The organism is Pseudoduganella sp. jia 9 (assembly GCF_055502615.1).
In genome coordinates this window covers 112,732-228,074 of the sequence record NZ_JBUPWE010000012.1, presented here as the reverse complement: position 1 = coordinate 228,074, position 115,343 = coordinate 112,732, and the positions used below count along the sequence as shown (strand labels likewise).

Below are 115,343 nucleotides of genomic sequence, written 5' to 3'. Positions count from 1 at the left end.
TGCTGCTGGCGCGCCTGCTGCAAGGGCTCAGCCTGGGCGGCGAGTACGGCGCCAGCGCGACCTACCTGTCGGAAATGGCCGACTCGAAACGGCGCGGCTTCTACGCCAGCTTCCAGTACGTCACGCTGATCGGCGGCCAGCTGCTGGCGCTGCTCCTGCTGCTCGCGCTGCAGCACTTCTTCCTCGACGACCAGCAGCTGCGCGAGTGGGGCTGGCGCATTCCGTTCGTCATCGGTGCGCTGCTTGCCCTGGTGGCGCTGCTGATGCGCCACGACATGCCCGAGACCCAGTCGTTTGAAACGGCCCGCAAGAAGGCCAAGGCGATGGGCGGCCTGAAGCAGCTTGCCCAGCATCCGAAGGAAGTGCTGCTGGTGGTTGGCCTGACCATGGGCGGCACGCTGGCGTTCTACGTCTACACCGTGTACATGCAGAAGTTCCTGCGCCTGTCGGTGGGCCTGACCGACGCGCAGACCACCGCCGTCTCGGCCGCGTCGCTGCTGTTCGCGATGTGCCTGCAGCCGCTGTATGGCGCCCTCTCCGACCGGATCGGCCGCCGCCCGCTGCTGGTGGGCTTCGCGCTGCTCGGCACGATCTTCACCGTGCCGCTGCTGACCGCCATCCGCAACGCCAGCGGCCCGTGGGAAGCGTTCGCGCTGATCGCCTGCGCCTGGATCATCGTTTCCGGCTATACCTCGATCAACGCGCTGGTCAAGGCCGAGATGTTCCCGGCAAGCATTCGTGCCACCGGCGTGGGCGTGCCATATGCCTTCGCGGTATCGATCTTCGGCGGCACGGCCGAGTACCTGGGCCTGTGGTTCAAATCGGTCAACCTGGAGAGCGGCTTCTACTGGTACGTCACCGGAGTGATCGCCTGCACGCTGGTGGTCTGCTGGTTCATGCGGGACACCGCAGCCAGTTCGAAGATCGATGAAGAGGCGCGCAGCCACTGAACGATGCCGGGGCCGCGGCAGCGCATCAGGGAATTCATTGCCTCATGCTGCTGTGCCCGTCGAGCTCCGTCATTTTTTCCGTGTCGAGCCGGTTCCGTTCCAGCACGACGCCGGTGCTGCTGCTCAGCCCGACACCGATGATGCCGGTGCGCGCACCATCCACGCGCACCGTATTGCCATCGACCACCGTGCCATCGGCAGAGCGCAGGTACATCGCATAGCCGCTCGATCCGGGCGTGAGGTCATGCAATCGGAACGTATTGCGTTCGATGCGCGCGGACGGGCCATAGCTGAGCAGCGCGAAGGGCGTTCCGCCGGTGGCCTTGGCGTCGAGTGCGGCGTCGATCACGTTGTCACGAATCTGGTTGCTGCTGCCGGCGACCGTCACCGCGGTCACCACATCGCTGAACTGCATGCGCTCCACCACGAAACCGGTATCGGTGAAGACGGCGTCCGCTTTGACAGGAAAGATGGGATAGGCGTGGCCGGGCGAACTGCCGCGGTTCATCAGCGTTATGCCCAGGCCGGCGCCTTCGATACGACCGTTATGAACGCGGATATTCTGGCCCAATCCCCACACGCCGGTGTAGCCGCGGGTCCCGGTCGTGCGCAGCGTGTGACCACGGAAATCGAGATCGACATTGCTGGCGCGGATCGAAATGAACTTACCGCCACAGCCATGCTCGAATATCGAGCATTCGAACTCATAATCCTGGTCCAGGCAATATTTACCAGGGCGGCTGATGCCCATCGACGGTTTGCCGAAGGCTTTGCGATCCCATTGCAGTACCTCGCACCCATCGGGGCCTTCCTGCGCGGGCGCAACCGCAGACGCCGGTGGCGTGCCCTGGATACCTGACGCCGAACGCGGCCTGAACTGCTGCTTGATGCCTTCGCTCAGCAATAGCCAGACCAGCTGTCCACCGCCTATCTCCTCGGCGCTGACACGCGGCAGCACGATAAGAGCCAGCATCGCCGCGGTGCCGATAACGTGTCTTGAATTCACGGTTGCGTTCCTTGTCGGCGCAGGGCAGGATCAGGGCCGCTGCAACTGCCCGATGACGCTGGCCACCTTGGTGGTAATGACATCGACCGCCGGCACATTGGCGCCGTGCGGCAGGATGACATCGGCGTGGCGCTTGGTGGGCTCGATGAACTGCTTGTGCATCGGACGCACCGTTTCCAGGTACTGGCCGACGATGCTCTCGACCGTGCGGCCACGCTCGGCAATATCCCTCTGCATGCGGCGGATGAAGCGCACGTCGGAAGCCGTATCGACAAAGATCTTCAGCGACATCAGGTCGCGCAAGTCCGCGTCATACAGGGCGAACAGGCCTTCGATGACGATGACCGGCGCCGGCCTGACGGCGATGGTCCGGTCGGAACGGTTGTCGATCGTGAAGTCGTACACCGGCATCGCGATCGTCTCGCCATTGCGCAGCGCCTGCACATGCTGGATCAGCAGCGGCCAGTCGAAGGCATCCGGATGATCGTAGTTCTGCCTGCGGCGCACGTCCGGGGCGAGATCTGACTGGTCGCGGTAGTAATCGTCCTGCATCACCACCGACACCATCTCGGCGCCAAACGACGCCAGTACTTGTTGGGACACCGTCGACTTGCCGCTGCCGCTGCCGCCGGCAACGCCAATCACGAACGGTTGAAAAGAAATCTCATTCATCCCCGAATGATACCGGAGCGGCGGCGGATCGGCCCAGCGCCACATCCCACGGCGGCACCGGCTGGTACTCGGCCACCAGGAAATCGATCAGCTTGCGCACCTTCGGCGACGGCCGCCCGCTGGCCGGATACAGCGCCGACAGGTGATTGAGCGGCAACTCCCAGTCCGGCAGCACGGCCACCAGCGTGCCTGCCTGCAATTCGCGCCAGGCCAGGAAAGTGGTGCTGTAGACGATGCCGCTGCCCCGCAGCGCCGCCTGGTGCAGCACCAGGCCGTTGTTCGACGTGAACGCGGCATCCACGTGGACGGTGCGGCGCTCCCCTGCCCGCTCGAAGTGCCAGGCGGTGCCGTCGGTCAGGTGGGAAAAATGCAGGCAGCGGTGCTGCCGCAGATCTTCCGGAACCGACGGCGTGCCGTGCGCACGGAGGTAATCGGGCGACGCGCACAGCACCGCGCGGCACGGCGCCAGCGGGCGGATCGCCAGCGCGCGGCTGTCGGGAATGCCGCCGACGCGGATCGTCAGGTCGAAGCCATGGGCGATCGGGTCGAGCAGCGCATCGTCGACGTGCAGCAGCGGCTGCAATTGCGGGTGCGGCTGGCTGAAGCGGGCCAGCGCATCGGCCAGCCAGGCAACGCCGAAGCTGGACGGCGCCTGGATGCGCAGCGGGCCGGCCAGCGTGTCGCCGGTCTGCGTGACGATGCGCGCCGCCTCGTGCGCCTGCCTGACCGCCGCGTCGCACGGCGCCAGGTAAGCCTGGCCGGCATCCGTGAGGCTCACTTCGCGCGTGGAACGGTGCAGCAGCCGCACGTTCAGCTTTTCTTCCAGCTGCAGGATGTGTTTCGACACCATCGCGCGCGATAGCCCCAGCCGGCGCGCCGCCGCGGAAAAGCTGCGCTGCCGGGCCACCTCGACGAAGATTTCCATTGCGCGCAACTGGTCCATGACGAACATTGTCTGCATTCCGGCGACAATGTGTCAACCATTGTCCACCTTTCAGTGAAAGACAAGGTTCCGTACAATCGCCTGCATCATCCAACAGGAGCATGGCCATGCTGAGCGCAGCGCAGAAAGAGCAGTACCAACGCGACGGGTTCCTCGTCCTTCCAGGTTTCAAGTCGGCGGACGAGATCGCCGCGCTGCGCGCCGGTGCCGCGCGCATCGTCGATGCCTTCGACCCCGCCGCCGCCAGCGGCATCTTCACGACGAAGGACCAGGAAAAAAAGGCCGACGAGTATTTCCTCCGCTCGGACAACACGATCCGCTGCTTCTTCGAGGAAGAGGCGTTCGGCCCGGACGGCCAGCTGCGCCAGGCGAAGGAACTGTCGATCAACAAGATCGGCCACGCGATGCATGACCTGGACCCGGCGTTCCGCGCCTTTTCCAGCGATGCCCGCCTGCAGCAGGTGGCCCACGATGTCGGCCTGGCCGATCCGCGGGTATGGCAATCGATGTACATCTTCAAGCAGCCCGGCATCGGCGGCGAGGTGCGCTGGCACCAGGACGCCACCTATTTTGAAACGGACCCGATCAGCGTGACCACCTTCTGGTTCGCGCTGGAAGATGCCACACTGGACAACGGCTGCCTGTGGGCGGAGCCGGGCGGCCACCGCACGCCGCTGCGCGAGCGCTTCGTGCGCAATGGCGACGACATCAGGGTGGAAAAGCTCGATGCCACGCCGTGGCCGGACGACAGCACCGCCGTGCCGCTCGAATGCAAGGCCGGCGCGCTGGTGCTGTTCCACGGGCTGCTGCCCCACTACAGCGCGCCGAACCGCTCGCCGGTATCGCGCCATGCCTACACGCTGCACGTGACGGACGGGCGCACCGTCTACTCGCCGCAGAACTGGATCCAGCGCGACGCATCGTTCCCGGTGCGCGGCTTCACGTGACTGCGCATATGACGGCGATCCGCATCCTCGCCCCGCAGTGGGGCAACAACGACGTGCCTGCCGCCGACTTCATCGCGCGCGTCGTGGACGCGGGCTTCGACGGCATCGAGATGTCGCTGCCCGATGACCGGGCCGAACGCGAGGACTGGCTGCGGCGCATCGGCGACGCACGGCTCGATCTCGTCGTATCGCAATGGCAGACCGTGTTCCACGCCGAGTTTTCTGCGCATCGGCAGGCGCTGCAATCGCTGCTGGCGCAGGCCTGCGCGGCGCGGCCGCTGCTGGTGAACTCGCATACCGGCAAGGATTTCTATACGCCGGAGCAGAACGAGGAACTGATCGCGCTGGCCGACGCGATCGCCCGCGAGCATGGCGTGCCGATCGTCCACGAGATCCACCGCAGCCGCTTTTCCGGGCACCCGATGCTGCTGCGCCCCTACCTGGAACGCCTGCCGGGCCTGCAACTGACGGCCGACCTGTCGCACTGGTGCACGGCCTGCGAATCGCTGCTGGAGGACCAGGGCGCCATGCTCGACGCCGTGCTGCCACGCGTGCGGCACATCCACGCCCGCGTCGGCCACGCGCAAGGCCCGCAGGTGCCCGACTTCCGCGCGCCCGAATACGGTGCCGAACTCGCCGCGCACCTGGCATGGTGGGACCGTATCGTGGCGCTGCGGCGCGCCGCCGGCGCTGTGGTGCTGACCATCACGCCGGAATTCGGTCCCGCGCCCTACACGTTCCGGCTGCCGTACACGCAGGAGCTGGTGGCCGATGCATGGCAGTTGAACGTGGCGATGGCCGCGCTGCTGCGCGAACGCTACAGGTAAGCGCGGTAACGGCGCCAGCCCGCCAAGCCTAGGCGTGGCCGATGCCCGCCGCGCCGTAGGCATGCTCGAAATCGGCGATCGGCATCGGGCGGCCCAGCAGGTAGCCCTGCATCGACGAACAGCCGCCGTCGAACAGGAAGGCGCGCTGGGCTTCCAGCTCGACGCCCTCGGCGACGATCTCCAGCTTGAACTTGCGCGCCAGCGCGATGATGGCCTCGACGATCGACGCCGAGCCGGCATCGACACCGATGTCGCGCACGAAGGAGCGGTCGATCTTCAGCGCGGAGAGCGGAAAGCGCTTCAGGTAGGCCAGCGACGAATAGCCGGTGCCGAAATCGTCGAGCGAAAAGCGGATGCCCTGGGTGCACAATTCATGCATGCGCCCGGTGATCTCGTGCATGTCCTCGGCAAACACGCTTTCGGTCAGTTCCAGGTACAGCTGTTCGGGGGGCGCGCCGGTGCCGCCGAGGATGCTGGCCACCGACGCCGGAAAGCGGGGATCGCGCATCTGGTGCACGCTCACGTTGACGGCCAGCTTCAGGCGCCCCAGGTTGGCGTCGAGATGCCAGCGCGCGAGGGCACGGCAGCTTTCCTTGAGTATGTACTCGCCCAGCGGCAGGATGAGGCCCGACTCTTCGGCAAAGCCGATGAACTGGTCCGGGCCGATCAGGTCCAGCTCGCTGCGCTGCCAGCGCACCAGCACCTCGGCGCCCACCACGCGGCCCAGCGCATCGAATTGCGGCTGGCAGAACAGGCGGAACTGCCCCAGCGACAGGCCGTTGCGCATCGCGGTCTCGAAATCGGCGCGGCGGTCGGCCGCATCCTGCATGCTCGGGTCGAAGAAGCGCGCGCAATTGCGGCCGTCGGCCTTGGCGCGGTACATGGCAAGATCCGCCTGCTTCAGCAGGGTTTCGATGTCCGTCTCGTTGCTGTCGAATAGCGTGATGCCGATGCTGGCGGTGGTCTTGAACAGCAGGGAACCGAGCTCGCAGGGCTGCCCCACCGCCGACAGGATCTTGGCGACGACGCGGTCGGCCTCGGCCACCGCGCCGCGTGCCGACGTGCCCAGGCCTTCCAGCACGACGACGAATTCGTCGCCGCCGAGCCGCGCAAGCTGGTCGCTGTGACGCACCGTGCAGCGCAGCCGCTGCGCCGTATGGCGCAGCAGCCGGTCACCCAGGTCATGCCCCATCGTGTCGTTCAGCAGCTTGAAGTTGTCCAGGTCGAGGTAGAGCAGCGCGCAGTGCTGGCCCGAGCGGCGGCCCCGCGCCAGCACGTGGTCCAGTTCCCCGATCAGGAAGCGCCGGTTCGGCAGGCCCGTCAGGTGATCGAAATACGCCAGCTCGTAGATGTGGCGTTCCGTCTGCTTGCGTTCGGTGAGATCGGTGTTGACGCCGGAGATCCGCACGGCCTTGCCGGCGCCATCGCGCAGCACGTAGCCGCGCGACAAGACGGACACGTAGTGCCCTTGGCGGTGCTGCAGCCGGAACTCCAGGCTGAAGCCGTCGCGCTGGCTGGGCAGCAGGTCGGCCAGGTAGGCCTGGATCATTGGTTCGTCATCCGGATGCAGCATGCGGCGCCACGCGCCCGAGTCCTCGAACCCTTCGCCGCTGGGATAGCCGAGCATGTTCCACCAGCGTTCCGAGTAAAACACTTCGTCGGCAACCAGGTCCCAGTCCCACGGCGCATCCGTGGAACCCTTCAGTACGAGCCGCAGCCGTTCCTCCGACTTCTGCAGCGAGTGCTGGGTATTCTTGAGTGCCGTGCAGTCGGTGAAGCAGACGACGACATGCCGCACGGCTCCGGCTGAGTCGACTTCGGGATAGGCATTGCATAGCAGCCAGCAGATACCGTCCGGGAGGATTACGCCGGCCACGAAGCCGGACAGCTTGCGGCCCGTCCTCAGCACCAGGTTCGCCGGAAACTCCTCGGGTGGCAGGGCCGAGCCGTCTTCACGCACGAGAGCCCAGCCGCCCGCGCTGGGCTTGGCCCCGATCAGCTGGAGTTCGCTGCGGCCCAGCAGTTCCTGGGCAAGCCGGTTGGCGGACACGATGCGCCCGTCCGCCGCGTGCACCACCACGCCCGCCGGCAGGTTGTCATGCAGCGTGTCGACGGAAAATACTGCATCCGCTGGGAGTGGGGGCTGCATGGGTTCAGACTGACAGTCGGTAAGCGATGGAACCATGCTAGCACTCCGGTAGTGCACAGGCGCGCGGTTGATGGTGTTGTCGCGGCTGGACTGAGCCGCCGGACCAGGTAACCGTTCAGCGCCGCAGCGCCAGGTCCACCAGCAGTGCCACCAGCAGCAGGAACGACACGCTCTTCCAGAACGTCACCGGGCTGCGCTCGATCAGCGGCGGGCGGTTGCGTTCCAGGAAGGCGCGGTTCGGCTGGTGCAGGTCGAACACGAACTCGTCGACGTCTTCGTAGCGCTTCCCGGGGTCGACCTGCACGGCCTTCTCGATGGCGGCGTCGATCCAGGCCGGGATCGACGGGTCATGCTCGCGCGCCGGCGCATATGCCAGCTTGCGCTGCGCGGCACGGGTTTGCGCCTGCGGGATCCGCACGCCGTACGGCAGTTGTCCGGTCAGCATGTGGTAGGCCAGCACGCCCAGCGAGAACACGTCCGAGCGCACCGTGCCCTGTTCGCCCAGGAAGTATTCGGGCGCGGCGAACAGCGCCGCGCCGGCAAGCGTAAAACCGTCGTCTGGAGACGGCGGCGCCATTTCCCGCACGCCGGCCACGCTGGCCGAGCCGAAGTCGATGATCTTCGCGGTGCCGGTGCGGTCGATCATCACGTTTTCGGGGCGGATATCCTGGTGCAGCATCTCGAGCCGGTGGAAGGCGCGCAGTCCCTTCGCGACCTGCGCGACGATGCCGCGCACGGCGTCCAGGTCCGGCTTGCCCATGTCGCGCAGCCACTGGGCCAGCGTCACGCCTTCGATGTATTCGGTGACCAGGTACACATAGCTGCGCTGGCGCTCGTTCACCACCGGTTCGCTGACGTGGGGGCTGACGATGCGCCGCGCGATCCACTCCTCCATCAGGAAGCTTTCCAGGTAGGCCGGGTCGTCGCGCAAATCGATCGACGGTGCCTTGATCGCCACGGATTCGCCGCTGGCCAGGTCGAGCGCCAGGTAGATGTGGCTGCGGCTGCTGCCGTGCAGCGTGCGCATGATGCGGTAGCCGTCGAATTCGCTGCGCGGCTCGAATTGCGGCGGGAACGGCAGCTCGGCCATTCTGTGCAGCAGTTCGCCGGCCTCGTGCGCCTGCACCGTCTCCACGCGCACCAGCTGCACGGTGAGGTTGTCGCCGCTGCCATTGTCCAGCGCGCGCGCCACCAGCAGCCGCGCCGCCTCGTTCAGGTCGATGCCGGCCGACAGCACCTCGCCGACGTCGGCCGCGCTCACGTATTCATGCACGCCATCGCTGGCCAGCATGAACAGGTCGCCCGGCTGGACCGTGACCGCCCGGTAGTCGATCTCGAGGTGCACGTCGACGCCCAGCGCGCGCGCCAGGTAGCTTTGCCCGGGCGATACCCACACGCGGTGGTCGGTCGTCAGCGGTTCCAGCGCGCAGGAATCCGGACCCGCGTACACGCGGCAGATGCGCGTGTCGCCCACGTGGAACAGGTGCGCGGTGTTCGACTTGATCACCATCGCCGACAGCGTGCACACGTAGCCGCGATCCTTGTCGTAGCGGCCCTGCCCCTGCTGGGTCTGAGCGTACAGCCAGGAGTTGGTGGCCGCCAGCACGCGCTCCACCGAGGTCTTCACCGACCACGCATCGGAAGTGCAGTAGTAATCCTCGAGGAAGGCGGCCACCGCCGTTTCGCTGGCGATGTGGCTGACGTCGCTGCTGCCGATGCCGTCGGCCACCGCCAGCGCCGCGCCCTTGACCGACAGCTGCGGCTCGCGCGGCACATAGCTGCCGTGGAAGTCCTGGTTGACGTCCTTGCGGCCGGCGTCCGTGTGCTGGCCGATGGACAGCGTCAGTCGGGCGGGCATGATGGGAGATGAACGCCGGCCGCACGGGCCGGCATGATCCTGATCGCTTGAAACCGCGCTCAGTTGAACTTGCGCTTGGCGCCGGTCTTCACGTGCGTGGAGTACAGCGTGAGGCCGGTGAAGGCCAGGCCGCCCACCAGGTTGCCCAGCACGGTCGGGATCTCGTTCCAGATCAGGTAATCCATGACGGTGAAGTTACCGCCCATCATCATACCGAACGGGAACAGGAACATGTTCACCACCGAGTGTTCGAACGCCATGAAGAAGAACAGCATGATCGGCATCCACATCGCCAGCACCTTGCCGCCCACCGTGGTCGACACCATCGCGCCGACCACGCCCATCGACACCATCCAGTTGCACAGCATGCCGCGAATGAACAGGGTCAGCATGCCGGCCGCGCCGTATTCGGCATAGCCGGTGGTGCGGTTTTCGCCGATGTGGGCCACGGTCTGGGCGATCTTGCCGCCGTCGGTGTTGAAGCCGAACGTGAACATGTAGGCCATCAGCACGGCCACCGTGAAGGCGCCGAGGAAATTGCCGAGGAAAACGATGCCCCAGTGCTTCAGGATGCGGGGAATCGTCACGCCCGGGCGGCGGTCGATCCAGGCCAGCGGCGTCAGCACGAACACGCCGGTCAGCAGGTCGAAGCCCATCAGGTACAGCATGCAGAAGCCCACCGGGAACAGCATGGCGCCGATCAGCGGGACGCCGGTGGCGACCGTGCAGCTGACGGCGAACACGGCCGCCAGCGCCAGGATCGCGCCGGCCATGTAGGCGCGGATCAGCGCGTCGCGCGTGGCCATGTAGATTTTCGATTCGCCCGCGTCCACCATCTTGGTCACGAATTCGGTCGGCACCAGATACGCCATGTTTTTCCCCTATCTTGGTTTGGTCAGTGAGCTGAGCGCTCTTTATTTGAAGGGGAGCAAGAATTGGGCCAACAAAGAGTCCAACCAAGGGGCCAACCAGTGGACCGACCGCGATGCCGCCGCCCGGCACGCCGCCGCGGGCGGTACTCATGCATGCGGTTGCACGGCATTGGCACATTGCGCCATGCGATGGTGCAGTCACGCACCAGTCGGGACCGTCATGCGCGATCGCGGCGCAGGGCGGCAAACAAAGTGCGTTCGGCGGCTGCGCGAAAGCGGTGCGTTGCCGCTCACGCGGCGGCGGCGCTCGGGACGGTACGCGGCAGCGTGATCACCACCGCGGTGCCGCTGCCCGGCGCGGATTCCACGCGGATGCCGCCTTTCAGTACACCCGTCACGATGTTGTAGACGATGTTCATGCCCAGCCCGGAACCGCCCTGCCCCATCTTGGTGGTGAAGAACGGATCGTAGATCTGGTGCAGCGTACGCCCGCTCATGCCCACGCCGTCATCGCTAAAGCGCAGCTCGGCCATGCCGTCGTCCAGCGGGCGGGCCGCGATCGTGATCGTGCCTTGCGGGCGGCCATCGAAGGCATGCAGCAGGGCATTGTTGATCAGGTTGCTGAGCACCTGGCTGACGCTGCCCGGGTAGGAGTCGAAGTCGAGCGTGTCCGGCACGTCCACCCGCGCCTCGCAGCCGGCGCGGCGCAGTTGCGCCGCGAAGGTCGCCAGCGTATCGCGCACCACGCCGGCCAGGTGGAAGCGGCGCCGCTGGTCGGATGCCTGGTCCACCGCCACCTGCTTGAACGAGGCGATCAGCTCGGCGGCCCTGCCGAGCGAACCGGCGATGATGCCGCAGGCGGTCTTCGCATCGTCGAGGTGCGCTTCCAGCGCCGAGCGGCGGATGCCCGGGCCTTCCAGCTGGCGCCGGAACTCCGCGACCATGTCGGCCAGCGCGGTGGCCGTCAGCAGGCTGTTGCCGATCGGCGTATTGAGCTCGTGCGCGATGCCTGCCACCAGCGCGCCCAGCGAGGCCATCTTCTCGGACGTGAGCAGCGTGTCCTGCGCCTGGCGCAGCCGGTCCAGCACCTCGGAGAGTTCGCGATGCGCCTGTTCCACCTGGGCCTTCTGCTGCGCCAGCGCGGCCTCGGTGCGGCGCCGGTCGCTGATGTCGCACAGCACCCATACGCATCCCTTGTCGGGTGCCTGCCGGTCCAGCATGCGCCCGTTGACGATGCACCACATGGTACCGCCGTCGCGCCGCGCCAGTTCCAGCTCGCGGTGCATGCGCTGGCCCGTGGTGCCGCACACAAAGGGGTTCGGCCCCTCCAGCCCCTCCGGCCCCTCCGGCCCTTGCAGCAGCGCGGCCGTCGGGCGGCCCGCCAGGGCGCCCTGCGGATAGCCCAGCATTTCTTCCAGGCCACGGTTGCAGCGCACGATGCGGTCATCGGAAAACAGGCCGATGCCGACCACGGCACTGTCCTGCAGCGCGCCCTGCTCTTCCAGTGCGGCGCGCAGCGTGTGCGCCAGCGCGCGGCGCCGCTGCAGTGTCACGAGCAGCGTGCCGATCAGCGCGCTGATGAAGAAGCCGCAGCCGCCGATCAGCCAGATCGTGCCGCGGTCGCGTCCGTAGCGCAGGCCATCGTAGCCCGCCACCTGGACCAGCCAGCGGCGCTGGCCCACGTTCAGCACCGCCTGCGACGCCAGTCCCGGCACGGTGGCGCGCGCTTCGCGCCGGCCGCCCAGCTTGCCCGCGCTGTCGAACAGCAGGCCATCGATCGCCGGCACGGGCCGGGCCTCGTCCAGCATGTAGCCGGTATCGTGGATCACCACATGCAGATGGCCCAGGATCTGCGGATCGAGCACTTCGCGCATCAGGTCGGCAACACGGAACACGATCGCCACGAAGCCCACCAGTGCCGCGCGGCGCTGCTCCAGCGTGGCCAGCGGGGCGTTCTTGCGGTAGACCGGCAGGCGGGCGATGAAGCCGGGCTGGCCGCTGGCATCCTGCACCAGCGTGATGCGTTCGGTGGCCACCACTTCGCCGGTATCGCGCCCCAGTTCCAGCGCGCGCAGGTGGGTCGGCAACGCGGCCAGGTCGAGGCCGAAGGCGTTCTCGTTGCCGGCCATCGGTTCGTTGTAGGTCACCGGGAAATGTTCGCCGTGCACGATCGTGGGGTGCACGCGGTAGCCGGGATACCCGCCCGGCTCGACGCCCGTATCGGCGCGCACGGCGGCGATGTGCCGGGCCAGTTCGCCCTCCGGCACGCGCGGCACCCACTGGATCGCCTGGAAGCCCGGATAGCGGTCGGCCAGGTGCAGTTCGTTGACATAGCGGTGGAAGTCGCCGCGGCTGACGGAGCCGTGCACGGCGAACGTGGCGCGGATCGCCAGCAGCGTGTCGAAGTAGGTCTTCAGGCGCGCCTCGGTGTCGCGCGCCACCTTGCTCCCGTCATGGCCGAAGCGGTCCGCGATCTGCCGGTCCTGGGTTGCCATCGCGAACAGGCACGCCCATGCGGTCAGGCAGATCCCGACGGCGAAGGCCAGGTAACCGTGTGCACGCATCGCATCCCTTGCTTGTGCTTATCTCCTGCAAGCGACTATAGCATGGGGTAAGAGGCGAAAAGGCCGCGCCGGGACAGCGAAAGCCGGCACCCGGCGGCATGAAAACAGCGGAAAGGCGGCGCCCTGCCGGAAAACGGGTAATGCCGGGCGCCTGATTGTATTACTCGGAATTTACTCGATCAGCGCGGGAGTGCCGTCTGCGAGAAAGGCGCCAAAGCAGCGCGTGCATTCCAGGCAGAACAGGTGCGGCACCCGCACGCTCTTCTGTCGCAATACCAGCTGCAGATGGCCCTCGGCACAGACGGGACAGATTTCACGCATGGTGCCGCAGGTACGGATTTCATCCGCGAGATAGGTGTCGTCATGACGCACCCCATCGACCACGGTCTGCGGGTCGAGTTGAACGAGATACAAGTGGGCAGCGTCGAGCCGCTGTTCGGACGGCTGCGCATAGTGCGAGTCTCCTCGCGATTCTGCACGGTTGCTTGCACGATTCATTGTGAGCCTCCTGGCCCGCCAACGGGGGAAAGACGGGCCCAAACACCATAGCCGCATCGGCGGCCGCTTGCAAGCACATTCGTCCGCTCAAAAGTAGGTTGCAATTAGATCGCACGCTATCTATACTGGAGGCATGAAAACGCAGACCCCTCCGCCCTTCCCCCCGCACGTTCCGCAACTCGACGACCAGCTGTGCTTTGCGCTGTACTCCAGCTCGCTGGCAATGAACAAGCTGTACCGCAAGTTGCTGCGCAAGCTCGACCTCACGTATTCGCAGTACCTGGTGATGATGGTGCTGTGGGAACGGAACGAGCAGACCGTGAGCGAGCTCGGCGACAAGCTGTTCCTCGACTCGGCCACGCTGACGCCGCTGCTGAAGCGGATGGAGCAGGCCGAGCTGATCACGCGCACGCGCTGCGTGAACGACGAGCGCCAGGTCATCATCGCGCTGACGCCGAAGGGCGATGCGCTGCGCGAAGGGGCGAAGGAAATCCCCGCCTGCGTGCTGGCGGCCAGCCAGTGCAGCCTCGACCAGGTGAAGGATCTGAAGGCGCGCCTCGATTCACTGCGCTCCAGCCTCGCCGACGCGAGCTGAGCGGGCGTCGCGGCAATGCGACACGGCCGCGGCGTCTACCTGCCCCGGTCCTGAGCCCGGCCGGGACGCGGCCCTGGCTCGTCCGAGACCCTCCGGACAGCGGACGTCCGCTTCCCGGCCCGCCAGCGGCGCGGTTCCGCGGCAGCGCTGTCCGGTCCGGACGTCCGGCCTGGTCGTCCGGCTTCTTCCCGCATGGGTTTTGTTTCCGGTAATGTTTCAGGCTTGTTACAAACGCGCTGCCAGCATGAACTGACGAGCGCGCTTAGAATACCCCGGCTGTTTCCACAAAAACACGAAGGAGTACCGCCCGGCCAGACCCGGCACGGCGCGGCACCCTCACTGCCCTGGGGTATCAATGAAGCGCCTGCGTACCGTCACTACTGTCATTGCCGCCAGCCTCGTACTCGGCCTGGCTGCCTCCGCCACCGCCGCCGAGCCGCCTGCCGGCAAGTTCGACGACAAATTCCGCCAGCTCGACGAGCTGCTGCCCACCGCGACACCGTACCGCACCGCTTCCGGTGCGCCCGGCCACCAGTACTGGCAGCAGCGCGCCGACTACACGATCCGCGCCACGCTGGACGAGGCGAACCGCTCGATCTCGGGTACCGAACAGGTCACCTACCACAACAACTCGCCCGATACGCTCACCTACCTGTGGCTGCAGCTGGACCAGAATATCTACAAGTCCGATTCGGATGCGCGGCGGGTACAGACGGCACCATCGCGCGAAGCATGGATGAAGCCGCAGGGAGAGGAAGGCGGTGCCAAGTTCGAAGGCCTGCGCAACGTGCTGACGGGCCGCGAGTTCGACGGCGGCTTCAAGCTGTCGAACATCCGCACCGCCGGCGGCGCGCCGCTGAAATATGTGGTCAACGGCACCATGATGCGCATCGACCTGCCCTCGCCGCTGAAGCCGGGCGACAAGGTGAGCTTCGGCATCGACTGGTCGTACAAGATCAACGAGCAGAAGGTGCTCGGCGGCCGCTCCGGCTACGAATACTTCGAGGAAGACAAGAACGCGCTGTTCGAGATCGCCCAGTGGTTCCCGCGCATGGCCGCGTACTACGACGTGGCGGGCTGGCAGCACAAGCAGTTCCTCGGCTCCGGCGAATTCACGCTGGAATTCGGCGATTACGACGTGAAGATCACCGTGCCGGCCGACCACATCGTGGCCTCGACCGGCGAGCTGCAGAACCCGGGCGACGTGCTGACGGCGGCGCAGCGCGACCGCCTGGCGAAGGCGCGCACGGCAAGCAAGCCGGTGCTGATCGTCACGCAGGCGGAAGCGGAAGCGGCGGAAAAAAATGTCAGCAAGGCCACCAAGACCTGGCACTTCAAGGCGAAGAACGTGCGCGATTTCGCGTTTGCCTCGTCGCGCAAGTTCATCTGGGATGCGCAGGGCTATAAAAAGGACGGCACCAACGTGCTGGCCATGTCGTACTACCCGAAGGAAGGCAACCCGCTGTGGGAACGCTATTCCACGCCGTCGATCATCCACACGATCGAGCAGTACAACAAGTACAGCTTCGACTACCCGTACCCGATCGCCATTTCCGTGAACGGCCCGGTGGGCGGCATGGAATACCCGATGATCTCGTTCAACGGCCCGCGCCCGACGAAGGACAAGAAGACCGGCGAACTGACGTATTCCCAGCGCACCAAATATGGCCTGATCGCGGTGATCATCCATGAAGTGGGCCATAACTACTTCCCGATGATCGTCAATTCGGACGAGCGCCAGTGGACCTGGATGGATGAGGGCCTGAACTCGTTCGTCGAATACCTGGCCGTGCAGGCGTGGGAGAAGGACTTCCCGATCGGCCGCGGCGACCCGCGCGACATCACCGCCTACATGCGCTCGGCCAATCAGGTGCCGATCATGACGAACTCGGAATCGGTGCTCCAGTTCGGCAACAACGCCTACGCCAAGCCGGCCACCGCGCTGAACATCCTGCGCGAGACCATCCTCGGCCGCGAACTGTTCGACCATGCGTTCCGCGAATATGCGCGCCGCTGGAAGTTCAAACGCCCGACGCCGGCCGACTTCTTCCGCACCATGGAAGACGCGTCCGGCACGGACCTCGACTGGTTCTGGCGCGGCTGGTTCTACACCACCGATGCGGTCGACATCAGCCTGGACAACATCACCGAGTTCAACATCAGCACCAAGGACCCGGAAATCGAGAAGGCGTGGGCGCGCGCCCGCAAGGCCGAGGAACCCGTGTCGATCACCGACCAGCGCAACGAAGGCATGGAGCGCCGCATCGACCGCCACCCGGAGCTGAAGGACTTCTACAACGAGCATGACCAGTTCACCGTCACCAACGCCGACCGCAACAAGTATCGGGAAACGATGGAGGGGCTGGAGCCGTGGCAGAAGGACCTGCTGAAGCAGGGCAAATACATCTACCTGGTCGACTTCACCAACAAGGGCGGCCTGGTCATGCCGCTGATCCTCGAAGTCACGCTGAAGTCGGGCAAGAAGTACATCGAGCGCGTGCCGGCCGAAGTGTGGCGCTACTCGCCGAAGAAAGTGACCAAGCTGCTGGTGACGGATGAACCGATGACGTCGCTGTCGCAGGACCCGTACTGGGAAACCGCCGACATCGACACCAGCAACAATGCCTGGCCGCGCAAGGCCGCGCCTTCGCGCCTGGAACTGTTCAAGATGGAGCGCAAGCCGAACGACATGATGAAGGACTTCAATGCGCCGCTGAAGGGCGACGAGAAGGAAAAGGCCGAAGCGAAGCCTGACGGCTCCGCCACGCCGGTCAACGGCGCCGCGGCCAAGCAGCAGGCGGAAACGCAGCAGCTGCAGCCAGCGGTGCAGGTCCAGCCCCAGGGTCAGCCTCAGAGTCAGCCTCAGGGTCAGCCGCAGGATCAGCCGCAGGGCCAGCTGCCGGAGCCGCGGAAATAATGCTGCACTGGCTCAGGAAGGCCGCCCTCGCGGCGGCACTGCTCTGCGGCGCCGCCGCGGCCCATAACTACCACATGGGCCTGGCGGACATCGGCTACAACGCCGATACCGGCAACACGGAGATCGTGCACACCTACACCGCGCACGACGTGGAAGCCCTCCTGGCGAAACTGCACGGCCGCCAGTTCGACCTGGGCCTGGAAGAAGACCAGCAAGCCTTGCGGCGCTACCTGGACCGGCGCTTCGTGCTGACCGTGAACGGCCGGCGCGTGCCGCTGCAATGGGTGGGCATCAAGGCCAGCGCCGACACGATCACCGTGTACCAGCAACTCGAGAAAACCGCGCTGCCGGCGGGCGCGGTGCTGAGGAACGGCGTGCTGACGGACCTGCTGCCCACGCAGCTCAATACCGTCAACGTCGGCGGCAGCGCCGGACGCGCCGCCGCCACGCTGACGTTTACCGCGGCAAAGGAAGAGCAGCGGCTGCCTTGAATTATAAAACGGCACTTATGTCGATTTCCGGAACAGCTGTCCGTCTATATAGACGACTGGATACACAACTGGAGATTACCCGATGCTTACCATTCCTCGAATCATCCACCGGACCGCCCAACGCTACGTCGCCGTCCGCCTTCCCGTTTCCATCCCGTTTGACAATGAGATGGATCCAGCTTTCGATGAGCTTTTCTCGGCCTTCTCGCGTGCCGGCGCAGAGCCGAACGGAATGGAGTTCATCAAATACAATCTGATCGACATGCCCCGCCTCGAGATCGAGGTTGGCATGACCACCGACGCGGCCATACCAACATCAGGGCGGCTGATCGAGGGCGAACTGCCCGCCGGTCGCTATGTCAGCCTCACCTATACAGGATCCTATGCAGACCTGATGGATGTCACTGCAATGCTTGTCGGCTGGGCCAAGGAAAAGGGAGTGAAGTGGGACTGTCACGAAACTCCTGACGGAGAGAAATTCGCTTGCCGCCTCGAGGTTCTAGACAATAACCCCTCAATCGAGCCCGATCCGGCCAAGCTCAAGACTACGCTGCTGTTCAAGCTGGCCGACTGAAAGCCACCCAAATGTCGGGGCGACACCATTCAGCCTGGCCGTCCCGATGACACCATACCGCTGGCATTCCAGCACCCGAACCTGCGGATCGGTAACTTCTGAATTGCTCCCCTGACACATTTCCGATTGAAGTCGTACAATACGACAATATCTTTAATTCAATCGAAGGCCCGCCATGACGCCGGAGTTCACATCCCTCGATCACGTCACGCAAGCGCTGCGCACGCAGGGCTGGGCGCTGCTGGCGCCCGCCGACGTGGCGGCACTGTGCGGCACGCCGCTGGCGCAGCTCGACGCGCTGGCGCCGGCCTGGGATAGCCTGGCGCTGGACAATTACCTGAAGGACGGCGGCCGCTACCGGCGCCGCCGCCATTCCTGCTTCGTGCAGAACATGCAGCAGGAAGGGGAACTGGCGCAGACCGCGCATCGCGCGCACTGGCAAAGCGTGGAGTACAACGCGCTCCATGGCGGCATGCACCGGATGTTCGAACCCGTGCTGCCGGAAACGGTAGCGGCGCCAGGCTGGCAGGGTCTGCTGACAGCGCTGGGCCGGCTGTTCTCCAGCGTGCGCAGCGAGCCGGCATGGTACGTGGAAGCCCATCAGTTCCGCATCGACACGGCCGACGGCATCGGCCGGCCCACGCCGGAAGGCGCGCACCGCGACGGCGTCGACTACGTGGCCGTGATCCTCGTCGGCCGGCATGGCATCAAGGGGGGCGAGACCCGCATCTTCGAGGCGGATGGGCCGAACGGCAAGCGCTTCACGATGACCGAGCCGTGGACCATGCTGCTGCTCGACGATGCGACCGTGATCCATGAATCGACGCCGATCCAGCCGGTGGGCGCGCACGGCCACCGCGATACGCTGGTGATCACCTACCGCGCCGGCGGCTTCCAGGGCGAGAAAGAGGCTGCACTGCAGGACGAAAAATCCGCGGCCGGCCAGTAGTACCCCTACGCGCGGGCGCCGCGGCGTCCGCAATTCATTTATAGTCGAAAATGGTATAACCCGATGAAAGCTCAGGGCAGGCGCGTGGATTCCACCTACGAAATCGAACCAGATGAAATCGAGATCCTGATCGTCGAGGACAGCCCGACGCAGGCCGAGCGCCTGCGGCGCCTGATCCAGTCGGTCCGCTACAAGGCGCGGGTGGCCGCCAACGGCCGGCTGGCGCTGGAAGCGATCGCCGCGCGCAAGCCGCACCTGGTGCTGTCCGATATCGTGATGCCGGAGATGGATGGCTATGAACTGTGCCGCGCCATCAAGGCCGATCCGGCAATGCGCGACATCCCCGTCATCCTCGTCACCTCGCTGAACGACCCGAAGGACATCATCCGCGGCATCGAATGCGGGGCCGACAACTTCATCCGCAAGCCCTACGCCGAAGATTACCTGCTGAACCGCATCGGCCACATGCTGGTCAACCAGAAGCTGCGCAAGGACCAGAACATGGAGGTGGGCATTGCCCTCTACCTGGGCGAGCAGAAGCACTTCATCAATGCCGAGCGCCAGCAGATCCTCGACCTGCTGATTTCCACCTATGAGCAGGCAGTGCAGGTCAACAGCGAGCTGCAGGCGCGCGAGCGGCAGGTGATCGAGCTGAACATGCGCCTGGCCCACCATGCCGGCCAGCTGGAAACGATCAACCGCGAGATCGCGCTGAAGAACGTCGAACTGGGCGAGGCGAGCCGGATGAAATCGGCGTTCATCGCCAATATGTCGCATGAGCTGCGCACGCCGCTGAACGCCATCATCGGCTTTACCGGCGCACTGCTGATGAAGCTGCCGGGCCCGTTGACGGACGAGCAGGAGAAACAGCTGAACACCATTCGCGGCTCGGCGCGCCACCTGCTCTCGCTGATCAACGACATCCTCGACGTGGCGAAGATCGAGGCCGGCAAGGTCACGCTGGCCATCGAGCGGGTGCAATGCCAGGACCTGGTGCGCGAAGTGGCGGAAACGCTGCGCCCGCTTGCCGCGCAGAAGGGGCTGGAACTCGACGTCGTGCTGGACGAACAGCCGATCACGCTCGACACCGACCGCCGCGCGCTGGCGCAAATCCTGATCAACCTGGCCAACAATGCGATCAAGTTCACCGAGAAGGGTGCCGTGCGCGTGACGCTGGCGCGCCGCACGCTCGACGATGGCGCCGCAGCCACCGAATTTTCCGTCGCCGATACCGGCGCCGGCATCCGCGAGGAAGACCAGGCCAAGCTGTTCCAGGCATTCTCGCAACTCGACTCCACATCCACCCGCCATGCCGAGGGCGCCGGCCTCGGCCTCTACCTGTGCCAGAACCTTGCCAACGTTCTCGGCGGGACATTGTTCTTCCACAGCGAATTCGGCCACGGCAGCACGTTCACGCTGCAGCTGAAACGCGGCAGCTGACCTTTCGATAGTCGCGTATGTTTTACGCAACCGCAAAATATTTTTGCGGAGAGCACTGTCGCGCCTGTCTCGGGCCCAAGCTTTTTACTCAGCTGAAGATCGCTTGGCCAATGTCGAAAAGCGCTGGGCGATATTCGCCATGACGCTCCAAAGCCAAATTTTGTTGCAGTGCACATTACCGGTGGAAACGCTTCCGTTGTAGAGCTGGCGCGCGCACGGTAGTTTTACGGTATTGCAGCGCAACATAAACCGCGATATAGTTAAACCGTCTCCTCCAAGCGTTCTCCGAACAATTGGACCTCGCCCGCAGCCTCTGGCTCGCGGGCATTTTTTTGCCCGCGAATTTGCTTAAAAGACAATTACAACAGGCGTTCGTTCGCTACCGCCGTGCGTCGGCCCGGGGAAAGCCCATTTCCAGGTGCCTGCGCCTCCAGACCTTAAACAAACGACTTACTTATATCAAACGTTTTAAATCTATGCTTTAATCGGGGCATGTCAGAAAAAACAACCCGAAAGACCCGGTCCGATGGGGAACAGTCGCGCGAGCGCCTGCAGCAGGCAGCGATGCGCCTGTTCGCCACGCAGGGATTCAATGCCACCTCGACGCGCGAGATCGCGCTGGCCGCCGGCGCCAACGTCGCGGCGATCGCCTATTACTTCGGCGACAAGGCGGGCCTGTACCGCGCGGCGCTGACGGACTTCATGCCGCCGCCGGAAAAGAACATCGCCCAGTTCGACCAGCCCGGTTTCACGCTGCGCCAGGTTCTGCACGGCTATTACACGCAGATGCTCGCGCCGCTGATGGAGGACGACGTGGCCCAGTTGCGGCTGCGCATGTGGCTGCGCGAGGTGCTGGAACCCACCGGCATCTGGCAAAACGAGATCGACAACGGCATCCGCCCTGAATTCGAGGCCATGGCCGCCGTGCTGGCGCGCCACCTGGGCGTGCCGGTGGACGACGAAGTACGCCGGCTGGTCCACGCCGTGGCCGCGCTGGGCGCGCACCTGATGATCTCGCAGGACATCGTGGCCGCCGTCACGCCGCAACTGATGGCCGGGCCGGGGGCGCTGCAGGAATGGCTGCCGCGGCTGGTCGATTACGCCGAGGCGATCGTCACCGCCGAACAGGAAAAGAGAAGGAAAGGAGCAGCATGAAGGCAGCACCGATGATGAAGTTGACGATGGCACTGGCGGTCGCGCTGGCGCTGGGCGGCTGCGCGCTGTCCGGCCCGCCGGCAGCGGTGGACCCGGCAGGGCCGGCGCAATGGCACGCACCGCTGCCGCACGGCGGCACGGTCGACGGCCTGTCCGGCTGGTGGCGTAGCCAGGGCGACCCGCTGCTGGCGGACCTGGTGGCGGCGGCGCAGGCCGCGAGCCCCACCGTGGCCGCGGCGCGCAGCCGCCTGGCCCAGGCCCGCGAAGGGCGCGTAGCCGCCGGCGCGGCGCTGGCCCCCGCGGTCGACGCGGCGCTGACCTCCACCCGCGCCAGCCAGCAGAGCGCCGACCTGCCCAGCAATACCACCTCGCAGGGCTACCTGCAGGCATCGTGGGAGCTCGACATCTTCGGCGCCAACCGCGCGGCGCGCGATGCGGCGCAGGCCCGCTACGAAGGCGCGCAGGCGGGCTGGCACGATGCCCGCGTTTCCGTGGCAGCCGATACCGCGAACACCTATTACCAGTTCCGCGCGTGTGAAAAACTGCTGGACGTGGCGCGGCAGGATGCCGCTTCGCGCGCCGATACCGCGCGGCTGACGGAGCTGACCGCGCAGGCGGGCTTCGAGGCACCGGCCAGCCTGGCGCTGGCCCGCGCCAGCGCGGCGGATGGCGCCAACCGCGAAATCGCCCAGCGTGCCCAGTGCGAGGTGGACGTGAAGACGCTGGTCGCGCTGACCGCCATTGCCGAGCCGGAGCTGCGCAGCCGGCTCGCAGCCGGCACGGCCGAACTGTCGCCGGCCCGCGGCATCGCCATCGACACGTTGCCGGCACAGACGCTGGCCCAGCGGCCGGACGTGTTCAACGCCGAGCGCGAAGTCGCCGCCGCCAGCTTCGAGGTGGCCGGCGCGCGTGCCCAGCGCTACCCGCGGCTGAGCATTGCCGGTTCGATCGGCCGCGGCCAGATCCACGCCGCCGGAGAAAGCGTGACGGCGAACACGTGGACCGTCGGCCCGGTGCAGATGACGCTGCCCATCTTCGATGCCGGCCGGCGCCGCGCCTCGGTCGAGGCGGCGCAGGAGCGCTACGAAGCGGCCGTGACGACCTACCGCGGCAGCGTGCGGCAAGCCGTCAGCGAAGTCGAGCAGGCACTCGTCAACCTGCAGGGGACCGACCAGCGCACCGTGCAGGCGCAGGCCGCGCTGGAAGGTTACCGGGCCTCGTTCGCGGCCGCCGAGGACCTGTACCGGAACGGCATGGGCAGCCTGCTGCAGCTGGAGGATTCGCGCCGCACGCGCCTCGCCGCCGAAAACGCAATGATCGCCGTGCAGCGCGAACGCAGCGCCGCCTGGATCGCGCTGTACCGTGCCGCCGGCGGCGGCTGGAACCGCGATAACCCGAACACCTCCGTGATTTCCACCGCGAGCAATCCATGAACAAAACGATGAAAAATCCAAAGACAACGTCGAGCAAACAACCGGGTAAACAAGCGGGCAAAAAGCCGCTCGCGCTGGTCCTGCTGGCCGCGATTGCCGTGGGTACCGCCGGCGTCGCGCTGTACAGCCCCTCCTCCACCGCGGCGGATGAAAAGAAACCGGCGGCCACGCCCGCGCTGACCGTGTCCACCACGCGGCCGCAATCGGCCACCCTGCCGCTGCGCCTCACCGCGAACGGCAACGTGGCGGCATGGCAGGAAGCCTCGCTGGGCAGCGAATCGAACGGCCTGCGGCTGACGGAAGTACGCGTCAACGTGGGCGACGTCGTCAAGAAGGGCCAGGTGCTGGCCGTGTTCTCGGCCGACACCGTGAATGCCGACGTGGCGCAGGCGAAGGCCGCGCTGGCCGAGGCACAGGCCAATGCCGCCGAGGCGCAGGCCAATGCGAAGCGGGCGCGCGCGGTGCAGGCCTCGGGCGCGCTGTCCGAACAGCAGGTGTCGCAATACCTGACGGCCGAGCAGACCGCCAATGCGCGCATCGAATCGGCCCGCGCGGCCCTGGCCTCGCAGCAGCTGCGGCTGAAATACACGCAGGTGGTCGCGCCCGACAGCGGCGTGATCTCGGCGCGCAGCGCCACGGTGGGCTCGGTGGTGGGCACCGGCACGGAACTGTTCCGCATGATCCGCCAGGGCCGCCTCGAATGGCGCGCCGAGGTGACGGCAGCGGAGCTGAAGAACATCCGCGTCGGTTCCACCGCCACCGTGAAGGCGGCCAACGGCAGCGAACTGCAAGGCAAGGTCCGCATGATCGCGCCGACCATCGACCCGCAGACCCGCTCGGCGCTGGTGTACGTCGACCTGCCGCCGGATACGCGCAGCAATGCGCCGTTCAAGGCCGGCATGTTCGCCAGCGGCCATTTCGAACTGGGTAGCTCGAACGCGCTGACCCTGCCGCAGCCGGCCGTGGTGGTGCGCGACGGCTTCCCGTATGTCTTCCGCCTGAACGCCGATTCGCGCGTCAGCCAGCTGAAGGTGCAGACCGGGCGGCGCATGGGCGAACGGATCGAGATCCTGTCCGGCGTGAAGGCCGACATGCCGGTGGTGCTGAGCGGCGCCGGCTTCCTGAACGACGGCGACCTGGTCCGGGTGGCCAATGCAGGCCAGGCAACGGCGGCGGCGCGGGCAACGTCGGCGGCGGCAAAGTGAAGCGAAGTAAAGTTAAGGACATGCGATGAATTTTTCCGCCCTGTCGATCCGGAATCCGATTCCGGCGATCATGCTCTTCGTGCTGCTCACGCTGGCCGGCCTGATGGCCTACAAGGCCAACCCGGTGCAGGATTTTCCCGACATCGAACTGCCGATCGTGACCGTCAGCGCTTCGCTGCCGGGCGCCGCGCCGGCCCAGCTGGAAACCGAGGTCGCGCGCAAGATCGAGGACTCCGTCGCCACGCTGCAAGGCGTGAAGAACATCTACACCAAGGTGCTCGACGGCGTGGCCACGATCACTGTCGAGTTCATCCTCGAGAAGAACATCTCGGACGGCGTCAACGAAGTGCGCGACGCGGTCTCGCAGGTGCGCGCCGACATGCCGGCCGAACTGCGCGAACCCGTCGTCAGCAAGGTGTCCACCGCCGGCCGGGTGATCACGACGTACGTCGCCGTCAACAAACCCGGCACCACGCCGGTCGACGATGCCGACCTGTCGTGGTTCGTCGACAACACGGTCGCGAAGCGGCTGCTGACGGTCCCGGGTGTCGGTTCCGTCAACCGCGTGGGCGGCGTGGACCGCGAGATCCGGGTCGAGCTGGACGATGCCCGGATGGCCGCATTGCGTGTCTCGGCGCTCGATGTGTCGCGCCAATTGCGGCTGGTACAGCGCGAAGCGCCGGGCGGCCGCGGCGACGTGTCCGGCGCCGAGCAGTCGGTGCGCACCATCGGCACCGTGCAGTCGGCCCAGGAACTGGCGCGCATGGACATTCCGCTGGGCGATGGCCGCCATATCCGCCTGGACCAGATAGCCAAGGTGACCGACACGATCGCCGAACCGCGCGCTATCGCCACGCAGGATGGCAAGCCGGTGGTGGCCTTCGAGGTATTCCGCACCAAGGGCGCCAGCGAAACCGCGGTGGCCGACGGCGTGCGCGAAGCCGTCGAACAATTGCGCAAGGATCATCCGAACCTGGAACTGAAGCAGGTCATCGACAATGCCGCGCCGGTCGAGGAAAACTTCGAAGGCTCGATGGAACTGCTGTACGAAGGCGCGATCCTGGCCGTGATCGTGGTGTTCTGGTTCCTGCGCGACTGGCGTGCCACGCTGGTGGCATCGGCGGCGCTGCCCTTGTCCGTGCTGCCCGCCTTCCTCGGCATCTACTGGTTCGGCTATACGCTGAACACGGTGACGCTGCTGTCGCTGGCGCTCGTGGTCGGGGTGCTGGTCGACGATGCGATCGTTGAGATCGAGAACATCGAGCGCCACCTGCAGATGGGCAAGACGCCGATGCAGGCGGCGCTGGAAGCGGCCGACGAGATCGGCATGGCGGTGATCGCCACCACGTTCGCGCTGGTGGCGGTGTTCCTGCCGACCGCGTTCATGGGCGGCATCCCCGGCAAGTTCTTCAAGCAGTTCGGCTGGACCGCCGTGCTGGCGGTGCTGGCATCGCTGGTGGTGGCACGGCTGCTGACGCCGATGATGGCGGCCTACCTCCTCAAGCCGCACAAGCCCAAGCACCCGGGTCACGTGGAGGAAGACGGTCCGATCATGTCGCGCTACATGCGCACCATGAAGTGGTGCCTGAAGCACCGCCTGTTCACCGCGCTGGCCTCGGCGATCTTCTTCGCCTGTTCGATCATGCTGGTGGGCCTGCTGCCGACCGGCTTCGTGCCGCCTGCCGACCGCGCGCAGACGCAGGTCAACGCCGAACTGCCACCCGGCTCCACGCTGGCGCAGACGCGCGAGGTGGCCGAGCAGGCGCGCCAGGCGGCGATGCGGGTGCCCGGCGTGACGGGCGTATTCAGTTCCGTCGGCGGCGGCTCATCCGGCGACGCGTTCGCGCCCGGCGCCGCGGCCGAGGCACGCCGCGCCGTGCTGACGATCACCACGGTGCACCGCACCGACCGCGATGAAACGATGCCGGAGATTGATTCGCTGCTGCGCCGCCAGCTGGCTGGCATCGCCGGCGCGCGCTTCACCGTCGGCCCGCCGGATACCGGCGTGAAGATGCAGCTGGTGCTGCAATCGGAAGACCCGGATGCGCTGATCGCCGCCGCGCGCCGCGCCGAACGCGAGCTGCGCACCCTGTCCGGCATCGGCAACGTCACGTCGTCGGCCTCGCTGGTGCGGCCGGAGATCATCGTGCGGCCCGACTTCGCCCGCGCCGCCGACCTGGGCGTGACGGCCGCGTCGATCGGCGAAACGGTGCGCGTGGCCACCGCCGGCGACTACGACTTCGACCTGACGAAGATGAACCTGCCCGAGCGGCAGGTGCCGATCCGGGTCAAGCTGCCGGACACCGTGCGCGCCGACCTCGACGCCATCGGCCGCCTGACCGTGCCGGGCCGGAACGGCCCCGTGCTGCTGGCCAATGTGGCGACGATCACGATGGAATCGGGCCCGGCCCAGATCGACCGCCTGAACCGCAGCCGCAACGTGACGCTGGACGTGGAACTGGGCAGCCGTTCACTGGGCGAGCTGAACGCCGAGGCGCGCCAGCTGCCGGCGCTGGCCAACCTGCCGCCGAACGTACGCATCGCCGAACTGGGCGACGCGCAGGAAATGGCCTCGCTGTTCGCCAGCTTCGGCATCGCGATGGCGATCGGCGTGCTGTGCATCTACGGCGTGCTGGTACTGCTGTTCAAGGACTTCATGCAGCCGATGACAATCCTGGCCGCCCTGCCCCTGTCGATCGGCGGCGCCATCGTGCTGCTGCTCATCACCGGCAATGCGCTGTCGATGCCGTCGATGATCGGCCTGATCATGCTGATGGGGATCGTGACGAAGAACTCGATCCTGCTGGTCGACTACGCGATCCTTGCGCGCGATGCCGGCATGTCGCGCACCGAGGCGCTGGTCGATGCCTGCCACAAGCGCAGCCGCCCGATCCTGATGACGACGATCGCGATGGGCGCCGGCATGATGCCGCTGGCGCTGGGCCTGGGCGCCGACCCGAGTTTCCGCGCGCCGATGGCGATCACGGTGATCGGCGGGCTGATCACGTCTACCCTGCTGAGCCTGCTGGTAGTACCGGCCGTGTTTACGTACGTGGACGACCTCGAGCACTGGATCGCCCGCATGGTGCGCAAGCTGCGCCACAAGGACCACGCGCACGGCCAGCCGCCGCATGGCGAAGCGGCCAACCTGCCGCAGGCAGCCGAGCCCGGCAAGGCCGGCGGTCACTGAGCCAAAAACCGGGGACGTACCCCTGTTTAGAGGAAATTTCTTCTAAACAGGGGTACGTCCCCAGTTTTGCTTTGGGCTTATTTTTTGCCGAATTCTTCAGAGGCGATGTCGGCCAGGTCGGTCAGCGCCTGCAGTTCGGCGCCGCGCAGCTTGCGCGGTTCGCGGTCGATCACGCACAGCGTGCCGAGCGCCTGGCCGGCGCGGTCGCGCAGCGGCACTCCCGCATAGAAGCGGATCTTCGGATCGCCCTGCACCAGCGGGTTGTCGCGAAAGCGGGGATCGGCCGCCGCGTCTTCCACGACAAATGATTCACCCGCCAGGATGGCATGCGAACAGAATGCCCATTCGCGCGGCGTTTCCTGGGCCTCCAGCCCCACGCGCGCCTTGAACCACTGCCGGGTGGATGTGAGCAGCGACATTAGCGCGATCGGCGATCCCGTCACCTGCGCGGCCAGCCGCACGATGCGGTCGAAGCGCGCCTCGGGCGGCGTGTCGATCAGGCCGGAAGCCGACAGCGCGACGAGGCGCGTCGCCTCATCTCTCCCGACCGGATAGCCGGGTGCCGCAAGCGGTGCGAACTCGGCCCGCGACACCGGCGACAGTGCCGCTTCGATCGCCTGGCCGACGGTGGCGGAAGCCTCGCCGGGCGGTGCCGCCATCAGGCCCTGGATGGCTGAAAGACGGGTGCGGCGGTGTCCACCGGGCGTCTTCCAGGAAGCGATGGCGCCGCTTTCCATCCACATCTGGACGGTGCTGGTGGCCACGCCGAGCAGGCGGGCGGCGGCGGTGGTGGTCAGGATCGGATCGTCGTCGTTGCGCATAATTTCTACCTTTAGGGCAACAGTATACGGTGTTCGGACAAATTTGACGAATTTGACGAAGTTTTACAACAATCCGTCAAATTCAACAATTTATATTGATCTTCGGAAACATAAACGGCATCATTGCGCTCGAATTCATCAAATCAACCGAGCCGCCAATCGCCATGACCGCCTTCCGCCACGCCAGCATTGCCACAAAGCTCTACGCATCCTTTGCCCTTGTGATGTTATTCACTGCCATCCTCGCGCTGTTCTCGATCTCGCGCGTCAACCAGATCGATGCGGCGCTCGACAATGCCACCGACCTGCGGCGCCTGCAGTTCGATCCGCTGGTGGAGGCGCGCGAAGCCCTGGCGCAGACCGGCATGGCGGCGCGCAACGCCTACATCTTCCAGGACAGTGCCGCGGCCATGCGCGAACTCGACATTCTCGACCGCCAGAAGGCGCTGTACCTGGCGGAACTGGACAAGCTCGAACCGCTGCTGCGCGACAACCCGCAGTTCATCAAGGTGCGCGACGAAATGCTGCAGATGGCGCGCGAACTGGAGCGTCCGCGCAAGTACCGTTCGGCCGGCGAGATGGAGCAGTACGGCATCTTCCTGGTGGAAGAATGCAGCCCGCTGCGCCGCACCATCGTGGCCGACATCGACGTGCTGATGAACCAGCTGAAGCACAACAGCCGCGTGGCGACCGATGCCGCAGCGGAAAAGGCCGAGACGGCCGGCTGGTGGATCGGTGCGATGGCCCTGGTCAGCGCGCTGCTGTGCGTGCTGATCGGCACTGCCATCGTGCGCGGCCTGCTGCGCCAGCTGGGCGGCGAGCCCGGCTACGCCGCCGGCGTGGCGCGCGCTATCGCCCGCGGCGAGCTGCATCGCCCGGTGGACACCGGCCGCGCCCACGAGCGAAGCCTGCTGTACGCGATGGGCACGATGCGCGACGGCCTGGCCGGCATCGTGACGGACGTGCGCAGCGGCACCGTGGCGATTGCCGCGGCGTCGGCCGAGATCGCCGAAGGCAATGCCGATCTGTCGGACCGCACCGAAGCGCAGGCCGAGGCCCTGGCGCAGGTGACGGCGTCGATGCGCCAGCTGGTCGGCTCGGTACGCACCAATGCCGGCTACGCGGAAGAAGCCAGCAACTTGTCGCGGCAGGCGTCGGACGTGTCGCGCCAGGGTGGCGAAGCGGTCGACAGCATCGTCGCCACGATGAACCTGATCGGCGCGTCGTCGAAGAAGATCGTCGACATCATCGCCGTCATCGACGGCATCGCGTTCCAGACCAATATCCTGGCGCTGAATGCGGCCGTGGAAGCCGCGCGCGCCGGCGAGCAGGGACGCGGCTTCGCCGTCGTCGCCACCGAGGTGCGCAACCTGGCCCATCGCTCCGCGGCCGCGGCCAAGGAAGTGAAGCAGCTGATCGAGGATTCGGTAGCCAAGGTCGATACCGGTACCGCGCTCGTCGGCGCGGCGGGCGGCACGATGAAGGAAGTGGTCGACGGCATCGCCCGCGTGTCGGCGATCATGCAGGACATTTCGCAGGTAACCCGCACCCAGGGGGCCGACATCGAATCGGTTGGCGAGGCAATCGGACGGCTGGACGATATGACGCTGCGAAACGCCTCGCTGGTGGAAGAAGCGGCCGCCGCGGCGCAGGCACTGCGCCTGCAGGCGGACCAGCTGGCCGGCGTCGTCGATACCTTCCAGCTGGAGCCGGCGCAGGCTGGCGCGCGGGAACGGCCGCTGCTCAGCGCAGGAAAGCGGCCGCTGGTCAGCGCGTGACGCGGCCAGGCGCGCGCTCCTGCCACTCCCTCCGCAGCAGGCCGTAGAGCGCCGAATCGCAGATCTCGCCGCCGACGATCCACCGCTCGCGCAGCAGGCCTTCGCGCTGGAAGCCGAGGCGCTCCAGCGCGCCGGTGGACGCGGTGTTGCGCGGATCGATGTCGGCCTCCAGCCGGTGCAGGTCCATCTCGACGAAGGCATATTCCAGCAGCGCGGCCAACGCCTCGTTCATGTAACCCATGCCCCAGTGCGCGCGGTTCAGCGCGTAGCCCACTTCGCCGCGGCGGTTCTGCCAGTGCAGCGCATGCAGCGTGCAGTTGCCGACCTGGCGGCCGGTCTCGTCGAGGATCATCGCGAAGCGGAAATACTCGCGCGCCGCGAATGCGGCGGCATCCTTCGCGATCTGCTGTGCCGGGCGTTCCGGGTCGGCCCATGCCGGCTCGCTGAAGTAGCGCATGACTTCGGGATCGCCGTGGATGGCCTGCAGGTCGGCTTCGTCGCCGGGACGCGGCGGGCGCAGCGTCAGGCGGGCGGTGGTCAAGGTCTTGTAGTAGTCCATCCAGCGATCTTACCCGATGGCCCGCCGGTCATCGCGAAGGCGAAGGCTCCGTCCACCCTCCCCCCATGGCCCGGTACAGGTCGACCGACGCAGCCAGCAGCCGCGCGCGCAGCTGCAGCCGCGCCACGTCGGCCGTATACAGGTTGCGCTGCGCGTCCAGTTCCTCCAGGTAGGCCGCATAACCGTTGGCATAGCGGTTGTGCGCGATGCGCAGCGTTTCGGCGGCGGTGGCCCGGCGCGCGTCGTTCTGCACCACCTGCTCGCGCAGCCGCGTGATCGCATCGAGGCCGTTTTCCGTTTCAGCGAACGCCTGCCGCACCGCATTTTCGTAGGCGATGATTGCCTGGTTGCGCTGCGCGGCGGCGGAGTCGGTGGCGGCCTGCACCCGGCCGCCGTCGAACAGCGGCGCTACCAGTGCGCCGGACAGGCGCCACAGCCGCGTGGGCCCGTGCAGCAGGTCGGACAGTTCGGTGGACTGGATGCCGCCGGCGGCCGTCAGGCGGAAGGTGGGCAGCAACTGGTCGCGCGTGGCGGCCAGTTGCGCGCTGGCGGCGGCGATGGCCTGCTCGGCGCGCGCGATGTCCGGGCGGCGGCGCAGCAGGTCGGACGGCAGGCCGCCCGGCACCGGCGGCGGCGCCAGCTCGGCCAGCGACTTGCCGCGTGCGATCGGGCCGGGCGTGTCGCCCGCCAGCAGCGCCAGCGCATTTTCCTGTTCGAAGATCTGCCGCTGCAATTGCGGAATCTGTTCGGCCGCCGTGTCGTATTCGGCCTGCGCCTGCAGCCATTCGAGGCGCGAGCTGTAGCCCACCTCGAACTGGCGCCGCGCCAGGTCGCGCGAACGTTCGCGCAGTTGCAGCGTGGCCTGCGCCAGTTCCAGCTGCGCATCGAGCCCGCGCAGGTTCAGGTAGCCGGTCGCCACGTTGGCCGCGATCGACAGCGCTACCGCATCGAGATTGGCCTGCTCGCCGCGCAGCGTGGCCGCGGCGGCATCGGTGGCATTGGCCAGGCGGCCCCACACGTCGATCTCGTAGGCGGCCTGGAATTCGGCCTGGAACGCATTGGCCACGTAGGGCCGTCCCGTGGCGGGCGACAGTGTCCGCGCCCGCGCGGGCGACGTGTCGAACGACAGCGTGGGCTGCTGCGCGGCAGCGGCGGCGCGCACGCGGGCACGGTAATCCTCGATGCGCTCGCGCGCCACGCGCAGGTCGCCGTTGTTCGCCAGCGCCCCGCTGACCAGCGCCGTCAGCGCGGGATCGCCGAAGCCCTGCCACCACTGCGCGTCCACCGGCAAAGCCGATGCCCCTTCCGGCAGCGGCGCGCGCCACTGCGCCGGCACCTGCAGCCGCGACGCCGGCGGGTCGGCCACTTTCGCGGCGCAGCCCGCCAGTACTGCGGCGGCAATCACCAGCACGGCACGCCTCATTGCCGGGCCTCCGCATCGTTCAGCACCGCCGACGTATCGATGCCGACGATGACGGACATGCCGGGCCGCAGCCGGTCCGCCAGCTTCTGGCCGGGATCGATGCGGATGCGCACCGGAATGCGCTGGGCGATCTTCACGTAGTTGCCGGTGGCGTTATCGGCCGGCAGCACGGAAAACTCGGAGCCGGTGGCGGGAGAAATGCGCTCGACCTGGCCGGTCAGCGTGGCGCCATCGAGCGCATCGACCTTGAACGTGGCGCTCTGGCCGACGCGCACGCCGTTCATCTGGGTTTCCTTCAGGTTGGCGATCACCCACATCTGCCGAGGCACGAGCCCCATCAGCTGCGCGCCCGAGTTGACGAAGGCGCCGCGCCGCACGCCCACCTGGCCCAGCTGGCCGTCGGCCGGCGCGACGATGCGGGTATTGTCCAGGTCCACCTTGGCCGCCTTCAGCGCCGCCGCCGCATTGGCCACCGCCGCCTCCAGCGCGGCGCGATTGACGGTGACGGACTGCGACTGCTGCCGCGAGATCTCGACATTGGCCTGCGCCTGCGCGACGGCCGCCTGGGCCTGGGCATGCGCGGCGCGCTGCGCATCCCGTTCGCGCTGCGACAGCGAGCCATCCTGCACCAGTTCCTCGACCCTCGCCAGGTCGGCCGTGGCGCGGGTTGCCTGGGCCCGCGCATTCACCAGCGCCGCTTCCTGCAGCGCGATGGTGGCGGCGGCGCTGCGGCGCGACTGGCCCCAGTTTTCCAGCGCGGCCTTCTGCGCCGCCAGCTGCGCCTCGGCCTGCTCGTAGCGCTGCTCGTAGACGCGCCTGTCGATTTCCACCAGCAGGTCGCCCGCCTTCACGTGCTGGAAATCCTGGACGTGCACCTGCGTGACATAGCCGGACAGCTGGGTACCGATCACCGTCACCTGGCCGCGCACCAGGGCGTTCTCGGTCGAGACGATCGGGCTGGTGAACGGCGGCAGCCGCCATGCATACAGCACGACCAGCACGCCGACAAGCGCGATCAGCGCAAAGCCGGCGATGGCGAGCCACTGGTGCGGACGGTCCGGCTGTCCCGGTGCCGGCGCCGCTGCCGCGGGAGGGGCGGCTGGAGCGGTGGCGGGAGCAGTTGCGGGAGCAGTTGCAGGAGCCGGCGCAGGCGCGGAAGCTGGTGGCGGAGTGGTGTCGTTGGCGCTCATTTCGATCCGGAGTTGTCGAGGGAGACCCTGGCCAGGCCTGTCTGGGCGTTCTGCGCCGGCGTGGCGGGACGGCAGGCGGTGCACAGTTGCCAGAGATAGTGCGCCATCATCCACGCCAGCGTGGCGATGGCGACGATACTGATCAGCAGGAATACGTCGTTGTAGGCGAGGATATTGGCTTCGCGCGTGGCCGCCGCGCCGAGCGACGCCACGCCCTGCGCACTGCGCAGGGCCGGATCGCCCAGGGTGCCGGCCAGCGCGGCGCCGCTGCCCTGCACGCGGCTGGCCACCAGCGGGTCGATCAGGGTCAGGTGCTCGACCAGCTGGCTGGAATGGTATTTTTCGCGCAGTACCTGGACCGTGCCCACCAGCGCGGAACCCAGCAGGCCGCCCAGGTTCTGCGTCATCGAGAACATCAGCGAAAAGCTGATCAGGTTACTCGGCTGGGCAATGATCGCGCCGAAGCCGGAGACGAACACCGGGCCGATGAAGAATACGCCGGCAAACGCCAGCAAGGCCTGGCTGACATACATCTGCGCGGGCCGCGTCAGGTTCGTCGCATGCGAATCCATGTACGCGCCGACCGCCATCAGCACCAGGGCGAACATCAGCGAGGTCTGGATGCGGCTGGGCGAAATCGTCAGCGCGCTGGCCGCCATGCCGGCGATGCTGGCCACCAGCGTGACCATCCACAGCTCGCGCATCTGGTCGTTCTGCAGCCCCAGTGCCTGCAGGAAGCCGACGGTGCCGGTGGCCTCCGACTGCACGATGCGGATCAGCAGCACCGACAGGGCCAGGCGCAGCATGTTCGACGTCGTCAGCCAGCGGATATTGAGCAGCGGCCTGGCGCGATTGTGCTCGATCGCCACCGCCGCCGTCACCAGCACGATCGAGCCGGCCAGGCACCAGCCCAGCCAGGGCGCCTCGAACCACCACACGGTGCGGCCCAGGCCCAGCACGGCGCACAGCAGCGCAACGCCCGGCGCAAACAGCGCAAAGGTGAGGAAATCGAGCTTCTCGAATGCCCGGATGCGGTCGCCGGGCGGCAGTTTCAGCAGCAGCACGCAGCCCAGCGACAGCAGGCACATGCCCAGCTCGAAGAAATACAGGCCGCGCCATTCGGCGATCTCCAGCAGGTCGGTGGAGAAGATCCGCGCGATCGGCAGCGCCAGCTGCGAGAAGCCGATGCCCAGCACCACGCCTTTCATCCGGTGCTGCGCCGGGAAACCCTGCAGCGTGTAATACAGGCCCAGCGTCGTGAGCGCAGCCCCCGACATGCCGCTGGCTGCCCGCACCAGGATCGCCGAGCCGAGGCCGTGCACGAACAGGTGGGCCAGCGTGGCCAGCGCGTACAGCACCAGGAACAGCTCGGTGAACAGCCGCAGGCCGAACTGCTGGCGGAATTTCACCAGCAGCAGGTTCATCGACACGCTGGCCATCACGTACACCGCAGGCAGCCACTGGATCTCGGCCGAGTAGACGCCCAGCGAGCCTTGCGCATAGACGAGGTTGACGGTGACGAGCGCGTTGCCCAGGCCGCCGGTCAGCGCGACGATGAAGCCGACCAGCAGGTAGGCCAGGCGCCTGCGCGTCGAATGCAGCGGCGACGACGGCGATCCCGGCAGCATCGGCCGTTCGTGGGGCTTCCAGGTTTGAGGGGCGTAAACGTCCATGCAGTCGTGCTGAGGGGGCAAGATGACATGATAAAGCCCGGCTGCCGCGCGTGGCGCATGCAACCGGGCCGGTCACCACCTATGGCAGGGCTGGCGCCCTGCCGGGGCGGCGGGCGAGACTATATTGCCCTCATACCGCCGGGGGATCGCTCTCGCGCGCCCACACGCGGTGCTGCGCCAGCGCTTCCTTGAACGCGGCCAGCGCGGCGGCGGCATCGACCGGCTGGGCGCCGATGATGCCGGGGTCGGGCGAGCCGTCGCGCAGCGTGGCCGGGATGCCGGCCTTGGCCAGCAATTGGGCGCCGGCGTCCACCACCATGATCGGCTTGCAGTGGCGATATTGCAGCCGCACGAATTCCAGCGCGTTGGCATCGGCCGCCAGCGTTTGGGCGGACTGCTCGCCGGCCGGTACCACCACCGCGTCGTAGATCACCGCGGGGCCGGCCTCCAGCGTGATTTCCACATCCAGCGTGGCGCCGTCGGCGCCGGTGACCTGGCCCAGCCGCGACGAGACCACGCGCGGCACCGCGCCGTCGGCCAGCAGCGCTTCGTAGACCGTGCGCACGCCGGCCACGTCCACGCCATCGGCCACCAGGATCGCGACGCGGCGCGTGTGGATGCCCACCTGCCCGGGCCGCGCCAGCAGCGACAGGCCGGGCGAGGTGCGGTACACAGGCAGCGGCCGCGTGGTGGCCATCGGCTGTGGATCAGGCACCGGCATGCCGAGGCCGGAGGCCACCGCGTTGACCAGCGACGCATCGACGTTGGCCAGCATCGACAGCGTGCGCTGGCGGATCGCCGGCACCGTCACGCGCGTCAGCTCGAAGCGGAAGCCGCCGATGATGTGGGCGCGCTCGACCGGCGTCTGGCTCTGCCAGAACAGGCGGGCCTGCGAATAGTGGTCGGCGAACAGTTCGGGCTTGCCGCGCACCTTGTCTTCCACGAAGGTTTGCTGCGGGAAGCTCGTGAAGCCCATGCGGCCGCCCTGGAACGGGCAGCCGCCGCCCAGCGAATTGGGCTCGTAGGACACGCGGCCGCGGTTGATGGTCTGGCGGTGCATGCCGTCGCGCTGGTTGTTGTGCACCTGCGCGACCGGCGCATTGATCGGGATTTCATGGAAGTTCGGCCCGCCCAGGCGCGACAGTTGCGTGTCCACATAGGAGTGGATGCGGCCGTGCAGCAGCGGATCGTTGGTGAAGTCGATGCCGGGAATCACGTGCGCGGTGCAGAACGCCACCTGCTCGGTCTCGGCAAAGAAATTGTCCGGATTCCGGTTCAGCACCAGCTTGCCCACCGGCTTCACGGGCACCAGTTCTTCCGGCACGAGCTTGGTGGCGTCCAGCACGTCGAACTCGAAGCTGTCGGCCTGTTCCTCGGTAAAGATCTGCAGGCCCAGTTCCCATTCGGGGAATTCGCCGGCTTCGATGGCTTCCCACAGGTCGCGGCGATGGAAGTCGGGATCGGCGCCGCTGATCTTCACGGCTTCATCCCACACCAGCGAATGGGTGCCCTGCACAGGCGTCCAGTGGAACTTGACGAACACGGATTCGCCGGCCGCGTTCACCAGGCGGAAGGTGTGCACGCCGAAGCCCTGCATCATGCGGTAGCTGCGTGGAATGGCGCGGTCGGACATCGCCCACATCAGCATGTGCGTCGATTCCGGCATCAGCGACACGAAATCCCAGAACGTGTCGTGCGCGCTGGCCGCCTGCGGCATCGCGTTGTGCGGCTCGGGTTTCAATGCATGCACCAGGTCGGGGAACTTCATCGCGTCCTGGATGAAGAACACGGGGATGTTGTTGCCCACCAGGTCCCAGTTGCCCTCGTCCGTATAGAACTTGACGGCAAAGCCGCGCACGTCGCGCGCCGTGTCGGTGGAGCCGCGTTCGCCGGCCACGGTGGAGAAGCGCACGAATACCGGCGTTTTCTTGCCGGCCCGCGCGAACGGCGCGGCGCGCGTGACGGCCGACAGGTCCTCGTAGCTTTCGAAATAGCCGTGCGCCGCCGAGCCGCGCGCATGCACGATGCGTTCGGGAATGCGCTCATGGTCGAAGTGCGTGATCTTTTCACGCAGGATGAAGTCTTCCATCAGCGTGGGGCCGCGCAGGCCCGCCTTCAGCGAATCCTGGTTGTTCGCCACCGGAACGCCCTGGTTCGTGGTCAGCACCTGCTGGCTCGAATCGGCGCGCACGCGGTCGAGCGGCGAGTTGGTGTTGTTGACGCCGATCGGCGGCTGGCCGCTGCCGGTCTTCGGCGAGGCGATGTTTTCCGCTGCGCTGCTGGCGGTAACGATGTCGCTCGATGGCTTGGCCGTCTGCCCCTGCTGCGGCGTGCGCGCGGCATCGCCGTATTCGCCCGGCTTGTTGGCGTTGTGCGCGGTCTGCGCGGCCAGGTCCATGCCGCCGGCCTGCTTTTCCAGCAGCACGTCGCCTTGCGGATTGTTGTTGCCCAGCGATTGCGGCGGCGCCGCGGTGGAAGGTCCGGAAACGGTAGAAAGAATGGAACCTGCTCCGTCGACGCCGGAGGACTGCCTGGTAGGTTTGGTGGTCATGGGGGTCCTGGTAGATTACGGTAAGCGACACCCGAAAGCCGCGAGTGGCGACATCCGGGCGCAAAGACGCCCGGCCGTGCATCACGAGGAAGCACGGCCGGGCGCTGCCGTCCGCAAGGGGTGGCGGACGACGGGCCATCGATGAGGCAACTGCCGCGGTAACTTCCGTGCAGTTGCCGCGGGATCAATGGCGGCGCGAGCCCAGCAGCTTGGACACGGCGTAGCCGGCGGCCAGGGCAACCAGCACGGACGTACCCGGGCTGTTGCGCACGTAGCTGCGGCCCGTTTCGGCCAGGCGGCCGTAGGCCACGTTCAGGTCGGCAGCTTTCCGGCTCAGCGTTTCGGACACGGCGCTGGCCTTGTCCGATACCTTTTCCACGGTGTCATGGGCCTTGCCGACCAGGCGGTCGGTGGTGGCAGGCACTTTCTCGGCCAGTTTCTCGACGGTGCTGTGCACTTTCTCGGTTGCTGCGGGGACCTTCTCGGCAACCTTATCGACAGCGCTGTGCGCTGCGGAAGCGGCCCTGTCGGCGGCTGGCTGCACCTTGTCGGCAGCCTTGTCGATCGTGTTGTGGACGTCGGTGCGGTTGGTCGTGTTATTGGTGTTGCCGATCGGCGTGACGGTGCCGGTTGCGTTGATGGTCGATTTTTCGTTGTCCATGATCGGTATCCTCTTGGTTGGTGTATGCAGGAACAACAATAGGCCGATCGCAGCGGCCGCACAGTGCGGTGCATAACAAAGTGGAAATACATCGGTACCAGCGCGGAGCACTGCCGGCCGGGCCGGTGCGCCGCTTGCACGCGCTTTGTGGCATGCTGGTTCGGATCCAGGCATCGGAGGTGCGTCATGTTTCCTGTCTCTTCAGTATCGTCCGGCATGGCTCCGCTGTTCGCTGCGGCCGACGCCGGCGCGGCACCCGTGCGCGCCGACGTGCCGCCGAGCTCCGACGTGGATGTATCTTCGCTGGGCCAGTTCATGGGCACGCTCGCGCTGTCGCAGAAACGGCTGGGCGAACTGGCCGCCGCGAACGGAAGCGCAGCAAATACGCGGATCACCGATGCGGACCTGGAACAGCTGGGCACCGCCGCCGGCGAACTGGTCGAAGCCTTCAACGTGGGCCGCGCCGTCGATACGCTGGCGCCGCCTTCCGGCGAAGCGCTGCCGGCCAGCGCATTGGCCGGCCGCCTGGCGCAAGCCTTCGCCGACCAGCGCGCCGGGCTGGCGCAACTGGGGATCGACCTGGCGCCCTCGCTGCTGGGCGACGATGGCGACATGCTGGCCGTGGACAACCGCCGTTTGCTGGCCGCGTTCGAGGCCGACCGGCAAGGCACGCTGGCAACGCTGGCGCGCGCCGCCGGCAGCTTCGACGAGGTGGCCAGCGCGCTGGCGCACGAACGCGACGCCATCGGCCCGGACGGCAATTCGCTGCAGCCGCCGGCCACCACCAACCTGCCGCCGAGCGAAGTCAGCGACGCGGCGTTCCGCAATGCGCTGCGCGATACGGCCGTGCAGCCGAACCGGCAAACTCCGGCCGGCGACAGCGACGCCGCCGGCAACGTCGACAACGCTGCCACGCGCCAGCCGGAAGCCCCCCAGATTGCCGGCTCGGGCACGCCGGCTGCCATGCTGGACAACCAGGCTGCCGAACTGACGGCCGCGCAGGCCAGCAACAGCGCCAGCGGCGCGCTCGGTCCGGCCAACGCGCCGCAGCAGGGCGCTGCACTGCCGTCCGACAGTCCGGCGCAGGTATCGGCCCAGCAGGCGGCAACTCAGCAGGCGGCAACTCAGCAGGTGCCATCCCAACAGTCGCCATCCCTGCAGGTGCCCGCGCAGCAGGTGCCCGCGCAACAGATTCCCACGCAACAAATCCCCAACTATGCGCCGCCGACGGCCGGCAATCCGCTGCCGCCGGCCGCCACCGCGCTGTCCGCGGCCGCCAACCCCTTGCCTTCGACAGCGGCCGACAGGGCTGCCGCCCAGCAGGCCGTACGAGATAGGGTACAGCCGCCGCCCACCCGCGTGGCAGGCGCCACGGGCGAAGCGCAGGCCAATCCGGTGCAGACGCCGCCGGCAGCGACGACGTCGCCCGACCAGGCCAATGCCGAGCTGCTGGCCCGGCAACTGGCCGCCGAGCGCTTTGCCGCCGAGCGGGCGGCGGTGGCGGAGAACGCCGAGGCGCGCCGCCAGCAGGCGCAACGCGACGACGCGGCCCGGCTCGACCGCGACCGGGCCGCGCTGACGCAGCAGGAGCGTGCGGCCGCCGACCGCCTCGCGCTGGCGCGCCAGACCGCGAACGAAGCGCTGGCCGAACAGCAGGACATCGCCACGCAGGACCAGCGGCTGCAGGAAACGCGCGCCGCGGCATTGCGCCAGCTGACCACTACCCGGGAAGAAGACGTGGCCGCGCAGCGGCTGGCCGATCGCCTCGACGATGCGCGCCAGGATGTTCGGCAAGATGAGTTGACGCAGGCCGACCGGCTGGCGCAGGAGCGCCTGCTGGAAGCCCGCCGCCTGGCGGCCGGGCAAACGCTGGGCACCCGCGAAGACGCGCTGGTCGAACAGCGGCTCGCGCAGGCACGGCTGGCCGCCACGCAGCAGGCCGAGGATGCGCGCCAGGCCACGGCGCTGAACGAGGCAGAGAATGCGCGGCAGCGTGATGCGCTGCGGGTCTTGCAGGAACAGGGCGCCGAGCGCGCACAGGCCATCCTGGACCGGGAGCGCCTGGCGCTGCGCACGCAGCAGGCCGCCACCGCGGCCGGTGCCGGCACCGCCGCCGGCGCCACGGCGCTGGCCGGTACCGCGAACGAGCAGGCCGTGGCCGGCGCGGCAGCCGATGCACGGATCGCTGCCTCGACGGCAACCTCTGCCGCCACTGCCCAGGCGGCGGCCGATGCGGCAGCCGCGGCGCAGGCTTCACTGGGCACGCCGGCCAATCCGGTGGCGGGCACCACGGCTGGCGGCACGCCGGCGGCAACCGGGGCGCCGGCCGGCGCAGTGCCGGGAGCAGCGGGCACGCCTGACGCAAACGCCGCGGCTGCCGGTACCGCGGGTGCGGGTGCGGCCGCGAACAATGCCGCACGGGCACCGAATGCGGCCGACCCGTCGACGGCTGCCGCGATCGCCGCGCAGTACCTGGCCGGCGGCATTGCCGGCGGCCCCAATGCGGGTGCCGCGCCGCCGCGCAGCGAGATCAACCCGGCGGTGCGCCCGGTCACCCGTACGGGCACCGCACCGACGGTTTAGTTGCCGGCGCCATTGCCGGCGCAATGCCGGCCCAATTCCCGGCACCGGTGCCGGCGCGGTTGCCGGCGTGGTGCACCGGGCAGTCGCCGGTGCGGACGCCTGTGGTGGCGGCCCGCGCACATTGCTGCTTGCTCCCGTCGCGAGAACGTGGATAATTCACGCTACTCAAGAATAACGACGGGAGATCCGATGAGATACACGCACATGGCCGGCGCACTTGCGCTGGCGGCACTCGCTGCCGGCGCCGCTGCGCAGGAAACCGTGGTCCGCATCGGTCACAGCGGTCCGCTGTCCGGCGCGCAGGCCTTCTCCGGCAAGGACAACGAAAACGGCGCGCGGCTGGCCATCGAGGAGCTGAACGCGAAGCCGGTCAGCGTCGGCGGCAAGAAGCTCCGCTTCGAGCTGGTGTCCGAGGACGACCAGGGCGACCCGAAGGCCGGCGTCAACGTGGCGCAGAAACTGGCCGATGGCGGCGTACGCTACGTGGTCGGCCCCTATAATTCGGGCGTGGCGATCCCCGCGTCGCGCGTGTACGCGAACGCCGGCGTGGTCGTGGCCAGCGTCGCGTCGAATCCGAAACTGACGCAGCAAGGTTATAAAAACCTGTTCCGCGTGAATGCCAGCGATACGCAGCTCGGTTCGCGGATGGCGCTGTACGCGGCGAAGGAACTGAAGGTGAAGACGGTGGCGGTGATCGACGACCGCACCGCCTTCGGCCAGGGCCTGGCCGAGGAATTCAAGCGCGCCGCACGCACCGCCGGCATGACGGTGGCCGGTCACGAATACACGACCGACAAGGCGGTCGATTTCACGTCGATCCTCACCAAGCTGCGGCCGAAGAACGTCGAGGCGATCTTCTTCGGCGGCTACGCGCCGCAGGGCGGCCCGATGGCGCGCCAGATCCGGCAACTGGGCATCAAGGCGAAGCTGCTGGGCGGCGACACGATCTGCACCGCCGAGATGGGCAAGCTGGGCGGCGACGCCGTCGGCACCAACGTGCTGTGCTCGCAGGGCGGCGCGCTGCTCGACAAGGCCGCCAGCGGCCCGGGCTTCAAGGCGAAATTCAAGAAACGCTTCAACGCCGACCCGGACGTGTACGCCGCGTCGTATTACGACGCCGTGTACCTGTTCGCCCAGGCGATGCAGCAAACCAATTCCGTCGAACCGTCGAAGGTCGGCGCAGCGATTTCCGGCGGGACGTACCAGGGCGTCGCCGGTACCTACGCGTTCGACGGGAAGGGCGACATGAAGGCGTCGCCGGTGACCATCTTCACGTTCAAGGGTGGGCAGCCGAATGCGTTGACCAGTTATTGATTGAACTTTACTCTTCGCCGGCCTGGTGAAACACCAGGTCGTCCACGCGCCGGCCGTTGCACAGGTGTTCGCTGATGATGCGGTCCATGTTTTCCGGCGTGACGTTGTAGTACCAGGTGCCGTCCGGCTGCACGCACGCGATGGGGCCGCCCTTGCAGGCGGCAAAGCAGCCCACGCGGCTGCGCTTGACGCGCAGCTCGCCGGTGGTCAGGCCGGCCGCCTTGAGCTTGTCGCCCAGGCTGTCGAACAGCGCCTGCGACTGGCCATCGGCGCTGCAGCGCGGGCCGGTGCACACCAGCAGGTGCCGGTGATAACTGCCGATCTTCGGCTTCACCACGGCGGGCGCGCCGGAATCGCTATCGGAACTGCTATCGCAATCGCTCATGCTTCGGCCTCCCCGGCCGTCGCCGATTCGTCCTGCCAGGGCTCGGCCAGCGTGGCGCCGATGTAGTCGGCCGGCAGCCGGTGGCGGGCGGCAAGCGTCTCGATGCTGGCGCCGCCGGCATGTTCGGCCTGCAGCGTGTCCAGCCAGCCCAGCAGGCCGGTGGACAGCGAACGGCCGGCGCGTTCGCCATCGCGCGTGGCGCCGCCCTCTTCCATGTCGTACTTGTTGGCGTAGCCGCGCGGGGTCACCATCAGGCCATTGCGCACGAAGGTGTTGCTGTTGCCGATCAGGACAGTGCTGAGCATGCCGATGTCGGCATCGGCCATGCGGTCGAGCGTGGTGAACACGATGTTCTCGCGCCGCCGGTAGGCGCTCTTGACGATCGCCACCGGCGTATCGGCGCGGCGGTGGCGCAGGAACAGGCGCTGCGCCTCGACGATCTGGCGCGTGCGCCGGCCGCTTTTCGGGTTGTACAGCGCCACGACGAAATCGGCCATCGCCACCGCGTCGAGCCGCCGCGCGATGGTCGGCCATGGCGTCAGCAGGTCCGACAGCGAGATGGCGCAGAAGTCGTGCGTCAGCGGCGCGCCGACCAGGGCGGCGCAGCTGTTCAGCGCCGATGCCCCGGGGATGATCTCGACCTGCACCGGATCGTCCGGCGTCCAGCCCGACTGGAACAGCACTTCATACGTGGGGCCGGCCATGCCGTACACGCCGGCGTCGCCCGACGAGATCAGCGCCACCTTCTTGCCGGCGCGCGCGGCTTCCAGCGCGCTGACGGCGCGGTCCAGTTCCTCGGTCATCGACTTGCGGATGATTTCCTTGCCTTCGATGAGGTCGGCCACCAGCTTGATGTAGGTGACGTAGCCGATCACGACATCGGCTTCGGCGATCGCGGCGCGGGCGCGCCCGGTCATGTGCTCCACGCTGCCGGGGCCGATCCCCACCAGCATGATCTTGCCGGCGCGCTGCGCGCCCTGTTCAGTGTCGCTCATGTCAGCGCTTCTCATGTCAGCGCTTCTCATGTCAGCATCTATCATGTCAATCTCGTTCATGTGTTTCCTTGCGATCGAAACGGTGGCATGCCGGCCATCGGCGCCCCTGTGTTTGTGTTTCTCGACGACGAGTGCCGTCATCGGCGTATCCGGCCCGGCCGCCAGCAGCGCGGCGGCTTCGCTGACCGACGGCGTGCCCGTGTGGCGCAAGACGGTCTCGGAGGGATGCGGCACCGGCACGGCCGCCAGCGCGTCGGGCGGGTAGAAACGCAGCGGCCAGCCATGCTCCTGCGCCAGGGCGAGCAATGCCGCTTCATCCTGTTTCAGCGTGATCGATGCGGCCGCGCTCACCTGCTCCGGCCCGATGCCCGCCGCGGCCAGCGCCGCCTGCACGGCTTCGCGCACGGTCTGCAATGCCACGCCGCGGTCGCAACCGAGGCCGATGGTATAGCCGCTCAAGCCGCGCTCGCCACGGGTGGCCGGTAGACCACCAGGCGTTCGTGCAATGATTCCCAGCGCCCGGGCGGCACCTCGGCATGCGTGACCCACAGCAGCGCGGCGTAGCGGTCCAGCGGCACGTCGGCAAAACGGTCGAAACGGTGGATGTTGTCCGGCAGCGGCGTGGGCCGGGTCCACCAGTCGGGGCTGCCGGCTTCCTGGATGAAGGCGATCGGCTCGCCGTTCACCACGTGGGCCGACACGCGCGTGACGTTGATCTTCGGCGCCTCGACCCGCCAGCCCAGGTGGCGCCCGAGGATATCGACGGGGATGGTGCGGCCGACATCGGACGCGGTGGTCAGCACCGGCGCCGCGCCGAGCAGCACGGCGATGCGCTCGCTCCATTCGTTGGCGCCGCCCACATGGCCCGACAGCACCGGGATGACGTACTGGCCGGCATCGTCGACGACGATCACGCCCGGGTCTTCCTCCTTGCTGCGCAGGTGCGGGGCGATCAGGCGCACTACCGCGCCCAGCGAAACAAAGAACACGATCTGGTCGTAGCCGGCGAACAGCGGGCCGATCTCGTCGCGCATCGCGCCGCCGTAAGGGTGCACCCGGTTCGGCAGGCCGCCGAACGCGCTGGCGAATTTGGCGGCCGTGCAGATGTCGGCCTCGGGCAGGTCGGCGGCCAGGCGCGCGGCCTGCGCTGCGCCGTGCTTCGTGATCGCCACCAGGCACAGGCGCGGCGTCGTGTTGGCAGTATCGGTCATGCGTTCTCCGTGAGTAAGGGATTGGGGCTGTCCTTCCTGAGGCAGCCCTTGATGCGTTCGCCGCGGATGCGGTGGGGGTGCTTGACGATCAGCAGCGACAGGTAGCTGACCTTGGTGCCGCGCAGCGCGGAAATCGCGGCGCCGCTGACCTGGCGCTGGTCCGGCGCGCCGACCCGTTCGATGAAGTGGGCGCCGGCCAGCAGGCCGCGGCGCTCGAGCCAGCCGATCAGCTCATCGAGCAGCGGCTTCACCTTCATCAGCACCAGCGTATCGAAGTCGGGCAGCAAGTGGTCGACGGCGCTCACGCCATATGCGGCCGGCACGATCGCCACCGTGTCGTCCTGCTCCGCGAAGGGCACGTCGACCGCAGCGCAGGCAGCCGTGAAGGCGTTGACGCCGGCGATGACCTGTACCGGCACGGCGGCGTCGAGCGCGCGCACGGTGCGCGCCAGGTGGCCGAACGTGGCATAGGTGCTGGCATCGCCCTCGACGAGGAACAGCACGTCGCGTCCCGCGCGCAGCCAGGGCAATACCCTTTCGGCCGCGCGCAGCCAGGCACGCGCCAGCTTTTCGCCGTCGTGCGTCATCGGAAACAGCAGCAGCGCATGCTCGTCCGGCGGCGCCAGGCCGGCGCGCTGCACGATGTCCAGCGCGTAGCTGGGCGTCTTGCCGCTGCGTGCCGGGTAGACCCACGCCGCGTCGCGCCGCTGCAGCGCTTCCCACGCGGCGCGCGTGATCAGGCCCGGGTCGCCAGGGCCCAGCGAGACACCCCACAGCGTGCCGAAGGTACCCGCGCCGCTCATGGCGTGCCTCCGGCGCGGCGCGCGCAGACGATCCATACGGGATTCTCGGCCGCCATGCGGTGCATGTGCAGGATCGGCTTGCTGCGGGCGGCCTGCAGCTGCACCACGTCCCAGTGCAGGCATGGTTCCGTGCCCTCGCCTTCCAGCGCCTGCAATGCCGCGGTGGCGGTGGCCAGGTTTTCCAGTGTGACGAAATTCATCACCAGCGTGCCGCCGGGCCGAAGGCGCCGCATCACGCCCGTTATCAGCGCGGCCAGTTCGCCGCCCGAGCCGCCGATGAACACCGCATCCGGATCGGGCCAGGCGTCGAGGCCGTCCGGCGCCTTGCCTTGGACCAGGCTGTAGTTGCCGATGCCGAAGGCCGCGTGGTTTTGCGCGGCGATGGCGTGATCGGCTTCGTTCTTCTCGATGGCGTAGACGTGGCCCCGCGGGCACAACCGCGCCGCCTCCAGGCCCACCGCGCCGGAACCGGCACCGATATCCCATACCACGCTGTCCTCGCGCAGTTGCAGGCGCGCCAGGCTGACGGCGCGCACTTCCTGCTTGGTGATCAGGCCCTTGTCGGGCTGGCGCTGCACGAACTCGCTGTCGGCCAGGCCGAAGCGCACGGGGCGCGGCAGCGGGGTAACGCGCCACAGCAGCACCACGTTCAGCGCGGCGAAACGCATGTTCGCGGCATCGCGCGGCGCGAGTTCGGCCAGCACCCGCTCTTCCGGCTGCAGCAGGTTTTCCGCCACCGCCATCAGGAAATCGCCGCCGAGGCCTTCGGCTTCGAGCAGCCTGGCGATCCGGTCGGGGCTGTTGTCCGGGCTCGTCAGGATGAGCAGGCGGGAGTGGGCGCGCAGGGCCTGGGCCAGCGCATACAGCCCGTGCTCCGGCGTGGCGCCCCGTTGCCACTCGCCCGCGTCCTTCGCGTGCACCGAGACGATGCGCGCATCGTGCCAGGCCAGTCCGATGCGCGCGCAGGCCAGCTGCAGCGTCGACAGGTTGGGCTGGATGTCGAGCGCCTGCACGCACAGGTGCTTCGCCAGGTAAGGTGCGATGCCATGGCACAGCGGGTCGCCGGTGGCCAGCACCACGCAGGCCAGGTGATCGGCGCGCGCGGCCCTGACCCAGCCCGGCACGTCCTTCAGGCGCCCGGTCAGGTCGTGGCGCAGCGCGCCGGGCTTGATCTCGTGCGCCAGCAAAGCCAATGTGCGCGCACCGCCGATCACCACGTCGGCGCTGCGCAGGCAGGCCATGGCCGTCGCGGCCAGGCTTGCCACGCCGTCGTCGAGCACGCCGATCACGCGGCACGGGTTCGGGTCTCTGGCACTGCTGTCTTGGGAAGGGATATCCATGGTTGGGCTCAAGGGAAATTCGGTTCAGGATCGACATCGAGGATGTGGGCAATGCTGGTGCGGCCGGCGCTGGCCGGCAGCGCCGGTGGGGGAACCGGGTCGGACCAGACGTCGGCCACCTGCTGGCCGCTGAAGTCGCACACCAGCACGCGCAGCCGGAACGCCTGGCCATAGCGGTCCGGCGCCGTCAGCGTATCGATGGCCGCTTGCGCCAGGGCGCAGTGGAACGCCGCCCCGAGGCCGCGCTCGACCATCAGTTCGGCGCCGAAGCGGGCCGTTTCGGCGGCGGCCATCGCCGCGCAGTCTTCGTCGGCGGCACCGATGCGCCGTGCAATCTCCGCCACCAGGTCGGTATCGACTTCGCTGCGGTTGGCGTGGGTGATGGTTTCGCCTTGCGCGATCTTGGTGAGCTTGCCCACCATGACCGCCAGCACCACCAGGCCGATGCCCTGCGCCACCACTTCGTCGAGGGCATAGCGCAGGAAGTCGCCCATCTGCACGAAGCAGGCGGACGGCAGCTCCGGCCGCTCGGCACGCAGCGTTGCCATGGCAAAGGTCTCGGTGCGCCCGCCGGTCGTCAGCGCCACCATGCCGTGGCCCGCCGTGGCCGCCACCTGCACGCCTTGCACCACGCTGGCGCGCCACGCCGCCGTGGAATAGGGTTTGACGATGCCGGTGGTGCCGAGGATGCTGATGCCGCCCAGGATGCCCAGCCGCGCATTGGTGGTCTTCTTCGCCATCACCTGGCCGTCCGGCACGCTGATCGTGACTTCGATGCCATGTTCGGCAAGCAGCCCGGGCGCCGCCTCGCGCAGGTTGTCGGCGATATTCCTGCGCGGCACCGGATTGATCGCCGGCCCGCCCACTTCCAGGCCGAGGCCCTTCATCGTGACCGTGCCGACGCCGTCGCCGGCCACCCAGGCCACCGTGCCGGGCTGGCCGGGCAGCAGGCGCAGGTCGACCGTCAGGTGCGCGCCATCGGTGCAGTCCGGGTCGTCGCCGGCGAACTTGATCACCATCGCATGCGCATGCGCCGCGTCGCAACGGCCATCGTGCACGGCGAAGCCCACCCGGCTGCCATTCGGCAGCAGTGCCTCGACGTGCTCCGGCACCCTGCCGGTGGCGAGTCCCAGCATCGCCGCGCGCGCCGCCGCGGCGGCGCATGCGCCGGTCGTGAAACCGGTGCGCGTGCCTTTTTCGGCAGCCTTCTCCTTCACCCGCGCTCCGCCGATTTCTGGCGCGCCTCGGCCAGCGCCAGCAAGGCATGCAGGGCCGACACCACCAGCGTCGAACCGCCCTTGCGGCCGCGGATCACGATCCACGGCACCTCGCCGATCCCGGCCATCAGGTCCTTCGACTCGGCCGCCGACACGAAACCGACCGGCATGCCGACCACCAGGGCCGGGCGTACCCCTTCTTCGCGGATCAGCCGCACCACTTCGATCAGCGCGGTGGGCGCATTGCCGATGCCGACGATCGCGCCATCGAGCAACCCCGCCCTGTGGGCCTTGCGCATCGCCTGCACGGCGCGCGTGGTGTCCTCGCGCCTGGCGGCGTCGATCACGTCCGCATCGCTGATGAACTGGTGGGTGCGCATGCCGAAATGCGCCAGGCGTGGCTGCGACAGGCCGGAACAGATCATTTCCACGTCGGCCACCACCGGGGTGGCGCCGGCCAGCATGGCGCGGATGCCCGCCTCCACCGCGTCCGGGTGGAAGGCGGTCGCCCCGTTGAAATCGAAATCGGCGTTCGCATGGATCATGCGGCGCACGACCGGCCACTGCTCTTCCGTGTACGCGTGCGGGCCGGCCTCGGCATCGATGATGGCGAAACTGTCATGCTCGATGGCCTGGCCGGCGCGCGTCAGCTGCTCGGTGACGGTATTCACGGTACTCATGCCGGCATGCCCTCGTGGCCATGGTCGTGGCCGTGGCCGTGTTCATGCGGATGGCCGTGTTCATGAGGGTGGCCGTGTTCATGGGGGTGGCCGTGGACATCGTCGCCGGGCTGCGCGGGCGCGTGCTCGTGCGTGTGCGTGTGCGCGTGCGAATGCCCGTGTCCCATGTCGTGGGCGATTTCTCGGAACGTGCAGCCGTCGCATAACAGGCGGCTGTCAGGCACGCCCGCGCGCAGGTTCTCCACGCGCTCGTCCATCAACGCGAAGATCTCCTTCTCGAAGCCGAAATGCGCGGTGCAGGCGAAGCGCACCTGTGGATACTGGCCGCGCAGGTGCTCGACCTGCCGGTGGATGCGCTGCATCAGCGTGCCGGTATACAGGTAATACGGCAGCACGACGATCTGCCGCATGCCCAGCACTACCTGGCGCTGCACCACTTTTTCCAGGCGCGGCCAGGTAATGCCGGTGAAGGCCAGGTCGACCAGTTCATGGTCGCCCTCTTCCAGCAGCCAGCGCGCCATCTTCGCCATCTCGCCGTTGGCGCCGCGGTCGGACGAACCGCGCCCGAGCAGCACCACGCCGGTTGTCGTCGGGTCGGGCATGTCGAGCTCGGCCATCGCCCCGCGCAGGCGGCGCCGCAGCACGGCGAGGACGGGGTCGCTGGCACCCAGGTGCGGCGCCAGCAGTATTTCCGCCTGCGGACTGGCGGCGCGCGCCTGCTCCACGGCCTCCGGGATCTCCATCTTCACATGGCCTGCCGCGTTCAGGATCAGGGGTACCACCAGCACCCGGCGGCTGCCGCGCGCCGCGGCCAGCAGCGCGGCGTTCAGTTCCGGCGCCGCGAATTCGATGAAGCACAGCTCGATGCGCCAGTCCGGCCGGGCTGCACGCCACTGGCCGGTGAACTCGCGGATCTCCTGGTTGCCCGAGTCCTCGCGCGAGCCGTGGCCGACGATGAGAATGGTATCGTCGATATTCACGCGGGACGGCATATCGGCCGCCCGCATCATGATGGGTGCGTTCATGCGCTCGCCTTTCTGAATCGGTGGGTAAAGGTAGGGTCGTACAGTTTCGATCGGGCCAGCGTTTCCCAGTGAAGCGCGCCGAGCGTGGGGCTCGCCACGATCATCGCCTGGCTGGCCACGCCGGCCTCGCGGCAACGCGCCTTGATATCGGCCAGCGTGCCGCGCAGGATCTTTTCCTCGCCGGGCCAACTGGCCTTGTGCACCACCAGTATCGGCGCGTCGTCCGGCCAGCCGGCGGCGCGCAGCGCCGTTTCCACCTTGTGCAGCAGGGTGATCGACAGGAAGATGCACAGCGTGGTGCGGTGCGCCGCCAGGCTGGCCAGGTCTTCGCCGGGCGGCATCGGCGTGCGTCCCTCGACGCGGGTGAAGATGACGCTCTGGGTGACTTCCGGCAACGTCAGCGATTCCCCGGCCGCCGCCATCGACGCCATCGCCGACGAGACGCCCGGCACGACGGTCCACTCGATGCCGGCGGCCGAGAGCGGGCGGGCCAGCTCGATCAGCGCGCCATAAAGGCCCGGGTCGCCCGTCTGCAGGCGCACCACCGTGCCATGCACGGCCGCCTGGGCGATCAGCCAGGCGGTCATCTCTTCGAGCGTCATGTCCTTCGAATCGCGGATGACGCAGCCGGCCGGCGCATACAGCGTGACCGCGCGGTCGACCAGCGAACCGGCAAACAGCACGGCGCCGGCCTCGCCCAGCAATCTGCGGCCCTTGACGGTGACGAGCTCCGGATCGCCCGGGCCGGCGCCCACGAACCAGACCTTGCCGGGAATTGCGATCGTCATGCCATTGTCCTTCCTGGTTGTTGGAGATGTTCCGGGCCCGGTACCGCGCGCAGGGCACGCAGTGCGGCAAGCAGTGCCGGCACGCTGCGCGGCGGCGGGTCGGCGCCGAGGACGCCGAGCGCCACCAGCTCCCGATGAAGCGCCACGGACTGCGGCACGTCATGACCGGCCTGCCCGAGCAGGTCGGCGCGTTGCGCCAGTTGCAGCGCCGGGCCGGACGCGATGCAGCGCCCCGCCGCCATCAGGTGCACGTCGTCGGCCCAGCCGAGCGCGAAGTCGGCGTCATGGGTCGACAGCATGACGGTGATGCCACGTGCCGCCAGCCGGTCGAGCAGCGCCGCCAGGGCCGCCTGCATCGGTGCGTCGAGCCCCGCCATCGGCTCGTCCAGCAACAGGACCTGTGGTTCCATGGCCAGCACGCCGGCGATGCAGACGCGCTTTTTCTGGCCAAAGCTCAGGTGATGGATGGCGCGGCCGGCGTGAGCGGACAAGCCGACGGCATCGAGCGCGGCGGCCACCCGCGCGCGCACGGTGGCTGCGTCGAGGCCGAGGTTGAGCGGGCCGAACGACACGTCTTCTTCGACGTGCGCGGCGAACAGCTGGCGATCCGGGTCCTGGAACACCAGGCCGACGCAGCGCCGCAGCGCGTTCGATGCGGCCCTGCCACGGCCGACAGCCTGGCCGTCATGCAGCAGCGTGCCGGCCGCCGGCCGCAGCAGGCCGTTCAGGTGCCGCAGCACGGTCGTCTTGCCGGCGCCGTTCGCGCCCAGCAGCGCATGGCGGCGCCCGCGCCCCAGTGCCAGGCTGCAGCCGCGCAGTCCGGCGCTGCCATCCGGGTAGACGTAGTCGACACCGGCGAGTTCGAGGACGGGCGGCGCGCTCACCAGCGGTCTCCCGCGGCCAGCGCGACCAGCAGCACGCCGGCCAGCACGGCCCGCGCGTTCTGGCGCCGCGCCTGCGGATGGGCCACCGGCAGGAAGCGCAGCGTGCCGCTGTACGAACGCGCATCCGCCGCCATCTGCAATGCCGCGGCACGCTGCCACACCTGCAATGCCAGATGGCCGGCCAGCATCCCGGTCGAACGCCACGCCTGGTGCCAGCCGCGATAGCCCTGCCGCGCGCGCTGCGCCTCGACACCGTCGTCCCAGGCCTGGCGCAGCACGGCAACCATGCGGTAGCACAGCGCCATCAGGTCGAGCAGCAGTTCGGGGACGCGCAGGCGGCGCAGCAGCGCCAGCAGGTCGGGCAGCGGCGTGGTCAGCACAAGGCCGAGCAGCGCGGCCAGGATGGCCAGCGACCGCAATGCGGTACGTGCGGCCACCGGCAGCATCGCTGCGCGCCAGTGCCAGTCGCCCTGGAGGTCGGGCCCGGCCAGCATCGCCAGGCAGGCCAGCAGCAGGAAGCCGAACGGCGCCAGTGCCGCCGCCAGCAGGGTGCGCAGCGGCACGCGCGCGCCCACGACAGTGCACAGCACCAGCACGGCAGCGAGCATGGCCAGCGCGCCGGGGCTGTGGGCGATCCAGGCGGCGGCAACGCCGGCACACGCGAACAGTGCCTTGGCCGACGGTGCGATGGCGCGCCAGTGGCTCGCGTAGGCAGCCGAATCAATCAGCATGGCGCTCCCTTGCCTCGATCTCTGCCTTGCGCGCGCGTTCGCGTCCCACCGACAGGCCGAGCCAGTAGCCGATCACGCCGGCGCCAAGCGCTGCCTGCAAGGCGAACAGCAGCGACGCGATTTCGCCGCTGGCCGGCTCGAACACCGGGTGGAACCAGGGCTGGTAGTGCGGCGCCAGCGTGCCGATCGCCTGCCGTGCGAGATCGTCGGCCCCGCCGAAGTCCGCACCGCCGGCGATCCACAGCGGCAGCACCGTCGACAGGGCGAGCACCGTCCACAACATCCAGGAACGCGCTCTCATGCCGGCTTGCTCCGGGCGTGCGCAAAGACGGGCGCGGCGGAAAGTTCCGCACCGTGGAACCTGGCGACCGCGTTCACTACCAGCACCGTCAGCATGCCTTCGCTGATCGCGATCGGCACCTGAGTCAGGGCAAAGATGCCGCCGAACCTGAGCAGCGAAGCCTGCACGCCGCCCAGCGGGTCGGGGAAAGCCCAGGCCAGCTGCAGCGAAGTGGTGGCATACGTGGCGAGGTCACCGAGGCAGGCCGCCGCGAACACGGCGAAGGAGCGGGACATGCCCATCGCGGCCGCGGCGCGGAACACGCCATAGGCAACGAAGGGGCCGACCACGGCCATCGAGAACACGTTGGCACCCAGGGTCGTGATGCCGCCATGGGCCAGCAGCAGTGCCTGGAACAGCAGTACCACGAAGCCTACCGGCACCATCGAAGCGGGACCGAACAGCAAGGCGCCAAGGCCCACGCCGGTGGGATGCGAGCAGCTGCCCGTCACCGACGGCAGCTTCAGCGCCGACAGCAGGAACGCGAACGCGGCGGCGACACCGAACAGCATGCGGTGCTCCGGATGCCGGCGCAGGTCGCGCCCCATGGAACGCAGGCCCCAGGCCAGGAACGAAACGGAAACAGCCGACCAGCCCAGCGCGTGCGCGGGCGGCAGGAAACCTTCCATGATGTGCATTCGAAACCTCCCGTCGAATGGTCAATATGAGCACCGGCGGGGATCGAAAAAGAAAGACGGTCGAGACGGAGCACGGACGGCAAGCCGAATCGACAGCGGCTTCCCGTCACCCCGGGGAATGGTGCTGACTTGCTTGGGCCGGTATTCTGGCTCGCCGTCATTCTTCTTCCGCGCCTTCCCGCGAGTATCGCAGTGGCTTGTTGGCGGAGTCCGTCAGGCTTACAGCAGCGGGGGCTGCACCGGAATGGCCGCATGGCGGCTTCACCGGTTTCCCGTTTAACGCCCTTCCCGAACGGAAAGAGCGCACCCAAGCGCGCATGGTAACTCATCGGGCCGGAAAAGGTACAGCACTTTGCTGCGCCGTCCGGCGTTCCAGTATCCGCGGCGGCGCTCCGGCTTCCTCCTATCTGGCCGCGTAATAGCGGGCCAGCTGCGCCACCTCCTGGTCCGAAAGATTGCGCACCGCGTTGCGCATCTGCGCATTGACGTCGTTGCGCCGAGTACCGTCGCGGAAGGCCAGCAGCTGCTGGTGCAGGTACGATTCGGGCAGGCCGTCGAGCCATGGCGATGCCGGCTTCTTTACTTCGATCGCATGGCAGGATGCGCAGGCGCCCACGTTGCGCATCGGGTCGCCGTTGCGTACCAGGCGCGGCGTGTGCTGGTCGATCGGGTCGGCCAGCCGTTCGCGCGGCAGGTAGGCGTAGTACGCGGCCAGGTCGCGCATGTCCGTGTCGGACAGTTCCTCCACCAGCGGGCGCATGATGGCGCTGGCCCGGTGGCCGGATTGATAGTCGCGCAGCTGTTTATAGGTGGCGGCGGCGGGCTGGCCGGCCAGGTGCGGCGAGCCGGCGGGACTCATTCCCCGCGCGCCATGGCACATCGTGCACTGCATCGCCAGCGTGGCGCCGCGGCCGATCGATGCGCTGTCGGCCGGCGCCATCATCTGCGCCATCACGATCACGTCGCTGGAGCGGCGCCCGGTGTCGTCCAGCGCCGCGGTGTAGTACCGGCCGGGTACGCCGGCGGCGCGGCAGATCGATTCCCACATGCTCGTCATCGCATCGCGCGCCTGCGCACGCGGCACCCAGACGAAGCCGACCAGCGCCGCCAGCAGCGCGATGGCCAGCAGCGCCAGCACGCTGCCGGTGAACCAGCGGTTCCGCAGCGAGAACGATTTTTCGGAATTCATGGCTGGCTCCCGATCGGCACGGCCGGCACGGATGTCTGCGGCAGCGCCATCAGCTGCATGATCGGGAAGCCGTAGTTGACGACCGACAGCCCGATCATCAGCGCCAGCCAGATCGCGTAGCCGTTCAGCGCGGCCGGCGTGCGCTCGGCGTGCACCGTCTGGCTGAACGTGAATTCGGGCAGCGCAACGAGCGCGCTGCGGTGGCCGCGCGCCAGCACCAGCAGGAACAGCAGGCCGGAGACCACCAGCAGCAGGCCGCCGATGAAGGTGATGATCACGGTGATGGCCTGCGGCGCAATATGCGGATCGCTGTAGTCGAAATAGGCCATCCGGCGCGGCATGCCGAGGATGCCCACCACGTGCCACGGGAACGTCAGCACGATCATGCCGACGAACCACAGCCACAGCTGCCAGCGCATCGCCCGGCCGTTCTTCAGCTCGCGGCCGGTGAGATGGGGCCACAGGTCGTAGGCCAGCGCGAAGTACATGATCACGATCGCCCCGCCGAAGATCAGGTGGAAGTGCCCGGTGATCCACTGCGTGTTGTGGATGGCGAAGTCGAGCTGGTAGCTCATGTTGATCAGGCCCCCTGCCCCGCCGAAGCCCAGCATGATGAAGGAGAACGCCACCGCCAGCATCATCGGGTTATGCCACGGCAGGCGCTTGACCCAGCCGATCGCGCCGGTGCCGCCGCGCAGCCTGCCGGCGATTTCCACCGACGCGGTGATCGTGAAGATCGTCAGCAGCGTCGGCACGGAAACCAGCCCGGTGAATACCGCGTGCAGGAACTTCACGCCGGAACCCACCTGCGGATCCTGGAACAGGTGGTGCACGCCGATCGGCATGGAGAACACCAGGAACAGGATGAACGACAGGCGCGCCATCGTGTCGCTGTACAGGCGGCCACCGATCGCGCGTGGCACCAGCGTATAGAACGCGATATAGGCCGGCATCAGCCAGAAATAGACGATCGCATGCAATGTCCATGAGAAGAACACCCGTGCCAGCCCCGCATCGATGGTGTGCCGGAAGCCCAGCGCCACCGGCAGGATCTGGAACAGGATCTCGATCGCCGCGCCCAGCGAGGTCCAGGCCCACAGGTAGGCGCCGGCCACGTTGGCGAACATCGGCAGCGGCACCACGGCACCGGGATTGGCCTTGCGCCAGGCGCGCAGGTTCACCGACATCAGCGCCACCCAGATCCACGAGCCCACCACCACCAGCACCACGCCGATGTAGTAGAACGGGTTGCCGATCAGCGGCGGGTAGAAGGTGTACAGCACCGAGGCCAGGCCCATCGACACGGGCACCATCGCCGTGACGGTGCCCACGACCACCAGGCCGAAGCCGGCCCATGCCCAGCGCCTGCCGATCAGCGCCTGCTTCAGCGACAGTTCCACGATCGCATAGCCGAAGCCCATCGCCACCAGCGTGGGGAACACATAGCCCATCGCCGAGCCGTGCGCTGTCACCGAGCGGTAGTACAGTTCCGGGTTGCCGATCCAGTCGCGCAGCGGGCTGCGGATGTACATCTGCCATTCGCCCAGCACCAGCGCGACGAAGAACGCGGCGAAGGCGATCCAGAAGTGCCACAGCACCAGGCGCCTCGTTTCGTTACCGAACTTATTGCCTGACACAGCTGGCCCTCCCGTTCCGCATTGCACGATCGAACTCGGCGGCTTCCACCACCTTCACGCGCGCCCACATCGCCGCATGGCCGATGCCGCAGAATTCGTGGCACGGCATCACGAAGTCGCCTGTGCGGTGGAAGTTGGCGCTGAAGTTCGAGATGTAGCCGGGCGCCAGCATCACGTTGACATTGGTTTCGCTGATCGAGAAGCCGTGCACCACGTCGGAACTGGTGCCGCGGATCGCTACCTTCGTATCCTTCGGCACCAGCACGCACTGCGGCGTGAACGCATACTGGCTGGCCAGCAGGCGCACGGTCACCGAACCGTCCGGCTCGCGCGCCGAGCCCAGGTTGGCTTCGACGAATTCGCCGGACAGGTGCAGCGTGGCCGGGTCGATGGTCTCCATGCGCTGCGCCGGCATGGTGATCCAGTGCAGGCTCATGTACGCCATCATCCCGGTCAGGAACACGATGATGGCGCCGACGATCCACGCCCAGCGCGTTTCCGCCTTCGCCGCGACGGCATGGGCATCGGGCGTGCGGGTATCCGGTGCGGCCATCAGGCGCCTCCGCGCGCGACGAACACCAGCAGGTAGAACGCCAGCCAGATCGCCAGCACGACGGCGACCGCCGTGCCCGCGACGGCGAAGGCGCCGCCCGGGCCCTGCGCCACGATCGCTTCCACGCGGCGCTGCTGTTCGGGTTCCAGGGTGTCCGGCGGTTCGACGATCATGGCGGCTCCTACTCGACGGTGGCGGAACGCAGCGCGTTGACGTCGCGGGTGCCGACGGCACCGGCGCGGTTGCCCCACGCATTGCGGATATAGGTCACGACGGCGGCGATCTCGCCGTCGGACAGTTCGTGCGCGAACGGCGGCATCCCGTACGGCATCGGGTTTTTCCTCGTACCCGGCGGGTAGCCGCCGTTCAGCACCATGCGCACCGGATTCACGGCGGACGTCATGATGATCGACTGGTTGTTGGCCAGCGGCGGATAGTGCGGCAGCTTGCCGCGCCCTTCCGCGCCGTGGCAGCTGGCGCACTGGGCGGCATAGATGCGGCGGCCTTCGGAAAACATCTGGCTGACGTCCGCGCGCAGCGGCGCATTGGCCGCCGCCGGGCGTGGCGGCTCGTCGCTCGGCAGGCTTTTCAGGTAGACGGCCATGGCGCGGATGTCCTCGTCCGTCATGTGCTGCAGGCTGTTGTAGGTGACTTCGGCCATCGGCCCGTACACCGTGCCGCGGTTCGAGACGCCCGCCTGCAGCAGGTCCATGATGTCCTGCAGCGCCCAGTTGCCGAGGCCCGCCTCCCTGTTCGACGTGAGCGACGGCGCATACCAGTTCTGCATCGGGATCAGGCCGCCCCTGAAGGCTTCCTGCTGCGACGAGCCGCCCAGCGCGTTGATCGGCGTGTGGCACATGGCGCAGTGCCCCAGGCCTTCGACCAGGTAGGCGCCGCGGTTCCATTCGGCCGATTTCGCGCGGTCCGGCTGGTATTCGCCCTGCTGGAAATACAGCGTGCGCCAGCCGATCAGCAGGTTGCGGTTGTTGTAGGGGAAGCGCAGGTCGTGCTCGCGGGTGGCCAGGCGCACCGGCGGTACCGAGCGCAGGTAGGCGAAGATGGCGTCGCAGTCGGCGCGCGTCACCTTCGTGTAGCTGGCGAACGGCATGGCCGGATACAGCAGCTTGCCGTCGCGGCCGCGGCCCGTGTGCATCATCTGGTAGAACTCTTCGGCGCTCCAGCGGCCGATGCCGGTTTCCGGGTCGGGCGTGATGTTCGGCGCGAACAGCGTGCCGAACGGCGTGGGCATCGGCCGGTTGCCGGAAAAAATCTTCGCGCCAGGTACCGTGTGGCAGGCGATGCAGTCGCCGGCCTGGGCCAGGTACTTGCCGCGCTGTATCAGCGCGGCCTGGGCCGATTGTGCGGCCGCGGGCCGCTGCACGGCGGGCGCGCGCGACTGGGCGGCCAGTTGCGGCAGCGCGAGCATGCCGCCCAGCAGCATCAGCGGCGGCAGCAGGAAGGCGAAAGCGAAGGGGACGCGGACAGGGCGCATGACTGGGCTCCTAGCGGTGGCTGCCGCAAGCCATCGGCAGGTTCACGTTCGCCGCCCTGGCCGGCCGCACGCCGGGATCGACGGGCAGCGACGCCAGCCAGGCCGACACGGCCGCCACTTCGGGTTCCGTCAGGCTGGACGCGATGACCTGCATGCAGTCCGGCGCGATCGCGGTGCGCAGGCCGTAGCGCCAGGCGCCCAGTTGCGCGCTCACGTAATCGGCGCGCAGGCCGAGCAGGCCCGGAATGCCGGGCTCGCGGCCCGCCAGGCCGGCGCCGTGGCAGGTCGCGCAGGCCGGGATCCTGCGCGCCGGGATGCCTTCGTCGACGATGCGGCGCCCTTCCACCAGCTGCTGCGCGGGCCGGTTCACGGCGGGCTGCCGAAGCGGCGGCGGATCCTGCTGCGCGAAGTACTCCGCCATCTTCATCAGGTAGGGATCGGGCAGGTACGCCAGCATGTAATTCATCGGCAGGTACTTGCGCCGGCCGTCGCGGAAGGACACGAGCTGGTGGTACAGGTAGCCGGCGGGCTTGCCGGCAAGGCGGGGAAAGTAGACGTTCTCGACGCCCCTGCCCTGGACGCCGTGGCAGCCGATGCACGCGCGCACCCGTTCTTCCATCGTGTCGGGCGGCCGCTCCGCGGCCGGCTGGGCCTGCGCTCCCGCCATGCCGGGCGCAAGCAGCGCCATCGCGGCAAAGACGATGGCGGCAGCGGCGCTGGCGCACACGGTTCCCGGCATGATCGAGCGAGTACTGTCCACGACAACGACCTCCTTCCTGCGGGCGACGGCAAAACCGTTACTGGAGCTGGCTGGATAAGTTATCGATACGGTAGCACAGGGCGCAACGAGCCCGTGTTAAAAAATGGCGAATATCGGCGGGCGCGCGACGGCGGCCGGCGCGCCACGCAAAGGGGGACGCGTAAGCGCCGGCAGCGATCAGCCGACCGCCCTGGAAGCCACGTGCAGGCCGGGACGGCCGTAGAATTCCAGCGCCTTGACGGTGTTGCGGCCATCGCGCTTGGCGGCGTACAGCAGCTGGTCGGCCAGCTCGATCACCGCTTCCTGCGGGAAGCGCGCGACCACGTTGGCGAAATTGACGGAGGTGACGCCGAAGCTGGCCGTGACGCCCACCGTCTTGCCGGGAGCGATCTCGGTGGACATGGCCGACAGCGCGGCGCGCATCCGCTCGGCCAGGTGCACCGCGCCGGGCAGGTCGGTTTCGGGCAGCACCAGCAGGAATTCCTCGCCGCCGAAGCGGATCAGGTTGTCGACGTTCTCGCGGATCATCCCGCGCAGCAGCGCGGCGAATGCCACCAGCACCCGGTCGCCGGCCGCGTGGCCGTATGTGTCGTTGACGGACTTGAAGTAGTCGATGTCGCAGGCGATGACGGCGACACTGAGGCGGAAGCGGCGCGCCCGCGACAGTTCCATGTTCAGCAGTTCCTGCTGCAGGTAGCGCCGGTTGTGGCAGCCGGTCAGCGGATCGCGCTCGGAAAGGTTCTTCAGCACCGACTGCACGCGGAATTCCTCGCGGCGAATCACGTGGTAGCGGCGTGCCGAGATGTAGCCGAAGCTGTTCGCCAGCGCCAGCAGCATGATCATCGTCAGCTGTTCCTGCGCGCCCAGGCTGCCCGTGGCGAGCGCGATGGCGATGAAGACGACCGTGGAAATCGCTGCGATGGCCAGCGAATAGATCAGGCGGTTCGGAATGTACAGGTACACCACCAGCACCATCAGCCCCATCGACATCGCATGCCAGGGCAGCTCGTGGGGCCGCGCCAGCACGATCGGCGCAAAGGCCAGCATGCCGGCGATCTCGGTGATGCTCGCCGTAAGATAGACACGGCCGACGGAATGCGGATGCAGGTGATTGGTGACGCAACTGGCGACGGCCACCACGGCCACCGCGAAGCGGCAGCCGAACAGTGCCAGCGACAACGGCGCCAGTCCCAGCGCCAGGATGTCCGTGATCGCGAAAATCAGGTAAACGGCGGAGCAGAACAGCAGCGTGGTACGCAGTTGTTCCTTGGTCTGCGGCAGCAGGTGATGGCTGAAATGCGCCTCGATCGTCCTGTCGGAAAATTCCGCCGAGAACCGGGAGATCGCGAACGCCGCGTCATGAACCGGGGGTGACACGTCTCCTCCTGATACTGATGAGCCCGGTATACGGGCAAACGGGGGATATTGTAAACGTATCCCTGAGAGCATTTCTCACTAAAAGTCACTGCGGCGGTTATTTGTAAAGAATTTACGGCGCCCCGCGGCTTTCGTGCGCGGACGTGATTCTACATGAGCATGGATTTGCATTTTAGCAAAAAGCATGCTTAGAGGGAAATTCTGGGAGCACCAGACGGACAACAAGAGTTGCAGATTTACATCGGCACGTGGATCGAAGATGGCCCCGCGCGTCTTCCGGACAGCTCCTGCCGGATTGAATGCAAAGCAAAAAGGGCCACCCTGATGGGTGGCCCTTCTCACTTGTTTGGTGCCGCTGACCGGAATCGAACTGGTGACCTTCGCATTACGAATGCGCTGCTCTACCGACTGAGCTACAGCGGCTAAACCTGTACAACCTGTTTAACCTGCCTTCCGCTGCACATATAGCGCTGCGAAAGAGGCCACATTATAGCAACAGGTTTTACAGTTGACTAGGGTCTTGCCCAGAAAAACTTAGGCGGCCGTTTCGTGGTGATAGCCGGTGACCACGGCCACCTCGTCGCGCGAGCCGAGGAATACCGGGACGCGCTGGTGCAGCGTGGTCGGCTGGATGTCGAGGATGCGGTGCTTGCCGTCGGTGGCCATGCCGCCTGCCTGTTCGACGATGAAGGCCATCGGGTTTGCTTCGTACATCAGGCGCAGCTTGCCCGGCTTGCTCGGGTCGCGCACGTCGGCCGGGTACATGAAGATGCCGCCGCGGTTCAGGATGCGGTGCACGTCGGCCACCATCGAGGCGATCCAGCGCATGTTGAAATCGGTGCCGCGCGGGCCGGTGCTGCCGGCCAGCAGTTCGCCGATGTAGCGCTGTACCGGCGGTTGCCAGTGGCGCTGGTTCGACATGTTGATGGCGAATTCCTTCGTCGTCGTCGGAATCTGCATATTGCGCTGCGTGAGCACCCACGAGCCCATCTCGCGGTCCAGCGTGAAGCAGTTCACGCCGTGGCCGGTGGTCAGCACCAGCATCGTCTGCGGTCCGTAGACCGCGTAGCCGGCGGCGACCTGTTTGGCGCCCGGCTGCAGGAAATCGGTCTCGGTCGGCGTGGCCATGCCTTCCGGCGCCTTGATCACCGAGAAGATGGTACCGATCGACACGTTGACGTCGATGTTCGACGAGCCGTCCAGCGGATCGAACACCAGCATGTATTCGCCCTTCGGATAGCGGTTCGGGATCAGGTGGATCGTCTCCATTTCCTCGGACGCCATCGCGGCCAGGTGGCCGCCCCATTCGTTCGCTTCCAGCAGGATCTCGTTCGAGATCACGTCGAGCTTCTTCTGCACTTCGCCCTGCACGTTCTCGCTCTCGAGCGCGCCGAGGACGTCACCGAGGGCGCCCTTGCCCACCGAGTGGGCGATGGTCTTGCAGGCGCGCGAGACCACCTCGATCAGCAGGCGCAGCTCGGCCGGGATATTGTGGTGCTCGCGCTGTTCCTCGACGAGGTATTGGGTAAGGCTGATACGTTTCATGGATTCCCTTGGTTGATTGCGATTCTTTACGGGCGTGTCGGGACCTCGAGAAACCGTAGCGAGCGACGTCAGACGTGGTCGAGAAGCGGAGCTGTACTTTTTTGTACAGCGAGCATCGGAGACCAGCGGCTGGCGTTGCGCAGCAGGTTTATCGAGGTTCCCTCAGTTCGCCAGCGCTTTGGAAATGACTTCCATCACGTCATTGGACAGCTTCGGCGCGCCGGCCACTTGTTCCAGGGCGCGGCGCATGTGCGCCTGCAGCTCCGGGGCGTAGCGGCGCCAGCGGTCCATGCTGCGCGCGAAGCGGGCCGCCACCTGCGGGTTCAGCGCATCGAGCTTGACCACGTGCTCGGCCCAGAATTCATAGCCGCTGCCATCCTTGGCATGGAATTGCGACGGGTTGTTGTTGGTAAAGCTGAACAGCAGGCTGCGCGCGCGGTTCGGCGTGCGCAGCGTGAAGGCCGGGTGCCCCATCAGCTCGCGCACGCGCGCCACGTTCGTGGTCGGTGCGCTGGCCTGCATCGCGAACCACTTGTCGATCACCAGCGCCTCGCCCTTGAACTGGTCGTAGAAGGCCTGCAGCTGCTCTTCGGCGTCGGCGCCGCTGTGGATCAGTGCCGTCAGGGCGGCGGCACGGTCGGTCATGTTGGTCGCGCCGTTGAACTGGCGGCGCGCCAGGTTCAGCGCATGCATGTCCGGCGCGGCCAGCAGATAGGCCAGCGCCAGGTTCTTCAGGCCGCGCTTGCCGGCAGAGACGGCGTCCGGGCTGTACTCGCCCGGCGTTTCGTTCGCGGCAATGGCATTGAGCAGCTCGTTGCGCATCACTTCGGCGATGGTGCGGCGCATGAACTGGCGCGCGTGGTGGATGGCCTGCGGATCGACGGTTTCCATCTGGTCGGCAATCACCGATTCGGACGGCAGGATCAGCGCCTGCTCGCGGAATGCCGCCTCCAGCGAATCGTCCAGCAGCAGCGCGCGCTGGGCGGCGACAAAGGTGTAGTCGAGATCGAGCTTGTCGCCCGCCTGCACGGCGGCGGTCAGCTTGAGCAGGCGCGTCATCGCCAGGCGCTGGCCCGCTTCCCAGCGGTTCACGGGATCGCTGTCATGGCGGAACAGGTGCAGCAGTTCCTCGTCCGTGTACGGATATTCGAGCACCACGGGCGCCGAGAAATCGCGCAGCAGCGACGGCGTCGGCGCTTCGGGAATACCGTCGAACGTGAACACCTGCTGCGCTTCGGTCAGCTCCAGCACCACCGTGGTGTCGCCGTTCGGATTGAGCGGCAGGTCGCGGCCGCTGCCGGCCAGCAGGCCGACCGCGACGGGAATGTGGAACGGCAGCTTGTCCGGCTGGCCCGGGGTCGGCGGACAGCGCTGCGACAGCGTCAGTACATAACGCTGGGCACCGGCGTCGTATTCGCCGCTGGCCGTGACGACCGGCGTGCCGGCCTGGCTGTACCAGCGCTCGAACTGCGTCAGGTCGCGGTCGTTGGCCGAGGCCATCGCGGCGCGGAAATCGTCGCAGGTGACGGCCTGCTCGTCATGCCGTGCGAAGTACAGGTCCATGCCCTTGCGGAAGCCTTCGCGGCCCAGCAGGGTCTGGTACATGCGCACGACTTCGGCGCCCTTCTCGTACACGGTGACCGTATAGAAATTGTTGATCTCGACGAAGGAATCGGGGCGCACCGGGTGCGCCATCGGGCCGGCGTCTTCCGGGTACTGCGCCTGGCGCAGCGTGCGCACCTGGTCGATGCGCGTGACGGCGCGGCCGCTCGCGGTGCCGATCATGTCGGCCGAGAATTCCTGGTCGCGGAACACCGTCAGGCCTTCCTTCAGCGACAGCTGGAACCAGTCGCGGCAGGTCACGCGGTTGCCGGTCCAGTTGTGGAAGTACTCATGGCCGACCACCGCTTCGATGCCGGCGTAGTCGACGTCCGTGGCGGTGGCGGGATTGGCCAGCACGAACTTGGTGTTGAAGATGTTCAGGCCCTTGTTTTCCATGGCGCCCATATTGAAGTCGCCGACGGCGACGATCATGAAGCGGTCCAGGTCCAGTTCCAGGTTCCAGCGCTCTTCGTCCCAGCGGATCGAGTTCTTCAGCGACTGCATCGCGTAGTCGGTCTTGTCGAGATTGCCCTCCTCGACCCACACCTGCAGCAATGCATCGCGGCCATCGGCCAGCCTGAAGGTTTCTTCCTGGCAGACCAGCTTTGCCGCCACCAGCGCGAACAGGTACGACGGCTTCCTGAACGGGTCTTCCCATTTGGCGTAATGGCGGCCGTCATCGAGATCGCCCGCTTCCACCAGGTTGCCGTTCGACAGCAGGACCGGGTATTTTTCCTTGTTGGCGCGCAGCATCACGGTGAAGACGGCCATCACATCCGGCCGGTCCGGGAAATAAGTGATGCGGCGGAAGCCTTCTGCCTCGCACTGCGTGTAGAAACTGCCATTCGAAACATATAGCCCGGAAAGGGTGGTGTTTTTTTCCGGCGCGCAGGTGGTTTCGATTTCCAGCACCACGTTCAACGGCGCCTTCTTGATAGTCAGCGTGTTCGACCCCAGTATGTACTGACCAGGGTTCAGCTCGGTACCGTTCAGGCGGAGCGCCACCAGTTCGATGTCTTCGCCATGCAGGACGATGTCGCGGTCGTTCTTGCCGCCCTGGCTGTCGGGATTGTGGCGCAGCGTGATGCGGTTGGCGACGATCGTGCGGGCCGGGTCGAGATCGAAACCCAGTTCCACCGTTTCCACGAGGTAGTTGGGCGGCGTGTAATCCTTGCGGTAAATCGTCTGCGGGCTGTCGGTTCTCATGGGGCCTTCACCTTCGTTGCGGACAAAAGATTATTTTACCAACACCGGCGCCCTCGCATGCCCGTGATTTGCTGCCGTACCGGTTGCGATCGTTTCAGCTTTCCGTGCCGCCGTAACATTCTGTAATAATTAAGGAGTGCAAGCGGGCCAGTCATACACTGTATGTGGGGAAATACCTTTTTCTGGGAGTAGATCATGAAATCCTTCGCCATCCTCGTCGCAGCGGGCAGCCTGCTGCTCGGCGGGTGCGCAACGACCATCCGCAGCGACGTCACGGTGTTCCACCAGTGGCCGGCCCAGCTGCAGGAAAAAACCTATGTATTCGATACGCCCGCGCCGAGCGAAGACACGCTGGAATACCGCAGCTACCAGGGCCTGGTGGCGAACGAACTGTCGAAACTGGGCTTCGCCCAGGCCGGCGCGCCGGAACAGGCGAAGCTGCGCGTCGATATGGCGTTCTCCACCATCGACCGGCCGACCCGCGTGCTGCAGGCCTACGATTCGTTCGGCTATGGCGCCAGCCCGTACTGGAGCATGTACGGCGGCTGGCCATACCGCGGCGGTTTCTACCCGTCGCGCTACCGCTACCGCCACTGGGCATTCCGGCCCTACTACGACCCGTGGATGTTCGGCCCGACCGAATACCGCGAAGTCATCCGGCATAACTACGAGCGCAAGCTGAACGTGTCGATCGCCGACAATACCGGCAAGAAGCTGTACGACGTCACCGTGCAGAACACCAGCCGGCGGCAATCGACGCCCGCCGTGATGCCGCTGCTGGTGCAGAGCGCGTTTACCGGCTTCCCGGGCGAGAGCGGCAAGGCGAAGCAGATCGACCTGGAGCTGCAGTAACTTCCGAAAAAATGGGACGGACCGGGACGCCGGACCGCCTGTTTTCTGGGAAATTTCCTTAAAAACAGGGTCCGTCCCTATTTTCGTCCTATTTTCGGGGCACATCCTGTTTTTACCGTGCGAGGTCGCGTTCGACCACGGACTGGAACTCGGCGGTAGTCCACCGCAGGGCGGTCACGGCGATGTCCGGCCGGTAGAACTCGCCATTGCCGCGCGGCCGGTTCACGTAGAGCTTGACGGGCACGATCACGCGGGCCAGGCCGCCCGGCAATTCCTGCGAACGCACTTCCATGTAGGTCGAATCGGCCGAACTGGGCGCGCCGATCAGCTTCGTGTTCGGGAACAGCTTGAACACGTCCACCGCGTCGAGGCAGGCGCTGGCGCAATCGCCCGGCACGATCACATAGACCGGCCGCGTGAAGACTGGCGGATCGCCCGGCCGGTCCGCCTGGGGATTGGCGGCGGCCGCCGGCGCATCCTCGTTGGCGATGTAATACGGCTTGCCGGCCCCCAGTGCCGCGCGCATGCCCGCTTCGTGGGTGGCCGCCCATGAAGCGATCGCCGTTTCCTTCTTCGCAGTGAACGTCTCGACGATGTTCCTGAAGTGGGCGATATTGTCCGGCGTTGCCCGGTACCACACGCGCTGGCTGGCGGTACGGGCTTCGGCAAGGCGCCGTACCCGGTCGCTGCCCCACAGCGCCGCGGCGAAGCGCGCGCTCCACACCGAGTTGCCGCCGCCGTTGCGGCGCAGGTCGACGACCACCGCGTCCGCGTCCAGGAAGCGTTCGCGCTGCGTCTCCACCTGCCGGTAGACGGCGTGGTAGGCGGCGCGCTCGGCGTCCGACGGATGGAAGGTGGGCATCGCCATCCAGAACAGCTTCGGGCGCGGCTCGGTCAGCCCGACCGGCAGCGCATCCGCCGCCAGGTTTTCGCCGTGCCAGGCGAACGCCTGATCCGTCATTGGCCGCCAGGCCAGCTCGCGTTCAATGCGCGCGCCTGCCGATTCGAACACGCAGCGCGCCGGCCGCGCCAGGAAGGGATTGTGCGAATCGACGAACAGCCAGGGCGCCAGGCTCCACCACTGGCCCTCTTCGTCGATGCGGCCCTCGAACGCGAACACGTTGTCCGCCAGCAGTTGCCGGGCCGGCTTGCCATCGCAGGACACGATCCGCTCGCCCTGCCGCGCCGCGCCATCCTGCGCCGCGCCATCCTGCGCGGCATACACATACAGGTCGCCGCGCCAGACCGCCACGAAGCCGGGCCACTGCCGGCCCGCCCGCGCGCTGCTGTCGATCCTGGGGCGTACACCCGCGTGTCCATCCTGGATGCGGGCGGTGAATCCCTGCAGCGCCGCCATGTAACCGTTGGCGTCGGCCACCTTCGCGGCCAGCGCCAGCCCATGGTCGCGCGCCGCCTTCAGGTTGTCCGGGAAGGCCGGATTGTGCGGATCGAGCGCGCCGGCGTGGTTCGCCAGGGTGATATCGTAGGCGGCCGCGATGTCGCGCGCCGCGGCCGCCTGCCAGCCGGCCGGCGTATCGGGCAGTACGGGTGCGGGACCGGCAGCGAAGGCCGTAAATGGCGCGCAGGCCGCGGCGGCGGCCAGCGCCAGCATCGGAACTAGGCGCTTCATGTGAACATGGCCTCGCTTGCAAAGGTGATCAGTACCACCAGCACCAGCGCCAGCAGCAACGCCACCAGCAGACGGCCGAATTTCGGATTGCCGTCGTCTTCTTCGTTCGGGCTGGACATGTCAGCGCGGGATGATGATCGACGAACCGGTGGTCCGGCGCGATTCCAGGTCGATGTGGGCCTGCGCCACATCCGCCAGGTGGTAGCGCTGGTTGATGGCGATCTTCACTTCGCCGCTGGCCACTACGCCGAACAGCGAACGGGCCGTGGCTTCCAGGTCTTCGCGCTTCGCCGTGTAGTGCATCATCGTCGGCCGGGTCAGGAACAGCGAACCGCGCGACTGCAGTTCGGACGGTGCGAATGCCGGCACCGGCCCGGAGGCGTTGCCGAAGCTGACCATCAGGCCCAGCGGCGCCAGGCAATCCAGCGAACCGTAGAAAGTGTCCTGGCCGATCGAATCGTAGACCACCGAGACGCCCTCGCCATTCGTCAGTTCGCGCACCTTGTCGACGAAGTTGTCGCGCCTGTAGTTGATCACGTGCGCCGCGCCGTGCTCGATCGCCAGCGCGGCCTTTTCGTCCGACCCCACGGTGCCGATCAGGTTCACGCCCAGCACCTTCGCCCACTGGCAGGCAATCAGTCCGACCCCGCCGGCCGCCGCGTGCCACAGGACTGTGTCGCCCGGCTTCAGGTGCGCGGTGCGATGCAGCAGGTACTGCGCCGTCATCCCCTGCAGCATCATGGCCGCCGCCGTATCGAACGCGATCTGGGCGGGCAGCACCACCAGCAGGCTGGCCGGCAGGTTGCGTTCCTGCGCATAGGCGCCGTTCGGGCGGCCGGCATAGGCCACGCGGTCGCCCACCTTGACGTGCGTGACGCCTTCGCCCACCGCTTCGACCGTGCCCGCGCCTTCCATGCCCAGGCCGTTCGGCAGCGGCTGCGGATACAGGCCGGTGCGGAAATACACGTCGATGAAATTGATGCCGATCGCCGCGTGCTTCACGGTGGCTTCGCCCGGACCGGGCGGGCCGACGTCGACGTCGACGTATTCCATCACTTCCGGGCCGCCGGTGCGGCTCATCCTGATTGCCTTGCTCATTGCGCCTCCCCGTTCGATGCGGCGCCTGCCGCCTGCAGCTGCGACAGCACCAGGTGCGCCGTCGCCATATTGGTGGCACATGCCACGTTGTGCACGTCGCAGGCCCGCACCAGCGCGTTGATGTCCGGCTCGTGCGGCTGCGGCGTCATCGGATCGCGCAGGAAGATCACCGCGTCGATCCGGTCTTCCACCAGCAGCGCGCCGATCTGCAGGTCGCCGCCCAGCGGGCCGGAGTGCTTGCGATCCACCGTCAACCCCAGTTCGCCGGCCAGCCTGCCGCCCGTGGTGCCGGTGGCGGTCAGCGTGCAGCTGCGCAGGAACGCCAGGTATTCGCCGGCCAGGGCGATCATGTCGTCTTTCTTCTTGTCGTGGGCGATCAGGGCAATGCGGGGCGCTGCTGTGGAATTCATTTCAGGTTTCCATTCTTGGGGTTGGCCGTTTTGGCATGCGAGAGCAGGTAGATCCCGGCGAGCACCAGCGCGGTGCCGGCCAGTTGCCAGCTCGTGACGGGTTCGGCGAGGATGACTGCGCCGAGGAACAGCGTGGAGACGGGGCCGATCATGCCGGCCTGGGAAGCCGCGCCGGCGCCGATGCGCTGCACGGCGGTCATGGTCATGAACACCGGCGCCACCGTGCACAGCAGGCCGTTCACCAGCGACAGGCCGTACACCTCCACCGGCTGGACCAGGCCCGCCGCGGGCCGCAGCAGGAAGTACTGGCCGATGCAGGCGGCGCTGGACACGCACATCGCGTACGCCACCAGCCGCAGCGCGCCGAGGCGCTTGACCATCTCGCCGGACAGCAGCAGGTAGGCCGCATAGGCGGCGGCCGAGGCCAGCACCAGCGCGGAACCCAGCAGCACGTTCGAACCGCCGCCCTGCAGGTCGTGCACGAACACGAAGACGATGCCGGCATACGACACGGCCAGCGCCAGCCATTGCAGCCGGCCGATGTGCTGGCGCAGCCAGGTGGCCGAGATCAGCAGCACCAGCGTGGGCGTGAGAAACAGGATCAGGCGTTCCAGGCCCACGGTGATGTACTGCAGGCCGAGGAAATCGAGGAAGCTGGACAGGTAATAGCCGACCAGCCCGAGCCCGACGATGCGCCAGCGGTCGCCGGCCGCCAGCGGCACGGCCCCGCGCATCTGCCACAGCGCCACGGCGGCAAACACGGGCAGCGAGAACAGCATGCGGAAAGCGATCAGCGTGACGGCATCGATGTGATAGCGGTACAGCAGCTTGGCAATGACCGCCTTGGCGGAAAACAGCATGGCACCGCCGACGGCCAGAGCCAGGCCGCCCAGGTAGGACGTCGATGGAGTCGTCAGTGGTTTTTCCATCGGGCCATTGTACGGCAAACCGTGCTCCCTGCCGCTCTTGGCCCTACATACACCCGGCACCGCCAGGCGACCGCACGATTGAAAGCCACCCATCGACAACTCAGCCATTTCCTTGTAGCATTGACAATGCAATATTGTTATCAAAATAAGCAGCGAGCATTTCGTTGCGGCGTCAGTGCAGCCTCAGTGGCAGCTTCAGTGGCAGCTTCAGTTGCAGCAGTCCAGTTGCAGGCACTTCAGCCACCGTACCAATGGCCTTCAGCAATCAGGCATCAGAAACAAGGAAATCATCATGGCAGACACACCAACGTTCCAGGGCGGCACGGCCGCCAGCGAAACCCTGACCGGCAGCACCGGGCAAGACCTCATCTGGGGCCAGGGCGGCGCGGACACGCTGATCGGCGGCGACGGCAACGACGGCCTGTACAGCGGCGAATACGTCGTCGGCACCACCACCACGCCTGACTTCATCGGCGACAGGCTCGACGGCGGTGATGGCAGCGACCAGCTGACCGGCGGTTCCGGCAGCGACCTGCTGATCGGTGGAGCGGGCACCAATTATCTTGGCGGTGGCGGCGGCTATGACACCGCCATCTATGCCGGCATGCGCGGCGACTACACGGTGGCGATGCACAATGGCATGCCGGTTGGCGTGACCGCGCCTGCCGGCCCGACCGATACGCTCTCCTCCGTCGAGCGCCTGAGCTTTTCGGACACGTCGATCGCGTTCGACATCGACGGCAACGCCGGCAACATCTACCGCCTGTACCGCGCCGCGTTCGACCGCAAGCCGGACGAAGGCGGGCTGGGTTACTGGATCTCGATCGCCGACAAGAATGTCAGCAGTACCTTCATCGCCAACTCGCTGATGGACAGCGACGAATTTCGCGACCTGTACGGTACCAGGATGAGCGACGAGCAATTCCTCACCCAGGTGTATGCCAACGTGCTGGACCGTCCCTACGACCAGGGCGGCTTCGACTACTGGATCGGCGTGATGCGCGACCAGGGCGTGTCGCGCGGCGACGTGCTCAACCTTATCGCGCAGGATACGGAGAACTCCGCGGCGGTGATCGGCGAAATCCGCAGCGGCATCGAGTACGATATTTATACGGCATAGAAAAGGCCACAGGCCCGGCCCGGGCGGCGTAATCGGCAAGGGGCGGTATGCTAGAATACCGCCCTCGATTGCATACCGTCTAAGGAAGATTGAACATGGCTGGACACAGCAAATGGGCCAATATCAAGCATAAAAAGGCTGCAACGGACGCGAAACGCGGCAAGATCTGGACACGCCTCATCAAGGAAATCACCGTTGCCGCGCGCATGGGCGGCGGCGACATCACGACCAATCCGCGCCTGCGCCTGGCTGTGGACAAGGCGGCCGATGCCAACATGCCGAAGGATAACGTGCAACGCGCGATCACGCGCGGCACCGGCGGCGAAGACGGCGCAAACTACGAGGAAGTTCGCTACGAAGGCTACGGCATCGGCGGCGCGGCGATCATCGTCGACTGCATGACCGACAACCGCGTGCGCACCGTGGCCGAAGTACGCCACGCATTCAGCAAGTTCGGCGGCAACATGGGCACCGAGAATTCCGTGTCGTTCCTGTTCAAGCACTGCGGCCAGTTCCTGTTCGCCCCCGGCACCGACGAGGCGAAGCTGATGGATGCGGCGCTCGAAGCAGGCGCCGAAGACGTGGTCGCGGACGAGGAAGGCGGCTTCGAAGTGCTGTGCGCGCCGAACGACTTTGCCGCCGTCAAGGATGCGCTGGACAAGGCCGGCTTCAAGGCCGAGGTGGCCGAGATCGTGATGAAGCCCGCCACCGAGACCGTGTTCACGGGCGACGACGCGGTCAAGATGCAGAAACTGCTGGACGCGCTGGAAAACCTGGACGATACGCAGGAAGTCTATACCAACGCCGTCATCGAAGAATAAGCACGGCGCCGCCTGGAAACCGGGCGAAAGAGTAATGTCATGATGCAGCAGCGGCCCGCGGGCCGCTGTTTCAGTCTCCGAGGTTCTTTCCGCATGCGCGCAGTCATCCATATGTCCTGTACATGTGTGCATGCGGAAACAGCTTCTAAAAAACCAACCGAAGATCCTTATGAAAATTCTGGTAGTCGGCTCCGGCGGCCGCGAGCATGCGCTGGCTTGGAAATTGGCCCAATCGGAACGGGTGCAGATCGTCTACGTCGCGCCCGGCAACGGCGGCACGTCCCGCGATCCGCGCCTGCAGAACCTGCCGGTCACGGACCTGGGCGCACTGGCCGAATTCGTCACGCGGGAACACATCGCGCTGACCGTGGTCGGCCCGGAAACGCCGCTGGCCGGCGGTATCGTCAACCTGTTCCGTGCGCGCGGCCTGAAGGTCTTCGGCCCCACCAAGGAAGCGGCGCAGCTGGAATCGTCGAAGGATTTCGCCAAGGCATTCATGAAGCGGCATGGCATTCCCACCGCCGAGTACGAAACCTTCAGCGATGCCGCCCAGGCGCACGCCTACATCGATGCCAAGGGCGCGCCGATCGTCATCAAGGCCGACGGCCTGGCTGCCGGCAAGGGCGTGGTGGTGGCGATGACGCTGGAAGAAGCGCACCAGGCGGTCGAACACATGCTGTCGGACAACCGCTTCGGCGATGCCGGCGCGCGCATCGTCATCGAGGAATTCCTGGCCGGCGAGGAAGCCTCGTTCATCGTCATGTGCGATGGCAAGAACGTGCTGCCGCTGGCCACCAGCCAGGATCACAAGCGCCTGCTCGACAACGACCAGGGCCCGAACACGGGCGGCATGGGCGCTTATTCGCCGGCGCCGATCGTGACGCCGGCGATGCATGCGCGCGTGATGCGCGAGATCATCAACCCGACGATCGCCGGCATGGCGAAGGACGGCATTCCGTTCTCCGGCTTCCTGTACGCGGGCCTGATGATCGACGCGGCCGGCAACCCGAAGACGCTGGAGTTCAACTGCCGCATGGGCGATCCGGAAACCCAGCCGATCATGGCGCGCCTGAAGACCGACCTGGTAACCGTGATGGAACACGCGGTCAACGGCACGCTGGACGCCGTGGGCCTCGAATGGGACCGCCGCACCGCCGTCGGCGTGGTGCTGGCCGCGGCCGGCTATCCGGACGATCCCGTCAAGGGCGACGTCATCGAAGGCATTCCGGCGGAAACGCCGGAATCGGTCACCTTCCACGCCGGCACGGCCGAAGTGGACGGCCAGCTGGTCACGTCCGGCGGCCGTGTGCTGTGCGTGGTCGGCCTGGGCGACTCGATCAAGCTGGCGCAGAAGCAGGCCTATGAGACGGTCGGCGAAATCCGCTTCGATGGCATGCAATGCCGCCGCGACATCGGCTGGCGCGGCCTGAAGCACTGAGCGCCGGGAAGCGAGCAAGATGACGACACCCAACCCCGAAGCCGTCAAGGCCTGGCTGATCGGCCTGCAGGAGCGCATCGTCGCCGCCCTCGAGGAAGCCGACGGCACGCCGTTCCTGCGCGACAGCTGGCAACGCCCGGAAGGCGGCGGCGGCATCTCGCGCCTCGTCGAGGAAGGCAATGTGCTGGAACGGGGCGGCTGCAACTTCTCGCACGTGACCGGCGCGAAACTGCCGCCGTCGGCGGCGGCGCACCGCCCCGGCATCGGCGGGCGCGCCTGGGAAGCGATGGGCGTGTCGCTGGTGCTCCACCCGCGCAACCCGTACGCGCCCACCGTGCACATGAACGTGCGCTTCTTCTCGACCTCCACGGAAGACGGCACGCCGGTCTGGTGGTTCGGCGGCGGCATGGACCTGACGCCCTACTACGGCAACGAAGCGGACACGCGCCATTTCCACCGCAGCTGCCGCGAAATGCTGGCGCCCTTCGGCGACGACCTGCACCCGCGCTTCAAGCAATGGTGCGACGAGTATTTCTACCTGAAGCACCGCCAGGAAGCGCGCGGCGTCGGCGGCATCTTCTTCGATGACTTCAACGAGCGCGATTTCGACACCAGCTTCGCGATGGTGCAAAGCGTGGGCGACGGCTTCCTGGGCGCCTACCTGCCGATCCTGCGCAACCGCATGGATACGCCGTACGGCGAACGGGAGCGCGACTTCCAGGCTTACCGGCGCGGCCGCTACGTGGAATTCAACCTCGTGTTCGACCGCGGCACGCTGTTCGGGCTGCAGTCGGGCGGGCGCACCGAGGCGATCCTGATGTCGATGCCGCCGGTGGTCAAATGGCGCTACGACTGGCATCCGGCGGACGGCACGCCGGAGGCGGCCCTGTACACCGACTTCCTGCCGCACCGCGACTGGCTGGCGTGACCGCGCCGCATTGTCCTGCCGCCTTCCGCTGTGTCCTGCTGCTGGGTGGCAGCTTCGATCCGATCCACAACGGCCACGTGGCGCTCGGCGCCACGTTCGTGCGCCTGCTCGGCGCCGCCGAGCTGCGCGTGATCCCGACCGTACCGTGGCAGAAGAGCAGCCTGGTGGCGACACCGGCACAGCGCGCGGACATGGCCGCGCTGGCGTTTGCCGGCCAGCCGTACCGCGTGGTGGTCGACCGCCAGGAGATCGACCGGGGCCGGCCCACTTATACGGTCGAGACGCTGCGTGCCCTGCGCGCCGAACTCGGGCCGGATACCTCGCTGTGCTTCCTGATGGGCGCCGACCAGCTGCAGCGGCTGGACACCTGGCACGACTGGCGCGAACTGTTCGCGCTGGCGCACCTGTGCGTGGCGGCCCGCCCCGGTTTTTCGCTCGACGGTCCGGACATCCCGGCCGCCGTGGCGGCCGAGTTCCGCAACCGGCTGGCGGCACCGGAACGGCTGTGCGGCCGGCCGGCCGGCAACACCTGCATCGCGGCCGACCTGGCGGTGGATATCTCATCCACTCGCATCCGGCAGCAGCTGGCTGGTGGAAACTATGAATACGATAGCGGCTCGCCGATTCCGGCGCCGGTGCTAGACTATATCGAACAACATAATCTTTATAAGAAGTAAAACTGAATGGATATCAAAAAACTGCAAGCCCTCGTCGTCGACGCCCTGGAAGACGTCAAGGGCCAGGACATCGTCCTGTTCGACACCACCGGTCTGACAAGCCTGTTCGACCGCATCTGCATCGCCTCGGGTACCTCGAACCGCCAGACGCGCGCGCTGGCCGCTTCGGTGCGTGACAAGGTGAAGGAAGCCGGCGGCGACGTCATCGGCGTCGAAGGCGAAGACACCGGCGAATGGGTGCTGGTCGACCTGGGCGACATGATCGTCCACATCATGCAAGGCCCGATCCGTGCCTACTACCGCCTGGAAGAAATCTGGGGCGAGAAGCCGGTAAAGCTGGGCGCCGCGAAGCGCAAGACTTCCACCGAAGGCAAGGCCGCCGAGGCCGCCGACGCCGCGCCGAAGAAAAAAGCCGGCCACCTGGCGGCCAGCAAGGTTGCCAAGGAAGCCGAACCGGTGATCGAGAAGAAAGCCCCGGCACGCAAGCCTGGCACGGTCAAGGCTGCCGCAGCCGCGGGTGCCGTGGCGAAGAAAGCCGCGGCGAAAAAGGCCGCGCCGAAGGTCGAAGTGCCGGAAGGCAAGAAGGTGAAGGTTGCCGCACCGAAGGCTGCCGTGGCATCGGCGAAGGCTGCCAAGGAAGCCAAGGCCAAGGAGCCGGCAGCGCCCGCCAAGACCGTGATCAAGCGGATTCGCAAGCCTGCCGCGGAAGAGTAAGGGTCGCCGATGCAGCTGATCATCGCTGCCGTCGGGCACAAGATGCCCGCCTGGATCGAGACCGGCTTTGCCGAGTACGTAAAACGGATGCCGCCCGAGCTGCGCATCGTGCTGAAGGAAATCAAGCCCGTCGAGCGGTCCGGCAGCAAGACCGCCGCCACCGCGATGGCGCTCGAGCGCGAACGTATCGAAGCGGCGCTGCCGAAATCGGTGCGCATCATCGCGCTCGACGAGCGCGGCAAGGATCTCACCAGCGTGGGCCTGTCGCAGCAGCTCGAGCTGTGGCAACAGGATGGCCGCGACACGGCCTTCCTGATCGGCGGCGCGGATGGCCTCGATCCCGGCCTGAAGGCCAGGGCCGAAGGGCTGATCCGCATCTCCAGCATGACGCTGCCGCACGGCGTGGTGCGGGTGATGCTGGCCGAACAGCTCTACCGCGCATGGACAATTACCCAGAATCACCCCTATCATCGGGTGTAACCCCGGCGTGCGCCGGGCCACGACTACAACAACAACGATGAAACCGGTCGAACGAAAAATCTACCTGGCGTCGAAAAGCCCGCGCCGCCGCGAACTGCTGCGCCAGATCGGCGTCGATTTCGAATTGCTGCTGCTGCGCAGCGATGGCCCGCGCGGCGCCGACGTGACGGAGGAAGTGCTGCCGGACGAGCCGGCCGATGTCTATGTGCGCCGCGTGGCGAACGAGAAGGCCGATTTCGCATACGACCTGTCGCGCCGCCGCCACCTGCGGCCGCGCCCCGTGCTGACGGCCGATACCACGGTGGCGATCGATGGCGCCATCCTCGGCAAGCCGGCCGGCAAGGACGAGGCGCAGGCGATGCTGCGCCAGCTGTCGGGCCGCACGCACCAGGTGCTGACCACCGTGGCGGTGCGCACCCACGATTTTTCGGACAGCTTCACGCAGGTGTCGCAGGTGCGCTTCGCGGCGCTGAAGGAGAGCGATATCCAGGCTTACTGCGCCACCAGCGAACCTTATGACAAGGCCGGCGGCTACGGCATCCAGGGCCTGGCGGCGATGTTCATCGAACATATCGATGGCAGCCATTCCGGCGTCATGGGCCTGCCGCTGTTCGAAACGGCGGACCTGCTGCGCCGTGCCGGCCTGAGGCTGCCATGAGCGAAGACATCCTCATCAACATCACGCCGCAGGAAACCCGCGTTGCCCTCGTGCTGCAGGGCGCCGTGCAGGAACTGCACATCGAGCGCACGCTGACGCGCGGCCTGGCCGGCAACGTCTATTCGGGCAAGGTGGTGCGCGTGCTGCCCGGCATGCAATCGGCGTTCATCGACATCGGCCTGGAGCGGGCCGCCTTCCTGCACGTGGCCGACATCTGGGAAGCACGCCCGCACGACGGCACCAATACCACGCCGACGCCGATCGAAAAGCTGCTGTTCGACGGCCAGGTGCTGACGGTACAGGTGATCAAGGACCCGATCGGCACCAAGGGCGCGCGCCTGTCGACGCAGATCTCGATCGCCGGCCGCATGCTGGTCTACCTGCCGCAGGATTCGCACATCGGCATCTCGCAGAAGATCGAGAAGGAAAGCGAACGCGAAGCGCTGCGCACGCGCATGCAGGGCCTGCTGCCCAAGGAAGAGAAAGGCGGCTACATCGTGCGCACGCAGGCCGAGGATGCCGGCGACGGCGACCTGGCCGCCGATATCGAATACCTGCGCAAGACCTGGGCCGCGATCACGCATGGCGCGCGCACGCGGCCGCCCACCTCCCTGCTGCACCAGGACCTCTCGCTGGCCCAGCGCGTGCTGCGCGACTTCGTGCACGACGAAACAGCCACGATCCAGGTCGACTCGCGCGAGAACTTCGTCAGCCTCACCGAATTCGGCAAGACCTACACGCCCAGCGTGCTGCCGCGCATGCACCATTACACGGGCGAACGGCCGCTGTTCGACCTGTATGGCGTGGAAGAGGAAATCCAGCGCGCGCTGGGCCGGCGCGTGGACCTGAAATCGGGTGGCTACCTGATCGTCGACCAGACCGAGGCCATGACGACGATCGACGTCAACACCGGCGGCTACGTCGGCGGGCGCAATTTCGCCGACACGATCTTCAAGACCAACCTGGAAGCGGCGCACGCGATCGCGCGCCAGCTGCGGCTGCGCAACCTGGGCGGCATCATCATCCTCGATTTCATCGACATGGAAAACGCCGAGCACCGCAGCGCCGTGCTGGCGGAACTGAAGAAGGCCCTGGCGCGCGACCGCACCAAGGTCTCGGTCAGCAGCTTCTCGGCACTGGGCCTGGTCGAGATGACGAGGAAGCGCACCCGCGAATCGCTGGCCCACATCCTGTGCGAGCCCTGCCCCGCCTGCAGCGGCAAGGGGCAAGTAAAAACTTCGCGCACGATCTGCTACGAGATCCTGCGCGAACTGCTGCGCGAAGCCAAGCAGTTCAACCCGCGCGAATTCCGCATCCTCGCCTCGCAGGAAGTGGTCGACCTGTTCCTGGAAGAGGAATCGCAGCATCTCGCCATGCTGGGCGATTTCATCGGCAAGAAGATTTCGCTGCAGGTGGAGACCTCGTATCACCAGGAGCAGTACGACGTGATTTTGATGTAAGCCGGCGGCCATCGCGCCCGGCACCTCGGATCCTTCACTCACGGCTGCGCATTGCGTGGCCGTTTTTTCGGCTTGATGTGCTCCCGGATACTGCCGTTCCGGCCATCGCTTGCCGATTCAAAATGCTCGGCCAGGAAATCGATGAATACCCTTGCCCGCAACGGCAGGTTGCGGCGGTCCGGGTAGTAGACGTACAGGTCCGCCGCCGGCAGCGCGAATTCGGGCAGGACCACCCGCAGCCGTCCGCTGTCGAGATACTTCGCCAGGTCCCATTCGGAGCGGATCAGGATGCCGTGCCCGTCCAGCGCCCAGCCCAGGACGATGTCGCCATCGTTACTGGACAGCATGCCGTGAACCTTGATCACTTCGCTGTGCTGGTGATGGATGAAGCGCCAGATGCCGTAGGCATCGTCGTTCTGCCGGTGGATGATGCAGCGATGGCTGGCCAGGTCGGCCAGCGTGGCAGGCGTTCCATGGCGTTCCAGGTAAGCCGGCGACGCGCACAGGAAGCGCCGGTTGGACAGGATGCGGCGCGCATTGAGCCGCTTGTCCGGCAGCATGCCGAAGCGTATCGCGAGATCGAAGCCGCTGTCGACCAGGTCGATCGGCTTGTCGGTCACCTCGACCAGCACTTCCACATCCGGGTAGCGCACGGCGAATGCCGACACCAGCGGGGCGATCGCCGTGCGGCCGAAGCCCAGCGTCGCGTTCACGCGCAGCAGGCCGCGCGGTGTGGCGCGGCCCTGCGACACGACTTCCTCCATCTCCCGCACCTCCGCCAGGATGCGCGTCGCATGCTCCAGGTAGGTCTCGCCCTCGCTGGTCAGGCTGATGCTGCGCGTCGTACGGTTTACCAGGCGCACGCCGAGGCGGCTCTCGAGCAGCGCCAGCCGCCTGGTGGCCGCCGGCGGCGTCAGGTCGATGGCGCGCGCGGCCGCGGCAAGGCTGCCCAGGCGCGCCACCAGGACAAAGAACTGCATGTCCGACGTTACATCATTCTTCACTTGGATTCATTTTTGAATTCATTCCAGGTGAATTATAGGCTGGCCTGGCGCGATTAATCTACGGTCTTCCACCCCCCTGCCGTGCCCTTGCCGGTGCGGCGCCATCAGGAGACCCCGTCATGAAAATCGTAGAAATCCGCGAAAAAACCGTTCCCATCAGCTCGCCGATCCGCAATGCGTACATCGACTTCAGCAAGATGACGCTGAGCCTGGTCGCCGTGGTCACCGACGTCGTGCGCGATGGCAAGCCGGTGATCGGCTACGGCTTCAACTCGAACGGCCGCTATGGCCAGGGCAAGCTGATGCGCGAACGCTTCATCCCCCGCATCCTGGAAGCCGATCCCGCGTCGCTGGTCGACGACGCCGGCACCAACCTCGATCCGCACAAAATCTGGAACTGCATGTTCACCAACGAGAAGCCGGGCGGCCACGGCGAACGCTCGGTGGCGATCGGCACCATCGACATGGCGATCTGGGATGCCGTGGCCAAGATCGAAGGCAAGCCGCTGTTCCAGCTGCTGGCCGACCGCTACGGCGACGGCAGGGCGAACCGCAAGATCTTCGTGTATGCCGCCGGCGGCTATTACTACCCGGGCCAGGACCACGGCAAGCTGAAGGACGAGATGCGCAGCTACATCGACCGCGGCTACACCGTCGTCAAGAAAAAGATCGGCGGCGCCTCGCTGGACGAAGACCTGCGCCGCATCGATTCGATCCTTTCCGTGCTGGGCGATGGCCAGAAACTGGCGGTGGACGCCAACGGCCGCTTCGACCTCGACACGGCGATCCAGTATGCCAAGGCCCTGTCGCAGTACGACCTGTTCTGGTACGAGGAACCGGGCGATCCGCTGGACTTCGAGCTGCAGGCAACCCTGCGCAATTACTACAAGAACCCGATGGCGACCGGCGAAGACCTGTTCTCGATGCAGGATGCGCGCAACCTGATCCGCTACGGCGGCATGCGCGCCGACCGCGACTGGCTGCAGTTCGACTGCGCCCTGTCGTACGGCCTGGTGGAGTACCTGCGCACGCTCGACATGCTGCGCGAGCACGGCTGGTCGCCGAGCCGCTGCATCCCGCACGGCGGCCACCAGATGTCGCTGAACATCGCGGCCGGCCTGGGGCTGGGCGGCAACGAATCCTACCCCGACCTGTTCCAGCCCTACGGCGGCTTCCCGGATGGCGTGCAGGTCGATAACGGCTACATCACCATGCCGGACCTGCCCGGCATCGGTTTCGAAGGCAAGGCGGACCTCTTCGCGGAGATGCAGAAGCTGTCGGCTTAAGCCTGCGCGACCGGCCGACCGGTAACGCCTCCAAAGAAGAGGCGCGGTCCGCCAGCAGTTCAATCGACAGGACAGTGCGCAGCGCGGCAGCCCCCGCGGTTGCCACGGCCACGCCTGTCCATCGGAAGTTCGGATTATTCGCAACAGGAGACAGCCATGCGATCCACCTTCATCGGAACATCCCTCTCCAAGCTCTATGTCCAGGTCCTGATTGCCATTGCCGCCGGCATTGCGCTGGGCCATTTCATGCCGGACCTGGGAGCCCAGCTGAAACCGCTGGGCGACCTCTTCATCAAGCTGATCAAGATGCTGCTGGCACCGATCATCTTCGCCTCCATCGTGGTCGGCATCGCCCGCATGAACAATGTCCACGAAGCCGGCCGCGTCGGCCTGAAGGCCGTCCTGTATTTCGAGATCGCTTCCACGCTCGCGCTGGCTATCGGCCTCGTCGTCGTCAACGTTTTCCAGCCCGGCGCCGGCATGAACATCGACCCCGCGCATATCGACGGTTCATCGGTTGAAACGTACGCCAGGAGAGCGGAACAGCAGGGCGGCACGTTCGATTTCATCCTGAACATGGTGCCGAACAGCGTGGTGGGCGCCTTCGCCGCCGGCGAAATGCTGCCGATCATTTTCTTCTCGCTGCTGTTCGCCATTGCGCTGGCCCGTGCCGGCAAGCCGGTCGAACCCTTTGTCGACATGCTCGACCAGTTCCTGCAAGGCATGTTCGGTGTCGTGCGCATCGCCATGTACGTGGCGCCGCTGGGTGCCTTCGGCGGCATGGCCTTCACCGTGGGGAAGTACGGCATCGGCACGCTGGCGTCGTTTGGCCAGCTGATCCTCTGCCTCTACCTGACGTCAGCCGTATTCATCGTGCTGGTACTGGGCTTCATCATGCGGGTCTGCGGGCTGTCGCTGTTCAAGTTCATGCGCTACATCAAGGATGAGCTGCTGGTCACGCTCGGCACCGCATCGACCGAGGCGGTCCTGCCGCAGATGCTCGTCAAGCTGGAAAAACTGGGCATTCCCAAGCCGGTCGTCGGCCTGGTGCTGCCGACCGGCTATGCATTCAATGCCGACGGCACGGCGATCTACCTGACGATGGCGTCGATCTTCATCGCCCAGGCCATGAACATCGACCTGACGCTGTGGGACCAGTTGGTGCTGCTGGGCGTGCTGCTGTTCACCTCGAAGGGCTCGGCCGGGGTGGCCGGCGCCGGCTTCGTGGCACTGGCGGCCACTCTGGCCTCGATGCACAAGATTCCTGTCGAAGGGCTGGTGCTGCTGCTGGGTGTCGACCGCTTCCTGAACGAAGCCCGTGCGGTGACGAACCTGGTGGGCAACGGCGTCGCCACGGTCGTGGTGGCGCGCTGGGAAAAAGCCATCGACATGCAGCAGGCCAGGGCCGTCCTTGACCGCGGTGCGGCCTTCGCCGACGAGCAGCCCGCCGCGGTACTGGAACCGCTTGCTCCGGTCGCCAGGATGCACAAGTGATCGCCGGGCGCGCGGCATCGCCCATTTGCGCGCTGGTCTGCATTCCGGGCTTCACGCGGTGGCGGCAGCGCCCGGACGGCGCCTTCCAAGTTTCCGCTCCACAAGTAATACCCTACCGGATGGATACGCGATTCTTGCTGTTATCATGCATTGTTACCAACAAAGTTCTCCGCATGACATGCCACTGGAATTCGAAGCAATCGATGCCGAATCGGGCGAATTCGGCTATACAGAAGACAAGTACGGCCCCTTGCTTGGCCAGTTCAACGCCATCCTCGACGGCCATGAAACCGGCCAGCTGAGCGACGCCGGGTACCTGGCGGCGCTGCAGGAGCTGCTGGCCCAGGCGCCGGACTTCATCGATGCGCAGACGCAGATCGCCTTTTACTGGCATCGCCAGGGCAAGCCGGAAGAAGCGCTCGACGCCGCGCTGGCGGGCCTGGCCGTGGCCAACCGGCAAATTCCCGCAGGCTTCGCCGGACGCATCGAATGGCTCAACATCGACAATCGTGCGTACCTGCGGCTGATGCATGTGGCCGTACTCGGCTATATGGGCCTGCGCCGCCACAAGGACGCCGCCGCGCTGATTGAGCAGATGCTGCTGCGCAACCCGACCGACAACCAGGGAGTGCGCTATCTGTGGGGCTCGGAACTGCTGCGCGCCGGCCAGACGGACCGGGCCGTCGACGTGCTGGTGGAACATGCCGAAACGTATCCGCCATACTGGTACGAACTGGCGCTGGGCCACTTGACTGCGCGCCGCTTCGTGGCCGCCGCCACCGCGCTGCGCCGCGGTTTCGTCACCAATCCCTACATCGCCGAAATTCTCGGCGGCAATCCGGACCCCGCTCCGCACGTCGCCTGGCACCCGGACGACACGACCATGCCGCAGGCCGCGCGCGAGTACATGCAGATGTATGGCCTGCTCTGGCATGAGCGCAGCGATTGCACGCCGTTCGTGCGCTGGCTGTTCCATCATCCGGAAGTGATGATCGAGCGGGCGTCGATCGCGGCATGCTGGGAGGCGCTGCTGTGGGAAACCGACCCCGGCAAGCGCGGCGAGATCCTGGCGCGCGTGGAAGAGCTGAGCGCCTGCATCGACGACAGCCTGTCGGCCGCCATCGTGATGCAAAAGGAAGCGGTGGGCAGGCGCCTGATCTGGCCCTGGGAACTTCAGCTGACCCTGCTCGACTGAGTCGCACCCGGCGTGCCGGCGGCATCGCCGTGCCGCCTTGGCCGGCTGCGCCGGCGGGCTCCCGCCCTGCCTTCAGGCCGTGACGGCCGCCGGCAGCATCGGCTGCAAGGTGCGCCAGACGGTGCCGGCGTCGAGCTTGCGCATGCAGTCGTGGTGGCCCAGCGGGCACTCGCGCTGCCGGCACGGCGAACAGTCGAGCCGCAGCGACAGCGCCGCCGCCACGGTCGAGAACGGCGGCGCGTGGTCCGGATCGGTGGGGCCGTAGATCGCCACGACCGGGCGGTCCAGGCTCGATGCCACGTGCAGCAGGCCGGAATCGTTGCTGACGACGGCATCGCTGTGGCCGATCAGCGCCACCGCTTCCGCCAGGCTGGTCTGGCCGGCGATGTTCAGCACCGCCTTCGCGGCAGGCGTGCCGGCGACGGCGGCCAGGATCTCCTCGCACACAGGACGGTCTTTTGGCGAGCCCAGCAGTGCCACCTGCGCGCGCGGCACCTGCGCCACGATGGCCTGCGCCAGCGCGGCGAAATGGGCCGGCGGCCAGCGCTTGGCCGAACCGAACTCGGCACCCGGGGCGAACACCACCAGCGGGCGCTCCGGCGCCAGGCCGGCCTTCGCGCAGGCGGCGGCCACCTGTTCCGGCGTCACCTGCAGCGCCGGTTTCGGTGCGGGCGCCAGCGGCGCATCCGGCGCGTTGGCCAGTGCCGCGTAGAACGGCACCATCGGCCGGGGCGGCACCTCGTCATGGTGCATCACGTTGATCAGGCCATAACGGCTCTCGCCCTTGTACCCGACCCGGCGCCGGATGCCGGCGAGCCATGGAATCAGCGCATATTTCAGCGTATTCGGCAGCACATAGGCTTCGGCATAGCCGCGCGCCTTCAGCAGGCGCGCGTAGCGCCAGCGCTCGCGCAACTGCAGCGGGCCATGGCGGAATGGCGTCTGCAGCACCTCGTCGACTTCGCGCATCTGCCGCCAGACCGGGGCTACGGCGGGCGGCGCCAGCACGTCGATCGGCCAGTCCGGGTGCAAGGCGCGCAGCCGCTGCAACAGCGGTTGCGCCATCACGGCGTCGCCGATCCAGTTGGGGGAGATAACGAGAATACGTGGCAAATTCGGGGACATTTACTGCTTTCCTTCACGGGCATTCAGGCACAGGGCCATCAGCACGAACAGCATCAGCGCATAGAACATCGCGCTGCGCATGGACCAGAAGATCACTTCCGTCAGGCCGAAGCTGAAATAGCTCAGCACGAGAAGCAGTCCGGCCAGCGCCGACGACACCAGCGCCGGCGGCGCCGATTCGTGCGAGTGCAGCATGCGCAGGAAGAACAGGAACGGCAGCAGCAGCGTGCCGAACCAGCAAAACAGGCCCAGTACGCCGCCGAACACGAGCGCCTGCAGTGCATCGTTATGGAAATGCTCGGCTTCCAGCACGAACGGCTGCAGCGTGCCGGCGGCCACCAGTTCACCGAGCTCCGCATGGACCTGTTCCTGGCCGCTCGGCATCCACGGATCGCGCGCCGCCAGCAGTGCGGCGCCCTTCCACAATTCCAGCCGCACCCCCACGTTGGTAAAGGCGCTGCCGCCGGTGAAATAGGTCTGCACGTCGCTGACGCCCTGTTCCAGCCGTTCGCTCATGCCCGTCTGCGGCACGAAGTAGGCGCCGATCATCAGCACCGCCACCAGCGAGGCGGCGCCCTTGGCGAAGCGGCCGCGCAGGTAGTGGCCATACTTGAGGAACAGCAGCGCCGCGAAAACGATCGCCACCCAGCCGCCGCGCGTGCCGGTGGCCAGGGTGCCGACCAGGCCGGCCACCACGCCCAGTGCCGGCCAGAGGCGTTGCCGGCCGCGGAAATCGAGCACCGCGGCCAGGCACATCAGGCCCATGCACAGTACGATGTCGCCGAACGTGATCGCATTCATCAACCCGCCGGGCCGGTCGATATGCAGTATCCAGCGCTGGTAGCCGACCAGGCAGGCGCCGCCCACGGCACCGCCGATCAGGCCCCACCACAGGGCCTTGCGGCTGGGCCGGCAAGCGAGCACGGCAATGAGCGCGGTGACGGCGAGCAGCATGCGCACAGGTTTTTCCCAGTTGCGCAGGTAGATATCGCCATGCAGCAGCACGGACAGGCCGACGAACAGGCAGGCCGCGGCGAAAGCTGTCAAAACGCCGCGGATGTCGTTAAGATGTCGCCGGAACTCCGGCAGGCCCTGCCTGTGGCACCAGATCGCCGCCAGCAGGAAGCCAAAGCTGCACAGGCCTACGCCGGCATTGGTGATCAGGGTCAGGAAAGGCAGGAGGAAGACCAGGCATTGGACGGTAACTGCGGCAACAGAGGAAACAGCGGCTACAGGGGTAACGTCGTCGGCTTGCCTGGCAATATTTTTATTCATCAATGTTCTTGTGGGGCGCGCCGACTTCATGCAACCAGCGTCAAAAATCTCTGTCATTGTCACGACCTATAACCGCCCGGATGCGCTGGCGGCCGTGATCGAAGCCTGCTTTGCACAGGATGACCCGCATTTCGAAATCATTATCGCTGATGACGGCTCCACGAACAACACGCGGGACTGCGTGGAAGCGCTGCGCCGGCGCGCCCCGGTGCCGCTGCGGCACGTATGGCAGCCCGACGAAGGCTTCCGCGCGGCGCGCGTGCGCAACCTGGGCACGCTGGCCGCCAGCGGCGACTACATCGTGTTCCTGGACGGCGACTGCATCCCCGAAAAGAACTTCGTGTCGCAGCACCGCAAGCTCGCGCGCCCGGGATTCCTCGTCTCCGGCAGCCGCGTGCTGCTGTCGGAGCGGTACACCCGCACGCTGCTCGATGCGCATATCGACCTGCACCGGCTGGGCACGCTCGAGCGCCTGCGACTCAGGATGGCAGGCGATTTCAACAAATTCCTGCAAACGGTGCTGGTATTGCCGGACGCGGGCCGCGAACGGCGCAAGTTCAGCTGGCGGCGCATCAAGAGCTGCAACCTGGCCGTGTGGCGCAGCGACCTGGATCGCGTGAACGGCTTCGACGAGAGCTTTACGGGCTGGGGCCACGAGGATTCCGACCTGGTGGTACGGCTGTTCAATGCCGGCGTGCTGCGCAAGGATGGCGCATTCGCCACCGAGGTCTATCACCTGTGGCACCGCGAGAACCAGCGCGACCAGGAAAGCTCGAACCGCCAGGTGGTGCTGCAGCGCGCCACCGACGGCACCATGCTGGCGACCGCCGGCCTGCACGAACTGGCCGCCACGCTGGACAAGGCGCCGGCCAGGTAGGCGATTTGCGCATTCCGGCGCACGCCGGCGCGCATTCCCATCCGGAACGGCGGCCCGGCGGGCGCGGAGTACAATCGATTGCTGACGGCTTGTGCGGTACCGAACTGAGCTTGCACGCAGGTACTGCCAAGCTAGGCACTCACCGTATGTAGCAACTCAAGCAACCCAACGAGGAGGAACCGCAATGCGCCTGGACATCTACCGACGACCCGAACACGATGGCATTTTTTCCTATCTGGCCGTGCCGGAAGGGAAGCCGATCCCGCAGGAAGCGATCAACACCGACTGGGAACCGCAAGCCAAGGCGCTGGAAGTCGACGACGACGCCGACACCCTGCCGGACTTCCACATCGAACGTCTGCCTGAACAGATCGGCACCAAGGGCTATGCGATTACCGGCCTGAAAGACATGTAGAGAGCCCATGGGCGGCGGCGCCGGCACCGCCGGATGCCGTGGTTGGTTATCCGCCCTGCGTCGGCGCAACACTGGATGGCGCCGCGCGCCGCGCCAGCGTTCACACGCGGTTTGCACGGGGTACAATTAACAGATTGGTAATGCCTCTTTGTTAACTCCAACCGCGACAGGGCCGCCGTGATCCATTTCTTCCCCACCTACACGAAGGACGGCACGCGTTCGCCGTTCGCCCTCGGCCTGAAGGAACTCGGCGTCGACTACCGGCTGTTCGCGGACGACGTGCGCTTCCGCTATCGCTCGCGGCTCAAGCTGCTGCTGGTCGGCTGGCCGAAACTGGCCTGGTTCGCGCTGCGCGCCGCGATCCGTTCGCTGATCACCAGCCGCACGCATCCGGAGGCGGTGGTACTGGGCTCGGACATCGAAGTGCTGATCTTCGCGCCGCTGCGCGCCCTGTTCTCGCGCCGCACGCAGATCGTGCTGCTGGGCTTCATCCTCACGCCGCGCCAGCATCCGCTGTTGAACCGGCTGCGCCTGCTCTACTTCCGCTTCGTGATGTCGTTCGTCGACAAGGTCATCTGCCATTCAAAGAAGGAGCGCGAGCGCTACAGCGAGCTGTTCGCGAACGGCCGCACCGAGGTGTTCTACATCCCGCACGGCACCCACATCTACGGCCGCGAGGAATTGCCGGAAGCATCGGCCTCACCGTACATTCTCACCGCCGGCAGATCCGGCCGCGACTACGGCACGCTGTTCGCCGCGATGGCCGGCCTGCCGATCGACCTGCACGTGGTGTGCGACAACGACAAGCCGCTTGCCGGGCTGGCCATTCCGCCCAACGTGAACGTGCTGCGCAACTGCTACGACGGCGACTATGTCGAACAGCTGAAGAACGCGCGCTTCGTGGTGGTGCCGCTGGGCGTGGCCGACATCTCGGCCGGCCAGATGGTGCTGCTGCAGGCAATGGCCTTCAACAAGGCCACCGTGATCACGCGCACGCTGACGGTGGAGGATTATGTCAGCGACGGCAACGAGGCATTGCTCGTGCCGCAGGGCGACGCCGCCGCGATGCGGGCCGCCATCCTGCAGCTGCTGGACGATGCGCCGTACACGGCGCAAATGGCCGACCGGGCGCTGCATGCGTTCGACGACCGGTTCGACATGAAGGCCTTCGTGCGCAACCTCGTCGCCGCCGTGCGCGCCCCGCGCAGCAAATAAATAGGGACAACAAATAGGGACCAACAAATAGGGACAGACCGGAACGCCGGACCGCCTGTTTTCTAGGAAATTTCCTGAAAAACAGGGTCCGTCCCTAATTTTTTGCTCCTGTTTTTAGTATTCGACCGCCACCTCCTTCGCGCCCAGCACCTGTTCCAGCGCCAGCGTGAGTTCGTCGGAGGGCAACACGTGCCAGTTGTCGCCCAGTTGCAGCGTGCAGTCGATGCCCTGCGGCTTGATGCGCATCTGCACCGGCAGGCCGTAGTCGTCACGGTGCGGTGCCAGCACTTCGTGGAGTTTCGCGGGTGCCACGGCGGCCGGCAGCAGCCAGCCCATCTGGCGGCCGAACTGCAGGCGCGCGGCGACGATGTCGTAGACCTTCTCGGCCGAGATGCGCAGGCCGCCGGTGAAGCGGTCTTCCGACACCTTGCCGGTCACGGCCAGGAATTCGTCTTCCTTGAAGGCCTTCTTGTTGGCCTCGAAGATCTCGTTGTACACGGTCACTTCCACCACGGCGCTCTTGTCGTCCAGGCTGACGATGAGGATCTTGCCGCGCTGCGTCATCTGCGTGCGGATGCCGGTGATCACGCCGCACATCATGCGCGGCTCGCGCGACGGCTCCAGTTCCGACAGCTTGGTGCGGGCAAAGCGCCGCGCTTCGGCCGCATACGAGTCGAACATGTGGCCGGACAAATAAAAGCCCAGCGCGATCTTTTCCTCGGCCAGCTTCTGGCGGTCGGTCCACGGCGTGGCCTGTACGTATTCCGGCGGGGCGACCAGGTCGCTGTCGTCGCCGCCGAACAGGCTCACCTGGTTGGCCGCCTTCAGCTCCTGCTCGGCGCATTCCATCGCGAAGGCCACCGATGCGAACAGCACCGAACGGTCGACGCCGAAACAGTCGAACGCGCCCGAGCGGATCAGCGCCTCGATGGTGCGGCGGTTGATCTGGCGCTTGTCCACCCGCTTGCAGAAATCGAACAGGCTCTTGAACGGGCCATCGGCCTCGCGCGCGGCGATGATCGCCTCGATCGCGTTCTGGCCGGCGCCCTTCACGCCACCCAGGCCGTAGCGGATGTTGGTGACCTTCTTGCCGGTGACGGACGGCGGCGGGCCGTCCGGACGGAAGCGGTAGGCCGACAGGTTGATGTCCGGCGGCAGGATCGTCAGGCCGCACACCTCGATCGAATCCTCGACGAGGATCTTGACCTTTTCGGTGTCGTCCATCGTCAGCGACATGTTGGCCGCCATGAACGCGGCCGTATGGTGCTGCTTCAGGTACGCGGTGTGATACGACAGCAGTGCGTAGGCGGCGGCGTGCGATTTGTTGAAACCGTAGCCGGCGAACTTCTCCATCAGGTCGAAGATCTCGTCGGCCTTCTCGGTGGTCAGCCCGCGCTCGCCGGCACCCTTGCGGAAGATCTCGCGGTGCTCGGCCATTTCCTCGGCCTTCTTCTTGCCCATGGCGCGGCGCAGCATGTCGGCGCCGCCCAGCGAGTAGCCGCCGATGATCTGCGCCATCTGCATCACCTGCTCCTGGTAGACCATGATGCCGTAGGTCTCGGACAGGATGCCCTCGGTGCGCGGGTCCGGATATTCGAACTTCTCGCCGTGCTTGCGCTTGCAGAAGTCGGGGATCAGGTCCATCGGGCCCGGGCGGTACAGCGCCACCAGCGCGATGATGTCCTCGAAGCGGTCGGGCCGCGCATCCTTCAGCATGCCCTGCATGCCGCGCGACTCCAGCTGGAACACGGCCACCGTCTTGGCCTTGGTCAGCAGGTCGTACGAGGCACGGTCGTCCAGCGGCAGCGTCTCCAGGTTGAAGTCCTGCATCGCCGGATCGAGCTCGCGGATGTAGTTCACCGCGCGGTCGAGGATCGTCAGCGTGGTCAGGCCCAGGAAGTCGAACTTCACCAGGCCCACGGCTTCCACGTCGTCCTTGTCGTACTGCGACACCACGCCCGAATCGCCGGACTGCGTGTACAGCGGGCAGAAATCGGTCAGCTTGCCCGGCGCGATCAGCACGCCGCCGGCGTGCATGCCGATGCCGCGGGTAATGCCTTCGACCTGCTGCGCCAGGTCCAGCAACTGGCGCACCTCTTCTTCGTTCTCGAGGCGTTCCTTCAGCAGCGGTTCTTCCTCGATCGCCTCGGCGATCGACACCGGCTTGCCCGGCTTGAACGGGATCAGCTTCGAGATGCCGTCGCAGAAGTTGTAGCCGAAATCGAGCACGCGGCCGACGTCGCGGATCGCGCCCTTCGCCGCCATCGTACCGAAGGTGGCGATCTGCGACACGGCGTCGCGGCCGTACAGGTCCTTGACGTGCTGGATCACCAGCTCGCGCTTTTCCTGACAGAAGTCGATGTCGAAGTCGGGCATCGAGACCCGTTCCGGATTCAGGAAGCGCTCGAACAGCAGGTTGTACTTCAGCGGATCGAGGTCGGTGATCTTCAGCGCGTATGCCACCAGCGAGCCCGCGCCCGAGCCGCGGCCCGGGCCGATCGGCACGCCGTTGTTCTTGCCCCACTGGATGAACTCGGCCACGATCAGGAAGTAGCCCGGGAACTTCATGTTGATGATCGTCTTGTTCTCGAACTCCAGCCGCTCCTCGTAGCGCTGGCGGTTCTTTTCGCGCACCGCCGGGTCGGGGAACAGCTGCAGCAGGCGCTCTTCCAGCCCCTTTTTTGTTTCGGCGATGAGGAATTCGTCGATCGTCATGCCCGGCGTGGGGAAGTTCGGCAGCTGCGGCTTGCCCAGCGTGAGCGTCACATTGCAGCGCTTGGCGATTTCCACGGAGTTCTGCAATGCGGCCGGCAAATCCTCGAACAGGATCGCCATCTCCTGCTGCGTCAGGAAGCGCATCTGCTCGTTGAAGCGCTTCGGCCGCTTTGCATTGGCGATCATTTCGCCTTCGGCGATACAGATGCGCGCCTCGTGCGCGATGAACTCCTGCTCGGACATGAACTGCACCGGGTGCGTCGCCACCACCGGCAGGCGCAGCCTGGCGGCCAGCGCCACCGACTGGCGCACCTGCGCCTCCTGGTTCGGCTGGCCGGCACGCTGGATCTCGATGTAGAAATGCCCCGGGAAGATGGCCGACCACTTCTGCGCGTTTTTCTCGGCCAGCTCCAGGTTGCCGTTGTCGATCGCGCTGCCGATGTCGCCGAACTGCGCGCCGGACAGCGCGATCAGCCCGTTGGCACCGCTCTCGCCGGGCATCACGTCATACGTCTGGTCCTTCAGCGCCTGCAGCCACTCGGTGCGCAGCTCGGCCCGCCCCTTGTACTGGTTGGTCAGCCAGGCCATCGACAGCAGTTCGCACAGCTGCAGGTAGCCCACCCGGTTTTTCGCCAGCAGCAGCAGGCGGCAGGGTTTTTCGCGGTTGTCGTCGTTGGTGATCCACACATCGCAGCCGATCACCGGCTTGATACCCTTGCCGCGCGCGCTCTTGTAGAACTTGACCATGCCGAACAGGTTCGACAGGTCGGTCACCGCCAGCGCCCCCTGTTTGTCCTTGACGGCCGCCTTGACCAGGTCGTCGATGCGCACCAGGCCATCGACGATCGAATATTCCGAGTGCACCCGCAGGTGGACGAAATCGGGCCCGGGCGGCGCGGCGGGTTCGTCTGGCTGGATAACGGGCTGGTCTGCGGACTGGTCTAGGACTTCGGTGCTCATGGGATCGATTGGGCGGTGGTTCGTGCGGCGAAGGCGCTATTTTACCGCCGTTGAGGTGCGGCCGGCCAACGACGCACTGTCGAGCAGTTGTCGAGAAACTTTACATTTTCTGGCCGAGCATTTGATCGAGCTCAACCATCGTGTTGATTTTCCTCAAAATTATCGATCTGGCACCAAGCTTGCTTTTCTACGCTCGAGCGTACCAGTTACTGAATTCCTCTACAGGAGCAATCGTGGGAACCATTGTCAAAAATATGCTGCTGCACGGTGCCCTGCTCCTGGGCGTGCAGGCCGCTGCCTGGGCAAGTCCGATCCTGCTGGTGCAGAACGGCATACTGATGGGTGCCAAGGGCGTCGAGGTGGGCGGCCAGCAATACGATGTGCTGTTCTCGGACACGCGCCAGGCGGCCGACCAGCTGATGTTCGATTCGTACGACGACAGCTGGGCCGCATCCGACGCCCTGAACCGGCTGGTCTTCCAGGGCGTGTACGACACCTCGCCAGCCCGGACCAACGGGTGCTCGAACCCGCTCTCCTGCTCCGTGGTGACCGCGTTCGACATCGGCTTCATTTCCGTGACGGGAGCCGCATTCACCAACACGGCAACCCAGTACCTGGATGTGATCGCACCGTATATCGGATTCGGCAACAGTGCCAATTCGGCACTCATCACTTATGCGAACTGGTCGCTGCGCCAGGAGGAGCAGCAGCAGGCCGTTCCCGAGCCGACGTCGCTGCTGCTGGCCGGCGCCGGCCTGGCGGCACTGCTCGCCGGGCGCAGGCGCCGCGCCGGCACCGTTGCATAAACGGGCGGGAAGCCGCGTCAACGCCGGGGATTGGCAGCCGATACGCTTATAATGTCGGCTGTTCCGCTATTCCGACCCTGATTCCATATGCAAGCTAGCACTCTCGGCGCCCCCGTCCAGGCCGGCGCCGTATCGTCACATTCGGCGCCCGCCGCCGACGTTTTCGTCAATATCGCCGCCTACAAGTTCATCACGCTCGATAACCTCGAAGAACTGCGGCCGCAATACCAGGAAATCACGCAGCGCCTCGGCCTGAAGGGCACGATCCTGCTGACGCCGGAAGGCATCAACATGTTCCTGTCCGGCACGCGCGCAAACATCGACGCTTACCTGGCCTGGGTGCGTGCCGATGCGCGCCTGGCCGACCTGGAAGTGAAGGAAAGCCTGTCCGCCGAGCAGTCCCACAAACGCATGCTGGTGAAGATCAAGGCCGAGATCATCACGATGCGCATGCCGCTGATCAAGCCGGAAGAAGGCCGCGCGCCGTTCGTCGATGCGCGGACCCTGAAGCGCTGGCTGGACCAGGGCCATGACGACCATGGCAAGCCGGTGGTGATGGTCGACACCCGCAACGATTTCGAAGTGGATGTCGGCACCTTCGACAACACCGTCGACTATCGCATCAGGAAATTCACCGAATTCCCGCAGGTGATCGAGGAGCACAAGGCCGATTTCGAGGGCAAGACCGTGGTCACGTTCTGCACCGGCGGCATCCGCTGCGAGAAGGCGGCGATCCACATGCAGAACATCGGCTACGACAACGTCTACCAGCTCGAAGGCGGCATCCTGAAATATTTCGAGGACGTGGGCGGCGCCCACTACACGGGCGACTGCTTCGTTTTCGACTACCGCACCGCGCTCAATCCGCAGCTGCAGCCCACGGAAACCGTGCAATGCTTCGCCTGCCGCGCCATCGTCACCCCGCGCCAGCAACTGGCGCCGGAATACGTGTACGGCGTCTCCTGCCCGCACTGCCACGGCACCACCGCCGGCTGAGGCAAACAGCAAAACTGGGGACGTACCCCTGTTTCCAGGAAAATTGCCAGGAAACAGGGGTCCGTCCCCTGTTTTTAGTCTTGCTTGTTCTTGGCGCCGTAGCTGCGGCGCAGGCGCAGGAAGGGTTCTTCGATGGCGTTGTAGGACAGCGCGGAAATGGCCCAGGTGGCGGCATACGTGGCGACCAGCGCGATGAGCACGTTCCAGCGATGCTGGCCGGTGAAATCGGGCAGGCCGAAGGTGCGCGACAGCAGGTGCAGCACGCCCATGTGCAGCAGGTAGAACGAGAAGCTGATCTTGCCGCCGTGGTCCAGCGTTCGCTCGATCAAGCGCGGCAGCGGGCGCCGGAACGATACCCAGGCAACGATCACCGCGCTCCAGCCGGCCGCTTCCAGCATCGACCACCAGATCCAGAACGTTTTATGGGTATACGGCTCGAACGCGCCGTAGCGCGTTTGCAGCGCGCTGTTGCAGACCACGATCGCGGCCGACAACGGCAGCAGCCACAGTGCGTGCCGCTGCAGCGCGGCGCCGTGCCGGGCGACCAGCAGCGCTGCCAGCATGCCGATCAGGAACTGGTCGAAGCGCCCCACCAGCGTGCTGAAATACATCAGCGTGCTCTTCTCGTTGACATGGAACGCGGCCAGCTTGAAGAACGCCATCAGCGCCAGCAATTGCCACAGGTAGCGCGCACCCTGCTCCAGCGTGAAGCGCGCCAGGAACGGGAACACGAGATAGAAGGTGAATTCGACCGAGATGCTCCACGCCGCGCCGGTCACCGGCGTATAGGACGTGGGCGCCAGCCCCAGGTTCGTGGCCAGCACGTACAGCAGGTCTTGCGGTGCGAACTTGTCGCGGCCGATCGACGTGGCCAGCACGAAGATCGTCAGGAACAGCGGCAGGATGCGCAGGCAGCGGTTGCGCAGGAATGCGCCATAGTCGATCTGCCGCTGGTACAGCGCGATCTGCATGAACAGGAAGCCGGACAGCGCGAAGAACAGCGCCACGCCGGTGTGCCCCTGCGTGACCAACCCGGCCCACGGCGTGGCGATCTCGCGGCCGCCCAGCCCGCGATACTCGAGATAGAAGTGGAACAGGAAGACCAGCGTGACGGCCAGCCAGCGCAACTGGTCGATCCGCGGGTTATACGGCAGGTTGAGCGATTTCATCGGGGCGGCGCGCGCAAATAGCCGCGATTATAACGACGATTCGCGCGCCCGCACCGCCCCTGCCCTGCTCTTTTCAGTCGAAGTACGCCGCCACCATGCGCAAGTCTTCCGCCGACAGCACGCCGGCCGCGGCGCGCATGCGCAGCGATGCCTGCAGGTAGCCGTAGCGCGCCTGCGCCAGGTCGCGCTGCGCCGTGTACAGCTGGCGCTTGGCGTTCAGCAGGTCGAGGTTGATGCGCACCCCGCCCTTGATGCTTTGCTCGGTGGCCTTGATGAGGAGGTTGGCCGAATCGACCGCCTTCACCAGCGCATCGATGCGCCGCACGCTGCTGGCCATCGTGTTGTAGTCCTTGCGCAGCGCGGTCAGCGTCTTGTCGATCTGGCTTTGCAGGTCTTCCTCGGCCTTGCTCTTGTTGGCCGCGGCCTGCCGCGCCTGCGCGCTGACGGCGCCGCCGTTGTACAGCGGAATATTCAGCTGGAAGCCGATCGCATGGGAATCGATGTTCTGGTTGATCGTGTTGTAGGTGTCCGATTCGCTCTTCTGGTAGGTACCCACGATATCGAGCCGCGGCGTATGGCCGGCGCGCGCCTTGTTGAATTCCTGGCGCGCGATCTCGATCCCGTACTGCAGCGTCTTGATGTCCGGGTTGTTTTCCATCGCCATGCGCTTCCACTCGTCGAAGCCCTGGGTGTCGGTGGGCGCCACGCGGAAGCCCGGCCGCAACGGATCGAGCTCGCCGACCTCGCCGCCGATGATGCCGGCCAGCGTGGTCTTTGCGTTGATCACGTTGTCTTGCCCTTCCAGCACCTGCGCCTCGGCCAGGTCGAGCCGCGACTGGGTTTCGATCGCGTCGGTCCGGGTGCCCTCGCCCTTCGTGAACAGCAGGTCGTTGACCTTGCGCTGTTCCAGGTACATGTCGCGCTCCACCTGCACCAGTGCCAGCTGCTCCTGCTGGAACAGCACTTCGAAGTAGGCGGCGGCCACGCGTACGATCACTTCCTGCTGCTGGCTGTCGAATTGCGCCGCGCTGTACTCGCTCTGCGCCTTGCCCTGCTTGTAGCGGGCCAGCGCGTCGAGGCTGACCAGTGGCTGGCGCACCTGCAGCACTTTCGAGCGGGCGATATAGTGCTGGTCGCGCTCCGGCTGCACACTGCCGGGGAACGTCGTCACCGTATGCGACTTGCTGCCGCTGAGGCTTGCGGAAACGCTCGGCAGCAGGGCGGAGCGGCCGATCACCCTGTATTCCTTGCCGCCTTCGGCCGCGTAGTAAGCCGCGTGGAACGCGGGGTCGTTCTGCAACGCCGCCTGGTAGGCCTGCATCAGGCCCAGCGCCGATGCCGCGCCGCCGTGCAGCAGAAGGGCCGCGCCCAGCAGCATGGGCAGGCGGCGCAGCATGGAGGTCCGGCGGATTTTCTTGCTTGTAGGCTTCGTCACGTCACTCCTCCGACATCGCCGAATGGGCACGGTCCATGACGGGCTTCATCAGGTAGCTCATCATCGTGCGCTCGCCCGTCTTCACGAACAGTTCCACCGGCATGCCCGGCACGATTTCCAGCTTCTGGTGGGCGATCAGCTTCGCGCCTTCCGGCGACACCTTCGCCTTGACCTTGTAGAAGGCGTTGCCGGACCTCTCGTCGACCGTGCGGTCGGCCGCCACGTGGATCAGCGTGCCCGGGATATGCGGCGTCTTGTTGATGTTGAAGGCCGAGAAGATCAGCTCCGTCGGCATGCCGGGGTGCACGCGGTCGACCATGTTGACCGGCAGGTCGCCTTCCACGATCAGCGCTTCGCCCGCCGGCACGATTTCCATCATCTTCATGCCAGGCGTGACGACCGCGCCCTTGGTGAAGATGCTGGTGCCGACGACGATGCCGTCCACCGGCGACCTGACCTCGACGTTTTCCACTTCATACGCATGCGCCAGCAGGCGCGCCTGCAGGCCTTCGGCTTCCTTCTGCACGTCCGAAAGCTGGGTGCGCACCTCGCGCTGGTATTCCTGCAGGCGCTGGGCGCGGCGCAGGTTCAGTTCCAGCACCTGGCGCTTCGAACGCGCGATATTGCCGATGTCTTCCGAGATCGCGCCACTGATCTGCGCATAGGTACGCTCCAGGTCCAGCAGGCGGGTGCGCGGAATATAGCCTTCCTTGGCCAGGTCGCGCGAGTTGTCCAGCTGTTCCTTCAGGATGTCCAGCTGCGCCTTCTTGGCGATGCGCGACTCGTCCACGCCCTTGATCTGCGCGTTCAGGCCCTCGATATTTTCCTGCAGTGCGCCAAGCTCGTTCTGCAGCGCCATCTGGCGCGACGTCATCAGCTGGCCCTGCAGCGACACGGCCTGCTGCACTTCGGGATCGTTGCGGTATTGCTCCAGCGCGGCGGGGAACGGCACGGATTTTTCGTTGCGCAGTTCGGCCAGCAGGCGCGCCTCGGCGGCGCGCGCCGTGAAGTACTGCGTGCGCGTGACGGCGGCGGCGGACTTCACCTGCACGTCGTTCATCCGCACCAGCACCTGCCCGGCCTTGACCACGTCGCCATCGCGCACGAGGATCTCGTGCACGGTGCCGCCGGCCTGCAATTGGATCGCCTTGCGGTTGCCTTCGGCCGCCACGAAGCCGGACATCGGAACACCCTTGTCCAGCGGTGCCGTGAAGGCCCAGATCAGGAACCCGATCACGCCGGCAAGCACGATGAACCAGCCCAGGCGGGCATAGGCACGGTCGTCGGTCTCGACGGTGATCGGCGAAACGTCGTGGCTGACGACGTCGGCTGCGCCCTGCGGCGCCTTGACGATATTCGACATATTATTTCTGCTCCGTGGTGGCTGCCGCCGGCGCCTGGCCGGCCGGCTGCGCAGGCGCTGCCTGCGGCGACGCCGGTTGTTGCTGTGCCGCTGCCGGCGCTTGCTGCGGTGCTGCCGGCTGCGATGCTGCGGGCTGCGATGCCGCTGGCTGCGGTGCTGCCGGCTGCGATGCTGCGGGCTGCGATGCTGCCGGCGCTTGCTGTGGTGCCGGGGCAGGCTGCTGTCCCGGTGCCTGCTGTGCCGCGGCTTGCTGCGCGGCTGCCTGCTGCTGCGCCGCGGCCTGTGCCTGCTGCACCTGCAGCTGGCGCTTGTTCTGCTGTTCCTGCAGCGCATTCAGCACGTCGCGGGTCGGGCCGAACATCGCCTGGCCGTTCTCCTGCAGTACCAGCAGCTTGGTGGTGGCGCCGATCGCGCTGGTGCGGTGCGTGATCAGCACGATCGTCTTGCCGCGCTGGCGCAGGTCATTGACGGCGCGCACCAGGGCCGCTTCGCCGGCTTCGTCCAGGTTCGAATTCGGTTCATCCAGTACCAGCACGGCCGGGTCGCCGTACATCGCGCGGGCCAGGCCCAGGCGCTGCTTCTGGCCGCCGGAAAGCCCGGCGCCGCCGTCGCCCAGCCGGGTGTCATAGCCATCCGGGAAGTGCAGGATCATGTCGTGCACGCCCGCCCGCTTGGCGGCTTCCACGACCTTTTCCGCATCCACGTCGCCGAAGCGGGAGATGTTTTCGGCGATCGTGCCGGAAAACAGTTCGATATCCTGCGGCAGGTAACCCATGTGCGGGCCCAGCTCGGCCTTGTTCCAGTGGTAGATGTCGGCGCCGTCCAGGCGCACCTTGCCTACCGCGGCCGGCCATACGCCCACCAGCAGGCGTGCCAGCGTCGACTTGCCGCAACCGCTCGGGCCGACGACACCCAGCACGTCGCCGGCATTGATCGCGAACGACAGGCCACGGATCACCGGTACCGTGACGCCCGGTGGCGCGGCGGTCACGCCTTCCACGCTCAGCTGGCCGGTGGGCTTCGGCAGTTCCATGCCCGCCTCGCGCTGCGGATTGGCCTGCAGCAGCGCAGTCAGGCGCTCATAGGCGCTGCGCGTGCTGGACCAGCTCTTCCACACGCCGATCAGCTGCTGCACCGGCGCCATGGCGCGGCCCACCAGGATCGACGCCGCGATCATCATGCCTGGGGTCATCTTGTTTTCAAGGACCAGCAGTGCGCCGAAGCCCAGCACCAGCGACTGCAGCGACACCTGCACGAATTTGGTCACAGCCTGGATCTTGCCGGCCTTTTCGCTGGCCTCGGCCTGCAAGTGCAGGAACAGGCCATGCTGCTTGAACCAGCGGCCCATCAGGTTGGGCAGCATGCCCATCGACTCGATCACCTCGGCATTGCGCAGGTTGTTCGTGGCCAGGGTGCCGGACGAGATCGCCATGGCATTGGCTTCGGCCAGCGGCTTCTTCGTGGCTTTCTCGTTCACCACGGCCAGGATCACCAGGATCGCGGTGCCGACCAGTGCAAACAGGCCAAGCTGCCAGTTGAACAGGAAAATGACGATCAGGTAGATCGGGAACCATGGCGCGTCGAAGAACGCGAACAGCGCGTTCCCGGTGAGGAACTGGCGCAGGTTCGTCAGGTCCGACAGCGACTGGCCGGCGTTGCCGCCAGCACGCTTCAGGTTCTGCTCGAATGCGGCCGTGTAGACGCGCTTGTTCAGGTGCATGTCGAACCGGGCACCGACACGGATCAGCACGAAACTGCGCATCAGTTCCAGTGCGCCCATCAGCATGTAGGCGCCCAGCATGAGCACCGTCAGCATCAGCAGCGTGTATTCGTTGCGGCTCTGCAGCACGCGGTCGTAGACCTGCAGCATGTACAGCGACGGAACCAGCATCAGCAGGTTCGTGATCGCGCTGAAGGCGCCAACGGTGTAGAACGTTTTCTTGAAGCCGAGCAGCGTTTGCTCGATTTCGTTCCTGAGTGGGAGTAGTTTTTTCATTAGTGGTGAAACGCCGTGCTTCTTGGCAAAGGTTGAGGCCAAAGGGCAACATCCGACAGGCATGTGCGGAAAGGCCCGATTAAGAGCGCAACGGAATTATCGCCTAAAAATGGCTGGAAATGTGACGGTTGTCACAAAATCTTTACGGAAACACGACAGTCTGTGGTGTTTCGGTGTCGGCGGGGCGAGCCCGTGGGTGAGGCGGAGAGTATAGCGCATGCGCTTTCGGCGCGTGGGCTGGGGTGTGGCGGATATGAAAAGGCCCCATCCGGAGATGGGGCCTTTTGTTCAATACCCTCCGGCGGACCGGAGGGCATCGAGGGATTACACCAGGAAGAAGTGGTTGGTACCAGCTTCCATGCCCAGAGCCGTCACGCCGGTCACGCCGGTGATCTGAACCAGGGTGTCGTCGCCAGTAGCGTTGTCGACGAACACGTAGGAATTGCCCAGGTACTCGAACACCAGAGCCGCGTTGTCAGCAGCGAAGTCAGCAGCAGTGGTAGCAGCGGCAGCGATCGTCGAGGCACCTGCACCCTTGAAGACCAGCACGCCGTCTTTCACGGTACCGGCAGCATTGTCCAGGTTAGCAGCAACCAGCGTAGCACCGGTCAGGTTCAGCTGGTCAGCGTCAGCGATTGCAGCAGCTTTCGCGGTTGCATCGGTACCGACGGCTGCGGCAGCAGCTTTCTCGAAGCCTTGGACCAGTTCAAAGCCATTCGAACCGGCAGCGGTGGACGTGGACGTAGCGCCAACCGTGATCAGGTCAACGCCCGAACCCAGCTTGACTGCGCCGCCGTTCTTCAGATCAGCCAGATCGAACGTCAGGCCGCCGGTTGCAGCGGACGAATCCACCGTAGCCAGTGCCAAGGTCGTGGTGCCGTTCACTTCGATCGCACGGTCGCCGGTAATCGTGATGGAAGCCAGCTTGCCATCCTTGCCGGTGTCGGTAACGTTCAGCACGTTGTACGACAGGGCGCCACCAGATTCCACGGTCACGGCCGTAGCTGCAGCAGTGCTCAGGTTCAGCGTGGTTACGTTATCGGCTTTCAGTGCGAGTGCCGCTTCAGCCGTGTTATCCGCCAGGTACGAAGTGCCGAATACAGCCTTGACCGAGGTTGCGTTGGTGGTAACCGAAGCATCGATCAGTTCCGCGCCATCATCCGCATCACCGGTTTCGTCAGCATCGACGGTAACGGTCAGAGCACCTGGCGTCTTCTGGTTCAGCGTCAGGACGCTTGCGTCCATGTCGCCCGTGGCACGGAAGCCAACATTCGCGCCAACGTTGGTCAGCGTTGCATCCGCGCCGACGTCGTCGGAAGCAACGAACTCGGTCACAGTGTTCTTCGCCGACAGGATTTCCACATCCAGTGCGCCTTTCAGGCCTTTGGCATCGAACGCGTCGAAGTTGCTGAACGCGCCGATATTGGCGGAACCAACCAGGCTCAGCAGCAGCGTGTCGGTGCCTGCGCCAGCGTCGACGACGTCTTTAGCGCCGATTGCTACATCGCTGGTGAAGGTATCGTTGCCAGCGCCCAGATTGACGGTCAGGATACCGGTGCTACGGGCGGTGATGTTCACAGTATCGTCGCCTTCGCCAGCGTCGACCGTGGTCGTGCCACCGCCGAGCGTCTTGACGGTGATGGTGTCCTTGCCCGCACCAGCGACCAGACTGGCGTTGACAGCGGTAACGCCCGTCGCAGCAGCTTTGGTTTCGGTAGCGATCGTCAGCGTGTCGTCACCTGCGCCACCCTTGATGGTGGACACGCCAGCAACGCCAACGAATTCCACGGCGCCGGTCGATGCCGAAGCGTCAACTGCCGACACGGTCTTCGTACCGCCAGCAGCGTTCGTCACGGTCAGCAGCGTCTTGACACCGGTGTTTACGGTGACGGACTCCACATCCTTGGCGGCGGTCACTGCCACGGTAACTGCTGCAACAGCGGTACCAGCATCTGCACCGTCGATCACGGAACCGGTCACGGCAACGCTGTTCAGAGCGTCGCCCTTGACGTTGATGACATTACCTTCGGTGAAGTTCTGCAGAGCAACGCTTGCTTTCGCAGCGGTAGCAGCAGCAACCACGCTCACGGTCTGGTTCACGTCACGGAAGCCGGCGGTTGCAGTGGCAGCCAGGTTGGTGACTTCACCAGCTTTGCCTTGTTGCCATACTTGCTGCAGCGAGGAACCCAGTTTCGATGCGTCGACGGCAATAGCCGCAGTAGCGCCAACTTGATTGATGTTGACGATCTCGACGTTCTTGATCGTGCCGGTAATGCCATTGTTGAACGTTACAGCGTCAACGCCCGTACCTACGGTTTTGACTTCGATGTTCAGCGTATCCGTACCAGCGCCGCCATCGACCGTATCGACGGAGGTCAGCGTGTTGGCATCGGTACCGGTGGTCGGGTTCGAAGCGAAAGCATTGATCACGTCATTGCCGGCGCCGCCAACGATGTTGTCCAGGCCTTGGGTCAGGGTCGTGCTGGTGGTCGGAACCACGGCTTGCACGGTCGTTGCCACGCCAGCCACTGCTGCAGCCAGGCTGGCAGGGGTGTCGGTCACGCTGGCCAGGTAGCCGCGTGCGGTGTTGATGGCAGCAGCGCCGCCGTTGGCGTAAGCGATGCGCAGGTCAGCGTTGCCGGCGATGGCATCGGTGAATGCTGCAGCAGCGGTTGCCTTGTTGGCGAAAGCGGTGATGTCGGTGGTCTGCGCGCCACGGGCGATCAGCCATGGCAGGATGTCGTAGGAGACAGTCTTGGCATCGATCAGGCCGGCGTAGTACTTCAGGCCTGGGATGTCAGCGGCGTGGCCGAACAGGTTGTTGTAGATCGAGTTGACGACAGCTTCAGTACCCTTGCCGGCGTAGGTGTCGGTGTATTCCTTGGAACCCACGAAGTCAGCGCGCAGCACGTCGATCGACACGCCCTTTTCCAGCATGCTGACGTAGTACTCGACGCCAGCGGCGTCGCCAGGACGGTTGAAGTAGGCAACGTACAGTTCCTGTACCTGCTCTTTGATTGTAGCCATGTATTGCTCCTAGGTTAAATGATGAACTTCCAGTCCAGCTTACTTGCGACGCAAGTCGGCGAACCGAATAATGGCAGATGCATCAGCACCGGGATGTGACGGTCGTCACAAATTAAGGGCCGTGCATTAATTTTTTGGCGTTTTACGACAGAAAATTTACCACCGGAACATTATGAACATAGCCATTGCATAAATCAATGGCATGCCAGCCGCCAAAAAAGACGACAATGTATCAAATTGTGCGAATCATGTCGCACGACTTTCAAGTTGCCATGGACTTGTGAATATTCACGGCGCCCAAAATAAAAAGCGCCGCTCCGCTGCCGGAGTGGCGCTTTAATTAATATCAAATTAATACCGTGGAGCGTTTCCGCGCCCACTTCACCGACTTGCTTCACCCACTTACTTTACCCACATACTTCACCCACTTACTTTACCCAGTGCGTTGCGCCGATCACACTGCGCCGCGAATCGATCGCCCCCTGGAACAGGTAGGAAGCCTTCTCTCCCGACAGCACACCATCGACGTTCATGTTGGACTTCGTGTCATAGCGGTTGATGCCGCTGAACACGCCATCCTTGCCGACGACACCGGTGCCGTACATGTTATATGTGCTCGCCTGATAAACAACATCGAATTTCGTATTGAAACGCGCCTTGTCGAAGTCGAAAAGCAGCTGACCGTTCTCGAGCTTTGCCGCGCCCTTCTGGTCCGTTGCATTATCGCGAACATAAGCTTCGCTGCTTGCCAGCGCGAGCCCGATGCTGCCTTTCTCGGGCACCACGTAATCGCTGCCCGTATTACCGCGGAACAGCACGAAATAATCGTTCAGCGCGATCCGCTGTGCGCCGGCCCTGGCGATGCCCGTATTGGCAGGCTGCTCGGCCAATGCCGTCCAGCGCCCCCAGCTCACTTCCTTCAGCGGCACCTGCGGCAACTCCGGAACAGGCGGCGGCACCGGCGGCGCAGGCGGCATCACCTCCGGCTCGGGCACCACCACCACGAGCGGAGGCGGCTTCTCGGTCGGCGGCGGAGGCGGCGTGGGGGTAACGTTCATCACCGCCCGCTCCTGCAGCACTTCGTTCTTGCGCGGATCCAGGTTCACCTCGGCCAGCGGCGCGGACGAGGTGCCGGACTTGGCCTGCGGTTCGTCGCCACGCGGCGGTGCCACCACGTCCGGCGCCAGCGCCGCGCCGCCCTGCATCAGGCGGGGGGCCGATTCGCCGCGCCGCACCTGCAGCAACAAGCCCTTCTGCGCCGCGCTGAGTTCACGGCTGGCCGCGCCTTCGCATGGTCCGGAGCCTTCGGGAGCGCAGCCGGTGCCGAAGCCACTCATGGTGATGCCGCCGGAAAGCACCGTGACACGCGAGGTATCCTGGTCCGTAAACACGGTGAAGTCGGTGCCCCGTACACCGATCGCGGCAACGGGTGTATTGAAACGGAAATTCTGGCGCGCATGCTTGACCGCTTCGCCCGACTGGCTGCGCGCCACGCCGTTCAGCAGTTCCAGCTTCACGCGCGTGTTGGCGGGATTCTTCGTATCGACGACATAGGTATCGATGCGCGCCTTGCTGCTCGGGCGCAGGATGAACAGGCCCTTGTCGACGGTACGGATATATATATAGCCGTCGCGGCCGGTGCTCAGCAGCTGGCCCTCATTGACGGGGGCGCCCAGCACGGCAGGCTTGTCCGCGATATCGGCCTTGCCGACGACATAGATGACCGTGCCGGCTTCGCCCGCCCAGGCGACCTGCCCGGCCAGTGCCAGCGCTGCTACGGTAAACGACGGCCAAAATGTATGCATAGATTCCCTCTCGACCGCGCATTATCCTGCCCGATGGACAAACTTTCCGTGATGAACGTCACGATTTTACCGGCTACGTCAATACGCGCCCAATTCTTTACATCTTGTAGCAAAGCCTGACCCGGCGGCAGTGACCGGATATACTGGGCAACATTTTCCGTTTCCTCTTCTTTCCATGATCCTGGCGCCCCGCCGACTGTTCCCGCTGCCGGCTGCCTCGCACCTGCGCTGGGTGCTTGCACTGGGCGCCGCACTGCTGGCCTGCCTGGCCCAGTTGCCCGGCGGCCCGCGCATTCTTGCCGACGAATGGCTGCGCGACCGCTTCCTGCGCGCGGCGGTCAGCACGGCGCCCGAACCGCGCATCCTCGTGGTGGATATCGACGAAGCGTCGTTGCGCAACACAGGCCCCTGGCCGTGGCCGCGGGCCCGGCTGGCCGATCTCGTGGAAATATTGCTGACCGACTATGCCGCACGCGGCGTCGCGCTCGACATCATGCTGCCGAAGGCGGCCGACGAGGAAGGCGACCTCCGCCTCGGCCTGCTGGCATCCCACGCACCGGTCGTGCTGGCGCAGGCCTTCGACTACAGTGTTTACCGGCCCGAGCCGCTGCGCGCGGGCGCGCTGGCGGGCGCCCTGCCCGGCAGTCCCGGGCCGGCATTGCCCGCCACCGGCTACATCGGCAACCATGCGTCCCTGGCGGCGCAGGCCCGGCATGCCGGCAACATCGGTTTCGTGCCGGACCCGGATGGCGCCCTGCGCCGGCTACCATTGCTGACATCGTTCGAAGGGCGCACCTACCCCGCCCTTGCACTGGCGCTGCTGCGTGCCGCCGGCGGCGCTCCGGCTCCCGGCGCCGACAGCGCGGCGCTGCGCGTCGACTTCCGGCGCGACTGGAATGCCTACACGGTCGTGTCGGCCGCGGACATCCTCGACCGTTCCCTCTCTCCGCAAGGCGCGAGCGGGCGCCTGGTGCTGATCGGCTCGTCATCGGTCAGTCTCGGCGACCGGGTCACCACACCGCTCGCGGCCAGCCGCCCCGGCCTCGGCGTCCAGGCGGCCATGCTGTCGACACTGCTGGACCGCCAGGCCGGCACGACGCCGTCGCGCTGGCCCGGCCGGTGGATCGCCGCGCTGTATGCACTGGCACTGGCCGGGCTGGCCCTCTACACCCTGCCCCGGCTGTCGGCAGCGCGCAGCGTGGCCCTGCTGGGCGGGGCCAGCGTGGTGTGGCTGGCCATCGCCTGGGTGCTCGCCCCGCACGACCCGGATTTCTCGCCTTGCGGGCCGCTTGCCACCGCACTGTTCCTGCTTGCCTTCGCGGTGCCGTACCAGTGGCAGCTGACGCAGGACCGCTCGCGCCAGCTGCTGGACACGCTGCGGCAATACGTCGCACCTGTTGTTGTGGAACAACTAATGCGCAGCGACCTGGCCGATCCGCTACGCCCGCGCCAGGGCGATGTCACGACACTGGTGGCCGATATGGAGGGCTATACCAGCCAGGTCGAGGCATTATCGGTGGAAGAGGCGGCCCTGCTGACCCGGCAGTTCCTGGAGTGCCTGACCGGCCCGGTGATCGGCCACGAAGGCACGCTGGACAAGTACACGGGCGACGGCCTCGTTGCCTTCTGGGGTGCGCCGCTGCCGCATCCGGCCCATGCCGACCGCGCGCTCGATGCCGCGGCGGAGATATTGCGGCGCGTGGCCACGCTCTCGGCACAGCGGCAGGCGCGTGGTTTTCCTGCGCTGCGCGTGCGCATCGGCATCGAAAGCGGCCCGGCGATGGCCGGCGACTTCGGCACCACGTTCCGCAGCATCTATACGGCGGTCGGCGACAGCGTGAACACGGCGGCCCGCCTGGAGCAGGCTGCGCGCGACTTTCCACATGATGTGATCGTTGGTCCTGGAACCGCTTCCAGGGCCGTGCGTCACCGGCTGCAGCCCCTCGGCGAACGTTTGCTACGCGGCAAAGAAAAACCTACAATGCTATTTACTTTTGACCTGGCGTAAGTAATACCCATGGCACTTCACAAAACCCCTGTCGCAGCGAGACATTCCGCGTGAATCATGGAAGGGTTTTGTACGCCGTAGCGCTATCCCTGCTCTGCTGCGCTGCCTCGGGAACGGAAACCGCGCCGGTGGCCGGCCAGGGCACCGCCGGGCAGGAAGAAACACGGCAGGACGCCACCCAGGCCATGTACCGCGAGGCGCTGCAGTCGATCGCGGAGGGCCGCAAGACCGACGCAAGCAATACCCTGCAGCAGGTCATCCGTGCCGAACCCGAGCACGCCGGTGCCTGGCTCGACCTGGCACTGATCCAGTGTTCGCTCGGCTACCGCGAAGAAGCGGAACGCATGTTCGGGCAGATCGAACGCCGCTTCGATCCGCCCTCGGGCATCCAGGCCCTGATCGACGATGCGCGCCGCTCCGGCTGTTCCGAATGGCAGGCGATCAGCCAGCTCAACCTGTTGCTGGGCCGCGGCCGCGATACCAATGTCAACCAGGGCTCGACGGGCGTGCTCGATGCGGGCGCCGGCATCGAATTGCCGCTGCTCGAGGAATTCCAGCCGCGCGCGGACAACTTCACGGTGCTGTCCGGGGATTACATGCGCGACCTCACCAGCAACGGCACCACCGGCTTCGTGCAGTTCCAGCTGCGCCACCACGACCAGCTTTCCGAATACGACACCGGCGCGCTGTTCCTCGGCGTGGAAAGTCCGTGGCGCTTCGGCGCCTGGGCCATGCGCGGCAGCGCAACCCTTGCCCTGATCTCGCTCGGCGGCGAGTTCTACCAGCACCAGGCCCAGTTGCAGGCGCGCGTGTCACCGCCGCTGAAGCTGCCGCGCGGATGGCAATTCGACATGATCGGCCAGCTCAGCAACGTGCAATACCGCCGCCTGTCCAGCTTTGACGGCAATACGGCCGAGCTGCGCGGCCAGCTCAGCTATCGCAACGACGGCAGTTACGCCAGTGCCAGCGCGGGCCGCCTGGTCGACCATGCCCGGTCGGCCGACCGCCCCGGCGGCGACCGCAGCGGCTGGCTGCTGAATGCCCTGTGGCGCTATCGGCTGCCGCAGGACGTGTTCGGCGAAATCAGCTACAGCCGCCTGGCCTGGGATGGCTCGACACCGTATGCCAGCGGCCTGATCGACCAGGTGCGGCACCAGAACACGTCCACCTGGCGCGTGGGGCTCACCGTGCCGGTGTCGCGCAACCACAGCATCGTCCTCGAAGGGCGGGCGCTGAACAATCGCGAAAGCATCCCCATCTTCGCCTACCACGACCGCCAGGTCCAGCTGAGCTGGCAGTGGCGCCGCCCCTGACGCCGTCCGGGCTGCCGCTATAATGTATTACCCCACCGGCAGTACACTGAGGAATTTCCCGATGACAGGTAGCAGCAAGGCAGCGCTCGCGAACGCGGCAAGAACGAATGCAGACGCCGACGCGGCAGCGGACACGGCAGCGAGCCCGGAGGGTGGCCGCCAAGTCCAGGTGCATCTGCGCAAGATTCCATTGCTGGCCGAGCTCACGGACGAGGAAATGGCCATGGTCAAGGCCGACCTGCGCATTCGCCAGTATGCCAAGCGCGAAGTGGTGCTGCAAAAGGGCGGCATCGGCGACGGACTGATGTTCCTGCTGGCCGGGCATTTGCAGGTGATGGACGTGACCGAGGATGGCCGCGCCATCGGCCTGCGCCAGCTGGTGCCGGGCGACTTCTTCGGCGAAATCGCCCTGATCAACAATTCCACCCGCTCGGCCTCGGTGGTGGCGATGAGCGAAGCGCTGGTAGGCATGCTGCCGGCGGCGTCGGCCATGCATCTGCTGTCGCACTCGCCGTCGGTGGCACGCCAGATGCTGCGTCACCTGGCACAGAAGATCCAGCGCGACTCGGAATTCCGCTCCCTGCTCAGCATTAACAATACGTCCAAGCGCATCTATACCTTCCTGGTCCAGCAGCAACGGAAAAACGACGACGGCACGGTGGTCGAGAACCTGCCCACCCACCAGGATATCGCCAACATGATCAACACCAGCCGCGAGACCGTCACCAGGGCGCTGGCGGCGCTGGTGCAGCAGGGCATCATCAAGAAAGAGCCCAACCGGCTGGTGATCCAGAACCCGGAAGCACTGCAAAAACTGGTGCAGGGCTGACGTTTTCCTTGTGACAACCTGTTACATCCTGGACAAGTCGTTAGGGGTATAATCGCCAGTCCTATTTTTCCGCCATCCATTCGCGGTGGCGTCAGATGTCACATGAGCATTTTCCTTCCCACGTTGCCGCCGGGGGCACACCCATGATTTCACGCGCCATGTTGCGCGGCATCTGGGCATATCGCGGCTTTATCGCCGGCAGCGTCAAGCGCGAATTCCAGGCGAAGTACCGCAACACGATGCTGGGCGCCGCCTGGACCGTGCTGAGCCCGCTCGCGATGATCCTTGTCTACACGATGATCTTCTCGCAGGTAATGAAAAGCCGCCTGCCCGGATCCGATTCCGAATTCGCTTACAGCATCTACCTGTGCGCCGGCGTGCTGACATGGGGCCTGTTCGCCGAGATCACCGCGCGCGGCCAGAACATGTTTCTCGAGAACGGCAACCTGATCAAGAAAATCAGCTTTCCGCGCATCAGCCTGCCAGTCATCGTGGTGTCGAACGCGCTGGTCAACTTCGGCATCATCTTCACGCTGTTCATCGTCTTCCTGCTGGTGTCCGGGCAGTTCCCTGGCCTCGTCTTCCTCGGCCTGGTGCCGGTGCTGCTGCTGCTGGTGCTGTTCGCGATCGGCCTGTCGATGGTGCTGGGCGTGCTGAACGTGTTCTTCCGCGACGTGGGCCAGTTCTTCACGATCGCCACGCAGTTCTGGTTCTGGCTGACGCCGGTGGTCTACCCTGCCTCGATCATTCCCGAAGCGGTGCGGCCGTGGCTGTACTGGAATCCGCTGACGGCCATCATCCAGTCGTGCCAGCGCATCCTCGTGGAAGGCCTGTGGCCCGAGTGGGAGCGGCTGCAGCTGCCGCTGGCGTGGGCCGTGGTGCTGTGCATCCTCGGCTTCAAACTGTTCCGCAAGCGCGCGGGCGAAATGGTGGATGAACTGTAATGGGCTCGATTACCGTTTCCAAACTGGGCAAGGCCTACAAACAATATCCGACGCGCTGGTCGCGGCTTTCCGAATGGGTGCTGCCGTTCCGCGGTCCGCGCCATTCGCTGAAGTGGATCCTGCAGGACATCAATTTCCACGTGGCCGCCGGCGAAGCCGTGGGCCTGATCGGCATCAACGGCGCCGGCAAGAGCACGCTGCTGAAACTGATCACCGGCACCACGCAACCGTCCACCGGTTTCGTGGAACTGCGCGGCCGCGTGGCCGCGCTGCTGGAACTGGGCATGGGCTTCCACCCCGATTTCACCGGGCGCCAGAACGTGTACATGGCCGGCCAGCTGCTGGGCATGAGCGTGGAACAGATCACGGCGCTGATGCCGCAGATCGAGGACTTCGCCGAGATCGGCGAATACATCGACCAGCCGGTGCGCGTGTATTCGTCCGGCATGCAGATGCGCCTGGCGTTCTCGGTGGCCACCGCACAGCGGCCGGACATCCTGATCGTCGACGAAGCCCTGTCGGTCGGCGACACCTACTTCCAGCACAAGAGTTTCGACCGCATCCGCAGCTTCCGCCGCGCCGGCACGACGCTGCTGCTGGTATCGCACGACAAGCAGGCGATCCAGTCCGTGTGCGACCGCGCCATCCTGCTCGACGCCGGGCGGCTGGCGCGCGAAGGCAGCCCGGAAGAGATCATGGATTACTACAATGCCATGATCGCCGACCGCGAAAACAGCATGCTGCAGCTGAACGCGCGCGAAGACGGCAAGGTGCAGACGGTTTCGGGCACCGGCGAAGCCACCGTGCACGACATCGCCCTGGTCGACGAGCGCGGCGAACGCGTGGAAGTGATCGACGTCGGGGCACCCGTCACGCTGCAGGTCACGGTACGCGCGAAGGCGGCGATCCCGCGCATGGTGCTGGGCTACATGATCAAGGACCGGCTGGGCCAGACCATGTACGGCACCAACACCGACCTGAAAGGCATGCCGCTGGACGACGTGAAACCGGGCGAGGACATCGTGTACCGTTTCCGCTTCGACGCCAACCTGGGCCCGGGCAGCTACTCGGTGGCCACTGCCATCGTCAGCACCGAGACCCACCTCGTCAACAACTACGAATGGCGCGACCTGGCGCTCGTGTTCACCGTGGTGAACATGCGCCGGCCCTACTTCGAGGGTTCCGCCTGGATCGACCCCGCCATCGAGATCGCACGGCCATGACATTCATTTCGTATTCCCAGAACTTCGAGGACGTGCTGCTGTGGCGCGCCCTGGGCCATGTGAAGGACGGCTGCTATATCGACGTGGGCGCCAACGACCCGGTGCTGCACTCGGTCACGAAGGCGTTCTACGATGCCGGCTGGCACGGCCTCAACATCGAGCCGATGCCGTCGTACCGCCAGCCGTTCGAAGAGCAGCGCCCGCGCGACATCAACCTCACCTGCGCGGCGGGCGCGGCGCCGGGCGAACTGGTGCTGTTCGAGGTGCCCAGCATGAACGGCTGGGCCACCACCGATGCCGGCGTGGCCGCGATGCACCGCGCGCAGGGCTACGAAGTCACGGAAACGCGCGTGCCGGTGCATACGCTGGCCGCCATCTGCGCGCAGCACGCGCCAGCCGACATCCACTTCCTGAAGATCGACGTAGAAGGCTTCGAGGCCGAGGTGTTGAAGGGCATGGACTTCGAACGCTTCCGGCCGTGGATCGTGGTGGTCGAAGCCACGCTGCCGGGCAGCCGCGAAACCAACCACGAAACGTGGGAAGGCCTGGTGGTGCCGCACCGCTACCGCTTCGCCTATTTCGATGGCCTGAACCGCTACTACGTGGCGGAAGAACATCCGGAGCTGCTGGCCGCGCTGACCGTGCAGGCCAATGTGTTCGACGAGTTCGTCTCGCACCACCTGGTCGAGGCACAGGCGGAAAGCCGCGCGCTGGCCACCCAGGTGGGCAGCCACTGGCAGCGCGTGGAACAGCAGTCGGCGCAACTGGAAGAGCGTGCGCTGCAGGTCGACCAGGCCGCGCGCGAGCTGGAACGGATCGACGCCGCCCTGCGCGAAGCGCGGCTGGCGATCGCCGCCGGCAACGAAAAGGCCGAGGAACTGAGCGCTGCGCTGCGCGCCGCCGGGGACCGCGAAAAAGCCCTGCACGCCGACCTGCTGCGCACCGACGAATGGGGCCGCAACCTGGAGCAGCGCCTGCTCGCCGTGTACGCCAGCTCGTCGTGGCGCATCACGGCGCCGCTGCGCTACATTACCCGCCGCGGACCGGACAGCCTGCCCAACCTGGCGCGGCGCAAGGCCAAGGGCGCCGCGCGCCGCACCCTGCGCTGGCTGACGGCGCAGGAAGCGCTGCGCCGCACGCTGCTGCCGGTCATCGACCGGTCGCCGTGGCTGCAGGCGCGCGTGGCCCGCTTCCTCACGGCCGCCAAGAGCGCCACCGCCGACACACCGGCCGCCGCCGCCGCGGTGCCGCACCAGTTGCGCGACCTGCCGCAATCGGCCCGCACCGTGCTGGCGGACCTGCAGCGCGCCTACCAGCAACAAGATCAAGCAAAGCCCTGAACCATGCGTCTCGTCATCGATCTCCAGTCCTGCCAGAACGGCGCCGCCCACGATCGCGAAGGCGTGCTGGCGCAGGCGCGCGCGCTGGCGCAACAGGCCGGCCAGGAAGGCAGGCACACGGTGCTGGTGGCCATGTCGGGCCGCCACGCCGAACATATCGACGCACTGCGCCTCGCCTTCGACGGCGTGCTGCCGCCGGCCCGGGTGCTGGCCTACGGCACCCCCGCCCCCGGCACCCCGTGGAGCGAGCATGCGGCGCGCCAGTTGCGGCTGGGATTCCTGGCTTCCCTGGACGCCGATGCCGTGTACGTCCCGGGCCTGCTGGACCATCCGCAACCCGGGGCGCTGGCCGATCCGGTGCCGTCGGCACTGAACGCGGCCGGCATCGGCAGCGTTGCCGTGACGCCGGGCGACCTGCTGCAGCGGGCCGCTGTCGTGTTCGTAACCTCCGCCGCGGAAGAACGCCGCCTTGGCGCGCTGCTGCCGAAAGCAGCCGTGGTCGCCGTGCCGGCGCAGCCGGAAGCTGCCGCCACGCGCATCTGGGCGGCGCTGGAGGAAGCGCTCACTCACGCCATGGACCGCCAGCAGCCAGGCGGCAAAGCCGATGACAGGCCGCGCCTTGCGTACGTGTCACCGCTGCCGCCGGAAAAATCCGGCATCGCCGACTACAGTGCCGAGGTGATCGCCGAACTGGAAGCGCATTACGCCATCGAACTGGTGGTCACGCCCGGTTCTGCTCCCGGTTCCGCCCCCGATGCTGCGCTGGCGCGTTTCCCGGTGCGCAGCGCGGAGTGGTTCATGGAGCACGGCGGCCAGTACCAGCGCATCGTCTACCACTTCGGCAATTCGAACTACCACAAGCACATGTTCGCGCTGCTCGAGCGGCACCCGGGCATCGTGGTGCTGCACGACTTCTACCTGTCCGGCGTGCTGGACAACATGGAACGCGACGGCGACGTGCCGGAAGCGTTCCTGCGGGCGCTGTACGCGTCGCACGGCCACACCGGCCTGCGCCACCACGCCGAACATGGCCGCAACCCGACGATCTGGGCCTTCCCGTGCAACCTGCCGGTGCTGCAGCGCGCGGCCGGCGTGATCGTCCACAGCGATTTCTCGAAGCGGCTGGCCGAGCGCTGGTATGGCCCGGGCAGCGCCGACGGCTGGCGCACGCTGCCGCTGCTGCGCGGCGGCGCCCCCGCCGATCCGGCTGCATTCCGCGCCGAGGCACGGCAGGCGCTGGGCCTGGCCGCCGACGAGTACATCGTCAGCGCCTTCGGCATGCTGGGCGCCACCAAGCTGAACGACCGGCTGCTCGATGCCTTCCTGGCCTCGCCGCTGGCGCAGGACCCGCGCTGCCGGCTGGTATTCGTGGGCGAGAACGAAAGCGGCCCTTACGGCCGCGAACTGGCGCGCCGCATCGACGAACTGAAAGGCAAGGTGCGCATCACCGGCTTCGTCAGCGGTGCGGATTACGCGCGCTGGCTGGCTGCCAGCGATACCGCGGTGCAGCTGCGCGCGCAGACCCGCGGCGAAACCTCGGCCTCGGTGCTGGACTGCCTGCTGCACGGCGTGGCCACCGTGATCAACGCGCACGGCGCCTCGGCCGACCTGCCGGGCGACGTGCTGGTGAAACTGTCCGACGAATTCGCCACCGAAGACCTGGCCGACGCGCTGGCCCGGCTGCATGCCGATGCGCCGGCGCGCCTGGCGCTGGGCGAACGGGCGCGCGCCTACGTGGCACGCGAGCATGGCCCGGCGCAGGTGGGCCAGGGCTACGTGGCGGCGATCGAGCACTTCGCCCGGCACAGCCGCCCTGCGCACTACCGCCGCATGCTCGGCGCGCTGGCCGCGCCCGGCACGCCGCGCCCGCCGGACGAGGCGGCGCTGGCCGAGCTGGCCGCGCTGATCGCCCGCAACACGCCGCCGGCGGCGCCGCGGCAGCTGCTGGTGGACATCTCGGCACTGGTGCAGACCGATCACAAGACCGGCATCCAGCGCGTGGTGCGCAGCGTGCTGCTGGCGATGCTGAAGGATCCGCCGGCCGGATTCCGCGTGGAACCGGTGTACAGCGAGGGCGGCATGCGCAGCTACCGCTACGCGCGCCATTTCACCACCCGCATGGCCGGCGGCCAGGCACCGCAGCTGGAAGACGCGCCGGTCGAACTGGCCGCGGGCGATATCTTCCTCGGCCTCGACCTGGCCTCGAACATCACCACGCAGAACGAAGCGCTGCTGCTGCAGATGCGGCGCCAGGGCGTGCAGGTATGGTTCGTGGTCTACGACCTGCTGCCGCTGCTGCTGCCGCACGCCTTCCCCTACGGCACCGGCAAGTACTACGGCGATTACGTGAACACGATCACGCTGGCCGCCGACGGCATCGTGGCCATCTCGCGCTCGGTGGCGCAGGAGCTGCACGACCTGCTGGCCAGCCGACCGAACCGCCGCGCCACGCCATTGAAGCTGGGCTACTTCCACCTGGGCGCCGACATCGATGCGAGCGCGCCGTCGTCCGGCCTGCCGCCGGATGCCGAACAGGTGCTGGCCGCCGTGCAGTCGGCGCCGACGCTGCTGATGGTGGGCACGCTGGAACCGCGCAAGGGCCAGGCCCAGGCACTGGCGGCATTCGACCTGCTGTGGGAACGCGGCGTGGCGGCAAACCTCGTCATCGTCGGCAAGAACGGCTGGCTGATGGATGCGCTGGCCAAGCGCCTGGAGTCGCACCCGCAGCGCGGCACGCGGCTGTTCTGGCTGCCCGGTGTCTCCGACGAGATGCTGACCCGGCTGTATGCGAACTGCGCGGCGCTGCTGGCCGCCTCCGAGGGCGAAGGCTTCGGCCTGCCGCTGATCGAGGCGGCGCAAAAGGGCCTGCCGGTGATCGCGCGCGACATTCCGGTGTTCCGCGAAGTCGCCGGCGAACATGCTTTCTACTTCGATGGCAAGGAACCGGCACAGCTGGCCAGCGCCATCGAAGGCTGGCTGGCGCTGTACCATGCCGGCAACGCGCCGCCGTCGAACCGGATGCCGTGGCTGACGTGGCAGCAAAGCGCCGGGCAACTGGTCGATGCGGTGGTGCATGGCCGCACGCATGCGCGCGTGGAAGGCGGCGACATCGCCCCGCAGTTGCTGGTCGACGTGTCGGCCGTGGCGCGCGACGACCTGAAGACCGGCATCCAGCGCGTGGTGCGCGCGCAGCTGTTCGAGCTGCTGCGGCTGCCCACCACCCGCTTCCAGGTGCACCCGGTCTACCTGACCGACGAGGGCAACCGCTGGCACTACCGCTACGCGCGCCGTTATGAGCACGCCCTGCTGGGCACCAGCGATCACGGCGTGGTCGACGACGAGGTGCGCGTCGGCCAGGGCGACGTTTTCTACGCGCCGGACTTCTTCCCGGGCGCCGTGACCGAAGCCGCGCGCACCGGCCTGTACACGCGCTGGCGCGCGGCCGGCGTATCCGTGAACTTCCTCATCCACGACCTGCTGCCGCTGCTGCGGCCGGAATACTTCCCGCCGCGCACCGATGCGGTGTTCGAGAGCTGGCTGAAGGCGGTGGCCGCGAACGGCGACCGGCTGGTCTGCATCAGCGGCGCCGTGGCCGACGAAACCCGCGACTGGCTGGGGCAGCACATGCCCGGCCAGCCGCTGCCGGAACTGGCGGTGGTGCACCATGGCGCCGACATCGACGCATCGCGCCCCAGCACCGGCCTGCCGGACGAGGCACCCGCAGCGCTGGCCGATATCGCTGCCGTGCCGTCGTTCCTGATGGTGGGCACGATCGAACCGCGCAAGGGCCACATGCAGGCGCTCGACGCGTTCGAGCAGCTGTGGGCCGATGGCGTGGACGTGCGGCTGGTGATCGTCGGCGGCGAGGGCTGGAAAGGCTTGCCGGACAGCCAGCGCCGCACGATCCCGGCGATCATGGCGCGCCTGTCTGCCCACCCCGAGCTGGGCAAGCGGCTGCACTGGCTGCGCGGCATCAGCGACGAATACCTGGAAGCCGTCTACCGCGCCAGTGCCTGCCTGCTGGTGCCGAGCGAGGGCGAGGGCTTCGGCCTGCCGCTGATCGAGGCGGCGCGCCACGAGCTGCCGGTCATCGCGCGCGACATCCCGGTATTCCGCGAAGTGGCCGG

The 115,343-nt window shown here is 66.5% G+C and carries 93 protein-coding genes, 1 tRNA gene, 1 pseudogene and 1 riboswitch (2 of these 96 only partly in view); of the genes and pseudogenes, 41 read left to right on the top strand and 54 right to left on the bottom strand.

All coding sequences use genetic code 11. The features are described 5' to 3' along the window. Positions 1-950: the 3' portion of an MFS transporter gene (locus ACY34H_RS17700; RefSeq protein WP_464978784.1), read on the top strand. The gene continues 391 nt to the left of window position 1, outside the view; the window shows 950 of its 1,341 coding nt (coding positions 392-1,341); its start codon lies off the left edge, out of view; it ends in the stop codon at positions 948-950. Between the two features lie 34 nt (positions 951-984). On the opposite strand, the gene ACY34H_RS17695 is transcribed toward ACY34H_RS17700, so the two are convergent. From ACY34H_RS17695 to ACY34H_RS17685, 3 genes are read right to left on the bottom strand one after another with little or no spacing between them, the layout of a single operon-like run. Continuing rightward, the gene (locus tag ACY34H_RS17695; RefSeq protein ID WP_464978783.1) at positions 985-1,956 is read right to left on the bottom strand and encodes a right-handed parallel beta-helix repeat-containing protein; all 972 of its coding nucleotides are present in this window, start codon (positions 1,954-1,956) and stop codon (positions 985-987) included. 30 nt (positions 1,957-1,986) lie between these two features. Next, positions 1,987-2,628: a uridine kinase gene (gene udk / locus ACY34H_RS17690; RefSeq protein WP_464978782.1), complete on the bottom strand. Its 642-nt coding sequence runs from the start codon at positions 2,626-2,628 to the stop codon at positions 1,987-1,989. Continuing rightward, positions 2,621-3,580, bottom strand: coding sequence for a LysR family transcriptional regulator (locus ACY34H_RS17685; protein WP_464978781.1), 960 nt, complete (start codon positions 3,578-3,580; stop codon positions 2,621-2,623). Before ACY34H_RS17685 ends, udk begins: the two co-directional genes overlap by 8 nt. A gap of 98 nt (positions 3,581-3,678) precedes the next feature. Here ACY34H_RS17685 and ACY34H_RS17680 point away from each other — a divergent pair, with 98 nt between their 5' ends. Then, positions 3,679-4,518, top strand: coding sequence for a phytanoyl-CoA dioxygenase family protein (locus ACY34H_RS17680; protein ID WP_464978780.1), 840 nt, complete (start codon positions 3,679-3,681; stop codon positions 4,516-4,518). Continuing rightward, complete coding sequence (locus ACY34H_RS17675) at positions 4,515-5,345, top strand: sugar phosphate isomerase/epimerase family protein (protein WP_464978779.1); 831 nt, start codon at positions 4,515-4,517, stop codon at positions 5,343-5,345. The genes ACY34H_RS17680 and ACY34H_RS17675 overlap by 4 nt, the downstream gene beginning before the upstream one ends. Positions 5,346-5,373: 28 nt before the next feature. Here ACY34H_RS17675 and ACY34H_RS17670 read toward each other — a convergent pair whose 3' ends face one another. From ACY34H_RS17670 to ACY34H_RS17650, 5 genes are all read right to left on the bottom strand, one after another. Further along, the gene (locus tag ACY34H_RS17670; protein WP_464978778.1) at positions 5,374-7,494 is read right to left on the bottom strand and encodes a putative bifunctional diguanylate cyclase/phosphodiesterase; all 2,121 of its coding nucleotides are present in this window, start codon (positions 7,492-7,494) and stop codon (positions 5,374-5,376) included. A 115-nt stretch (positions 7,495-7,609) separates the two neighbouring features. Then, positions 7,610-9,352 (bottom strand): protein kinase domain-containing protein, encoded by a 1,743-nt coding sequence (locus ACY34H_RS17665; RefSeq protein WP_464978777.1) that lies wholly within the window; start codon positions 9,350-9,352, stop codon positions 7,610-7,612. 59 nt (positions 9,353-9,411) lie between these two features. After that, positions 9,412-10,224, bottom strand: coding sequence for a formate/nitrite transporter family protein (locus tag ACY34H_RS17660; RefSeq protein ID WP_464978776.1), 813 nt, complete (start codon positions 10,222-10,224; stop codon positions 9,412-9,414). A gap of 290 nt (positions 10,225-10,514) precedes the next feature. Continuing rightward, positions 10,515-12,788: a CHASE domain-containing sensor histidine kinase gene (locus tag ACY34H_RS17655; RefSeq protein ID WP_464978775.1), complete on the bottom strand. Its 2,274-nt coding sequence runs from the start codon at positions 12,786-12,788 to the stop codon at positions 10,515-10,517. A gap of 171 nt (positions 12,789-12,959) precedes the next feature. Continuing rightward, complete coding sequence (locus tag ACY34H_RS17650) at positions 12,960-13,286, bottom strand: hypothetical protein (RefSeq protein ID WP_464978774.1); 327 nt, start codon at positions 13,284-13,286, stop codon at positions 12,960-12,962. Positions 13,287-13,419: 133 nt separating this feature from the next. On the opposite strand from ACY34H_RS17650, the gene ACY34H_RS17645 reads away from it, so the two are divergent. The 10 genes from ACY34H_RS17645 (at position 13,420) to ACY34H_RS17600 (ending at position 27,235) form a co-directional block, all read left to right on the top strand. Beyond that, positions 13,420-13,881, top strand: a complete 462-nt coding sequence (locus ACY34H_RS17645; protein ID WP_464978773.1) for a MarR family winged helix-turn-helix transcriptional regulator — start codon at positions 13,420-13,422, stop codon at positions 13,879-13,881. 355 nt (positions 13,882-14,236) lie between these two features. Then, positions 14,237-16,798, top strand: a complete 2,562-nt coding sequence (locus tag ACY34H_RS17640) for a M1 family metallopeptidase (protein ID WP_464978772.1) — start codon at positions 14,237-14,239, stop codon at positions 16,796-16,798. Next, positions 16,798-17,289: a DUF6702 family protein gene (locus ACY34H_RS17635; RefSeq protein WP_464978771.1), complete on the top strand. Its 492-nt coding sequence runs from the start codon at positions 16,798-16,800 to the stop codon at positions 17,287-17,289. The genes ACY34H_RS17640 and ACY34H_RS17635 overlap by 1 nt, the downstream gene beginning before the upstream one ends. An 82-nt stretch (positions 17,290-17,371) precedes the next feature. After that, entirely contained in the window at positions 17,372-17,863 is a 492-nt protein-coding gene (locus tag ACY34H_RS17630; protein WP_464978770.1) for a GyrI-like domain-containing protein, read from the top strand. Between the two features lie 175 nt (positions 17,864-18,038). Then, positions 18,039-18,812 carry a 2OG-Fe dioxygenase family protein gene (locus ACY34H_RS17625; protein ID WP_464978769.1) on the top strand — a complete coding sequence of 258 codons (774 nt, stop codon included), beginning with the start codon at positions 18,039-18,041 and terminating at the stop codon, positions 18,810-18,812. Positions 18,813-18,896: 84 nt separating this feature from the next. Continuing rightward, complete coding sequence (locus ACY34H_RS17620) at positions 18,897-20,252, top strand: hybrid sensor histidine kinase/response regulator (RefSeq protein WP_464978768.1); 1,356 nt, start codon at positions 18,897-18,899, stop codon at positions 20,250-20,252. Positions 20,253-20,744: 492 nt separating this feature from the next. After that, positions 20,745-21,407, top strand: coding sequence for a CerR family C-terminal domain-containing protein (locus tag ACY34H_RS17615; protein ID WP_464978767.1), 663 nt, complete (start codon positions 20,745-20,747; stop codon positions 21,405-21,407). Continuing rightward, positions 21,404-22,840, top strand: a complete 1,437-nt coding sequence (locus ACY34H_RS17610) for an efflux transporter outer membrane subunit (RefSeq protein ID WP_464978766.1) — start codon at positions 21,404-21,406, stop codon at positions 22,838-22,840. The genes ACY34H_RS17615 and ACY34H_RS17610 overlap by 4 nt, the downstream gene beginning before the upstream one ends. An 8-nt stretch (positions 22,841-22,848) precedes the next feature. Continuing rightward, positions 22,849-24,045 carry an efflux RND transporter periplasmic adaptor subunit gene (locus tag ACY34H_RS17605; protein ID WP_464978765.1) on the top strand — a complete coding sequence of 399 codons (1,197 nt, stop codon included), beginning with the start codon at positions 22,849-22,851 and terminating at the stop codon, positions 24,043-24,045. 25 nt (positions 24,046-24,070) lie between these two features. Continuing rightward, the gene (locus ACY34H_RS17600; protein WP_464978764.1) at positions 24,071-27,235 is read left to right on the top strand and encodes an efflux RND transporter permease subunit; all 3,165 of its coding nucleotides are present in this window, start codon (positions 24,071-24,073) and stop codon (positions 27,233-27,235) included. Positions 27,236-27,312: 77 nt separating this feature from the next. Here ACY34H_RS17600 and ACY34H_RS17595 read toward each other — a convergent pair whose 3' ends face one another. Then, positions 27,313-28,056, bottom strand: coding sequence for a GAF domain-containing protein (locus tag ACY34H_RS17595; RefSeq protein ID WP_464978763.1), 744 nt, complete (start codon positions 28,054-28,056; stop codon positions 27,313-27,315). A 224-nt stretch (positions 28,057-28,280) separates the two neighbouring features. On the opposite strand from ACY34H_RS17595, the gene ACY34H_RS17590 reads away from it, so the two are divergent. Then, a complete protein-coding gene (locus ACY34H_RS17590; protein WP_464978762.1) occupies positions 28,281-29,834 on the top strand; it encodes a methyl-accepting chemotaxis protein in 1,554 nt (517 codons plus the stop codon). Here ACY34H_RS17590 and ACY34H_RS17585 read toward each other — a convergent pair. From ACY34H_RS17585 to ACY34H_RS17560, 6 genes are all read right to left on the bottom strand, one after another. Next, a complete protein-coding gene (locus tag ACY34H_RS17585) occupies positions 29,824-30,393 on the bottom strand; it encodes a GNAT family N-acetyltransferase (RefSeq protein ID WP_464978761.1) in 570 nt (189 codons plus the stop codon). The genes ACY34H_RS17590 and ACY34H_RS17585 overlap by 11 nt on opposite strands. 28 nt (positions 30,394-30,421) lie before the next feature. Next, positions 30,422-31,816, bottom strand: a complete 1,395-nt coding sequence (locus tag ACY34H_RS17580) for an efflux transporter outer membrane subunit (protein ID WP_464978760.1) — start codon at positions 31,814-31,816, stop codon at positions 30,422-30,424. Next, a complete protein-coding gene (locus ACY34H_RS17575) occupies positions 31,813-33,006 on the bottom strand; it encodes an HlyD family secretion protein (protein ID WP_464978759.1) in 1,194 nt (397 codons plus the stop codon). Before ACY34H_RS17575 ends, ACY34H_RS17580 begins: the two co-directional genes overlap by 4 nt. After that, positions 33,003-34,679, bottom strand: a complete 1,677-nt coding sequence (locus ACY34H_RS17570; protein ID WP_464978758.1) for an MFS transporter — start codon at positions 34,677-34,679, stop codon at positions 33,003-33,005. The genes ACY34H_RS17575 and ACY34H_RS17570 overlap by 4 nt, the downstream gene beginning before the upstream one ends. Positions 34,680-34,809: 130 nt before the next feature. Then, positions 34,810-37,230: a catalase gene (locus ACY34H_RS17565; protein ID WP_464978757.1), complete on the bottom strand. Its 2,421-nt coding sequence runs from the start codon at positions 37,228-37,230 to the stop codon at positions 34,810-34,812. A gap of 184 nt (positions 37,231-37,414) precedes the next feature. Next, positions 37,415-37,891: a hypothetical protein gene (locus tag ACY34H_RS17560; protein ID WP_464978756.1), complete on the bottom strand. Its 477-nt coding sequence runs from the start codon at positions 37,889-37,891 to the stop codon at positions 37,415-37,417. 186 nt (positions 37,892-38,077) lie between these two features. Between ACY34H_RS17560 and ACY34H_RS17555 the strand changes: the two genes are divergently transcribed. Then, a complete protein-coding gene (locus ACY34H_RS17555; RefSeq protein ID WP_464978755.1) occupies positions 38,078-40,474 on the top strand; it encodes a hypothetical protein in 2,397 nt (798 codons plus the stop codon). A gap of 189 nt (positions 40,475-40,663) precedes the next feature. Then, on the top strand, positions 40,664-41,788 hold the full coding sequence (locus tag ACY34H_RS17550) for a branched-chain amino acid ABC transporter substrate-binding protein (protein ID WP_464978754.1): 1,125 nt from the start codon (positions 40,664-40,666) through the stop codon (positions 41,786-41,788). 7 nt (positions 41,789-41,795) lie between these two features. Here the strand turns inward: ACY34H_RS17550 and ACY34H_RS17545 are convergent, their stop codons facing one another. The 24 genes and pseudogenes from ACY34H_RS17545 to pepN all read right to left on the bottom strand — a co-directional run bounded on the left by ACY34H_RS17545 (position 41,796) and on the right by pepN (position 64,186). After that, positions 41,796-42,173: a (2Fe-2S) ferredoxin domain-containing protein gene (locus ACY34H_RS17545; protein WP_464978753.1), complete on the bottom strand. Its 378-nt coding sequence runs from the start codon at positions 42,171-42,173 to the stop codon at positions 41,796-41,798. Then, entirely contained in the window at positions 42,170-43,168 is a 999-nt protein-coding gene (gene cobJ / locus ACY34H_RS17540; RefSeq protein WP_464978823.1) for a precorrin-3B C(17)-methyltransferase, read from the bottom strand. The genes ACY34H_RS17545 and cobJ overlap by 4 nt, the downstream gene beginning before the upstream one ends. 81 nt (positions 43,169-43,249) lie before the next feature. Next, positions 43,250-43,717 (bottom strand): annotated as a pseudogene (locus ACY34H_RS17535) (cobalamin biosynthesis protein); the annotation flags it as partial. Further along, positions 43,624-44,379, bottom strand: a complete 756-nt coding sequence (locus ACY34H_RS17530; protein WP_464978752.1) for a cobalamin biosynthesis central domain-containing protein — start codon at positions 44,377-44,379, stop codon at positions 43,624-43,626. The gene ACY34H_RS17530 and the pseudogene ACY34H_RS17535, both read right to left, overlap by 94 nt. Beyond that, positions 44,376-45,182 (bottom strand): precorrin-2 C(20)-methyltransferase, encoded by an 807-nt coding sequence (gene cobI / locus ACY34H_RS17525; protein ID WP_464978751.1) that lies wholly within the window; start codon positions 45,180-45,182, stop codon positions 44,376-44,378. Before cobI ends, ACY34H_RS17530 begins: the two co-directional genes overlap by 4 nt. Next, the gene (cbiE, locus tag ACY34H_RS17520) at positions 45,179-46,522 is read right to left on the bottom strand and encodes a precorrin-6y C5,15-methyltransferase (decarboxylating) subunit CbiE (protein WP_464978750.1); all 1,344 of its coding nucleotides are present in this window, start codon (positions 46,520-46,522) and stop codon (positions 45,179-45,181) included. Before cbiE ends, cobI begins: the two co-directional genes overlap by 4 nt. Before the next feature lie 8 nt (positions 46,523-46,530). Next, entirely contained in the window at positions 46,531-47,739 is a 1,209-nt protein-coding gene (locus ACY34H_RS17515; RefSeq protein ID WP_464978749.1) for a cobalt-precorrin-5B (C(1))-methyltransferase, read from the bottom strand. Continuing rightward, the gene (locus ACY34H_RS17510) at positions 47,736-48,419 is read right to left on the bottom strand and encodes a precorrin-8X methylmutase (protein ID WP_464978748.1); all 684 of its coding nucleotides are present in this window, start codon (positions 48,417-48,419) and stop codon (positions 47,736-47,738) included. Before ACY34H_RS17510 ends, ACY34H_RS17515 begins: the two co-directional genes overlap by 4 nt. Beyond that, on the bottom strand, positions 48,416-49,444 hold the full coding sequence (locus ACY34H_RS17505) for a sirohydrochlorin chelatase (RefSeq protein ID WP_464978747.1): 1,029 nt from the start codon (positions 49,442-49,444) through the stop codon (positions 48,416-48,418). The genes ACY34H_RS17510 and ACY34H_RS17505 overlap by 4 nt, the downstream gene beginning before the upstream one ends. Further along, positions 49,441-50,232 (bottom strand): precorrin-4 C(11)-methyltransferase, encoded by a 792-nt coding sequence (cobM, locus tag ACY34H_RS17500; protein WP_464978746.1) that lies wholly within the window; start codon positions 50,230-50,232, stop codon positions 49,441-49,443. Before cobM ends, ACY34H_RS17505 begins: the two co-directional genes overlap by 4 nt. Next, positions 50,229-51,116 (bottom strand): energy-coupling factor ABC transporter ATP-binding protein, encoded by an 888-nt coding sequence (locus tag ACY34H_RS17495; RefSeq protein WP_464978745.1) that lies wholly within the window; start codon positions 51,114-51,116, stop codon positions 50,229-50,231. The genes cobM and ACY34H_RS17495 overlap by 4 nt, the downstream gene beginning before the upstream one ends. Further along, on the bottom strand, positions 51,113-51,847 hold the full coding sequence (gene cbiQ / locus ACY34H_RS17490; protein WP_464978744.1) for a cobalt ECF transporter T component CbiQ: 735 nt from the start codon (positions 51,845-51,847) through the stop codon (positions 51,113-51,115). Before cbiQ ends, ACY34H_RS17495 begins: the two co-directional genes overlap by 4 nt. Further along, positions 51,837-52,148 carry an energy-coupling factor ABC transporter substrate-binding protein gene (locus ACY34H_RS17485; protein ID WP_464978743.1) on the bottom strand — a complete coding sequence of 104 codons (312 nt, stop codon included), beginning with the start codon at positions 52,146-52,148 and terminating at the stop codon, positions 51,837-51,839. The genes cbiQ and ACY34H_RS17485 overlap by 11 nt, the downstream gene beginning before the upstream one ends. Then, positions 52,145-52,825 (bottom strand): energy-coupling factor ABC transporter permease, encoded by a 681-nt coding sequence (locus ACY34H_RS17480; protein WP_464978742.1) that lies wholly within the window; start codon positions 52,823-52,825, stop codon positions 52,145-52,147. Before ACY34H_RS17480 ends, ACY34H_RS17485 begins: the two co-directional genes overlap by 4 nt. Before the next feature lie 119 nt (positions 52,826-52,944). Continuing rightward, a riboswitch (cobalamin riboswitch) is annotated at positions 52,945-53,151 on the bottom strand. 77 nt (positions 53,152-53,228) lie between these two features. After that, positions 53,229-54,014 (bottom strand): c-type cytochrome, encoded by a 786-nt coding sequence (locus ACY34H_RS17475; protein WP_464978741.1) that lies wholly within the window; start codon positions 54,012-54,014, stop codon positions 53,229-53,231. Next, positions 54,011-55,612: a cbb3-type cytochrome c oxidase subunit I gene (locus ACY34H_RS17470; protein ID WP_464978740.1), complete on the bottom strand. Its 1,602-nt coding sequence runs from the start codon at positions 55,610-55,612 to the stop codon at positions 54,011-54,013. The genes ACY34H_RS17475 and ACY34H_RS17470 overlap by 4 nt, the downstream gene beginning before the upstream one ends. A 25-nt stretch (positions 55,613-55,637) precedes the next feature. Further along, positions 55,638-56,204: a cupredoxin domain-containing protein gene (locus ACY34H_RS17465; protein ID WP_464978739.1), complete on the bottom strand. Its 567-nt coding sequence runs from the start codon at positions 56,202-56,204 to the stop codon at positions 55,638-55,640. Further along, positions 56,204-56,377 carry a hypothetical protein gene (locus ACY34H_RS17460; protein WP_464978738.1) on the bottom strand — a complete coding sequence of 58 codons (174 nt, stop codon included), beginning with the start codon at positions 56,375-56,377 and terminating at the stop codon, positions 56,204-56,206. The genes ACY34H_RS17465 and ACY34H_RS17460 overlap by 1 nt, the downstream gene beginning before the upstream one ends. An 8-nt stretch (positions 56,378-56,385) precedes the next feature. Further along, positions 56,386-57,645: a c-type cytochrome gene (locus tag ACY34H_RS17455; RefSeq protein ID WP_464978822.1), complete on the bottom strand. Its 1,260-nt coding sequence runs from the start codon at positions 57,643-57,645 to the stop codon at positions 56,386-56,388. Positions 57,646-57,706: 61 nt separating this feature from the next. Continuing rightward, positions 57,707-58,384 (bottom strand): c-type cytochrome, encoded by a 678-nt coding sequence (locus tag ACY34H_RS17450; protein ID WP_464978821.1) that lies wholly within the window; start codon positions 58,382-58,384, stop codon positions 57,707-57,709. A gap of 249 nt (positions 58,385-58,633) precedes the next feature. Continuing rightward, positions 58,634-59,833: a GGDEF domain-containing protein gene (locus ACY34H_RS17445; protein ID WP_464978737.1), complete on the bottom strand. Its 1,200-nt coding sequence runs from the start codon at positions 59,831-59,833 to the stop codon at positions 58,634-58,636. A 347-nt stretch (positions 59,834-60,180) separates the two neighbouring features. Then, positions 60,181-60,256 (bottom strand) — tRNA-Thr (locus ACY34H_RS17440). A gap of 111 nt (positions 60,257-60,367) precedes the next feature. Continuing rightward, a complete protein-coding gene (locus ACY34H_RS17435) occupies positions 60,368-61,378 on the bottom strand; it encodes a class 1 fructose-bisphosphatase (RefSeq protein WP_464978736.1) in 1,011 nt (336 codons plus the stop codon). Between the two features lie 162 nt (positions 61,379-61,540). After that, complete coding sequence (pepN, locus tag ACY34H_RS17430) at positions 61,541-64,186, bottom strand: aminopeptidase N (RefSeq protein WP_464978735.1); 2,646 nt, start codon at positions 64,184-64,186, stop codon at positions 61,541-61,543. Between the two features lie 195 nt (positions 64,187-64,381). Between pepN and ACY34H_RS17425 the strand changes: the two genes are divergently transcribed. Beyond that, entirely contained in the window at positions 64,382-65,038 is a 657-nt protein-coding gene (locus ACY34H_RS17425; protein ID WP_464978734.1) for a DUF4136 domain-containing protein, read from the top strand. Positions 65,039-65,150: 112 nt separating this feature from the next. On the opposite strand, the gene ACY34H_RS17420 is transcribed toward ACY34H_RS17425, so the two are convergent. From ACY34H_RS17420 to ACY34H_RS17400, 5 genes are read right to left on the bottom strand one after another with little or no spacing between them, the layout of a single operon-like run. After that, positions 65,151-66,668: a S41 family peptidase gene (locus ACY34H_RS17420; protein ID WP_464978733.1), complete on the bottom strand. Its 1,518-nt coding sequence runs from the start codon at positions 66,666-66,668 to the stop codon at positions 65,151-65,153. Beyond that, positions 66,665-66,787, bottom strand: coding sequence for a hypothetical protein (locus tag ACY34H_RS17415; RefSeq protein ID WP_464978732.1), 123 nt, complete (start codon positions 66,785-66,787; stop codon positions 66,665-66,667). The genes ACY34H_RS17420 and ACY34H_RS17415 overlap by 4 nt, the downstream gene beginning before the upstream one ends. Position 66,788: 1 nt before the next feature. Next, positions 66,789-67,766, bottom strand: coding sequence for a quinone oxidoreductase family protein (locus ACY34H_RS17410; protein ID WP_464978731.1), 978 nt, complete (start codon positions 67,764-67,766; stop codon positions 66,789-66,791). Next, positions 67,763-68,176, bottom strand: coding sequence for a methylglyoxal synthase (locus ACY34H_RS17405; RefSeq protein ID WP_464978730.1), 414 nt, complete (start codon positions 68,174-68,176; stop codon positions 67,763-67,765). The genes ACY34H_RS17410 and ACY34H_RS17405 overlap by 4 nt, the downstream gene beginning before the upstream one ends. After that, a complete protein-coding gene (locus ACY34H_RS17400) occupies positions 68,173-69,105 on the bottom strand; it encodes a DMT family transporter (RefSeq protein ID WP_464978729.1) in 933 nt (310 codons plus the stop codon). The genes ACY34H_RS17405 and ACY34H_RS17400 overlap by 4 nt, the downstream gene beginning before the upstream one ends. 292 nt (positions 69,106-69,397) lie before the next feature. On the opposite strand from ACY34H_RS17400, the gene ACY34H_RS17395 reads away from it, so the two are divergent. The 9 genes from ACY34H_RS17395 to rng all read left to right on the top strand — a co-directional run bounded on the left by ACY34H_RS17395 (position 69,398) and on the right by rng (position 77,401). Further along, positions 69,398-70,225, top strand: a complete 828-nt coding sequence (locus ACY34H_RS17395) for a DUF4214 domain-containing protein (RefSeq protein ID WP_464978728.1) — start codon at positions 69,398-69,400, stop codon at positions 70,223-70,225. Positions 70,226-70,320: 95 nt separating this feature from the next. After that, positions 70,321-71,046, top strand: coding sequence for a YebC/PmpR family DNA-binding transcriptional regulator (locus ACY34H_RS17390; protein WP_464978727.1), 726 nt, complete (start codon positions 70,321-70,323; stop codon positions 71,044-71,046). Between the two features lie 169 nt (positions 71,047-71,215). Further along, positions 71,216-72,484, top strand: coding sequence for a phosphoribosylamine--glycine ligase (gene purD, locus ACY34H_RS17385; RefSeq protein WP_464978726.1), 1,269 nt, complete (start codon positions 71,216-71,218; stop codon positions 72,482-72,484). Positions 72,485-72,503: 19 nt separating this feature from the next. After that, the gene (hemF, locus tag ACY34H_RS17380; protein ID WP_464978725.1) at positions 72,504-73,412 is read left to right on the top strand and encodes an oxygen-dependent coproporphyrinogen oxidase; all 909 of its coding nucleotides are present in this window, start codon (positions 72,504-72,506) and stop codon (positions 73,410-73,412) included. Beyond that, on the top strand, positions 73,409-74,089 hold the full coding sequence (locus tag ACY34H_RS17375; protein ID WP_464978724.1) for a nicotinate-nucleotide adenylyltransferase: 681 nt from the start codon (positions 73,409-73,411) through the stop codon (positions 74,087-74,089). The genes hemF and ACY34H_RS17375 overlap by 4 nt, the downstream gene beginning before the upstream one ends. A gap of 6 nt (positions 74,090-74,095) precedes the next feature. Further along, the gene (gene rsfS / locus ACY34H_RS17370) at positions 74,096-74,803 is read left to right on the top strand and encodes a ribosome silencing factor (RefSeq protein WP_464978723.1); all 708 of its coding nucleotides are present in this window, start codon (positions 74,096-74,098) and stop codon (positions 74,801-74,803) included. Between the two features lie 9 nt (positions 74,804-74,812). Then, on the top strand, positions 74,813-75,283 hold the full coding sequence (rlmH, locus tag ACY34H_RS17365) for a 23S rRNA (pseudouridine(1915)-N(3))-methyltransferase RlmH (protein WP_131144107.1): 471 nt from the start codon (positions 74,813-74,815) through the stop codon (positions 75,281-75,283). 37 nt (positions 75,284-75,320) lie between these two features. Further along, positions 75,321-75,941, top strand: coding sequence for a Maf family protein (locus tag ACY34H_RS17360; protein ID WP_464978722.1), 621 nt, complete (start codon positions 75,321-75,323; stop codon positions 75,939-75,941). Continuing rightward, positions 75,938-77,401 carry a ribonuclease G gene (gene rng / locus ACY34H_RS17355; RefSeq protein ID WP_464978721.1) on the top strand — a complete coding sequence of 488 codons (1,464 nt, stop codon included), beginning with the start codon at positions 75,938-75,940 and terminating at the stop codon, positions 77,399-77,401. Before ACY34H_RS17360 ends, rng begins: the two co-directional genes overlap by 4 nt. 38 nt (positions 77,402-77,439) lie before the next feature. Here the strand turns inward: rng and ACY34H_RS17350 are convergent, their stop codons facing one another. Further along, the gene (locus ACY34H_RS17350; protein WP_464978720.1) at positions 77,440-78,405 is read right to left on the bottom strand and encodes a LysR family transcriptional regulator; all 966 of its coding nucleotides are present in this window, start codon (positions 78,403-78,405) and stop codon (positions 77,440-77,442) included. Positions 78,406-78,524: 119 nt separating this feature from the next. Between ACY34H_RS17350 and ACY34H_RS17345 the strand changes: the two genes are divergently transcribed. The 3 genes from ACY34H_RS17345 to ACY34H_RS17335 all read left to right on the top strand — a co-directional run bounded on the left by ACY34H_RS17345 (position 78,525) and on the right by ACY34H_RS17335 (position 82,380). Next, on the top strand, positions 78,525-79,691 hold the full coding sequence (locus ACY34H_RS17345; protein ID WP_464978719.1) for a mandelate racemase/muconate lactonizing enzyme family protein: 1,167 nt from the start codon (positions 78,525-78,527) through the stop codon (positions 79,689-79,691). Between the two features lie 156 nt (positions 79,692-79,847). After that, positions 79,848-81,185, top strand: coding sequence for a C4-dicarboxylate transporter DctA (dctA, locus tag ACY34H_RS17340; RefSeq protein ID WP_464978718.1), 1,338 nt, complete (start codon positions 79,848-79,850; stop codon positions 81,183-81,185). A 178-nt stretch (positions 81,186-81,363) separates the two neighbouring features. After that, positions 81,364-82,380: a hypothetical protein gene (locus tag ACY34H_RS17335; RefSeq protein WP_464978717.1), complete on the top strand. Its 1,017-nt coding sequence runs from the start codon at positions 81,364-81,366 to the stop codon at positions 82,378-82,380. A 72-nt stretch (positions 82,381-82,452) separates the two neighbouring features. Here ACY34H_RS17335 and waaF read toward each other — a convergent pair whose 3' ends face one another. Together waaF and ACY34H_RS17325 are read right to left on the bottom strand one after the other, a co-directional pair. After that, complete coding sequence (waaF, locus tag ACY34H_RS17330; RefSeq protein WP_464978716.1) at positions 82,453-83,505, bottom strand: lipopolysaccharide heptosyltransferase II; 1,053 nt, start codon at positions 83,503-83,505, stop codon at positions 82,453-82,455. Beyond that, entirely contained in the window at positions 83,506-84,780 is a 1,275-nt protein-coding gene (locus ACY34H_RS17325) for an O-antigen ligase family protein (protein WP_464978715.1), read from the bottom strand. Positions 84,781-84,808: 28 nt separating this feature from the next. Between ACY34H_RS17325 and ACY34H_RS17320 the strand changes: the two genes are divergently transcribed. The 3 genes from ACY34H_RS17320 to ACY34H_RS17310 all read left to right on the top strand — a co-directional run bounded on the left by ACY34H_RS17320 (position 84,809) and on the right by ACY34H_RS17310 (position 87,287). Next, the gene (locus ACY34H_RS17320; protein ID WP_464978714.1) at positions 84,809-85,657 is read left to right on the top strand and encodes a glycosyltransferase family 2 protein; all 849 of its coding nucleotides are present in this window, start codon (positions 84,809-84,811) and stop codon (positions 85,655-85,657) included. A 184-nt stretch (positions 85,658-85,841) separates the two neighbouring features. Then, entirely contained in the window at positions 85,842-86,072 is a 231-nt protein-coding gene (locus ACY34H_RS17315) for a DUF6139 family protein (protein WP_464978713.1), read from the top strand. 177 nt (positions 86,073-86,249) lie between these two features. Continuing rightward, positions 86,250-87,287, top strand: coding sequence for a glycosyltransferase family 4 protein (locus ACY34H_RS17310; RefSeq protein ID WP_464978712.1), 1,038 nt, complete (start codon positions 86,250-86,252; stop codon positions 87,285-87,287). A 114-nt stretch (positions 87,288-87,401) separates the two neighbouring features. Here ACY34H_RS17310 and dnaE read toward each other — a convergent pair whose 3' ends face one another. Further along, entirely contained in the window at positions 87,402-90,962 is a 3,561-nt protein-coding gene (dnaE, locus tag ACY34H_RS17305; protein WP_464978711.1) for a DNA polymerase III subunit alpha, read from the bottom strand. A gap of 233 nt (positions 90,963-91,195) precedes the next feature. Between dnaE and ACY34H_RS17300 the strand changes: the two genes are divergently transcribed. Together ACY34H_RS17300 and ACY34H_RS17295 are read left to right on the top strand one after the other, a co-directional pair. Next, the gene (locus ACY34H_RS17300) at positions 91,196-91,768 is read left to right on the top strand and encodes a PEP-CTERM sorting domain-containing protein (RefSeq protein WP_464978710.1); all 573 of its coding nucleotides are present in this window, start codon (positions 91,196-91,198) and stop codon (positions 91,766-91,768) included. Positions 91,769-91,855: 87 nt separating this feature from the next. Beyond that, entirely contained in the window at positions 91,856-92,764 is a 909-nt protein-coding gene (locus ACY34H_RS17295) for a sulfurtransferase (RefSeq protein WP_464978709.1), read from the top strand. A gap of 74 nt (positions 92,765-92,838) precedes the next feature. Here ACY34H_RS17295 and ACY34H_RS17290 read toward each other — a convergent pair whose 3' ends face one another. The 6 genes from ACY34H_RS17290 to ACY34H_RS17265 all read right to left on the bottom strand — a co-directional run bounded on the left by ACY34H_RS17290 (position 92,839) and on the right by ACY34H_RS17265 (position 103,559). Further along, positions 92,839-93,933 (bottom strand): acyltransferase family protein, encoded by a 1,095-nt coding sequence (locus ACY34H_RS17290; RefSeq protein ID WP_464978708.1) that lies wholly within the window; start codon positions 93,931-93,933, stop codon positions 92,839-92,841. 73 nt (positions 93,934-94,006) lie between these two features. Beyond that, positions 94,007-95,368, bottom strand: a complete 1,362-nt coding sequence (locus tag ACY34H_RS17285) for a TolC family outer membrane protein (RefSeq protein WP_464978707.1) — start codon at positions 95,366-95,368, stop codon at positions 94,007-94,009. A 1-nt stretch (position 95,369) separates the two neighbouring features. Then, positions 95,370-96,731 carry an HlyD family type I secretion periplasmic adaptor subunit gene (locus ACY34H_RS17280; protein ID WP_464978706.1) on the bottom strand — a complete coding sequence of 454 codons (1,362 nt, stop codon included), beginning with the start codon at positions 96,729-96,731 and terminating at the stop codon, positions 95,370-95,372. A gap of 1 nt (position 96,732) precedes the next feature. After that, on the bottom strand, positions 96,733-98,727 hold the full coding sequence (locus tag ACY34H_RS17275) for a type I secretion system permease/ATPase (protein WP_464978705.1): 1,995 nt from the start codon (positions 98,725-98,727) through the stop codon (positions 96,733-96,735). Between the two features lie 324 nt (positions 98,728-99,051). Continuing rightward, entirely contained in the window at positions 99,052-101,754 is a 2,703-nt protein-coding gene (locus tag ACY34H_RS17270) for a hypothetical protein (RefSeq protein WP_464978704.1), read from the bottom strand. A gap of 428 nt (positions 101,755-102,182) precedes the next feature. Next, positions 102,183-103,559, bottom strand: coding sequence for a FecR family protein (locus tag ACY34H_RS17265; RefSeq protein WP_464978703.1), 1,377 nt, complete (start codon positions 103,557-103,559; stop codon positions 102,183-102,185). A 175-nt stretch (positions 103,560-103,734) separates the two neighbouring features. Between ACY34H_RS17265 and ACY34H_RS17260 the strand changes: the two genes are divergently transcribed. The 7 genes from ACY34H_RS17260 to ACY34H_RS17230 form a co-directional block, all read left to right on the top strand. Beyond that, positions 103,735-105,567, top strand: coding sequence for a CHASE2 domain-containing protein (locus ACY34H_RS17260; protein WP_464978702.1), 1,833 nt, complete (start codon positions 103,735-103,737; stop codon positions 105,565-105,567). 68 nt (positions 105,568-105,635) lie between these two features. Next, complete coding sequence (locus tag ACY34H_RS17255; protein WP_464978701.1) at positions 105,636-106,880, top strand: tetratricopeptide repeat protein; 1,245 nt, start codon at positions 105,636-105,638, stop codon at positions 106,878-106,880. A 61-nt stretch (positions 106,881-106,941) separates the two neighbouring features. Beyond that, positions 106,942-107,709 carry a Crp/Fnr family transcriptional regulator gene (locus tag ACY34H_RS17250; RefSeq protein ID WP_464978700.1) on the top strand — a complete coding sequence of 256 codons (768 nt, stop codon included), beginning with the start codon at positions 106,942-106,944 and terminating at the stop codon, positions 107,707-107,709. A 143-nt stretch (positions 107,710-107,852) separates the two neighbouring features. Beyond that, positions 107,853-108,653, top strand: coding sequence for an ABC transporter permease (locus ACY34H_RS17245; RefSeq protein WP_464978699.1), 801 nt, complete (start codon positions 107,853-107,855; stop codon positions 108,651-108,653). Then, on the top strand, positions 108,653-109,876 hold the full coding sequence (locus tag ACY34H_RS17240; protein WP_464978698.1) for an ABC transporter ATP-binding protein: 1,224 nt from the start codon (positions 108,653-108,655) through the stop codon (positions 109,874-109,876). Before ACY34H_RS17245 ends, ACY34H_RS17240 begins: the two co-directional genes overlap by 1 nt. Continuing rightward, on the top strand, positions 109,873-111,216 hold the full coding sequence (locus ACY34H_RS17235) for an FkbM family methyltransferase (RefSeq protein WP_464978697.1): 1,344 nt from the start codon (positions 109,873-109,875) through the stop codon (positions 111,214-111,216). Before ACY34H_RS17240 ends, ACY34H_RS17235 begins: the two co-directional genes overlap by 4 nt. Before the next feature lie 3 nt (positions 111,217-111,219). Next, on the top strand, positions 111,220-115,343 hold the 5' portion of the coding sequence (locus tag ACY34H_RS17230) for a glycosyltransferase (protein ID WP_464978696.1). The gene runs 196 nt beyond the window's last position; the window shows 4,124 of its 4,320 coding nt (coding positions 1-4,124); it begins with the start codon at positions 111,220-111,222; its stop codon lies off the right edge, out of view.

Bases quoted from the DNA above. Each gene is read 5' to 3' on its own strand.
- ACY34H_RS17665 (WP_464978777.1), bottom strand. From the start codon at position 9,352: ATGCCCGCCCGACTGACGCTGTCCATCGGCCAGCACACGGACGCCGGC.
- ACY34H_RS17555 (WP_464978755.1), top strand. From the start codon at position 38,078: ATGTTTCCTGTCTCTTCAGTATCGTCCGGCATGGCTCCGCTGTTCGCT.
- ACY34H_RS17680 (WP_464978780.1), top strand. From the start codon at position 3,679: ATGCTGAGCGCAGCGCAGAAAGAGCAGTACCAACGCGACGGGTTCCTC.
- ACY34H_RS17585 (WP_464978761.1), bottom strand. From the start codon at position 30,393: ATGGACTACTACAAGACCTTGACCACCGCCCGCCTGACGCTGCGCCCG.
- ACY34H_RS17560 (WP_464978756.1), bottom strand. From the start codon at position 37,891: ATGGACAACGAAAAATCGACCATCAACGCAACCGGCACCGTCACGCCG.
- ACY34H_RS17610 (WP_464978766.1), top strand. From the start codon at position 21,404: ATGAAGGCAGCACCGATGATGAAGTTGACGATGGCACTGGCGGTCGCG.
- pepN (WP_464978735.1), bottom strand. From the start codon at position 64,186: ATGAGAACCGACAGCCCGCAGACGATTTACCGCAAGGATTACACGCCG.
- ACY34H_RS17395 (WP_464978728.1), top strand. From the start codon at position 69,398: ATGGCAGACACACCAACGTTCCAGGGCGGCACGGCCGCCAGCGAAACC.
- ACY34H_RS17320 (WP_464978714.1), top strand. From the start codon at position 84,809: ATGCAACCAGCGTCAAAAATCTCTGTCATTGTCACGACCTATAACCGC.
- ACY34H_RS17545 (WP_464978753.1), bottom strand. From the start codon at position 42,173: ATGAGCGATTGCGATAGCAGTTCCGATAGCGATTCCGGCGCGCCCGCC.
- ACY34H_RS17550 (WP_464978754.1), top strand. From the start codon at position 40,664: ATGAGATACACGCACATGGCCGGCGCACTTGCGCTGGCGGCACTCGCT.
- ACY34H_RS17600 (WP_464978764.1), top strand. From the start codon at position 24,071: ATGAATTTTTCCGCCCTGTCGATCCGGAATCCGATTCCGGCGATCATG.
- ACY34H_RS17685 (WP_464978781.1), bottom strand. From the start codon at position 3,580: ATGTTCGTCATGGACCAGTTGCGCGCAATGGAAATCTTCGTCGAGGTG.
- ACY34H_RS17450 (WP_464978821.1), bottom strand. From the start codon at position 58,384: ATGGCGCTGCTTGCGCCCGGCATGGCGGGAGCGCAGGCCCAGCCGGCC.
- ACY34H_RS17420 (WP_464978733.1), bottom strand. From the start codon at position 66,668: ATGAAGCGCCTAGTTCCGATGCTGGCGCTGGCCGCCGCCGCGGCCTGC.
- ACY34H_RS17660 (WP_464978776.1), bottom strand. From the start codon at position 10,224: ATGGCGTATCTGGTGCCGACCGAATTCGTGACCAAGATGGTGGACGCG.
- rng (WP_464978721.1), top strand. From the start codon at position 75,938: ATGAGCGAAGACATCCTCATCAACATCACGCCGCAGGAAACCCGCGTT.
- ACY34H_RS17465 (WP_464978739.1), bottom strand. From the start codon at position 56,204: ATGGCCGCACCGGATACCCGCACGCCCGATGCCCATGCCGTCGCGGCG.
- ACY34H_RS17265 (WP_464978703.1), bottom strand. From the start codon at position 103,559: ATGCATACATTTTGGCCGTCGTTTACCGTAGCAGCGCTGGCACTGGCC.
- ACY34H_RS17405 (WP_464978730.1), bottom strand. From the start codon at position 68,176: ATGAATTCCACAGCAGCGCCCCGCATTGCCCTGATCGCCCACGACAAG.
- ACY34H_RS17415 (WP_464978732.1), bottom strand. From the start codon at position 66,787: ATGTCCAGCCCGAACGAAGAAGACGACGGCAATCCGAAATTCGGCCGT.
- cobI (WP_464978751.1), bottom strand. From the start codon at position 45,182: ATGAGCGGCGCGGGTACCTTCGGCACGCTGTGGGGTGTCTCGCTGGGC.
- dnaE (WP_464978711.1), bottom strand. From the start codon at position 90,962: ATGAGCACCGAAGTCCTAGACCAGTCCGCAGACCAGCCCGTTATCCAG.
- ACY34H_RS17290 (WP_464978708.1), bottom strand. From the start codon at position 93,933: ATGAAATCGCTCAACCTGCCGTATAACCCGCGGATCGACCAGTTGCGC.
- ACY34H_RS17280 (WP_464978706.1), bottom strand. From the start codon at position 96,731: ATGTCGAATATCGTCAAGGCGCCGCAGGGCGCAGCCGACGTCGTCAGC.
- ACY34H_RS17595 (WP_464978763.1), bottom strand. From the start codon at position 28,056: ATGCGCAACGACGACGATCCGATCCTGACCACCACCGCCGCCGCCCGC.
- cbiQ (WP_464978744.1), bottom strand. From the start codon at position 51,847: ATGCTGATTGATTCGGCTGCCTACGCGAGCCACTGGCGCGCCATCGCA.
- ACY34H_RS17260 (WP_464978702.1), top strand. From the start codon at position 103,735: ATGATCCTGGCGCCCCGCCGACTGTTCCCGCTGCCGGCTGCCTCGCAC.
- ACY34H_RS17590 (WP_464978762.1), top strand. From the start codon at position 28,281: ATGTTATTCACTGCCATCCTCGCGCTGTTCTCGATCTCGCGCGTCAAC.
- ACY34H_RS17480 (WP_464978742.1), bottom strand. From the start codon at position 52,825: ATGCACATCATGGAAGGTTTCCTGCCGCCCGCGCACGCGCTGGGCTGG.
- cobM (WP_464978746.1), bottom strand. From the start codon at position 50,232: ATGACGATCGCAATTCCCGGCAAGGTCTGGTTCGTGGGCGCCGGCCCG.
- ACY34H_RS17455 (WP_464978822.1), bottom strand. From the start codon at position 57,645: ATGCTGCTGGGCGGCATGCTCGCGCTGCCGCAACTGGCCGCCCAGTCG.
- purD (WP_464978726.1), top strand. From the start codon at position 71,216: ATGAAAATTCTGGTAGTCGGCTCCGGCGGCCGCGAGCATGCGCTGGCT.
- ACY34H_RS17275 (WP_464978705.1), bottom strand. From the start codon at position 98,727: ATGAAAAAACTACTCCCACTCAGGAACGAAATCGAGCAAACGCTGCTC.
- ACY34H_RS17235 (WP_464978697.1), top strand. From the start codon at position 109,873: ATGACATTCATTTCGTATTCCCAGAACTTCGAGGACGTGCTGCTGTGG.
- ACY34H_RS17295 (WP_464978709.1), top strand. From the start codon at position 91,856: ATGCAAGCTAGCACTCTCGGCGCCCCCGTCCAGGCCGGCGCCGTATCG.
- ACY34H_RS17345 (WP_464978719.1), top strand. From the start codon at position 78,525: ATGAAAATCGTAGAAATCCGCGAAAAAACCGTTCCCATCAGCTCGCCG.
- dctA (WP_464978718.1), top strand. From the start codon at position 79,848: ATGCGATCCACCTTCATCGGAACATCCCTCTCCAAGCTCTATGTCCAG.
- ACY34H_RS17240 (WP_464978698.1), top strand. From the start codon at position 108,653: ATGGGCTCGATTACCGTTTCCAAACTGGGCAAGGCCTACAAACAATAT.
- ACY34H_RS17670 (WP_464978778.1), bottom strand. From the start codon at position 7,494: ATGCAGCCCCCACTCCCAGCGGATGCAGTATTTTCCGTCGACACGCTG.
- ACY34H_RS17335 (WP_464978717.1), top strand. From the start codon at position 81,364: ATGCCACTGGAATTCGAAGCAATCGATGCCGAATCGGGCGAATTCGGC.
- ACY34H_RS17640 (WP_464978772.1), top strand. From the start codon at position 14,237: ATGAAGCGCCTGCGTACCGTCACTACTGTCATTGCCGCCAGCCTCGTA.
- ACY34H_RS17645 (WP_464978773.1), top strand. From the start codon at position 13,420: ATGAAAACGCAGACCCCTCCGCCCTTCCCCCCGCACGTTCCGCAACTC.
- waaF (WP_464978716.1), bottom strand. From the start codon at position 83,505: ATGTCCCCGAATTTGCCACGTATTCTCGTTATCTCCCCCAACTGGATC.
- ACY34H_RS17435 (WP_464978736.1), bottom strand. From the start codon at position 61,378: ATGAAACGTATCAGCCTTACCCAATACCTCGTCGAGGAACAGCGCGAG.
- ACY34H_RS17245 (WP_464978699.1), top strand. From the start codon at position 107,853: ATGATTTCACGCGCCATGTTGCGCGGCATCTGGGCATATCGCGGCTTT.
- ACY34H_RS17460 (WP_464978738.1), bottom strand. From the start codon at position 56,377: ATGATCGTCGAACCGCCGGACACCCTGGAACCCGAACAGCAGCGCCGC.
- cobJ (WP_464978823.1), bottom strand. From the start codon at position 43,168: ATGAGCGACACTGAACAGGGCGCGCAGCGCGCCGGCAAGATCATGCTG.
- cbiE (WP_464978750.1), bottom strand. From the start codon at position 46,522: ATGGATATCCCTTCCCAAGACAGCAGTGCCAGAGACCCGAACCCGTGC.
- ACY34H_RS17630 (WP_464978770.1), top strand. From the start codon at position 17,372: ATGCTTACCATTCCTCGAATCATCCACCGGACCGCCCAACGCTACGTC.
- ACY34H_RS17475 (WP_464978741.1), bottom strand. From the start codon at position 54,014: ATGAATTCCGAAAAATCGTTCTCGCTGCGGAACCGCTGGTTCACCGGC.
- ACY34H_RS17410 (WP_464978731.1), bottom strand. From the start codon at position 67,766: ATGAGCAAGGCAATCAGGATGAGCCGCACCGGCGGCCCGGAAGTGATG.
- ACY34H_RS17530 (WP_464978752.1), bottom strand. From the start codon at position 44,379: ATGACCGATACTGCCAACACGACGCCGCGCCTGTGCCTGGTGGCGATC.
- ACY34H_RS17635 (WP_464978771.1), top strand. From the start codon at position 16,798: ATGCTGCACTGGCTCAGGAAGGCCGCCCTCGCGGCGGCACTGCTCTGC.
- ACY34H_RS17510 (WP_464978748.1), bottom strand. From the start codon at position 48,419: ATGAGTACCGTGAATACCGTCACCGAGCAGCTGACGCGCGCCGGCCAG.
- ACY34H_RS17625 (WP_464978769.1), top strand. From the start codon at position 18,039: ATGACGCCGGAGTTCACATCCCTCGATCACGTCACGCAAGCGCTGCGC.
- ACY34H_RS17270 (WP_464978704.1), bottom strand. From the start codon at position 101,754: ATGGCTACAATCAAAGAGCAGGTACAGGAACTGTACGTTGCCTACTTC.
- ACY34H_RS17485 (WP_464978743.1), bottom strand. From the start codon at position 52,148: ATGAGAGCGCGTTCCTGGATGTTGTGGACGGTGCTCGCCCTGTCGACG.
- ACY34H_RS17390 (WP_464978727.1), top strand. From the start codon at position 70,321: ATGGCTGGACACAGCAAATGGGCCAATATCAAGCATAAAAAGGCTGCA.
- ACY34H_RS17325 (WP_464978715.1), bottom strand. From the start codon at position 84,780: ATGAATAAAAATATTGCCAGGCAAGCCGACGACGTTACCCCTGTAGCC.
- ACY34H_RS17655 (WP_464978775.1), bottom strand. From the start codon at position 12,788: ATGCGTGCACACGGTTACCTGGCCTTCGCCGTCGGGATCTGCCTGACC.
- ACY34H_RS17650 (WP_464978774.1), bottom strand. From the start codon at position 13,286: ATGAATCGTGCAAGCAACCGTGCAGAATCGCGAGGAGACTCGCACTAT.
- ACY34H_RS17570 (WP_464978758.1), bottom strand. From the start codon at position 34,679: ATGGACGTTTACGCCCCTCAAACCTGGAAGCCCCACGAACGGCCGATG.
- ACY34H_RS17315 (WP_464978713.1), top strand. From the start codon at position 85,842: ATGCGCCTGGACATCTACCGACGACCCGAACACGATGGCATTTTTTCC.
- udk (WP_464978782.1), bottom strand. From the start codon at position 2,628: ATGAATGAGATTTCTTTTCAACCGTTCGTGATTGGCGTTGCCGGCGGC.
- ACY34H_RS17575 (WP_464978759.1), bottom strand. From the start codon at position 33,006: ATGAGCGCCAACGACACCACTCCGCCACCAGCTTCCGCGCCTGCGCCG.
- hemF (WP_464978725.1), top strand. From the start codon at position 72,504: ATGACGACACCCAACCCCGAAGCCGTCAAGGCCTGGCTGATCGGCCTG.
- ACY34H_RS17505 (WP_464978747.1), bottom strand. From the start codon at position 49,444: ATGAACGCACCCATCATGATGCGGGCGGCCGATATGCCGTCCCGCGTG.
- ACY34H_RS17250 (WP_464978700.1), top strand. From the start codon at position 106,942: ATGACAGGTAGCAGCAAGGCAGCGCTCGCGAACGCGGCAAGAACGAAT.
- ACY34H_RS17360 (WP_464978722.1), top strand. From the start codon at position 75,321: ATGAAACCGGTCGAACGAAAAATCTACCTGGCGTCGAAAAGCCCGCGC.
- ACY34H_RS17400 (WP_464978729.1), bottom strand. From the start codon at position 69,105: ATGGAAAAACCACTGACGACTCCATCGACGTCCTACCTGGGCGGCCTG.
- ACY34H_RS17605 (WP_464978765.1), top strand. From the start codon at position 22,849: ATGAAAAATCCAAAGACAACGTCGAGCAAACAACCGGGTAAACAAGCG.
- rlmH (WP_131144107.1), top strand. From the start codon at position 74,813: ATGCAGCTGATCATCGCTGCCGTCGGGCACAAGATGCCCGCCTGGATC.
- ACY34H_RS17565 (WP_464978757.1), bottom strand. From the start codon at position 37,230: ATGACCACCAAACCTACCAGGCAGTCCTCCGGCGTCGACGGAGCAGGT.
- ACY34H_RS17580 (WP_464978760.1), bottom strand. From the start codon at position 31,816: ATGAGGCGTGCCGTGCTGGTGATTGCCGCCGCAGTACTGGCGGGCTGC.
- ACY34H_RS17425 (WP_464978734.1), top strand. From the start codon at position 64,382: ATGAAATCCTTCGCCATCCTCGTCGCAGCGGGCAGCCTGCTGCTCGGC.
- ACY34H_RS17615 (WP_464978767.1), top strand. From the start codon at position 20,745: ATGTCAGAAAAAACAACCCGAAAGACCCGGTCCGATGGGGAACAGTCG.
- rsfS (WP_464978723.1), top strand. From the start codon at position 74,096: ATGGATATCAAAAAACTGCAAGCCCTCGTCGTCGACGCCCTGGAAGAC.